This window comes from Spongiactinospora sp. 9N601 (assembly GCF_044326295.1).
GTDB classification, from domain to species: domain Bacteria; phylum Actinomycetota; class Actinomycetes; order Streptosporangiales; family Streptosporangiaceae; genus Spongiactinospora; species Spongiactinospora gelatinilytica.
The window spans coordinates 401239-514266 of sequence record NZ_JBIRBB010000001.1 but is presented as its reverse complement, the minus strand read 5'-3'; the positions used below and the strand labels follow the sequence as shown (position 1 = coordinate 514266).

Genomic DNA, 113028 nt, shown 5'->3' with positions numbered 1-113028 from the left:
GGATGCGGAGGGCGGAGGAACCGACCGGGGGTCATGCCCCACCGGCCGGGCCGATCTCTTCCTTGCTTTACCGCTGAGTCAGCAGCACATCGGCTCACCCACGTCCGAGAGTGGCGACATGGAGGTTTGCGCGGCCGTAGCATTGGCCGCGACGGTGGCCATGACTGTGCACAGGACAGCCATGGCGAAAAGCAAGAGACGTCGACGCATGGTGGTGCTCCCGTCACTGTTTTCGTTCGACGACATTGTTCCAAGGGGTGCCGGTGAGTCAAGATCTGGTGGGGCAGCGCATTAAGACAATTCGTCGGCAGAGGGGTATGTCGCAAGCCCAGCTCGCGCATCCGGAGTTGTCCGACAGCTATGTTTCTCTTATCGAAAGCGGTAAGCGGACGCCGACCACGGCGGTACTGGAGTTGCTCGCCGGCAAGCTCGACTGCTCACTCAGTTACCTGGTCAACGGAGTAACCACCGAGCAGTTACACGAATTCGAGCTCGAACTCGGCTACGCGCGCATCGCCCTGGAGAACGGCGCGGTCACCGAGGCCCGCATGCGGTACACGAACCTGGTCGCGGACAAGAACCTCACCGGACTGACCCGGCTCAGGTTCGAGGCGGAGTTCGGCCTGGCCCGGGCGATGGAGGCGGGCGGCGACCTCGACGCGGCCATCGCCACCCTCAACGGCCTGCGGGCCGCGGCGGGCGACGCCATGACCCCGGAACAGCACATCACCGTCACCATCGCGCTGTCCCGCTGCTACCGGGAGCGGGGGGACCTGTCGGCGGCCGTACAGGTCTGCGAGCAGATCCTGCTGGGCCCGGTGCGTCCGGCCTGGTCCGATGAGCTGGTCGAACTCGGTTCGACGTTGCTCGGCGCGTACATGCTGCGCGGGGACCTCCTGCGCGCGCAGCACTGGTCGGCCGAACTGCTCGCCGCCGCCGACCTGCTGGGCACCCCCAGGGCCACGGTCGCCGCCTGCTGGAACGGATCGGCCCTGGCCGAGGCGATCGGCCGGACGAAGGACGCCCTGGCCCTGGCCCAGCGGGCCCTCGCCGTCCACTCCGAGAACGGCGATCCCCGGAACCTGGCTCGCGTCCGGCTGAGCTGCACCTACCAGCGGTTCCTGCTCCTCCCGCACGAGGCCCGAAGCTGCCGGGAGGCCCTGCACCGCTCCCGGCGCGAACTGGCCGAGTCGTCCGCGGGCGTGGCGGACCGGGCCAGGTGCGAACTGGACCTGGCGCACGTCGAACTCGCCCTCGGCGACTTCGGGCAGGCCATCGCCCATGCCAGAAAAGCCCATGACCTGGTCTCCAGTACGACCAACGGGCTCGGCGCCGACGCCCAGTTGCTGCTGGCCGGCGCCTACGCCATGGCCGACGAGCCGGTGGAGGCGCGTACGGCGCTGGACGCGGCCAGGCGATGGCTGGAGCAGGTGACCCCCGCGCGGCGCGCGGCGCAGGGCTGGCGGACCGTCGCCGAGGTGCTGCGCAAGCTCCAGGACGGCCCCGGCAGCGTCGCCGCCTACCAGCGGGCTCTGGTCAGCGTGGGCCTGTAGGGGGGTGACGAGCCATCCGAATTAGGGATAACAGTCGTGCGCTACCGGACGATGTGATATAAGCACGATATGCTCGTAATTCACGAGCTGGTGAGGTGCGCCGATCCGCGCAGTGGGGGGCCATGAAAACGGAACGCGTGCGAGCGCTCGGTGTGCTCACCGGCCGTGCGGGGCCGGAGAGCGGTCTGCCGAGCGCTCACACGCGCCTGGTCTGGGCGGGAGGTCCCGCGCGGGAAGGACGGAACCCGATCGGGTCCTGTCCGCCCGCGAGGGTCGTTCCCGCCGGTCTCGGCTCTGCCGGGAGTCGGCTAGCAGCAGGCTATGTCCTTCCCTTCCGTGACCACCTGGGTCCCGGACGGATAGGCCTCCGCGGCGGTAGCATTGGCCGCGACGGCGATAAGGGCTGTGCATAGCACCGTCAGGGCGGAGACAGTGAGGCGTCGACGCATGGTGGTGCTCCCGTCACTGGTTTTCGTTCGACGACATTGTTCCAAGGGGTGCCGGTGAGTCAAGATCTGGCGGGCCAGCGCATTAAGACAATCCGCCGCCAGCGCGGTATGTCTCAAGCCCAGCTCGCGCATCCGGAGTTGTCCGACAGCTACGTATCTCTTATCGAAAGCGGGAAGCGAACGCCAACTCCAGCGGTGCTCGAACTGCTCGCCGGCAAGCTCGATTGTTCGCTGAGTTACCTGGTCAACGGCGTCACCGCCGAGCAGATGGAAGAGCTGGAGCTGGAACTCGGCTATGCCCGCATGGCGCTGGAGAACGGCGAGGTCGCCGAGGCGCGCAGGCGGTATGCCGCTCTGGTGGCCGACAACGACCTGGCTGGTTTGGCGCAGCTCCGGCTCGACGCCGAATTCGGGCTGGCGCGGGCGATGGAGGCGGGCGGCGACCTCGACGCGGCGATCGCGACCCTCAACGGGCTGCGGGCGTCGGCCGGCGAGGCCATGACGCCCGAGCGGCACGTCGAGGTGGCCATCGCGCTGTCGCGCTGCTACCGCGAGCGGGGCGACCTGTCGGCCGCCGTACAGGTCTGCGAGCAGATCCTGATGGGCAGCGCCCGCCCGGCCTGGACCGACGAGCTGATCGAGCTCGGCGCCACGCTCCTGTACGCCTACCACTTCCGCGGCGACCTGCTGCGGGCCACGCAGTTCTGCGCCGAGCTGTTCGCCGCCGCGGAGCTGCTGGGCACGCCCCGGGCGATCGTCGCCACCTGCTGGAACGGGGCGCTGCTCGCCGAGGCCACCAACCAGAAGGAGGAGGCGCTGGCGCTGGCCGAGCGGGCGCTTGCCATCCACTCCGAAAACGGCGATCCGCGCAACCTCGCGAGGGTCCGGCTGGCCTACACCTACCTGCGGTTCCGTATCCGGCCCGAGGAGGCGGAAAGCTGCCGCGAGGCTCTGCTGCGCTCCCAGCAGGAGCTGGCCGGGACCTCGGCCGGCAGCGCCGACCAGGCCAGGTGCGAGCGCGAGCTGGGGCGGGTGGAGTTCGCCCTGGGCAACTACGACCAGGCCGTCGTGCACGCCCAGAAGGCGCACGACCTGGTCTCCGAAACCATCAACGGGCTCGGCGTGGAGCCGCAACTGCTGCTGTCCGGCGCGTACGCGGTGCTCGGCAAGCGGGCCGAGGCGCACGAGGCGATCGACTCGGCCAAGCGCTGGCTGGACAACGTGACGCCCGCCCGCCGGGCCGCCCAGGGCTGGCGCACGGTGGCCGAGGTGCTCGGCAAGCTCGACGACCGCCCCGGCAGCGTCGCCGCCTACCAGCGCGCCCTCACCAGCGTCGGGCTGTGATCAACGCTGTGATCAACGGCTGATCGCGGCCCGCCGCCGACCGCCCCGGGCGACCGGGGCGACCGGGGCGGTCAGGGACCGTTCCAGCGCGGTCAGGAGGTGGCAAGGGGGGCCCAAGGTTGCGATCCACGGTTCGGGGCGGCGCTTCCCGTCGGTAGCCTGGGATCGCCATGAAGACTTTCCCGTCGCGCGCCGCGCTGGCCGTACCGCTCGGCGCGCTGCTGCCCGCGCTCCTCGCCTCTCCCGCGTCGGCCCACGGTGTGCTCGCCGCCCCCGAGGGCGGGGGCGGGCTCCCGGTGTGGCTGTGGATCCTGGCCGGCGGCCTCGCCGGCGTCGGCATCGGGCTCTTTCTCAGCCTGCGCCGCAAGAGCGGCAAGAAGCGGTGACCCGATGAGCAGGAGTGTACGCCTGGCGCTCGTCGCGACGGCGGCTGCGGTGGTCGCCCTGATCGCGGCCATGTTCGTGGGCGGCGCGGCGACGCCGCGCATCATCCCCGGCCTGCCCGACGAGGGCACCTTGACCCGGTGGGCGCTGCCGCTGTCCAAGCTGCTGATGAACGCCTCGGGCGTGCTCACCGTCGGCACCCTGCTGGCCGCCACCGCGTTGCTGCCCAGCGACAAGGGCCTGCTGGGCAAGTCCGCCCTGGAGTACGTCAAGGCCGCCTCCTGGCTGGCGCTGGGCTGGGCGGGCGCGACGGCGGCGACGATGCTGTTCACCGTGTCGGAGACCTGGGGCGCTCCGGTCTCGCAGATCCTCAACGGCAACGAGCTGCTCAGCTTCGCCAGCCAGAGTTCCCAAGGCGTGGCGCTCACCCTGGTGATCCTCTTCGCGGTGGCGATCGCGCTGTTCTCCCGGGGCGCGATCACCGTCGGCGCCTCGGGCGGCCTGCTGGTGCTGGCCATCGCCACCCTGCTGCCCCCCGCGTTGACCGGTCACTCCTCCTCCTCGCCCAACCACTCGCTGGCCACCACGTCGATCGCCTTCCACCTGGTCGGCCTCTCGCTGTGGGTGGGCGGCCTGGTCGTGGTGTCGGCCCACGCGCTGCGCGGCCACCAGCACCTTGCCGTCGCGAGCGACCGGTTCTCGCGGATGGCGCTGTGGTGCTTCGTCATGGTCGGCCTGTCCGGAGTGTTCATCACCCTGGCCCAGCTCACCGCCGTCACGGACCTGGTGACCTCCCCCTACGGCCGGCTCATCGTGATCAAGGCGCTCGCCTTCGGGCTGCTCGGCCTCTTCGGCTACCTGCACCGCAGGCGCACCCTGCCGCTGGTGTCCCAGAGCAAGCCGGGCGCGTTCACCCGCCTGGCCGGGGGCGAGACGGTGCTCATGCTCGCCACCGTCGGCCTGGCCGTCGGGCTCGGCCGTACCGAGCCCCCGCCCGCCCCGATCGCCCTGGACCGGGCGTTCGAGCTGCTGGGCTTCCCGCTGCCGCCGGAGATCTCGCTCGCCAACGTGGTGACGATGTGGTGGTTCGACGTGTTCTTCGCCACGCTGGCCGCCGTGCTCGCCGGGCTCTACGGGGCCGGTGTGCTGCGGCTGCGCCGCCGCGGTGACGGCTGGCCGTGGGGGCGTACCATCTCGTGGTTCGCCGGTGTGCTGATCCTCGTCCTGGCCACCCAGAGCGGCGCGGGCCGCTACGCCAAGGTGCTGTTCAGCGCGCACATGACCGAGCACATGGTGATCTCCATGCTGGCGCCGATCTTCCTGGTGCTCGGCGCGCCGGTCACGCTGGCGCTGCGCGCGCTCAGGCCCGCGCCGCGCAGGGGCGATCGGGGTCCGCGCGAGTGGCTGACGGTGATCCTGCACAGCCGGGTCATGCGCTTCCTGGCCCACCCCGCCATCGCCACGACGCTGTTCATCGTCTCCACCTACGCGCTGTACTTCACGCCGCTGTTCGCCTCGGCGATGGACAGCCATCTTGGCCACATCGCGATGTCGGTGCACTTCCTGGCCAGCGGCTCGCTGTTCTTCTGGGTGATCATCGGCATCGACCCGGCCCCGCACCGGCTGCCGCACGTGGCCAAGCTGGTGACGCTGTTCGTGACGATGCCCTTCCACGCCTTCTTCGGCATCGCGCTGATGATGATGACCAGCCAGATCGCCGCGACCTACTACGACCAGCTCGGCCGTACGTGGGGCGCATCCGCGGTGGCCGACCAGCAGACCGGCGGCGCGATCGCCTGGGGGTTCGGCGAGATCCCGACCCTGATCGTGCTCCTCGCGCTGGCCGCGCAGTGGTGGCGGGACGACGACCGCAAGGCCCGCCAGGCCGACCGCCGGGCCGACGCCATCGCCGCGCGCACCGGCGGCAGCGGCGACGCGGAACTGGACGCCTACAACGACTACCTCGCCGAGCTGGACAAGAAGGGCCGCGCCGACTGACCCGCGGGTCGGAGGGAACATCCCTGGTCAGGGCTCTCCGGTAGCCTGTGGCTGGGGAGTGGGACATCGTCGTCGCGGCGTCGGCCGGGCGTCGCCCGGCACTTTCCGGCGGGGCCGCCGTGCGGGCGCGGCAGGCGTGCCGGGAGCCGGATGTCCTCGCGTGGAAGGACGCATGCCAGTGACCGAGGAAACACGCATGCGCGGGGGACAAGGGCTGGCCGAGGCCCTGGAGGATCACCTCGACCAGTGGTCCCGCCGCACCGGCATCGCGGTCGAGACCTGGGCGCTGCCGCAGGGCGACGTCGATCCGGGCGTCAGCCGCGCGGTCATGGCCGCCTTCGGTGAGGCACTGGCCAACGTCGAGCGGCACAGCGGGGCGCGGACGGTATCGGTGGCGGTCACGCTGGGCGCCTCGGGGCTGCGTATGACGGTCAGCGACGACGGCGTGGGCTTCTACGGCCCGGCCACCGGCCGGGGCACCGCGCTGATGCGCGCGGCCTTCACCGAACTCGGCGGCGCGCTCACCGTCCGTGGGGTGCCCGGCGAGGGCACCACGGTCACCGGCGTGATCCCGCGCCGCTGAGCGCCGCGCCACCCCGCCTCAGGGGAGGGTGAGGATCTCCCGGCCGTCGTCGGTGACGAGGATCGTGTGCTCGAACTGCGCGGTGCGGCGGCGGTCCCTGGTGACGGCGGTCCAGCCGTCGGGCCAGATGTCGTAGTCGATGGCGCCCAGCGTGAGCATCGGCTCGATGGTGAACGTCATGCCCGGCACCAGCGTGGTGGACAGCGACGGGTCGTCGTAGTGCGGCACGATCAGGCCGGAGTGGAACGTGGTGCCGATGCCGTGCCCGGTGAAGTCGCGTACCACGCCGTAGCCGAACCGCTTGGCGTACGCCTCGATGACCCGCCCCACCACGTTGAGCTGCCGCCCCGGGGCCACCGCCTTGATCGCCCGGTGGGTCGCCTCCCTGGTGCGCTCCACCAGCAGCCGCGACTCCTCATCGACCTCGCCGACCAGGAACGTGGCGTCGGTGTCGCCGTGCACCCCGCCGATGAACGCGGTGATGTCCACGTTGACGATGTCGCCGTCGCGCAGCACCGTGTCGTCGGGGATGCCGTGGCAGATGACCTCGTTGATCGACGTGCACAGCGACTTGGGGTAGCCGCGGTAGCCGAGCGTGCTGGGGTAGGCCCCGTGGTCGCACAGGAACTCGTGGCCGATGCGGTCCAGTTCGTCGGTGGTCACCCCGGGGGCGACGTGCCTGCCGACCTCCTCCAGCGCCTGCCCGGCCAGCCGGCCCGCGACCCGCATCTTCTCGATGATCTCCGGGGTCTTCACGTTGGGCTCGCCGGTCTTGGGGGCCTTCTTGCCGACGTACTCCGGCCGCTGGATGTGGGCGGGGACTTTGCGCATGGGCGAGATCCGCCCGGGCTGGAGCAGTGTCGTCATGGCGGCAAGTCTAGTTGGGCCCCGAAGCGGGCAGTATTCGTCACGTGAGCGGCAAATGGTGGTTCTGTCTGACGCATCTGCGAGTAGAGCCCGACGAGGGGTGCCCCAACAAGGACCGGATGGGTCCTTACGAGACCCGGGAAGCGGCGGCGCGCGCCCTGCAGACCGCCGCCGAGCGCAACGAGGCATGGCGCGAGGGCGACCGCAGGTGGGACGACGACTGACCCGCCCGTGCGGCGGGTCAGGAGGCGCCTACCGGCGTACGTGAGCGCGCGACCACGAGGGTGCGCCGGGACGGTGCGAGGGTGACGTTCTTGAGCAGCGCCGTCTCCGGGGCGAGCCCGTCTCCCGCGGTCAGTTCGACGCGGCCGAGCACCTCGCGGATGATCGCGCGCATCTCCAGCAGCGCGAGCTGCGCCCCCGCGCAGTAGCGGCGTCCGCCGCCGAACGGCATCCAGGACCGCTGCGCGCGCTCGGTGACGCCGTCCCCGCCGTGCTCCTGGGCCAGGAACCGCTCCGGGCGGAACGCGTCCGGGTCGGGGTAGGCGTCGGGGTCGCGGTGGATGAGCGAGATGAGCGGGGCGACGTACCACCCGGCCGGGATCTCGTACCCGCCGAGCGCGAGCGGCCGGTCCAGCAGCCGGGGGGCCTCGAAGACCACCGGGCGCGAGCGCAGCCCCTCCTTGATCACCGCGTCGAGGTAGTGGTCCTCGCCGGCCGCGAGGTCCGCGGAGAGCCGGTCGAGCGCCCGCGGGGTGCGGACCAGCCGCTCGAACGTCCAGGCCAGCCCGGTGGCGGTGGTCTCGTGCCCGGCCATCAGCATGGTGACCAGCTCGTCGCGGATCTCCTGGTCGGACATCGGCTCGCCGTTCTCGTCGGTGGCGGCCAGCAGGCGGGACAGCATGTCCGTCGCGTCCGGCCGGGGCGCGGCCCTGCGCCCGGCGATCTCGTCGAACAGCAGGGAGTCGAGGGCCTCGCGCAGCACCCCGAAGCGGGTGGTGGGCAGGTACGGCACGCGGCGCAGCAGCGGCGAGGCGATCATCCGGTCGATCATCCGGGCCGGCAGCATCAGGAACGAGCTCGTGCCCGTCGTCTCCAGCAGCTTCGGCAGCAGGGCGCGCAGCCGCCGCAGCCGCCCGGCCTCGGTGATGCCGAACACCAGCCGGATGATCACCTCCAGCGTGATGTCCTGCATCCGGTCGCGCAGCGCGAACGGCTCGCCGAGCGGCCAGCCGTCCACCGAGCGGCCGGCGATCCGCTCGATCTCGCCGCGCCACCCGGCGACGGCCTTGCCGTGCAGCGGCGGGCTGAGCAGCTTGCGGTGCCGTCGCCAGGGCTCGCCGTCCAGGCTGAGCAGCGAGTGCCTGCCGACCATCGGCTTCATGAACGCCCGGCGGACCTCCCCGGCCCGGCCGCCGCCGTCGCCGTCCAGCGCGTAGACGCGCTCGGCGAGCTCGGCGCTCGCGACGTAGACCTCGGGCGGGAAGCCGAAGTAGCGGATGGTGAACACCGGGCCGTGCTCGCGCGCCGAGGCACGGAAGAAGGCGTCCGGGTCGCGCATGAGGCGGTAGGTCTGCTGGACGGATGTGAGCCGAGGTCCGGGCGGTGGTGCGGGCATCGGGGCCCCCTTCCGATGGTTATGCGAACGATCGTCTTATGCGTTTGAATAGATTTGTATCATGGCTCCCGTGTCACGTGAACAGCCGGTGGGCGGCCACCGGGAGAGACTTCTCGCCGGAGCGGTGAGCTGCCTTCAGGAGAAGGGCTACGCCGCGACCACGGTCCGCGACCTCGTGGCCGCCTCGGGCACCAACATGGCCTCCATCGGCTACCACTTCGGTGGCAAGGAGGCACTGCTGCACGAGGCGCTGGAGGAGTGCTTCCGGCTGTGGACGGTAAGGGTCGAGCAGGCGGTCTTCGCCTCGGAGCAGGACGACGCGGACATGGCGGGCGCGCTGTCCCGAGGGCTCGCGGCCCTGCTGGAGGTGTTCAAGGAGTCCCGGCCGCTGCTGATCGCGTTCATTGAGGCGTTTCCGCCGGCCGCGCGCTCCGAGGCGCTGCGCGCCAGGCTGGCCGCCGCCTACGCCGAGGCCCGCGCCGCGGGCGTGGCCATGGTCCGCCGGGTCGCCGAGCGGACCGGCAGGCGGCCGCCGTTCGACCCGGAGGTGTTCGTCACCGTCATGATGGCCGTCCAGGACGGGCTGATCCTGCAGTGGCTGATCGACCCGGACAGCACGCCGGAGGCGGGCCAGGTGCTGGAGGTCTTCGCCGCGCTGCCGGAGATGACCGGCGGGGCGCGCTGACCCCCGCCGCGGGCGCGGTCAGTCCACGACGTGGGGGCCGCTCACCCGGTCGAGCAGGCGGGCCAGGCGCCCGCGCAGGCCGCGGCCGGCTCCGCGCTCGCCCGCGGCCATGCTGACCAGGTGCTGGGCCCCGTCGAAGGACACCGGGGCGTCGGCGGGGATGGACAGGGCGTCGTGGGCCAGGCCGGTAAGTTCGGGGTCGCCGCCGTCGCCGTCCAGGGCCAGGATGGTCGCGCCGGTGCGCCTGGCGTCGTCCAGCCGTTCGAGCAGGGGGACCGGCACGGCCGCTTCGGTGACCACGAACAGCGTCTCGCCGCGCCGGGCCGCGCCCAGGCGGTCCATGCCCACCCGCAGGTGCGGCGGCGCGCCCGGCGGTACCGACCAGCGCACCAGCGTCGGCGCGAGCTGCGGGAGATCCGCCAGCCGGGCCTCGTCGGCCAGGTGCGCGGTCACGTGCCAGGGCTCCTCGGCGGGGGTGCCCACCACCAGCAGCCCGCCGGGCGAGCGGGTCGCCCGCAGGCCGCGGGCGAAGTCACGGGTGCGCTCCACCCATCCGGTCGGCGCGAGGGCCTCGCGCAGGAACTCCACTGACGACGCGTCCATGGCTTCATGCTGCCGCAGCCACCCCGGGGGCGTCTCGCGATCGGCCGCCTGGCATGATTCCTGGTTACGGTGGCGATGAGGAGTGAGAATCGTGGCGGATGGCACGCTTACCGAGGTCGGGGCGCTTTCCCTGGGCATCTTGGGCGGGACCGGCGACCAGGGCAAGGGCCTGGCGAGGCGGTTCGCGCTGGCCGGGCAGCGGGTGCTGATCGGGTCCAGGAGCGCCGAACGGGCCCTGCAGGCCGCCGAGTCGATCGGGCACGGCGTGACGGCGGGCGAGAACGCCGAGGTCGCCGCCAAGGCCGACATCGTGATCGTCGCCGTGCCGTGGGACGGGCACAAGGCCACCTTGGAGGCGCTGCGCGAGCCGCTGACCGGCAAGATCGTCATCGACTGCGTGAACCCGCTCGGCTTCGACAAGCAGGGGGCCTACGCCCTGCCGGTCGAGGAGGGCAGCGCCGCCCAGCAGGCCGCCGCGGTGCTGACCGGCAGCCGGGTGGTCGCCGCCTTCCACCACGTCTCGGCCGTCACGCTGCTCGACCCCGAGGTCTCGGAGGTCGATCTCGACGTGCTGGTGCTGGGCGATGACCGTGAGGCCACCGACACCGTCCAGGCGCTGGCCTCGCGCATCCCCGGGGTACGCGGGATCTACGGCGGACGCCTGCGCAACGCCCACCAGGTCGAGGCGCTGACGGCCAACATCATCTCCATCAACCGCCGCCACAAGGCGCACGCGGGCATCCGCATCACCGACGTCTGAGCATCTCCGACGTCTGAGCATCTCCGGCGTCTGGGCATCTCCGGCGTCTGGGCATCTCCGGCGTCTGGGCATCTCCGGCGTCTGGGCATCTCCGGCGTCTGGGCATCTCCGGCGTCTGGGCATCTGCGGCGTCTGGGCATCTGCGGCGTAGGACGCCCGGCCGCTCCGGCCGGTCCCGGCGCATGGTGGGCGTGAGCGGCCGGGCCGCATTCATGGCCGCGGCTCGGGCATCGCCGTTCCTGTGCCATTTCCGGCGATCGGCCCGGACGCCGGGAAACGATTGTTCATATGGCGTCCCGCCCTGCCGTGTGTTTGAGTGAGTGCTATCGCGGCCGTCGCCGGGAAAACGGCGCTTGCCCACGGAGGGGCGGGGTCCAGGATGGTGAAGACCTTACGCGTGCTGCTGCCGTCGGCCGGTTTCGCCTGGCCCCCTTACGTGGTGCTGGCCCACCGGGCCGACGGCGAGCCGTGGTGGCTGCTTCTGCTGTACGTCCTGGCCATCGGCCTGGTGGCGGCGATCGCCGGCAAGGTGTTGCGCGCCCTGCTCGGGGGCGGGCCCGTGGGGGAGACGATTCTCATGCTGATCGGCCTCGTCCTGTCGGGCACTCTGTTCGGGTCCATCGCGGCCTTCGTCATCGCGCCGTTCAACGGCCAGCTCGGGCTGATGCCGTCCGCGCTGCTGCTCGGGACATATTCCATGGCGGTCAGTGCGGTGGTCGGCTACGGCGTTTTCAACCTGTCCTTTTCCGTCGGTCAGACGTCCTTCTTCTGGGGCGTCAGATCCCCGCTCGGCGTGGAGAGGTCATGGAGCCTCAAGGAAGGAAGCTCGACCAGAGATCTTGAGTGACGGCGGGCCGCCACTACGGTAGGGGCACATCTACCGGAGGTGACGGCGGCCATGCGGCGGTTCGAGGACAGAATCGTGATGATCACGGGGGCGGCGCACGGGATCGGGCTGGGGATCGCGGAGCGGCTGACCGGGGAGGGCGCCGCCGTCGCGGTGGCCGACGTGGACGCGGCGGCGGGGGAGCGCGCCGCCGCCCGCCTGGCCGCCGACGGGGCGCGGGCCGTGGCGGTCACGTGCGACGTGACCTCCGGGGAGTCCGTGGCGGCGGCGGTCGCCGCAGTCGTGGCCCGGTTCGGGCGGCTGGACGTGCTGGTCAACAACGCGGGCGGCGGACTGAACCTCCCCGACCTGGACGAGCTGACCGACGACGACTGGCACCGCCAGATCGACGTCACGCTGATGGGCGTGGTGCGCTGCGTACGGGCCGCGATGCCGCATCTGATCGGCTCGCCGCACGGCGGCAGCGTGGTGACCGTGGGGTCGATCAACGGGCTGGCGCCGTTCGGCTCGGTGGCCTACTCGGCCGCCAAGGCCGGGCTGCGCAACCTCACCGAGAACCTGGCGTCGCGGTGCGCCGCGGACGGGGTGCGGTTCAACCTGGTCGCGCCGGGCACCACCCGCACCAGAGCCTGGGACGACCAGCCGGACACACTGGACCGGATCGCCGCCACCATCCCGCTCGGCCGGATCGGACGCCCTGACGACATCGCCGCCGCCGTCGCCTTCCTGGCCTCCGCCGACGCGGCCTGGATCACCGGCGTCACCCTCCCGGTCGACGGCGGCGCGCTGCTGAACGCCGGGCGCGTCTTCCGCGACTTCGCCGGCCCGGCCCGCTGATGCCGCCGGGGCGGGGGCGGGTGCCACGCGCACGGGCGGCCGGGCGATCCTGGTTGTCATGAGCGAACTGCGCCCCGAGACCCGTGCCGTCCACCTGCCCAGGCCGCCGCTGAACGGCAGCGTCCCGATCACCACGCCGATCTACCAGACCTCCGGGTTCGTCTTCGACGACCCGGCCGTCTTCGCCGACGGCATGGGCCGCCCGGACGGCGCGTTCGTCTACGGCCGGCTGACCAACCCGACCGTGCGGACGCTGGAGGAGGCCGTGTCCGGGCTGGAGGGCGGCGTGGGCGCGCTCGCGACCTCCTCGGGCATGGCCGCGATCAACACCGTGCTGCTCGCGCTGGTCGGGCAGGGCGACCACGTGATCGCCCAGCGTGCCCTGTACGGCGGAACGGCCACCATGCTCACCGAACTGCGCGAGCGGTTCGGCGTCTCGGTCACCTACGTCCCCGAGGACGACCCGGAGGCGGTGCGCGCCGCCGTACGCCCCGAGACCCGGCTGCTGTACCTGGAGACGATCGCCAACCCGATGACGCAGGTGGCCGACCTGCCCGCGATGTGCGCGGCGGCGACGGAGGCGGGGGTGACCACCGTGGTGGACAACACCTTCGCCTCGCCCGTGCTGTGCCGGCCCATCGAGCACGGGGCCGACATCGTCATCCACTCCACCACCAAGTACCTGAGCGGGCACACCGACGTGGTGGGCGGCGTCGCGGTGTTCGCCTCCGAGGAGACCTACCGCAAGGTGTGGCGGTTCTCGGTGGACCTCGGCCCGACCCCCGACCCCTTCGCCGCCTGGCTCACCCTGCGCGGCATCCAGACGCTGCACCTGCGGATGGAGCGCCACTGCGACAACGCGCGCCTCCTGGCGACCCGGCTGGCCGCCCACCCGGCGGTCGCCGCTGTCCACTGGCCGGGCCTGGCCTCCCACCCCTCGCACGAGACGGCGACCAGGCTGCTGCCCGCCTTCGGCGGCGTGTTCGCCTTCGACCTGACGGGCGGGCGTGCGGCCGGCGAGCGGTTCATGAGCGCGCTGAAGCTGGCCCTGCTGGCCCCCTCCCTCGGCGGCGTCGAGACGCTGATCCTGCACCCGGCCACCACCTCGCACCGCGCCCTGTCCGCCGGGGAACTGGCCAGGCACGGCATCGGCGAGGGCACGGTCCGCGTCGCGGCCGGGATCGAGCACCCCGAGGACCTGTGGGCCGACTTCGAGCAGGCGCTCAGGACGTCCTGAGCAGCCCGGTCGCGTCGAGCGCCAGCACGGCCGCCACCGCGCCCACCGCGATCGCCCAGCCCACCGGGCCGACCGGGGCCGAGCCGAAGAAGTGGCTGAGCACCGGCGTCTGCACCACCACGGCCAGCACCGCCGCCGAGCCGAGGGCGCTCAGCAGCACGGCGCGGTCGCGGCCCCCCGCCTGGAGGGTCTGGGCGAGCTGGGCGCCCACCAGGGCCAGCAGGCCCACGGTCCGGGCGCGGGCGCGGGTGCCGGTGAACCGGGCCACCGTCCAGGCGATCCCGGCGGCGGCGGTCGTGATCACGGCCCGCCGTACGATGTCGCGGTTCAGCGCCCGCCCGAGCGAGGACTCCGGGCCCTCCTGGAGCAGCCCGGCCGCGGTGCCGGTGGACGGCGCGCGCAGCGCGATGGCCAGCGAGGGGGCCAGGTCGGTGAGCAGGTTCACCAGCAGCAACTGACGGGCCGACAGCGGCGAGGAACCGGAGAGCAGCGACCCGAGCAGGGTGAAGGCGATCTCGCCGAGGTTCCCGCCGACCAGGATGGCCAGCGCCGAGCGCACCGACGCCCACAGCGCCCGGCCCTCCACCAGCGCGTGGACGATGGTCTCCAGCCGGTCGTCGGCGACCACCAGATCGGCCGCGGCGCGGGCGGCGGGGGTGCCGGTGCCGCCCAGGGCGATGCCGACGTCGGCCAGCCGGATGCCGGCGGCGTCGTTCGCGCCGTCGCCGGTCATCGCGATCGTGCGGCCCAGCTTCTGGAAGCAGCGCACCACCTTGACCTTCTGCGCGGGGGTGCAGCGGGCCACGACGTCCGCGCCGGGCAGCCGGCGGCGCAGCTCCTCGTCGTCCATCTCCTCAAGCTCCGCGCCGGTCAGGACGTGCGGCTCGCGCTCGCCGGGGAGCAGGCCGGCGGCCACCGCGCCCGCCGTGCCCGGATGGTCGCCGGTGAGCATCACGATCTGTACGCCCGCCGCGCGCAGCCGGGCCAGGGCGGGGCTGGCCGCCCGCCGTACCACGTCGGCGAGCCCGAGCAGGCCGACGAAGACCAGTTCGCCCACGTCGTCGTCCGACGGCTCCGGGGCGGCCCGCCAGGAGGCGGGCAGGCGGCGCTCGGCCACGGCGAGGACCCGGTGCCCGGACTCGGCCAGGGCGTGGACCCGCTTGTCCAGGCGGCGCCGCTCGGCCGCGGTGAGCGGCCGGTCCTCCCCGCCCAGGCGGATCAGCGTGCAGCGCGGTAGCACCGTCTCCGGCGCGCCCTTCACGCTCAGCAGGTGGCCGCCGCCCACCCGGCCGACGGTCGCGTGGAAGCCGCGGGACGGCTCGAACGGCAGCGCCGCCACCTCCTGCCAGCCCCGCGAGCCGGTCCTGCGGGTCACCTTGACCTGCTCGGCGCCCTCGGCGACCGCCGCGTCCGTCAGGTGGCTGTGCTCCCCGTCGTGCCCGCGCTGGGGGGTGGCCCGCACCCCCGCGGCCAGTACCCGGGCCAGGTCGGCGTCCAGGTCGTCCAGCGGACGTTCGCGGCGGGCGTCGGCGACCCTGGTGAGCCGGATCTCGCCCACGGTGAGCGTCCCGGTCTTGTCGAAGCAGAGCACCTCGACCCGGCCCAGGGCCTCGATGATGCGAGGGTCGCGTACGTGTACCCCGTGCGCCGACAGCCGCCGGGTGGCGGCCAGTTGCGCCGCGCTGACCAGCAGCGGCAGCCCCTCGGGCACCGCGGCCACGGCCAGGTTGACGCCCTCGCCCAGCGAGTCGCGCAGCGGCCGGCCGCGCGCCAGGCCGGACAGCACGATCGTGGCGGCGGCGGCCAGCGCGATCGGCGTGGTCGCCCGGGTGATCTGCGCCAGCCGGTCGGCGACCCCGCTCACCTGCGGCTTATCCCCGGCCGCCGCCATCGCCCGGCCCGTCTCGGTGTCCTCGTCCACGGCGACCACCACGACCTTGGCCGTACCGGCCGCGATCGAGGTGCCCTCGTACAGCATGCTGCGCCGCTCGGCGACCTCCCTGGCGCGCAGCGGCGCGGGATCCTTGGCGACCGGCAGCGACTCGCCGGTCAGCGCGGACTCGTCGGCCTCCAGCCCGTCCGCCTCGATGATCCGGCAGTCGGCGGGCACCACCTGACCGGCCGACAGCAGCACGATGTCGCCGGGGACCAGGTCGCGGGCGTCGGCGTGGCGCACCCGGCCGCCGCGCAGCACCATCGCGGGGACCCGCATGTGCCGTGCCAGGCCCGCGAGGGTCCGCGCGGTGGCGGTCCGCTGCGCGCCACCGATCAGCGCGGACATGCCCATCACGGCGAGGATCAGGCCCGCGTCCACGAACGAGCCGATCGCGGCCGAGCCCGCCGCGCCCGAGGCGAGCACCGGCGTGAACGGATTGGCCAGTTCGGCCACCACCCCACCGGCCAGCGACTGCCGCTCGGCCGCCGGGCGGGGACGCCGCTCGCGGGGGACGTCCGGCAGGCCCTCAGGGTGCGCGCCGAGTTCGGCCAGGACGTCCTCGACCGGCATGGAGTGCCAGGGGACCCGCTTGGCGGGCTCGCGGATCGGGTCGCGTACCGCGCGCCAGGCCCGCCACGCGCCCTGGCCGATGGAAAGGCAGGAGGCCGCGCCGATCACGGACAGGGCCTGCCGCGCCGACCGGCTCTCGTGGCCGGTCAGGGTGAGCATGGCGGCCACGGCGGTGCCGGCGCGGGCCAGCCGTACGCCGTCCTCGCTGACCCGGCGGGCCACCTCGACGGCCGCGATCAGGTGCACGGCGGGGGCCGGGCCGCCGGGCAGGAGCAGGGCCGCGCCCCACGGGGGCGGGCCGTCGCCGTCCGGCACGCCGAGCCCGCAGTCGGCGGCGGCCAGCGCGGGGCCGTCCGACGACACCAGGAGCACGCCGCCGCCCTCCCGTTGCAGCCCGTGCACCTCGGCGGTACCCGGCTCGGCGATCGTGACGAACCGCAGGCCCGCCCGCGCGGCGGCGGCCTCGATGACCTCCCCGTACGGCGAGCCGCGCAGCGTACGCTCCGACACGGCCACGGTGTCGATCCGGTCCAGGCGGCGCAGCGCCCGCCGATCGATGATCACGATCCCGCGGCGGGCCAGCACCGCGCCCAGTTCGGCGGCGAAGGTGTCGCGGCCGGCCATGGCCGGCTTGGGGGTGAAGATCATCGCGGTCTGCAGGCCGCGCCGGGGCGCCGAGGTGAGCAGCGCGCCGACCACCCCGCCCAGCGGCGCGCCCGTCATGAGCTGGTCCGCGTAACGTTCGGCGGGCCCCGGCGGCAGCGGCACCGGCCGTACGGCGGGGCGCAGCCCGGACGCGGCCCGCTCCGGGGTGCCGGTCAGCCGTTCCTCGGCGGCCCGCCAGGCCGCCGCCAGCGCGCGCGACTCGCGTACCTGCACGACCCGCTGCGCCGTGTCGGCGATCAGCCCGGTCACGCCGGGGGCGAGACCCTGGGCGGCGGCCCCCATGACGGGCAGCCACGCCTTGAGGATGTCGGTGTGCGCGGCCCTGCCGACCGCCTGGCGCAGTCGCGGCATGGTGTCGATCAGCCCGACCAGACCGGCCGCCTCGGCGGGCAGCGGCGTCCGCCGCAGCACCCATTCCAGGACGGTCGCCGCCATGCCGCCGAGGTCGGCGGCGAGCACCAGGCCGGGCGGGGGCTCCTCGGGCGTGGCGGCGTGCGCCGGCTCCTTGGGGGCGTGCTCGGCCTTGCGCTCGGCCTCGTCCAGCGCGGCGAGCAGTGCCCTGGTGTCGGGGGCGGGGTCGCCGATCGCGACGATCACGCGTCCGGCCGGTTCGTTGACGCGCGCCCAGCGGACGCCGGGGATGACCTGGAGGGCGGTCTCGATCTCGGTCGTGGGGGCGGGTTCGCACAGCAGCTCAAGGTGGATTCGGCCGGGGTAGGTCCAGGTGGACCTGCCCAGCAGTGGTCCGGCGATCGTCGTGGCGACGTCCGCCAGCCAGTGCAGGGGGCCGGGCAGGCGGCCGAGTCCGAATGGCATGACCGGGCAATACCCGGCATCAGCCGGTCAGTCCTGAGATCAGGTGAAATCTTGGTGAATCGCTGATCCGGGGGTGTCGGCTATCTTGGAACGTCGGCCGGGGCACGGGGGGGACCTATGGACGAGACGCCGGACGAGATAGCGCGGGCGGCCAGCCGTATCAGCGGACATGTCCGGCGCACGCCGGTGATCGAGGCCGAGCCGGGGCTGTACTTCAAGCTGGAGTTCCTGCAGCACGCCGGGTCCTTCAAGCCGCGCGGGGCGTTCAACCGCATCCTGTCGGCCCGTGAGGCGGGCGCGCTGCCCGAGGTGGGGGTGATCGCGGCCAGCGGCGGCAACCACGGGCTCGCCGTCGCGCACGCCGCCCGGACGCTCGGCATCCGCGCCGAGATATTCGTGCCCGAGGTGACCGCCGCGGTGAAGGTGGCCGGGCTGCGGGCGCTCGGCGCCGAGGTCCACCAGACCGGCTCGCTGTACGCCGACGCCCGCGCGGCCTCGCTCAAGCGGGCCGCCGAGACCGGCGCGCTCGACGTCCACGCCTACGACCAGCCCGAGATCGTGACAGGCCAGGCCACGCTCGGGCGCGAACTGCTCGGCCAGGTACCCGATCTCGGCGCGGTGCTGGTCGCGGTGGGCGGCGGCGGGCTCGCCGCGGGGATCGCCGCGGCGCTCGGCGGGACCGAGCGGGTGGTGGCGGTGGAGCCGGAGCGCAGCCCCACCCTGCGGGAGGCCCTTTCGCGGGGCGCGCCCGTGGACGTGCAGGTGGGCGGCGTGGCCGCCGACTCCCTCGGCGCGAGCCGGCTCGGCTCGATCGCCTTCGGCCTGCTGTCCGGTGTGCGCAGCCTGCTGGTGCCGGACGAGGCGATCGTCACGGCCCGGCGGGAGCTGTGGCAGCGGTACCGGATCGCGGTCGAGCCCGCCGGCGCGACCGCCTACGCGGCCCTGCTCACCGGCGCCCACCGCCCGGCCCCCGGCGAAAGCACCGCCATCGTCCTCTGCGGCGCCAACACCGACCCCGCCGACCTCCACGCCCGCCCCTCCTGACTGCGGCCCAGCCTCTCCAGGTGGGGACGGCGGGGGAGTGCGGCCCCGGGCCTTGGGATGCGGGGGCCCGCCCATTGCCTGGGCGGGCCGGGTGGGGTGGGTCAGCGGTAGCTGTGCTCGGCGGTGGGGAAGGCGCCGGTGGACACCTCGGCGGCGAAGTCGCGGACCGCGCGGTCCATCTCGCCGGCCAGGTCGGCGTACTTCTTGACGAACCTGGCCGGGTGCGGCGTCAGCCCCATGAGGTCCTGCCAGACGAGGACCTGGGCGTCGGTGCCCGGGCCGGCCCCGATGCCGATGGTCGGGATCGACAGCGAGGCGGTGACCCGCTCGGCCAGCTCGGCAGGTACACACTCAAGGACGACGGAGAACGCGCCCGCGTGCTCCAGCGCCTTGGCGTCGGCCATCAGCTCGTCGCCCGCCTCGCCGCGCCCCTGCACGCGGTAGCCGCCGAACGCGTTGACCGACTGGGGGGTCAGCCCCAGGTGGGCCATCACCGGAATGCCCGCCGAGACCAGCGTCTCGACCTGGGGCAGGATCCGGCGCCCGCCTTCGACCTTGACCGCGTGGACGCCCGCCTCCTTCATGAAGCGGGCCGCGCTCTCAAGCGCTTGCTGCGGTGAGGACTGATAGGAGCCGAACGGCAGGTCGGCGACCACCAGGGCCCGCGAGGACCCCCGGACGACCGCCGCGGCGAGCGGCAGGAGATCGTCCACCGAGACGGGGATGGTGGAGTCGTACCCGTAGACCACCATCGCGGCCGAGTCGCCGACCAGCAGCACGGGGATGCCCGCCTGGTCGAAGACGCGCGCGGTCATCGCGTCGTAGGCGGTGACCATCGGCCAGCGCTCGCCGCGCTGCCTGGCGGCGGCGATGTCGCGGACGGTGACCCTTCTGCCGGCCTGGCCGCCGTACAGGGCGGTCGGCGAGCCGGTGGCCGGGGAAGCGGTGGTACCTGACGTTGATACGGACATGGCAGAGGACATCGTGGATCCCTCCAGGCCTCGAAGCGCCCCTGTGGCGTCTCCGGACCCTTCGATGATGGCACGCCCCGTCGCGCGGTGACACCCCTGGTTCCAACCACGGGTCCGCTGCGGGTAATCCCTTTCCGAAATGTCACACCGAACCGGCAGAATAGCTCGGGAGGTAAGTGACGAAATGGACTTAACGCCTTACAAGCGGGTGCTGGCGGTCCCCGGGGTGCGGACGCTGCTGCTGGTCGGGCTCCTCGCCCGGATCCCCGTGACGGCCACCGGCATGGCGCTGACCATGCACGTGCTCCACGGCATGAAGCTGAACTTCACCCAGGCGGGCCTGGTGGGCGCGATCATCACCGTGGGCATGGCGATCAGCGCGCCGGTGGCCGGGCGCTTCATCGACAAGAAGGGGCTGCGCCCGGTGATCGCGATCACCACCGTGGCCCAGCTCGTCTTCTGGCTGACCGCCCCGACGCTGCCCTACCTCGCGCTGCTCGTCTCCGCCGCGCTGTCGGGCCTGCTCACCCTGCCGCTGTTCAGCGTGATCCGGCAGTGCGTGGCCGCGGTGCTCCCCGCCGAGCGGCGCAGGACGGGGTTCGCGCTGGACTCCATGGCCGTGGAGCTGTCGTACATGATCGGCCCCGCCGCCGGAGTCGGGCTGGTGCTCGGGCTCGGCAGCGGCTGGGCTCTGGCGCTCGTGGGATTCGGGCTGGTCGCGGCGGGCGCGGCGCTGCTGGTGCTCAATCCGCCGACCCGTTCGGCGGAGGAGGACGCGGAGTCCGCGGGCGCGCCCGTCGTACCCAGGAGGCAGTGGCTCGGCATGGGGGTGATCACCCTGCTGGGCACGGTCTCGGCGCTGACGTTCGTGCTCACCGCCACCGAGCTGTCGCTGGTGGCCGTGCTGAAGGACGGGCACGCGACGGAGTGGACCGGTCTGGTGATCGGGCTGTGGTGCTTCTACTCGCTGGTCGGCGGATTCGTCTACGGTGGCCTGCCCCGGGCGCTCTCGCCGCTGCTGCTGACCGCCGGGCTGTGCGCGTTCACCGCTCCGCTCGGCCTGGTCACCGGCGGCTGGGGCTGGCTCTGCCTGGCACTGATCCCGGCCGGCCTGCTGTGCGCCCCGGCGCTCGCGTCCTCGGTGGACGCGCTGACCCAGTGGACGCCGCCGTCCGTGCGCGGTGAGGCGATGGGCCTGCACTCGACCGCGCTGACCATCGGCATGGCGGCGGCCGGGCCGGTCGCGGGGGCGGTGATCGACGGGTACGGCCCGGGGTGGGCGTTCCTGGCCACGGGCGTGCTCGCGGCGGTGTTCGTGCTGGTCGCGACGCCGTTCTGGCGGCGTGCGCCCCGGGAGGTCAAGGAGCCGGGACCGGCGTCGGCCTCGGCGTGACGAGTGTCACGCCCTATTCCGAAACGGGACTGTTGCGTATCGAAATATGATCCGCTACGGTTGCGTTGCGAAACTTACGCGTATCGAAATTCTGTAGTTGGTGGGGGCCCGTCTTGGAAGCTCATACCGGCCATCCACGCCGATGGCCGATCCTCGGTGTGCTGGTGTTCAGCCTGCTCGCCGTGGTGCTGGACAACACCATTCTCAACGTCGCGCTGAAGACGATCGCCGACCCCGTGCACGGGCTCGGCGCCTCGCAGAGCGAGCTGGAGTGGGCGATCAACTCCTACACGCTCGTCTTCGCCGGGCTGCTGTTCACCTTCGGGGTGGTGGGCGACCGCACCGGGCGGCGGCGGATGCTGCTCGCCGGCATGGTGGTGTTCGGGTTGTCGTCGCTGGCCAGCGCCTACGCCCAGGACCCGATGCAGCTCATCGTCGCACGGGCCTTCATGGGCATCGGCGGCGCGGCGATCATGCCGGCCACCCTGGCGATCATCTCCAACGTCTTCCCGCCGAAAGAGCGCGGCCGGGCGATCGGGATCTGGGCGGCGGGCGTCGGCCTGGCCGTCGCGGTCGGGCCGATCACCGGCGGCCTGCTGATCGAGCACTTCTGGTGGGGCTCGGTCTTCCTGGTCAACGTTCCGGTGGTGGCGATCAGCGTCGTGCTCATCGCGCTGGTGGTGCCCGAGTCGCGTGACCCGAAGCCGTCCAGGCTCGACCCGGTCGGCGTGGTGCTGTCCATCATCGGTCTGGTCGCCGTGACGTACGGCATCATCAGGGCCGGCGAGCTGGCCACCATCGCCAGCCCGCAGGCGCTCGTCCCGCTGCTCGGCGGCCTCGCCGTACTGGCCGTCTTCGCCTGGTACGAGCGGCGCATCGACCACCCGGCCTTCGATGTGACCTACTTCCGCGACATGCGCTTCTCCATCGCCATCGGCATGGTCGGCATCGTGTTCTTCGCGATGATGGGCACGATGTTCTTCCTGGCCTTCTACCTCCAGACGGTGCTGGGCTTCAGCGCCCTGGAGTCGGGCGTGCTGATGATCCCGTTCGCCGCGGCGCAGCTCATCTTCGCCCCGCTCAGCCAGCGGGTGGCCGACCGCTTCGGCGGCAAGGCGTCGGCCGGCGTGAGCATGGTGGTCGTCGCGCTGATGATCGGCGCGTACGCGCTGATGGACGAGAACACGCCGATCCCGCTGATGGTCGTGCTCTTCTTCGTGCAGGGCGCGGCGATGGCCAACATCATGCCGCCCGCCACCACCGCGATCATGAACGCGCTGCCCAGGGAGAAGGCGGGCGTCGGGTCCGCGATGAGCAACACCGTCCGCCAGGTCGCCGGAGCGCTCGGCGTGGCCATCCTCGGATCGCTGCTGTCGGCGGTCTACCGGGACGGCATCGCGCCCTCTCTGACCATCCTGCCCGAGGCCGCCCGGCACGAGGCGGGGGAGTCGCTGCCCGCCACCATGGCCGTCGCGCAGAGCCTCGGCGAGGCGGGCCAGGTCCTCATCGCCCCGGCCAAGGCCGCCTTCGTGAGCGGGATGCACGTCACCGCCGCGGCCTCCGCGGTGATCGCACTGCTGGGCGCGGTGATGGTGTTCCGCTGGCTGCCGGGCAAGACCAAGCCCGCGGAGCCGTCGCTACCGCAGGAACATGAGAAGGAACCGGCTGTAGTGTGAGGGTCTGATGACGACCTATGGAACGGCCGAAGGGGCGGTCCGCGCGGCGGGCCGTCCCCGTTCCGCGAAGGCGGAGAAGGCCATCATCGACGCGGTGCTCGACCTGATGGGCGACGGGATCGCGATCTCGGAGCTGACCATCGAGGCCGTCGCGGCGCGCGCGGGCGTGGGCAAGACCACGATCTACCGCCGCTGGTCCAACAAGGAAGACCTGGTGGTCGACGCCATGGCGACGCTCAAGGCGCCGCTGCCGCCGATGCCCGGCACCTCGGTCCGCGACGATCTGCACGTCTACCTCGGCGCGATCCAGCGGGAGGTGGAGGACCCCCGGGCCCGCTGCGTGATGGCCATCGCGATGGGCGAGTCCGAGCGGCACCCCCGGCTGGTCCAGCGGGTGCGCGAGGTCACCATCGCGCCGCGCCGCAAGGCGCTGCGGGCCGTGCTCGCCCGCGGGGTCGCGAACGGCGAGCTGCGGCACGACCTCAACATCGAGATCGCGATGGCCGCCGTGGTCGGCGCCATGATGTGGTACATGAAGTGGCCCGACGTGCACGAGGTGCCCGGCGACCTGGCCGCGCTTGTCGCCGACGAGCTACTGGCGGGCATGCGCGCGGCCTGAGCCGCGCCGCTACGTCGTCGTCTCGCGCCAGCGGTTGGTGATGGGCAGCCTGCGGTCCCGGCCGAAGTTCTTCGGGGTGATCTTCGGCCCCGGGGGATACTGCCTGCGCTTGTACTCCGCCGCGTCCACCAGGCGGATCACCCGGGCGACCAGCTCGGCGTCGTGCCCGGCGGAGATCAGCTCCGCCGCGCCCATGTCGCGCTCGACGTAGTCGTCCAGCAGCCGGTCCAGCAGGTCGTAGGCGGGCAGCGAGTCGGTGTCGCGCTGGCCGGGCCGCAGCTCGGCGCTGGGCTCCTTCTCGATCGAGTTGGGCGGGATCGGCGGGCCGCCGAAGTCGCGTACGAAATCGCCCGCCCCGCGCTGCTCGTTGCGCCACCTGGCGAGCTGCCAGACCATCGTCTTGGGCACGTCCTTGATCGGTGCGTATCCGCCCGCCGAATCGCCGTACAGGGTGGAGTAACCGGTCGCGAGCTCGCTCTTGTTGCCCGTCGTCAGCACCAGGTGGCCGTGCTCGTTGGACAGGCTCATCAGCAGCATGCCGCGCACCCGCGCCTGGAGGTTCTCCGCCGACAGGCCGCTCAACTGGATCTCTTTCTCGAAGGCGTTGACGATTCCCTCGATCGGCACCAGCCGGTCCTGAAGACCCTGCCGTTCCACCAGGTCACGCGCGTCGGACACGGAGTGCTCCGAGGAGTGGCGCGAGGGCATGAGCACCACGTGGACGCGGTCCGGGCCGATCGCGTCGGCGGCGATGGTGGCGGTCAGCGCCGAGTCGATGCCGCCGGAAAGGCCCAGGATCACCGAGCGGAAGCCGTTCTTGGCCACGTAGTCGCGCACGCCCAGCACCAGCGCCGAGTAGACCTCGGCCCGGTCGTCGAGCCGGTCGGCCAGCCGCGGCGGGGCGGGCGGCGCCGGGCAGGGCCGGACCTCGCCCAGCGTGGTCCGCTCGACCGTGATCGCGGTGCCGTCGTGGGCGTCGTAGGCGGACGGCCCCCGCGGCGCGTCCTGCCCGGCGGCGGGCACCTCCAGGTCGGCGACCAGAAGTTCCTCCACGAACCGCGCGGCCCTGGCGACCGGCTCGCCGTCCGGCCCGACGATGACCGAGTCGCCGTCGAAGATCAGCTCGTCCTGCCCGCCGACCTGGTTGACGTAGGCCAGCGCGCATCCGGCCTCGCGCGCCCGGCGGGCGACCAGCTCCAGGCGGACGTCGTCCTTGTCCTTCTCGTACGGCGAGGCGTTGGGCACCACCAGCAGCCCCGCGCCCGCCTGCGCGACCACCGCGACCGGCCCGCCCTCCTGCCAGAGGTCCTCGCAGACCGCGACCGCCACGTCGGCGCCGTTCAGCCGGAAGATCGGCAGCCGGTCGCCCCGGACGAAGTAGCGGTACTCGTCGAAGACGCCGTAGTTGGGCAGGTGGTGCTTGGCGGTGCGGGCCACGACGGCCCCGCGGTGCAGCAGCGCGGCGGCGTCGAGCGGGGCGCCCTTGGGCTGCCCCACGCGCGGCGCGAGACCGGCCCGGTCGACGTACCCCGCCACCACGGCGATCTCGCCCAGCCCCTCATCGGCCAGGCGTACCGCAAGCTCCTCCAAGGCGGCGATGGACGCCTCCACGAACGAGGTGCGCAGCACGAGGTCCTCCGCCGGATAACCGGTCAGGAACATCTCGGGGAACACCACCAGGTGCGCGCCCCGGTCGGCGGCGCGGCGGGTCCACCCCACCAGCTTGGCGGCGTTGCCGGTCAGGTCGCCGACGGTGGGGTTGGTCTGGGCCAGGGCGATGCGCAGGTGTACCACGCTGCCCAGCCTATTACCGGCGATCTCCTCGCCGGTGCGGCCCCTCCGTCTCGGCGGCGTCGGCGCCGGGCAGGGGCAGTACCGCGGTGACGAGCGTCCCGCCCGCGGGCGGAGAGGTGATCGAACACGTCCCGCCCAGCTCGGCGGCGCGCTCCCGCATCGAGGAGAAGCCGACCCCCGGCCGCAGGCCCGTGGGCAGCCCGCCGCCGTCGTCGCCGACGGTGACGACCAGCGCCCGGCGCCGCTCGCAGTGCCGCAGCCCGACCGCGGCGGCGCTCGCCCCCGCGTGCTTGCGCACGTTGGTCAGCGCCTCCTGGACGATCCGGTAGGCCGCCACCTCGACCGCCGCCGGCAGGCCGGAGGGCAGGTCCTCGGCGGTGACGGTGGCGGCGAGGCCGGTCTCGGCGGCCAGCGCGCGCACCGCGCCGGCCAGCCCGAGGTCGTCCAGGGACGGCGGACGCAGGCCGTACACCAGCTCGCGGATCTCCTGGCTGACCGTGTCCATGCCGGTGCGCAGCTCGCCGAGCAGCCGGTCGGCCGACTCCGGAGATCCGCGCAGCGACGCCCTGGCCAGCGTGATCGACATCGCCATGCCGGCCAGCGCCTGGCCGAGACCGTCGTGCAGGTCGCGGCGCAGCCTGCGGCGTTCCTCCTCGCGGGCGGTCAGGATGCGCTCTCTGGAGCGCTCCAGATCCGCGGCCATGATCACGGCGTGCGCCACGTCCGCGACGTACGGCGTGACCGCCGCGACCAGCCGCTCGTTGTAGGCGGCGGCGAACCGGCGCGGGCCGGGCGGGCCGAGCAGCATGCGTCCGACCGGCTCCCCGTGCCAGATCAGCGGCACCCGCCGGGGCGCCGGGCCGGTCTCGCCGGCCTCGGCGGTGCCCGCCTCGCCCAGGTCCACCGCCACCCCGGTCACGCCCAGCGCCTCGCGCACCGAGGTGGTCACGGCGGCCAGCGCGCCGCGCGGGTCGCTCGCGCCGATCTCGCTCACCAGGCGTCTGGCCAGCTCGCGCGGGTCGCCGTGCCTGCCGTACAGCAGCAGGTCCATGAGCCGGCGCAGCCGGGTCAGCACCGGCCGGAACAGCGCGCCGGTGACCAGCGCGGCGACCGGCCCGGCCACCGCGTCATAGCCGGTGACCAACATCCCGGCCAGGGCGGCCACGCCGAAGTAGACCGCGCTCACGACCACGACCAGGCCGGTGGCCACCACGGCGCGGCTGACCACGGTCTCGATGCCGTACAGCCGGTAGCGCAGCACCGAGAAGGCCATGGCCACCGGCACCAGGCCGGTCCACAGCGAACCGGGCAGCCAGAAGTCCTCACCCGCAAGCAGGAACGCCACATAACCCGCGAACGTCGCCAGCGGCCAGGCGATCTGCCGCCGGATCGTCGCGTCGCCGTGGGCGAAGCGCAGCCCGAGGGCGAGCAGCGCGCAGACGACGGCGGCCATCGTGCCGATCTTGGTGATGGCCTGGATCGTGTGGTTGTAGGGGGCCAGGGCCTCCAGTGCGATCGGGTTCGGGATGATCTGGGGGAACGGGTAGCCCGCGGCGGACGGCGTGGGCCGTACGGCGGTGCGGGCGGCCTCGACCAGCGTCACCGCCACGGTGAACACCAGTACCGGCCGCCAGCGGTGCGAGGGCAGCCGGCCGTCGGGGGAGAAGAGCGGCAGCAGCACGGCCAGCGTGGAGCCGCCGAGGGCCCAGGCCACCGTCCCGATGATCCGGAACCAACCGGCGGCGTCCATGCCCCCCGCCGAGGCGTACGCCGAGAGCTGCGCCGAGCAGAACACGTTCACCGCGCAGAGCAGTCCGCCGACCAGCATCAGCCAGCCGATCACCAGGCGCGGGCGGCGGGCCACCAGGTAGGCCCCGGCCAGCGGGAACATCAGCCCGGCCGCGTGGTCGGGCACCAGCGGCGGATCGAGCCGCCAGCCGGGCGGCAGCGGCCCGGCGACGACCAGCGCGGCCACGGTCAGGCCCACCCCGCCGGCCGCCGCCGCGGCGGCCAGCGCGGCCCCGCAGCGGCGGATCGCGCTCACCGCGTACTGCCCGCGCGGCCGGCCAGCCCGGACTCATAGGCCAGGACCACGATCTGGGCCCGGTCGAACAGGCCGAGCCGGTCCAGCAGGTCGGCGACCGCGCCGCTCACCTCCGGCTCGGGCAGGCTCAGGGTCGCCGCGATCTGCCGGTCGGTCAGCCCGCGTGCGACCAGTCTGACCATGTCGAGGTGCCGGTCGGACAACCCGGCCAGCTCGGGGGGCGCGGCGGGGTCGGACCGGCCGGCGAAGGCCGCGATCAGCCGTGTGGTGACGGCGGGGTCGATCAGCGCGTCTCCGGCGGCGGCGGCGCGCAGGGCCGCGACGAGTTGTTCGGGCGGGGAGGTCTTCAGCACGAAGCCGCTCACCCCGGCGCGCAGCGCGGCGTACAGGTTCTCGTCGGTGCCGAAGGTGGTCATCATGATCACCTTCGGCGGGGCGGGCTCGGCCAGGATGCGCCTGGCGGCGGTCAGGCCGTCCAGGCGCGGCATCTGGATGTCCAGCAGCACCAGGTCGGGGCGGGCCGCGCGGACCATGCCGATGGCCTGCTCACCGTCCTCCGCCTCACCCGCGAAGGCGAGCCCGGGTTCGTTCTCCAGCACCACACGCAGGCCCACACGGACCAACGCCTGATCGTCGGCGACCGCGACGCGCAGCTCTCCTGCGGCGTTGTGGCCGGACTGGTCCCCCGGCACCGCGCGCGGGCCCATGGGGGCCTGGTCGGCGACCGCGAGGCCGTTCTTCCGTGTGGAGGCGGGTCCGGGTTCGTTCTCCGGCACCGCGCGCAGGCCCGTACGGGCCCGCGCCTGATCGTCGATGGCTGCGAGGTCGGGTTCGTGCTCTGGTACGGCGTGCAGGCCGGTGGGGGCCGCGACGCGGAGGGGCGGGGGCGGGGTGGTGTCGAGGTGGGGGGCCTGGGCGAGCATGTCGGATTCCAGGCGGCGCAGTGTGGCGGGCAGGTCCAGGCCCAGTTCGTCGCGCCACAGGCCGCGCGCCCGGCGGACGGCGGCCAGCGCGTCACCGTGGCGGCCCGCCCGGTACAGCGCCAGGGCCAGCAGCCGCCACGCCTCCTCGCGCATCGGGTGGGCGGCGGCGTGCGCCTCAAGGTCGCCGACCAGCGGCGCGGAACGGCCGATGGCGACCCCGGCCGCGGCCCGCCGTTCGGCCGCGAGCAGGCGCAGCTCCTCCAGCCTGGCCGCCTCCGCGGCGGCCCACGGCAGGTCGGCGAACTCGGCCAGCGCCGGGCCGCGCCACAGCCCGAGCGCCGTCTCCATCAGCTCCCACTCGCCCGCCGGGCCGGCCTGCTCCGGCGACTTCACCAGGGCCTCGAACCGCCACGAGTCGACCTGCCCCGGCTCGGCCCGCAGCGCGTACCCCGGCGGCGCGGACACCAGTACGCCCGCCTCCCCGCGCGGGGCGCGGCCCGGCTCCAGCGCGCGGCGCAGCCGCGACACGTAGCCCTGGATCGTCGCGAGCGCCTGCGCCGGGGGCTCGCCCGGCCACAGTTCGCCGATCAGGGTGCCGACGGGTACGGCGCGGCCCCCGGCGACGACGAGCCGGGCGAGTACCGCCCGCTGACGCCGCCCGCCGAGGTCCAGTACCGAGTCACGATGGGATGCCCGAAAGGGCCCGAGAACCTGAAAATTCAACATTTCAGCCGTAAGCGTAGGGCCGGTGTGCCGTGGCCGATATGGCAACTTCCACCAGCGTTGTCCTGCGTACCTGCCTGCCGGGACCTGTGGCGGGCGGGCATGTCACGGCACGCTACGCCGAGCCGATCTCCAACGGATCAACGGCCGGTTGCCGCGGTCCGGGGTTTCGGCCCGATCACCGCCCGCCGGACCCGAGGCGGAAACGGCGGATTCGGCTAGAGCCTCATCCTTGCCGCTAACCTGGTGCACATCGGGCGCCGGCCGTACAAGCGCTGGTCGTAACGTGTGTGAAACACGAAGCGGGCAGACTGGAAAGCGACCGGAGCGGGTTTTCGGGCACCGCGGCGATAGGAGATGCCTTGGACCGCCAGCAGGAGTTCGTTCTTCGCACCCTGGAAGAGCGCGACATCCGGTTCATCCGGTTGTGGTTCAGCGACGTGCTGGGGTTCCTCAAGTCCGTGGCCATCGCCCCGGCGGAGCTGGAGGGCGCGTTCGCGGAGGGCATCGGCTTCGACGGCTCGGCCATCGAGGGGTTCGCCCGCGTCTACGAGTCCGACATGCTGGCCAAGCCCGACCCCTCGACCTTCCAGATCCTGCCCTGGCGCAGCGAGAGCCCGGGCGCGGCGCGCATCTTCTGCGACATCCTGATGCCGGACGGCTCGCCCTCCCACGCCGACCCCCGCTGGGTGCTCAAGCGCGCCCTGGCCAAGGCGTCCGACATGGGCTTCAGCTTCTACACCCACCCCGAGGTGGAGTTCTTCCTGCTGCGCGGCAGGCCGGAGCCCGGCGTACGCCCCCAGCCGATGGACGACGGCGGCTACTTCGACCACACCCCGCACAGCTCCGGGCACGACTTCCGGCGCAACGCGATCATGATGCTGGAGTCGATGGGCATCTCGGTGGAGTTCAGTCACCACGAGGGCGGCCCCGGCCAGCAGGAGATCGACCTGCGCTACGCCGACGCGCTCACCACGGCCGACAACATCATGACGTTCCGGCTGGTGATGAAGGAGGTCGCGCTGGAGCAGGGGGTCTGGGCGAGCTTCATGCCCAAGCCGTTCACCGAGCACCCGGGCTCGGGCATGCACACTCACATGTCGCTGTTCGAGGGCGACCGCAACGCCTTCTACGAGCCGGGCGCCGAGTACCAGCTCAGCAAGATCGGCCGCTCGTTCATCGGCGGCCTGCTGCGGCACGCCGCCGAGATCACCGCGGTCTGCAACCAGTGGGTCAACTCCTACAAGCGCCTGTGGGGCAGCTCCGAGGCCATCGCCGGCCAGGGCGGCGAGGCCCCCTCCTACATAAGCTGGGGACACAACAACCGCTCCGCCCTGGTGCGCGTGCCGATGTACAAGCCGCACAAGAGCGGGTCCACCCGCATCGAGTTCCGCTCCCTCGACTCGGCCTGCAACCCCTACCTGGCGTTCGCGGTGATCCTGGCCGCCGGGCTGAAGGGCATCGAGGAGGGCTACGAGATGCCCCCGGGCGCCGAAGACGACGTCTGGGCCCTCACCAGCGCCGAACGACGCGCCCTCGGCATCGCCCCGCTGCCCCAGTCACTGGACGAGGCCATCGTCGCGATGGAACGCAGCGAACTGGTCGCCGAGACCCTCGGAGAGCACGTCTTCGACTACTTCCTGCGCAACAAGCGCTCCGAGTGGCAGGAATACCGCCGCCACGTCACCGAATACGAACTAGGCCGCTACCTGCCGGTGCTATAAGTGCTGGTCAGGCCGGTGAAGAACCTTCGTACGTCGGTATCGTGGGCGGTGGGCCGTTCCAGGGGGAGGAAGTTGCCGCCGTGGTCGAGTTCGGCGAAGCCGGCCGGGGACACTGCCGCGTTCCTTGGGCTGCCAGGCGGCAGGGGCGTGGTCGGTCTCGTAGTGGAAGTCGGCGGATGAGCCTGCGGTGCCGGTGAACCGGTAGAGGCTGACGTTGGTCAGCAGGGCGTCGCGGCCGACCGCGTCCTCGGGGAGTTCGGCGGGCGGGTGGACTGGACGGCGTTTGAAGTCCATCATCTCCTGGCGGAAGTGCTCCAGCCGGGCCAGTCGCTGCTGTTCCGGCCCGGTCAGGACGGTGCGTTCAGCGGGGTCGCCGGAGGGGAGGGGGATGCGGCCGTTGCCGTGGACGCCGATCGGCCGGTCCGGGGTCAGGCGGGCCACCTCCAGGGCGATGGCCGCGCCGCCGCCGGAGCCCTGCGCGCCGTACCGGTCGTGGCCGAGGCGGGACATCAGCTCGGTGAACGCGCCTGCGATCCTGCCGCTGTTCCGGCCGGGCGCGGTCGGCGGGCCGGAGAAACCGACGCCCGGCAGGTTGGAGATGACCCGGTGGCGGTCGCGCGAGAGCGGCTCGACGACGTAGGGGAAGATCGTGAACGAGCCGGGCCGGTCGTGGGTGGGCAGCGGCGTGCGGGCGTGCGCGAAGTGGTGGGTCTGCCCGTCGATCAGCGTGGCCGAACTGGGGGCAGCTCGTTCAGCGCGGCCTCCTGGGCCCGCCGGTCGAAGCCGTCGGCCCAGTGGCCCGGGAGGTCCCTCGGGTAGCTCGCAGGGACGCTCCGGCTCCAGCCCTGGCCCCAGACCATTCCAATCGAAGGGCCGCCCGTTCAGGCCGGCTTTCTGGCCGTCCAGACGTCGCGGTTCGAGCGCACGGTGAGGTCGTCGCGGTGGAGCACGCTCTGTGGGCCTTCGCCGTCGATGAGCAGGTCGAGGACCGACAGGTCATCGGTGTCGACGGGCGTCTCCAGGGTGGCCAGGCCGGTGCGGATGCGGCGCAGGGTCAGCAGGGCGTAGCGGCGGGTGGACTCGGGGAGCGGGGGGCGCAGGTCGATCTCGAACTTCCGGTACGCCTCGACGGCGAACCCCGCGGCCGTGAGGAGCGGCGCCCAGTCCGCGCCGCGGTAGGGCATCGTCTCGTTGTGCCGCCGATCCAGCGCGGCCCGGCAGCGGGCCTCCAGGCCGGGGCGGCCGACGCCGAGGTCGTCGGGCAGCAGGCGCGGAGGGCCGTCCCGTTCGACGACGGCCAGCAGGCCGCCGGGCCGCAGGGCGGCGTACGCCTGGCGCAGCGCGTGGGCCGGGTCGGCCATGTGGTGCAGGGACGCCGACGCCCACACGAGATCCACCTCGCCGACGGCCGGCCATGTCGCGTCCAGGTCGGCCGCGACCGTGCGCACCCGGTCGGCCCGGTCGAGATCACGGGCCTTGTCACGCAGGTGGGCCAGCAGGTGAGGTTCCTTGTCCAGGGCGATGACCTCGGCGTCCGCGAAATGCCGCAGCAGGGCGAAGGAACCGGTGCCGGTCCCGCTGCCGACATCGAGGATCCTGCGCACGGGCGCGCCGCCCGCGAGTCCCGTGAGGTCTGCGAGCCAGGCGGTCAGCTCGGCCAGGTGCTCCTGGAAGATCTCCGCGTCGAGGTCGAGCAGGAGGGCCGTGTCGCCGTTCTCCGGGCCGAAGGAGAGAGGGGCGGTGTGCGGGTGGTGGTGGTGAAGTGCGTGGTCCGTCATGCTCGCGACCCTACGTCTGTCTTGCGCAGGCAGCATAGGCTCTTGCGTATGAAGCAAGAAGGCGAGGATCTGGACGGCCTGGTGCGCAAGCGGATCAGAGGGCTGCGGGCGGTGCTGGGCTGGTCGCTGGACGACCTGGCGGCCCGCTGCTACCTGAGCCCGTCCACGCTGAGCCGGATCGAGACGGGCCACCGGCGGATCGGCCTGGACCAGTTGACCGTGATCGCCCGCGCGCTCGGCACCACGCTGGACCAGCTCGTGGAGTCCGTCTCCGACGACGATGTGGTGATCAGGCCGCGCCATGACGCCAAGCGCGGGGTCACCACCTGGAGCCTGAGCCGTGACCCGAGCATCACCGTGGCCAAGATGCGGATCACCAGGCCGGCCCCGGCGAGCGCCGCGGAGCTGAAGGTCCATCCCGGCAAGGACTGGATCATCATCCTGTCGGGTGTCCTGGTGCTGATGCTCGGTGAGCGGCGGATTCTGGTCGAGCCGGGGCAGGGGGCGGAGTTCTCCACCATGATCCCGCACGGGTTCGGGGCGTACGACGGGCCGGTGGAGGTCATCGGCATCTTCGACCCCGACGGGCGGCGCACCCACCTGCGGCCCGGCCGCTGACGGCCGCCCGGAGACCGGAGGGACGGCCCCTTTCGGCCCGCACCACGGACGTTCGATAAAGTCAATGGTTCATTACCTGATCAAGCATTCACCTTTACCAGGTGTAGGGGGGCAGCACATGACGGCACCGGCCGAACTGCGGACGGTGGTCACGGTACCGGCCCGTTACCGGGGGCCGGAGACGGCCGCGAACGGCGGCTGGATCGCCGCGGTGGTGGCCGGGGCGCTGGGCGAGGCGGCGAAGGAGGCGCCGGTCGAGGTGACCTTGCACGCTCCCACGCCGCTGGACACCGAGTTGACCCTGGTCCACCACGGCAACGCCGTCACGCTGTGCCAGGACGGCGCCGGCCTGGTCGAGGCCATCCCGGTCGCCGAACCGCTCACCGAGCCGGGGTTCGTGCCGTTCAACGAGGCGGCCAAAGCCGAGGAGGGCTTCGCCGGGCTGGACGGGCACCCGTTCCCCGAGTGCTTCGTGTGCGGGATGCGCGAGCCCGGCGACGGCCTGCGGATCTTCCCCGGCCCGCTGCCCGGTACGGCCGGCCTGCACGCCGCGGGCTGGCGGGTGCCCATGAGCGTCACCGACGACGACGGCGTGGTGCCCGTGCCGGTGGTGTGGGCGGCGCTGGACTGCGTGAGCGGGTGGGCGAGCATGCGCGAGGGGGAGCGGGCGCTGCTCGGCCGGCTGACCGCCCAGGTGTACCGCAGGGTCTACCCGGGCGGCGCGTACTCGGTGGTCGGCGCCCCGTTGCCGGGCACAGCGGGCAGGGACGGCCGCAAGCTCACCGCGCACAGCGCGATCTACGAGACCGACGGCACGCTGGTGGCGGTGGCCAAGGCGGTGTGGATCCTCCCGCGAACCGCCCAAGATCCCCAATAAAGCCCGTTTTCCCCAATAATGGGGGATATGGCGATAACCATTGTCGAGCACCAGGCGGAGGCGCCCGCCGGACCCCTGGCCGGCTGGCTGACCGAGGCCGGGGCGGACCACACGGTCGTCCGGCCGTACCTCGGCGAGCCGGTGCCCGCGCGAGCCGGCGGCGGCCTGATGGTCCTCGGCGGCTCCGCGTCCGCCTGGGAGGACGAGGTCTGCCCCTGGCTGCCCGCGACCCGCGACCTGATCGCGCGCTGCGTCGCCGATGGCGTGCCCACCCTGGGCATCTGCCTGGGCGCCCAGCTCATGACCATCGCCTGCGGCGGGACCGTCGAGCGCGGCGCGGCCGGCCTGGAGGTGGGTCTCACCGCGCTCATCCCGCTCCCGCAGGCGGCCGGCGACCCGCTGTTCGGCGGGCTCGGACCGGCCGTCGCGGTGCAGTACCACCAGGACGCCACGACCGTGCCGCCTCCCGGGGCCGTGCCGCTGCTGACCGGCGAGCGTTACCCGCACCAGGCGTACCGGCTGGGCGAGGCGGCGTGGGCGGCGCAGTTCCACCTTGAGGCCGACCACGAGATCTTCGCCCGCTGGACCAGCGCCACCGCGGACGCCTTGGCGGACGCGGGCCACTCGCCCGGCGAACTCGACGCCGAGGTACGGCGGGAACAGGACCGGCTGACCCGGACCTGGCGGCCGGTGGGCCACGCGTTCGCCGGACTGTGCCGGAGCCGGTCAGGTGTGCGAGAAGTGCAGGAGTCCCGCCGATGATGGCGTGATCACGCACCGGAACCGCTGAGGACGCCGCGCGCCTCTAAGGTTTACGCTGTGCGACGACGCCCCGGCGACGCGGTGCCCCCCGGCTTCGACGACGGGCGGGCCGGTTCGCGTAGCGCGGAGTCCGCCCCGTGCGCTGACAGAGGGACGGTGATGACGGTGCCCCGCATCGAGACGACCGCGGGGAAGCTGGCGCGGCTGGGTTTCGCCGACGCGGCGCGGGCCGGGCGGCTGCTCGCCGAGCTGGGGCCGCCCGCCGCCGACGACGCCGATCTGCTTCGCGACCTGGTCGCCGTGGCCGACCCCGACCTCGCGCTGGCCTCGCTCAACCGGCTGGCCGAGCGCGACCCCGGCGTCCTTTCCGAGCTGCGGAGCGACCCGGGGCTGCGCGGGCGGCTACTCGGGGTGTTCGGCGTCAGCGCGGCCCTCGGAGAGCACGTGGTACGCCATCCCGGCCACTGGAGGGCGCTTTGCGGCCCGCCCGCCGTACACCCTCCGGCCAAGGACGAGGCGCGCGATGACCTGCTGCGCGCCGTAGGCGCCGACCCACGGGCCGCCGAGCCCCGCGCCGCCGGCGACGCCACCGAGACGCTGTCCGCGCTGCGCGTCGCCTACCGGCGCAGGCTGCTGTGCCTGGCCGCCAGAGACGTCACCGGCCTGGCCCCGCTGGCCGAGGTCACCGCCGAGCTGTCGGAGCTGGCCGGGGCCGCCCTGGAGGCGGCGCTCGCCATCGCCAGGGCCGGGGTGGGCGAGGCGGCCGGCCAGGTACGGCTGGCCGTGATCGGCATGGGCAAGTGCGGCGCGCGCGAGCTCAACTACATCAGCGACGTTGACGTCGTCTTCGTCGCCGAGCCGCGCGACGGCGTGGCCGAGACCGAGGCGCTGGCCGTCGCGACCCGGCTCGCTCAGGCGACGATGCGCGCCTGCGGCGTGAGCACCCCCGAGGGCGCGCTGTGGGAGGTCGACGCGGGGCTGCGCCCCGAGGGCCGCGCCGGGCCGCTGGTCCGCACCCTGGGCAGCCACCTCGCCTACTACCGGCGCTGGGCCAAGACCTGGGAGTTCCAGGCGCTGCTCAAGGCGCGGCCGGTCGCCGGAGACGCCGCGCTGGGCGCCGAGTACACCGCCGCGGTCGGCGAGCTGGTCTGGCAGGCCGCCGCCAGGCCGGGCTTCGTCGAGGACGTGCAGGCCATGCGCCGCAGGGTCGAGGCGCACGTCCGCGCCGACGAGCAGGGCCGCCAGCTCAAACTCGGCCCCGGCGGGCTGCGCGACATCGAGTTCGCGGTCCAGCTTCTCCAGCTCGTGCACGGACGGCACGACCCGCTGCTGCGCCGCCGCGCCACCCTGACCGCGCTCACCGCCCTGTCGCGCGGCGGCTACGTCGGCAGGGACGACGCCAGGGCGCTCGCCGAGGCGTACGCGTTCCTGCGGCAGGTCGAGCACCTGCTCCAGCTCCACCGGCTGCGGCGCACACACGTCGTGCCGGAAGACCCCGCCGCGCTGCGGCGGATCGGCCGGGCCCTGGGCATGACCACCGACCCGGTGGGGGAGTTCACCGACCGCTGGAAGCGGCACGCCATGGAGGCCAGGCGGCTGCACGAGAAGCTGTTCTACCGGCCGCTGCTGCAGGCGGTGGCGCGGCTGCCGGGCGAGGAGGCCCGGCTGTCGGCCGCGGCGGCCAGGGCAAGGCTGGAGGCGCTCGGCTACGCCGACCCGCAGGGCGCGCTGCGCCACATCGCCGCCCTCACCGGCGGGGTGTCCAGGCGGGCGGCGATCCAGCGCACCCTGCTGCCGGTGATGCTCGGCTGGTTCGCCGACGCGCCCGACCCCGACGCCGGGCTGCTCGGCTTCCGCCAGGTCAGTGACAAGCTGGGCACCACCCCCTGGTACCTACGGCTGCTGCGCGACGAGACCGCCGTGGCCGCGCGGATGGCCAGGCTGCTGGGCACCAGCCGCTACGTGACCGGGCTGCTGCTACACGCGCCGGACGCGGTCGCCATGCTCGGCGCCGACGCCGAGCTGTCGCCGCGCCCGGCCGGGGCACTGGCCGCAGAGGCCGCCGCCGCGGTGGCCCGGCACGACGACGCCGAGAGCGCCGTCATCGCGGCGCGGGCGCTGCGCCGCAAAGAACTGTTCCGCACGGCCGTGGCGGACCTCGTGGGGGTCCGGGACATCGAGCAGGTGGGCATGGCACTGTCCGAGCTGAACGACGTCACCATCGCGGCGGCCCTTTCCGCCGCCGTCGGCAAAGTGGCCGCCGACCTGGGCGGGGCGCTGCCCACCCGGTTCGCGGTGATCGCGATGGGCCGGCTCGGCGGGTTCGAGTCGTCCTACGCCAGCGACGCCGACGTGATGTTCGTCCACGAGCCGCTGCCCGGGGCGGCGGAGAAGGACGCGACCGACGCGGCCTTCGCGGTGGCGAACGAACTACGGCGGCTGCTGGCCGTACCGGCCCCCGACCCGCCGCTGCACATCGACCCCGACCTGCGGCCGGAGGGCCGCCAGGGGCCGCTGGTGCGCAGCCTCGCCTCCTACGCCGCCTACTACGCGCGCTGGTCGTCCCCCTGGGAGGCGCAGGCGCTGCTGCGGGCCCGGTTCTCGGCGGGCGACGAAGGTCTCGGTGCCCGGTTCACCGCCCTGGTCGATCCGCTGCGCTACCCGCGCGGCGGCGTCTCGGCGACCGGGCTGCGCGAGATCAGGCGTCTCAAGGCCCGTATGGAGGCCGAACGGCTGCCGCGCGGCGCCGACCCCGCGCTGCACACCAAGCTCGGCCCCGGCGGGCTCGCCGACGTGGAGTGGGTCGCCCAGCTCATCCAGCTCGGGCACGCCCACGCGGTGCCCGGCCTGCGCACCACCCGCACCCTGGACGCCCTGCGCGCCGCCGTGGACGCCGATCTGCTCGCCCCCGGCGACGCCGACACGCTGACCCACGCCTGGCGCTTCGCCTCCCGCGTCCGTGACGCGATCATGCTGGTCAAGGGCAGGGCGGCCGACTCGATTCCGGTCGGGCTGCGCGAACGCGTGCTCATCTCCCGCGCGCTCGGCTACCCGCCCGACGCCTCAGAGGACATGCTGGACGACTACCGCAGGGCCACCCGCCGCGCCCGCCGGGTCGTCGAACGCGTCTTCTACGGCGACGGCGCCTGACCGTCGCCTTCGCGGGACCCAATGTCGCCGAACCCGTTGCGGGCGGTGGCGGCTGCGTGTATCAACGGTCCGGGTGATCCACATTGATATCTATTTACCTGGACTTGGCGATCGGCTCGGCCGTCGCCTTCTTGTTACTCTCGTTACTGGTCAGCGGACTGAACGAGGGCGTCGTCAGGCTGCTGTCGATCCGCAGCAAGTTCCTGTGGGCCTACCTGCGCGACACGCTCGACGGAGTCCCTGGCGGCAAATCCTGGATTCCCAAGCGGATCCGCGACGTCTTCATCCGCCTGCCGTTCGCCGAGGACCCCCGGCCCCGGCACACGCCCGAGCCCGCGCCCGCGGTCGTCGCTGCGGTGCCGCAGGCCGATGCGGACCGGCGCGGCGAGCCCACGGACCTCACCGGGCACCTGTACGAGCGGCTGCGTGAGATCGACCATCCCAAGCGGGGCCGCACCAGCATCGCCACCATCCCGCCGCAGAGATTCGCCCTGGCGATGATGGAACTGGTCTCGGCCGACCCCAAGGGCGTGCCCGGCCTGCTGGAACGGCTGAACGCGATGGGCAGCCCGCTCTACGGCCACCTCAGCGGCGTGTGGCAGAGCGCCGCCAACGACCTGGAGCGCTTCCGCAAGGGCACCGAGGAGTGGTTCGACGGCGAGATGCAGCGGCTCACCATGCTCTACCGGCGCTACGTGCGCTGGGTGGTGGTGTCGCTGTCGCTGCTGGTGGTGCTGCTGTTCAGCGTGGACGCGCTGGAGTACGGCAAGGCGCTGCTGCGCGACCACGCGTTCCGCGCGGGCGTGGCGTCGATCGCGACCGGCGGCTCGGAGGGGCTGGCCGCGCTGAAGCAGCGCTGCACCGCCACCGGCGAGTCGGCCGACCCGTACGTGTGCGTGACCGAGACCCTCAGCTCGCCCGCCATGGTGCAGATCTTCGAGCACTCGCTGGTCAGCATGCGGATGCCGCCGGACGGCGGGAGCCCGGCCGTGTCATGGAACATCGAGACGTGGGCGCGGCGGCTGATCACTCCCGGGCACTGGCCGGGATTCCTGATCTCGCTGGTCGCGCTGCTGTTCGGCGCGCCTTTCTGGTGGGACGCGCTGCGCCGGCTGACCGGCTTTCGCGGCCGGTTCACCAAGTAGCCGCGCTACCCCGGCCGGGGGCGGCGAAGTACCGGGGCGCGCGGGCGGCGTTCCGAGCCACCGGACTTCGCCGCCGCCCCGATCCGGTGCAGGATGCGCCGCCTGCGCCGGTTGCGCGACTGGGCGCGGTGCTCGGCGTCGAACAGGTCCAGCAGCCGGTCCAGGTGGACGAGCACCTCGGCGTGCAGCCGCCACTCGGCCGACCGCGCGGAGATCCACGGCGCGAGCGCGTCGGCGAACTCGTCGCGCCGCCGCCGCCCCTCGGCGAGGTGGCTGCGCAGCGCCTCGTCGTAGGCGCGCACGTCGCGGACCACCTCCGAGCGCACCAGCAGGCCGAAGGCCCGCATGCACTCGGAGACCTCGCGCAGCGCCGCGCCGAGCCGGTCCCTGGCCTCGATGGCGTAGACGCCGCCGTCCTGCAGATGCTGGCGGTCGGCCAGGGACCGGGCCAGCCCGCGCAGGTTGACCGCCGAGTACTCCAGCGTCTCCAGGCCGCTGCGCAGCGCGGTGCCCATCGGGTGCAGGCCGCCCGCCCGGGGATTGAGCCGCAGACTCTCCTCGGCGCGGCTGAGCGCGCCGTCGGTGCGCTGGATGTCGCGGCCCACCTGCCGGGCGTCGCGCAGCAGCGCCGGGAAGTCGGGGCCCTCGCCCTCCCTGGCCGCGCGGTACTCGCCCGGCCACAGCCCGTCGGCCAGGCGGTCGGTCAGCTCGCCCAGCCGGCAGCCGAGGTCGCCGATCGCCTCCTGGGCGGTCTCCAGGTGGACCGGAGAGGCGATCAGCCCGGCCAGCAGCCCCATGCCCGCCTCGACCAGGGTCTCGAAGACCCGGTCGGCCGCGCCCGCCGGGGTGGCCGCGCCCAGCGCGAAGATCAGCATGGCGCTGATCGGCACCTCCAGGATGTGGTCCCCGAGCCGGGCGGTGTAGCCGATGACCAGCGAGGTCGCGATGGCCAGCCCGAGGGTCCACCAGGTGAACCCCACGGTCGCCGCCAGCAGGACGGCGATCAGCACGCCGACCACCACGCTGGCGATCCGCTGGATGGCCGACCTGATCGTCTGGTACAGCGTGTACTGCACGACGAGCAGCGCGGTGAGCGGCGCGAGCAGCGGTTTCTCCGCCAGCGGGAGCACCAGGGCGACCAGGTAGGCGGCCACCGCCGTCACCGTCAGGCGGATGATGAAGACGACCGTGGGCTGCGCGCGCCGGGTGGCGAGCAGGACGGGTCTGACGCGTCGGGACGTCTGGGCGAATTGCGGCATCACCGGAAACAGAGCTAGCGGACGGGGCGATTCGGAGAAGCGACGCCTGCCCATCGGGCCGCCGGGTATGCCGGTTCGTCCCGGTATTTAGCGCTGCTTTACCCGTACCCGGTCGCGATGGGTCAGGGGTTGGCGTACCTCAGGATGACGTCGCCGTGGCAGGCGGCGTCCAGGTCGCACGTGCACACCACGTCCAGGCCGCCGGCGCGCCTGCGCAGCTCCTCGATGGTCGTGGGCGGGCGCCCAGGGGCGCTCACGACGCCTCCGGCGAGCAGGTCGCGCTCATACAGCCCGGCGGCCTCCTCGGCGGTGTACGGGCCGTACGGCCGCACCTTGTACGGGTTGCCGAACCTCGACGGCCGGGTGATCACGACGGAGCCCGGCGGCTTGTGCCAGCCCTTGAGCCGGTGGCGCGGCGGCTTCTGGTAGCGGCGCGGCATCGTGTCCCCCTCCCCGGCGGCGCAACCCCGGCACACCCCTACCCGCCCTTTGGGCCCAGCCACGCCCACGGCCCCGCGCCGCCTTCAGGACACGGGACCACCGTGCCGATGACCTTAGCTCGTCTATCCCAAGCTGCCGGTCAAGACCAAGGTCAAGCCGATGGGTCTGATGTCGTACCTCGCCGACGATCCCAGCATGATCGCGTTTTGACGGACCGGGCGGAGGTGACCACTCTGCCGCTACAGAAGGGGGCGTCTTCGTGTCTCAGCTCATGCGGATGGCCGGGCCGGTGCGGACGCTGCCGACTCGCGACCGGTGGGCACTGCTCACCTCGGACGGCCAGATCGACGTGTCGTCCATCCTGCTCCGAATGCTGCGGATTCCTGAGCTCCGGCGTGCCCAGTCGTTCCCCGACCACCATCAGCTCGACGCCGGCACTGCACGCGACAAGGTGAAACTGATCGGTAACGCGGTCCCGCCGCCCGATAGCGGTAACGTCATCTGCCCAGCCGCGGCGGCGGGGCAGACTGCGTTGTCAGGCACTGTTGCATGGTCTTCCGTCGCGAGCCCGTGATCGGGCAGACCCGGAGCTCGCGGCCTGTCTCGTCGACGACCTTCCTGCGTCCCAAGGGCCGTTCGAGCAGGACGGGCACTTCGACGCCATGGAGGATGTCGAGCACGGCCGGCGGCCACAACTCGTCCCGCCACATCTCCAGCAGCGTGCGCCCGGGGGGCGGGCAGGCGTCGCGAAGCACTATCCGAAGCCGAACACTTGCCTCGGACTCGACGGCTTCGACCTTGTCGGTCTGGAGACATGCCGAGTCGCTCGCCCCGCCGAAGACCTGCAGGATGAGGACCCGTCCTTCCACCATGACCGTGTTGATCCGCCCGGGAAAGGGCGGTTGGACCGGCCGGGACTCCCGCATGCCGGCCACCATGGAGACGGCGACGGCCAGCACCAGGAGGCAGCACATGCGCCACAGGAAGGACGGGCCCAGGGGGTTCATTTCTTGTAGACGTCCTTACCGACGGCCTTCATCACGTCATGGATGTCGGTGAAGTAGTTCACGCAGGTGGACTGGATAGGCTTGCCGTCGGCACTGTTGCTGCCGTGGTGGATGCCCTTGGCCACCACGAATCCATCGCCCTTGCGGAAGGTATAGACCGGAGCGCCCGAGTCGCCCCCGATCGTGCACCGGCCGGATTTCTTACCGACCTGAACCCAGCGTGTCGTGCTCGTCGACTTCGAGCTCTTGATCTTCCAGGCGATGTCGGTGACCTTGAAGCGGCAGATCTGACCGTTGGACAGGGTCTCCGTATTCTGGCTGGCACCGCCGACGCAGTACTGGTCTCCTTCTCGCGCGGGGACCGAGAATCGCCCGCCCACGAATTGCTTTTCTGTTGAGTCCCTGCCACCGATGAAGATGGTGGGGCTGGTGACCCGGCCGAGTACCGTCTGCATCAGGGACACGTCGCCATAATAGGTCGGCTGGTTCGGCAGTTTGATCGTGCCTTGACCGGCCACCCAGTTCGTCCATTCGACGACACCGGCGCTCGTGATTCCGCCAGATACAACGCAGTGCCCGGCGCTCACCATGAGGTTGTCGGCCGCAGTCCCCATGGCGAATCCGGTCGTGCACCCGTTGAATGGGGTGCCGTCGGGCTTGGAAGAAGTGAACGCCGAGCCGCCGTTGAGCTTCCCCGTGTCATTCTGTCGACTGTCCGGGGCGGCGGAGGGGGAGGTAGAGAACGTCGTGCCGACGTCCAGTTGCGGTCGATCACTGTCCGACCGCAGCCAGATGGCGACGTTGTACGTGCCGTACCGGTCCGCTAATGCCTTACGCAGCCCTGTGGAGGCGTCGGTGGACTGCACCACGACCAGGTTGCGTTCAGGCCAGATCTGGGTGGCGAACAGCGCGGTTCTCGCCGGGATCGTCGCGTCCAGATCGAACACCTGGTCGGTGATGTTGTCAAGCGCCTGATAGCTGTTGGCGACCTCGGCATACCGAGGGGTGATCGAGTACGGAATTTCCGCGGCGGGCACCGCGGCGGTCTTGGCGGCCGGTGCGTCCTCGTTCTCGAACCCGATCGAGAGGGTCTCGTCGGCGTCGCCGTTGTCCAGCGCGGTTCCGGTCAGCACCTGGCTCGCGGTGTCCCTGCCCGCCGGCGTCGCGGGAGCGACGACGCGCCCGCTGACCGGGTCGAAGTAGGGCGGGGCCAGCGTGGTGGCGTTGGCCTTGGCGCGGTTGTCGGCGCTGGACAGCGCGTGCACGTTCTCGGCGGAGACCGGTAGCGTGTCCAGCTTCCAGTCCACAGGCGCGGTGAACACCTCCACCCCGTCGGCTCCCGCCGGGTACAGAACCTGAGGTGCCGGGACCGGTTCCGTGACGACCGTCAGCTTCGGCGCCTCGATACTGGGGTCGGAATGATCAGAGGAAGCGAGCTCACGGAAGTTGTCGAACTCGTTGGCCTCGTTCGGCTCCTGGAGTGACAGCCCGTAGTTGGGGCTGCCGCTCGCCCAAGCAGCGGCGATGTCCTTGACAGGCCAGTGGAGTGTCCCTCTGCCGCAGTCGCTGGCGTAGGACTGGGTGACGATCGTCGCGCCCTCGGTGGTCGTGGCCGGCTTGTTGGCCCAGGTGAGGTTGTACGGATCCCAGCGGCTGGTGATCCGCCGGGCCTGGATGCCGTCTCCGGCATCCCCGCAGCCGGGGCCGTCGGTGTTCACCACCGACAACTTCGCGTCGACGATGCGCTGGCCGGTGAGGGCGAGGGTGTCGAAGCGCAGCAGAACGCGGTTGCGCATGCCGAAGATGCCGCCTGTCATCAACAACGGCGACGACGGGTCACCCGCGCCGCCCTCGTCGGAGACGTCCACGTCCGTATTCGCGGTCGTCGCCACCGAGCCGCTGATCGTCAAGGGGAAGGCAGCGGTGTCAAGCTTCGCGTTGTCCAGCGCGAACCGCAGGTTGTCGCCCGACCGCTCGCTCGTGAACGCGCCACGGGTCGATCTCACGGCTGTACGCGGTCCTGGCTTGGTGCGCAGGCGGGGCGTGGACGCGTGCAGGACGGTTCGCCCCTGGGCGTCGACGAGTTCCTCCTGTCGCTCGCCGAAGGAGGCGCCCTTGACCTGTATGGGAAGGGTGAGGTCCAGCGGTTTCACCGGACGGCGCTGAAGGACGATCTCGTAGGAGAATCCCGTCGCCGTAGCGCTGACCACGAGCTGGGCGGCGTCGCCCAGGTCGTACGTCGCCCGGTTTCCGGAGACCTGGGGGCGCGGAAGTGTGGTCGGCCAGGTCAAGGCGAGCGATTGGCCCGCCGCTGTCGACAGCTGAGCGAACGGTTCTGGCTTCCCGCCAGCCGTGAAGGAAAGGGGTGCCTTCACGAGTTTCGGCCGAAGAGCACCGTCCTTCTCGACGAGCCTCGTGTCAACCCAGGCCCACGCTCCGTTACTCTGCTTGAGTCGCACGGGCCGGGACCAGGTTTCGATGACCACCTGGCCGTCCTGCTTGCGGACCACTCGCCGGGATTCTGTGGCGGCGCCCAGGATCTCTCCTGGCGACTGCCTGGTCACGGCCGTCATGGAAATGGGTGAGGGGGTAGTTTGCTGTGCTTGGGCGGGCGGGGGGGTGAGAAGCGAGGCGGCAAGAGCCACGCCTGCCGTTGCGGCGAGAACTGGGCTTCGTAACAACCGTGTAGTACGCAAAGGGCAGTCTCCATGAAGATCCTGACAATCTTGAAAGTGCGGTGTGAGCGTAGATCACGAACGGCTGTGCGGCAAGATCAACGCTTAGTTATGCGTGATGACTGGAGCGTGGACTTCCACAGCATGGCCTGCCGTTATTTCCCCATGGCGTCAACGAGCGCCGGCTTCGAAAGGCCTGCATTGCTTGCCTCAAAAGATCACTTGCGGATTGCTGTCGGCATCGGCAGCTAATCTCGGCCCGTGAGGCCCGCGTAAAAGCTGACAACCTGCGCAGAGCGATCGCCGGGGGCTCTCGGCCTCGCACCTGGAATAGAAGGGGAATCCCTTTGCCGCAGGTTCCACTACATCATGACTCGTCTGCGCCCGCTGGGGATGCCTGAGCTGTCAGCAGTGCCTGCAAGTATGTCGACAAGCACGACGACCCCGCCCTGGAAATCGATCTTGGGGACGCTCTGCACTGGCGGTGTCGATGGCACACGCTGGCCACTATGGGCGGTTTGATGTAGCGGCCGGGCTCGAACCTGCGAAGCGTTTACTGCTCTAGATCCGGCTCGTCGAGGTACGCTTCGATGGCGTCATTGATGACGGCCTTGCCGTCCATCTGCTCCTGATGGCACGCGGCGGCGAGCCGCGCTCTGGTGTTGGGCTTGAGTCGTACCGCTGGTCGGCGGCGGGACGGCCTGCCGGTGTCCCAGGCGGCGGCTGGTTGGGGTCGCGCGGTACCTTGAGGTCCGCGTCGTCGGGCATCTCGGCCAGGATGGGCGGCTTGAGGGCAAGCGTGGGAGAACAGACGCTGCGCGCAGCAGGCGGCGAGCTGACGATCGCGAAACCGCCGTCAGCGCCCCCACCAGCGAAGAACGGCCCGGCACCGATTGCGGTGCCGGGCCGTTCTGCTCGGTCTCTGTGCGGTCAGACGTTGCTCGGCGACGATGAGCAGGAAAACCCCGCCGTCACACGTCGTAGTACAGCTCGAACTCGTGTGGGTGCGGGCGCAGGCGGATGGGGTCGACCTCGTTGGCCCGCTTGTAGTTGATCCACGTCTCGATCAGGTCGGGTGTGAACACGCCGCCCTCCAGCAGGAACTCGTGGTCGGCGGCGAGCGCGTCGAGGACCTCTGGCAGCGAGGCGGGCACCTGCGCGATGTCGCGGGCCTCCTCGGGCGGCAGCTCGTAGAGGTCCTTGTCCACCGGCTCCGGCGGCTCGATCTTGTTGCGGATGCCGTCGATGCCCGCCATCAGCATGGCCGCGAACGCGAAGTACGGGTTGCACGACGGGTCCGGCACGCGGAACTCGATGCGCTTGGCCTTCGGGTTGGAGCCCGTGATCGGGATGCGGACGCAGGCCGAGCGGTTGCGCTGGGAGTAGACCAGGTTGACCGGGGCCTCGTAGCCCGGGACCAGACGGTGGTAGGAGTTGACCGTCGGGTTGGTGAAGGCCAGCAGCGCCGGGGCGTGCCGCAGCAGGCCGCCGATGTAGTAGCGGGCGGTGTCGGACAGGCCCGCGTAGCCCACCTCGTCGTAGAACAGCGGCTCGCCGTCCTTCCACAGCGACTGGTGGCAGTGCATGCCCGAGCCGTTGTCACCGTAGATCGGCTTGGGCATGAAGGTGACCGTGTGGCCGTGCTCCAGCGCCGTGCTCTTGATGACGTACTTGTAGAGCATCATGTTGTCGGCCGTCTTGAGCAGCGGGCCGAACCTGAAGTCGATCTCCGCCTGGCCCGCCGTGCCGACCTCGTGGTGCTGCATCTCGACGTCGATGCCGACCTCGATGAGCTTCCTGACCATCTCCGAGCGCAGGTCGGTGAAGTGGTCCATGGGCGGGACCGGGAAGTAGCCGCCCTTGTAGCGGGGCTTGTAGCCGAGGTTGCCGCCCTCGGACGCCTTGCCGGTGTTCCAGGCGCCCTCGATGGAGTCGATGTAGTAGAAGCCGGCGTTCGGGCTGGTCTCGAAGCGGACGTCGTCGAAGATGTAGAACTCGGCCTCAGGGCCGAAGTAGGCGGTGTCGGCGATGCCCGTGCCCTTGAGGTACTCCTCCGCCTTGCGCGCGACGTTTCGCGGGTCCCGGCTGTAGGCTTCGCCGGTCAGCGGGTCGTGCACGAAGAAGTTGATGTTCAGCGTCTTGTGCGGGCGGAACGGGTCGATCACGGCCGTGGACGGGTCCGGCAGCAGCAGCATGTCCGACTCGTGGATGGCCTGGAAGCCGCGGATGGACGACCCGTCGAACATGAGGCCGTCGGTGAACACTCTGGCCCCGAAGTTCTCCACGGGAAAGGTGAAGTGGTGCGTCGTTCCCGGTAGGTCGGTGAACCTGACGTCGACGAACTGCACCTCTTCGTCCCTGATGAACTTCAGGACGTCGTCGGCTGAGCTAAACACTCCAAAACCTCCCAACGGCACAGGCTTGCAGTCCCGAACGTATGGCTGCGCCGTTTCCGACCCATGTCTCGCTTGTTTCGCACATGTTAAGCGGGCGGACATCGGCACAGGCGTCGGGTGAGATGCCGCACCGGCCCACCGGGCGGCTACCGTACAGATATGACCACCAGGCAGGGCCCCCGCTGGACGCAGTCGCTGCTGATCGGCATCCGGGGCGATGACTCTGACGCGCAGGGGAGCCGGCTCGGGCTGCCCGAGAAGGGCCCCGGCTCGGTCGCGAGCTGGCCCCGCAGGATCGGCGCGATCACGATCGACTGGATGATCTGCACCTGGGCCATCGCCCAGGGCCTGCTGCGGCTTCCCGCCATCGACTACCCGCTGGCCGGGCTCGGCGTCTTCGCCGTTACGTGCCTGCTGCTGATCGGCACCACGGGGATGACGTTCGGCATGCGCCTGACCGGCATCCGGGTCGCCGCGCTCGACGGCGGCAGGCCCGCGTTCGTCCCGGTCGTGGTGCGCACGCTGCTGCTCTGCCTCGCGCTGCCCGCCCTGGTGTGGGACCGCGACCGGCGCGGCCTGCACGACCGCGCGGCGGGCACCGTCGTGGTGCACCTCTGACCCGCGGGCGCGCTCACGCCTCGCAGGTGAAGATCGCGGTGCCCGGGATGAGGGCGCCGCGCAGCGGGCTCCAGCCGTTCCAGGCGCGCCGGTGGCCCTTGGGCCACTCGGGCTCTAGCAGGCCCGTCAGGCGCAGGCCCGCGCCCGCGATCAGGCCGATCCAGTCGCCCATCGTGCGGTGGTGCTCGACATAGGTCGGCGTGCCGTCCTCGGCCGTCTCGACGTACGGCCTGCGGTCGAAGTAGGAGCGGTCGGCGGTGAGCCCGCGCCTGCCCGGGTCGTCGGGGAAGGCCCACCGCACCGGATGGGTGACCGAGAACACGAACCGCCCGCCCGGCCGCAGCACCCTGCGCACCTCGCCGAGCACCGCCCCGGCGTCGGCGACGAACGGCAGCGCGCCGTAGGCCGAGCAGGCCAGGTCGAAACTCGCGTCCGCGAACGGGATGCGCCGCGCGTCGGCCTGCACGGCCGCCAGCCGTACGCCGCTCGCCTCGTCGATCCGCCGCGAATGCCGCAACTGCCGTGCCGACAGGTCGAACCCGGTGGCCTGCGCCCCCTGCGCGGCCAGCCACCGCCCGGCCTGCCCCGCGCCGCAGCCGACCTCCAGCACGCGCCGCCCGGCCACCTCGCCGAGCAGCCCCGCCGCGGCCTCGTCCAGTCCCTCGGGACACCACACGAAACCGACGTCGCGCAGGAACTCGCCGTGTTCGACCTGGTAGGAGTCGGCCGCCGAGTCCCACCAGCCGCGATTGGCCCGCGCGGTGGCCTCGGCCCCGACCTCGTGGTATCCGGCCGCCGCGGCCTCGGCCATCAACGGCCCTTCGGCCGGGGGCCACCGCCGCCGCGCGGCATCCGCACGTTGCGCGGCATCGGCCCCTTGGGCACCGGGATGTTCGTCGGCAGCGCCCGCAGCCGGGACTTGACCTCCTCCACCGCGGGCTTGCGCAGGTTGCGCGGCAGCTTCATCAGGTGGCGCTGCAACTTGGGCAGCGGGATCTGGCCCTCGCCGTCGCCGCACTGGACGTCGTAGACGGGCACCTCCATGGCCACCCGCTGGAGGCGCTTCTTCTCCGCCACCAGCATTCGCTGGACGCGCGAGCCGGGCCCTTCCGACACCAGCACGATGCCGGGGTAGCCGACGACGCGGTGGATCACGTCCTGGTCACGGTTGACCGCGACGGCGGGGGAGACGTCCCATTTGCCGCGCATGCTCTGGAGGATCGCCGCCGCCGCGCCGACCTGGCCGTCCAGCAGCCGGTACTGCGCCCGCTGGGCGAGCTGGCCGAACACGACCAGGCCCACGATCAGCGCAAGTGGGATGCCGAGCACGAGCATGTACCAGAACCAGCCGGTCACCACGCCGATCACGACGCACAAGGCGAACGTGCCCAGCGCGGCCGCGAAGACGATGGGCATCCCCTTGGGGTTAGCCTGCTGGATGATCTGCGCGATCATCCGGAGCTGCTTGATGCGCCCCGGGCGGTCTGCGGTCGCGGGGTCTGTGGGCTTCTTCGCCATGTTATGCAGCATACAAACGGGGGGCTGGTGAGATGAAAACGAGACCCCCGGCCCCCGCGCGGCGGCGGGGGCCGACAAGCGGCGAGGCGGTCAGCCCGCGGTGGACTGACGCGCCTGGACGGCCTGCTGGTAGAGCCTGCCCGCGCGGTAGGAGGAGCGCACCAGCGGCCCGGAGAGCACGCCCGCGAACCCGATCCCCTCGGCCTCGCCGGACAGCTCCACGAACTCCTCCGGCTTGACCCAGCGGTCCACCGGGTGGTGGCGGGGGGTCGGCCGGAGGTACTGGGTGATGGTCAGCAGGTCGCACCCGGCCTCGTGCAGGTCGCGCATGGCCTCGATGATCTCTTCGCGGGTCTCGCCCATGCCCAGGATGAGGTTGGACTTGGTGACCAGCCCGGCCTCGCGGGCCATCCTGATCACCTCCAGCGAGCGCTCGTAGCGGAACCCCGGACGGATGCGCCGGAAGATCCGCGGCACGGTCTCGATGTTGTGCGCGAAGACCTCGGGACGGCTGCCGAAGACCTCTTCCAACAGGCCGCGGTCGCCGTTGAAGTCGGGGACGAGCAGCTCGACGCCGCAGCCCGGCACGGCCTCGTGGATCTGCCTGGCGGTCTCGGCGTACAGCCAGGAGGCGCCGTCGGGCAGGTCGTCGCGGGCCACGCCGGTCACCGTGGCGTAGCGCAGGCCCATCCGCTTGACCGAGTCGGCGACCCTGCGCGGCTCGTCACGGTCGTAGCCGACCGGCTTGCCGGTGTCGATCAGGCAGAAGTCGCAGCGGCGGGTGCACTGGTCGCCGCCGATCAGGAAGGTCGCCTCGCGGTCTTCCCAGCATTCGTAGATGTTGGGGCAGCCCGCCTCTTCACAGACCGTGTGCAGGCCCTCGCGCCGTACCAGCGACTTCAGCTCGCTGTATTCGGGGCCCGTCTTCAACCGGGTCTTGATCCAGGGGGGCTTGCGCTCTATCGGGGTCTGGCTGTTTCGCACCTCCAGGCGGAGGAGCTTACGGCCTTCAGGAGCAACGGTCACGTCATCCAGCTTAAGTCCCGGCCGGCGGCGCGCTCCACGGGGTACCGTCCCCGCGCCCGGCGGCGGCGCCGCCTCATGTGATCAGGGAGAAGCCGCGCAGCGCGCGCGTGTAGTGGGCGAGCAGCTCCTCATCGACGGCGGCCGATTCGCCGTCGCTCAGCAGGCTCCGCACGGGCCCCTCGGAAGGCGTCTCGACGGCGCGGGCCAGGGCCGCCTGCCGGATGGCGGCGGCGTTCTCGCCGCGCAGGGCGGCGGCCTGGAGCGGCGCGACGAGGCCGCCGGGGGCGGCCAGGGCGGCCTCCACCTCGGCGAGCGCGCCGGGCGAGGCGATCTCGGCGGCGCGCCGCGCGGCCCGCTCGGCCGCCAGGGCGGTGTCACGGCGGACCAGCCGCCTGAGTGCGAGGTCCAGCAGCAGGACGGGGGCGCCGAGCACCCTGCCGACCGCGCGCCCGAACGTCCCCGCGGCCTCGTAGGAGGTGTCCGGGGCGCCGTACGCGCCGAGGGTGAACTGCATCTGCTCCTGCGCCCGCTGGCGGGCGCTGAGCGGCTCGCTGGACAGCAGCGCGTGCCGCCAGTGGCCGAGCGTGGCCAGTGCGCCGCCGACGACCAGGTCATCGGCCGTGTCGGGCCGGGTGCAGGCGGCGGCCAGCAGCGCGACGCGCTGGGCGGGGGAGGTGGCCAGCCACAGCGGCAGGCCGATGGTGAGCACCGGGCAGCGGCGCAGCCCCGTCCGCTCGTAGGTGGTGCCCGCGGCGAGGTCGCGCACCGCGATGAGCGCCGGGCGCGGCACTCCGGCCCGGTCGGCCACCCGGTCGGCCATCGCGTGGAGTGCGGGCGCGGCCTCGCGGGTGAGCGGTTCGGCGTCGCGGGCGAGCTTCGGCATCCGTGGGCGCAGGAGTACGCCGATGGCCGCGAACAGGCCGCCGAACAGCCAGGCGAAGGTGTACTGCGGGGCGCGGGCGATCGTCTGGACGCCCAGGGCGAAGAACGCCAGCGTGCCCAGGTGGACGACCAGCGAGATGGCGTAGGCCACGGCGCGCCGGGCCCACGTGCCCGCCCTCGCGGCGAACGAGCCCTCGGCTAACGAACCGGTGATCGACATGGCCGCAATGGTGACATCCGCCACCGACATCCGCCACCGGATCCGCACGGCGAAGTCTCAGGGGCGCAGCACGTCTTCCTCGGGCAGGTCGTAGGGCTTCATGCCGAGCGCTTCGGCCAGCCGCTTCTCGGCGTACGGCATGACCTCGTCCACCACGATCCTGCGCCCGGTCTCGGCCGACAGCGAGGACACCTGGGCCCCGGCGATGCCGCACGGCACGATCCGGTCGAACCAGCTCGCGTCGGTGGCGCAGTTGAGCGCGAACCCGTGCATGGTGACGCCTCCGGTCACCCGGATGCCGATCGCGCCCAGCCCCCTGACCGGATCTCCGTCGCCGGACCCGCCCGTCCAGACGCCGCTGCGTCCCGCGACGCGCCCGGCGCGCACCCCGAAGTCGGCGCAGACCTGGATCAGCATGTCTTCGAGCAGCCGGATGTAGCCCTCCACGCCGAGCGACGGGGGCAGCGCGATGATCGGGTAGCCGACCAACTGGCCGGGCCCGTGCCAGGTCATCCGGCCGCCCCGATCGACGTCGATGACAGGCGTGCCGTCGGCGGGCCGTTCGTGCGCGACGGTGCGGCGGCCGGCCGTGTAGACCGGTGCGTGCTCCAGCATCAGGCAGGTGTCCGGAGCCGCGCCGCCCGCCCGGCCGGCGTGGATCCGCCGCTGCAACTCCCATGCCTGCTCGTAGGGAACGTCGACCCCCAGCCGCACGATCGCCACCGCAGGTCCGCCGCCGCTGTGCGCCGTGGGGCGCATGTGCCGATTGTGTCGTTCCCTCACGCCACAAGCGTAGTACTCAGGACGTCAGCAGCCGCGGCTCGATCCGCAACTCCTTCACCCCGCCCGTGCCGTCGGGCTGGACGTGGTAGGCGTATCCGGCCGGATCGACCGTCACCGCCTGCACGAACTCGGTGCCGACGTAGTGCAGCGCGACCCCCTCGTCGGCCGCGTAGCCCTCGGGTAGCGCGCCGCCGGCGATCGACTCGTGCAGCACCGGACGCCGCTGCGGCTCGGAGTTGTAGTGGACGCCGCAGGAGTAGGGGAGCAGGGCGAGCCCTTCGGCCCACGGGCGCAGCTCCGGGCCGAAGGAGTCGGTGTTGCCGCCGACGTGCCAGCACAGCGCGCCCGCGCTCTGGCCGGACAGCACGACGCCGGCCCGCCACGCCTCGGCGAACGCCTCGTCCAGCCCGTGCGTGCGCCACAGGGCGGCCAGATTGGCGACGCTGCCGCCGGTGACGTAGATGACGTCCTGTTCGAGGATCCAGGCGCGCGGGTCTTCGACGTTGGGCATCGGGAACACGGTGAGATGACTGACCTCGGCGTCGAATCGCTGGAACGCACCGTACATCTTGGCCAGGACGTCGGTGTCGTCGCCGACCGCGGTGGCCACCAGGCCGAGCTTGGGCCGGTCCTGCCCGGTGAGGTCGAGGGCGTATCTCATCAGGGGGCTCGGCTCCCAGAACGCGTAGCACCGCACCTGCCGGAACGATCCACCACCAATGGCGAGGATATGGGACTGACCGGCCCTGCTCATACGGCTCTCCAGAATGGGGGGACAAATGAATGGATATCTTAAAATATGGCGGAAAACGCTTGGTCGAGACTCTTGTGGCGGAATATATATCCGCTTTCGGTCAGCTTTCCGGGGAGCGCCCGGGGGCCGGTAAGGACCCCCTCATCGGCGAAGCCCCCCAGTGCCAGGCGAAGCGCGAACGACGGAGGGCCGAGCGGCATCGCCGGTCGGCGCAACGCCTTGGCCAAGGTTCGAGTGAAATCTACATTGTTAACCGGGGCAGGGGAAGTCACATTGACCGGCCCAGTTATTTCGGGTTTGTGTAGGATGTATCGGACAGCGTCCACCCAGTCTTCCCTGGTTACCCAGGACCAGAACTGCCTGCCGGAGCCCAGCGGCGCGCCCAGGCCCAGCCGGAAGACCGGCAGCATCCTGGCCAGCGCCCCGCCCGTGGCACTGAGCGCCATCGAGGTGCGCAGCGGCACCACCCGGATGCCCGCCTCCTCCGCCCGCAGGGCCTCGGCCTCCCAGCGCGTCACGAGGGCCGGCAGGAACCCCTCGCCCGCGGGGGCGGACTCGTCCACGACGCGGTCGCCGGTGTCGCCGTAGTAGTGGATGCCCGAGCCCGACAGCAGCGCCTCGGGTTTGCCGGCGAGCCCGCTGAGCGCGGTGACCAGCGTGCGGGTGCCGTCGATCCGGCTGCGGACGATCTCCCGCCGGTAGGCGGGCGTCCAGCGCCGGTCACCGATCCCGGCCCCGGCCAGATGGACCACCGCCTGCGCGCCCTCCAGCACGCCGGGGTCGATCAGACCCTCCCGGGGGTTCCAGAACGACTCGTCGGGGCCTCGCGCGGCCCGCCGTACCAAACACACCACCCGGTGCCCGTCCTGGCGCAGCGCCGCGCTCAGCGCGCTGCCCAGTAGTCCTGACGCACCCGTCAAGATGATCGTCACAGTGCCAACCTACGCCCCTGCCACCGGTCCGGCGAGGACATCGGCACCGATAGGGCCCCCTGACAAAGCCCCCCGGATTCGGCCACGAGTTTTCGCGCGCAAGCGAAAGGCCGGGCCCGCCCGCCGAAGCGGACGGACCCGGCCACAGGCCCGCGATCGTACCCCCGGAGGGGAACGGTCAGGAGGGAAGGCCGAGCTGGTTTTCGAAACGGCCCTCTTCCAGGCGGCGCTTGATCGTGGTGAGGAAGCGCGCGGCGTCGGCGCCGTCGATCAGCCGGTGGTCGTAGGTGAGGGCCAGGTAGACCATCGAACGGACCGCGATGACCTCGCCGAGGTCGGGGTCGTCCACCACGGCGGCCCGCTTGACCACCGCGCCGGTGCCCAGCATGCCGACCTGCGGCTGGAACAGGATCGGCGTGTCGAACAGCGCGCCCCTGCTGCCGGTGTTGGTGAGCGTGAACGTCGCGCCGGCCAGCTCGTCCGGGCTCACCTTGTTGGCGCGGAACCGGTCGGCCAGGTCGGCGATCTTACGCGCGAGGCCGGGCATGTTGAGGTCGCCCGCGTTGCGCACGGTCACCGCGGCGAGCCCCTTCTCGGCGTCCACCGCGATGCCGAGGTGCTCGACGTCGTGGTAGGTCACCTCGTTGGTGTCGCTGTTGATCACCGCGTTCAGCTTCGGGTGCTGCTTGAGCGCCTCCACCGTGGCCAGCGCGAAGAACGGCAGGAACGACAGCTTGACGCCCTCACGCCGCAGGAACTCCTCCTTCGCCCGCTCGCGCAGCCGGGCGATCTTCGTCACGTCGACCTCGACGACCGTCGTGAGCTGCGCGGAGGTCTGCAGCGACTCCACCGTGCGCTTGGCGATGGTCTGCCGCAGCCGGGACATCTTCTCGGTACGGCCGCGCAGCGCGGTGTCGACCTGCACCGGCTCGGGGGCCGCCGCGGGAGCGGCGGCCGGAGCCTGGGCCGCGGGCGCGGCCGGAGCCGCGGGCTGCGCCGGGGCCTGCTGGGCGGTCGCGGCCTGCTCGCGCTGGGCGCGGGCGGCCTCAAGGACGTCCTGCTTGCGGATGCGCCCGCCGACGCCCGTGCCGTTCAGGGTGTCCAGGTCGACCCCGTGCTCGCTGGCGAGCTTGCGCACCAGCGGCGTGACGTACGGGGCCTCGCCGGTGGAGGGCAGCGGGGTGGGCGGCGGCGGAGCCTGCTCGGCCGGAGCCGGAGCCGCCGGAGCGGGCGCCTGCGGCTGCGGCGCGGGAGGCGCCTGCTGGGCGGCCGGGGCCGGCTGCGGGATCGAGGACGGCGGCGCGGGCTGCGGCTCCGGTGCGGGAGGCGCGGCGGGCGCCGGCTGGGCCTGCGGTTCGGGCGCGGGCTGCTCGGCGGGGGCGGCCGCCCCGGCGCCCGAGCCCGACTCGTCGATCACCGCCAGCTCGGCGCCGACCTCGACCGTCTCGTCCTCTGCGACGACGATCCTGGTGAGCACGCCGCCGGAGGGCGAGGGGATCTCGGTGTCCACCTTGTCGGTGGAGACCTCAAGGAGCGGCTCGTCGGCTTCGACGCGCTCGCCTTCCTTCTTCAGCCAACGGGTGACAGTGCCTTCGGTGACGCTCTCGCCGAGCTGGGGCATCGTTACGGAGACCGGCATGTGTGATTCTTCTCTCGCGTTTCCTGGGTTTCGCGGGCTTGTGGTCAGTTGTGCACGTGGAGCGGCTTGCCGGCCAGCGCCAGCATCGCCTCGCCCACGGCCTCGGACTGCGTGGGGTGGGCGTGGATGAGCTGCGCCACTTCGGCGGGCAGGGCCTCCCAGTTGTAGATGAGCTGTCCCTCGGTCACCAGCTCACCGACGCGGCGGCCGACCATGTGCACTCCGAGCACCGGGCCGTCCTGCTGCGCGATGATCTTGACCGAGCCCTGCGTCTGCAGGATCTGGCTCTTGGGGTTGCCCGCCAGGTCGTAGGTCATCTCGACGGTTTCGAGACCCCGCTCGCGCGCCTTGGCCGTGGTGATGCCGACCGAGGCGACCTCGGGGTCGGAGTAGGTGATCCTGGGCACGCCGTCGTAGTCGATCGGGATCGGGCCAAGGCCGGCGATGTGCTCGGCGACCAGGATGCCCTCGGCGAATCCCGCGTGCGCGAGCTGCGGCGTGGGGATCAGGTCGCCGACGGCGTAGACGCCGGGGACACCGGTCCGGCAGTACTCGTCCACCACGACCGTGCCGCGCTCGACGCGCACCCCGGCCTCCTCGTAGCCGAGCCCCGCCGTGACCGGCCCGCGGCCGACCGCGACCAGCAGCAGCTCCGCGTCGAGGGTCTTGCCGCCCTCGAGGGTGACCACCACCCCGGTCTCGGTGACCTTGACGCTGTCGAACCGGCTGCCCAGCTCGTAGCGGATGCCCCGGCGGCGGAACGCGCGCTCCAGGGCCTTGGAGCTCGACTCCTCCTCCAGCGGGAGCAGGTGCGGCAGCGCCTCGACGATGGTGACCTCGGCCCCGAACGAGCGCCACAGGCTGGCGAACTCGACGCCGATCACGCCGCCGCCCAGCACGATCACCGAGGCGGGCACCCGGCCCAGCGTGAGCGCGTGGTCGCTGGTGATGATCCGCTCACCGTCGATCTTCAGGCCGGGCAGCGACCGCGGCTCGGAGCCGGTGGCCAGCACCACGTTGGCGGCCCGGTAGGTCTGCCCGCCGACGCTCACCTGACCGGGCCCGGCGAGGCGGCCCTCGCCCTCGACGATGGTGACCCCCTTGCTCTTCAGGAGCCCCTGAACGCCCTTCCACGCCCTGGTGACGATCTTGTCGCGAAATCCGTGCACGCCCTCGATGTCGATGCCCTCGAACCGGGCCTTGACCCCGAACGTGGCGGCTTCGCGGGTCTCGTCGGCCACCTCGGCCGCGTGCAGGAACGTCTTGGTGGGGATGCACCCCCGGTGCAGGCAGGTGCCGCCGATCTTGTCCTTCTCGATCAGCGCGACCTTACTGCCCAGCTCGGCCGCCCGCAGGGCGCAGGCGTAGCCTCCGCTGCCGCCGCCCAGGACGACGATGTCGAAGTCGTTGGGGCTGCCTTCAGCCACGGGATAGCTCCTTGTCGGATTGGTCTTTCGCCGAGGCCAGGCGGGTGGCCCACCCTCGGCAATGGCATCTTTTCACTTGTGCGCGCGGTCCGTGACCAGGATCGGGGCGGGCCCGGGGGTCAGCGCGCGTACCGCTCAGCGATGCCGACGAGGGTCCGGGTGATGGCCCCCGTACCGCCCTTCGGCGTGTACCCGTGCGGCTCGCCCTTGTTGAAGGCCGGGCCGGCGATGTCGAGATGCGCCCACCGAACCCCCTCGGGCACGAACTCGCGCAGGAAGATCCCCGCGGTGAGCATCGCGCCCCACCGCTCGGGCTGCAGGTTGGCGATGTCGGCCACCGCCGAGTCGAGGCCCTTGCGCAGCTCGGCGGGCAGCGGCATGCCCCACGCGGCCTCGCCCTGCGCCGCGGCGATGTCCACGACCTCCTGGCGCAGCTCGTCGTCGTTGGACATGACCCCGGCGGTGCGCCAGCCGAGGGCGACGATCTGCGCGCCGGTCAGCGTGGCGACGTCGACGATCAGGTCGGGGTCGTCCTGGGCGGCGCGGGCGATGCCGTCGATCAGCACCAGGCGGCCCTCGGCGTCGGTGTCGAGGACCTCGACGGTCTTGCCGCTGTAGCTGGTGAACACATCGGAGGGACGCTGCGCGGTGCCGCTCGGCATGTTCTCCGCCAGGCACAGGTAGCCGATCACGTTGACCGGCAGGCCCAGCCGGGCCACGCCCACGATGGAGCCGAACACGGCGCCGGCGCCGCCCATATCGGACTTCATCCAGTCCATCGAGGCGGACGGCTTGAGCGACAGGCCGCCGGAGTCGAAGGTGATGCCCTTGCCGACGAAGGCGATGGTCTTGGCGGCCTCGGGGTGGGTGTAGGCCAGCCGTACCAGGCGGGGCGGCCGGGCCGAGCCCTGGCCGACGGCGACGATGCCGCCGTAGCCGCCCTCGCGCAGCGCCGCCTCGTCCAGGACCTCGACCGACAGGCCGTGCTCGGCCCCGGCCTGCTCGACCAGTTCGGCGAACCGCGCCGGCCACAGGTCGGAGGGCGGGGTGTTGACCAGATCGCGGACCAGGCTCACCGACTCGGCCACGACCGCGGCCTGCTCGACAGAGGCGGCGGCGCCCTCGGCCGCGCTGAGCACGGTCACCTCGGTGACCGGCTCGGGCACGTCGCCGGTGGTGCGGTACCTCGTGAACGCGTAGGCGCCCAGCAGGCCGCCGGTGGCGACCGCGTGGGCCTGCTCGGCCGTGCCGGCGGGCAGCGCGAGCGCGACCCGGGAGGTGCCGGTCAGCGCGCGCACGGCGGCGCCCGCCGCGCGGCGCAGGACTTCGAGGTCGAGGCCGTCTTCGCCGGGCTCGTCGCCGAGCCCCGCCACCACCAGGACCGGTGCGGGCAGCGCCCCCAGCGTCGGGACCTTGGTGATCTCGCCCGGCTTGCCCTTGGCGCCCAGTGCGGCCAGCGTGGCGGCGAACGTGCCGCCCAGGGCCGCGTCGAGTCCTTCGGCTCCGGGCGCGGGGCGGGGCCCGTCTGCTCCGGAATGGATTCCGACGACCAGCGCGTCGGTGTCGAGCGAGACGGAATCAGATGTGTTCAGCCGCACAGTGGTCACGTGAGCCGATGCTATCTGTGCGGACAGCTTAGGCATAAACGAGGGTTCGTCCCACCAATTCGTGTCCTCACCCTGCGTGGTCAGAACACTGCGAACACCAGCAGCGCGGCGGTCGCCGCGACCTCGCACAGGCCGCCCAGCACGTCACCCGTCACGCCCCCGAACCGGTCTGCCGCACGCCGTCCGACCGGCCAGGCGGCCAGCAGCCCGGCGAGCGCGGCACCGGGCAGGATGAGCGCGAGCGGGCCGGTCATGGGGATGGGCAGCGGCCCGTCGAAGGGCCCGATGAAGGGCGTCGGCTCGGGTTCGAGGAAGGCGGTGCTCTCGCCCGAGGCGGCATCGGGGTAGCTGCGGTCGAAGGACTCGTTCACTACGTATGTCCAGCCGTCCGTCTCGGCGAGGAGGCCCAAAGTGGCCAGCGCGATCAGGGTCAGGGCGGTGACGCCGAGCGCCGCCCACCGCCCCACGGTGCCGGCGACCATCGCGCCGAGCCCGTCCGGACGGGCGGCGGGCACCCCGGCCCGGCAGCCCCACATGATCGCGAGCCGCCCGGTGACGCACGCCGTGACCAGGGCGAGCGGGCCCATCTCGCTCCGGGCCAGCGCGATCACCTGCACCAGCAGCACCAGGCAGAGTGTCACCACGCCGAACGGGCCGATGTCCGAGCGGCGCATGACGTCCAGCGCCCCGGCGGCGGGCTTGCCGCTGCCGAGGCCGTCGGCCATGTCGGCCAGGCCGTCCAGGTGCAGCGCCCGGGTGAGCAGCGCGAGCGCGGCCACGGCGAGCACGGCCGCCAGCAGGGTCTCGCCGGTGAACAGGCTCGCCACCGTGAAGACCACCGCCGCCGCGCCGCCGAGCAGCACGCCGGCCAGCGGGGCGGCGAGCATGCCGCGACGGGCCACCGCCCGGTCCACCTCGACATGGCCGACACGCAAGATCGTGAAGGTGCCGAGGGCGAACCGGATCGCGGTCAGTAATCCAGAGGTCGATCCCTTGTCGTCCGACATGACGGCCGATGCTATCCCTGTGCGACCCCCGCCGCGTCAGACCGGCAGCGGCACCGGCCTGCCCGCGACGACCAGGAAAGACTCCTCCGACTCGCAGGCGAGGGCCTGGTTGAGCCGGCCCAGTGCGTCGCGGAACACCCGCCCGCTGCGGGTCGCCGGCACCACGCCCAGCCCCACCTCGTCGGAGACCGCGACCACCCGGGCCCCGGTACGCCGCCAGGCCGCCACCAGCTCCGCGCAGCGTTCCGCCACGGCGGCCTCGGCCCCCGGATCGTCGTCCCAGGCCCCGCACTCGCCGAGCACCGCGGCCAGCCAGGTGCCGATCCCGTCGATGAGCAGCGGCGCGTCCGGCGCTGCCGCGCGCAGCACCCCGGCCAGGTCGGTGGACTCGACGGTCTCCCAGTGCGCCGGACGGCGGCGGCGGTGTGCCTCGACCCTGGCCCGCCATTCGGCGTCGCCGCCCGGCTCGCCGGTCGCCACGTAGGTGACCGCCGGCTCGGCGGCCAGCCTCAGCTCCGCCTCGGCGGACTTGCCCGACCGCGACCCGCCCAGCAGCAGCGTCCGCCGCGCGGGCCGGGGTGTGGCGGGCGGGGCGTCGCCGGCCGCCACGACCGTCCCGTCGGGCACGGCCCGCGCCCCCCACAGCGCCAGCCGGCGGCGCAGTTCCGCCTCCGAGGCGACCCGGTGGTCGATGCCCACCGCGACCACGTGCGTGCGGGCGTCCACCGCGCCCACCCGGCGCAGCACCCCCAGCCGGGACGGCTCGCCGAGCAGATCGACCGCCACGACGTCGAACGCGGACACCGACGCCCCCGGCCGCCCGGTGTGGTGCAGCAGGCGCGCGCCGCCTGGGGCGGTGACCTCAAGGCCCAGCGCGGATTCCCGCACGGCGTATCCGGGGGGCGGGGGAGCGGTCGAGCCGAGGCGCAGGACGCCGTCCACGACGATCTCCAGCGGACGGCGCTGCGTGCCCTTCGCCGCCGCCCGCCCGCACGACGCGCACGGGCATCCGCCGGTGGGGTGGCCGAGCGCGCCCGCCGTACCCCTGAACTCCACCTTCATCCGGTCAGACTACGCATCTGATCTCGTGGGGTAGAGGATGGGACAAGGTGTCTTCGGGGCGGGATGATGTCGTCCGTACCGCCGGGACTACTGGAATGACTGGGGTGAGTCACGAGAGATGGGACGGGGATGGCTCGGTACAGGGTTCGCCGAGCGATTCAGGGCGCACCCGCCGAACCCGCGTAAAGGCCCGCGAAAAGGAGCGTATGGCATGGTGTGGCGCTGGCGTTACGAGAACGCGTCCGGTGGCGAGGTGACCGAGCGGATTCTGCCCCGCGAGCTGTTCCAGAGCCAGGCGGACGCGGAGTCATGGCTCGGCGAGAACTGGGGCGAGCTGCTGGAGCTGGGCGTGGAGCGGGTCACGCTGCTGGAGGAGGACCGCGTCGAGTACGCGGGGATGTCACTGCGGCCGGAGTGAACGGCGAGGCCCCTGGCGGTCCGCGCTCCGCGGCGCCGCCAAGGGGCCTCGCACCGGGGCCGGGAGAGCGTCAGTCACGGGTCTTGGGGCTCATCCGCTCCACCAGAGAGCCGTCGCGCTGGACGTGCTCCCCGAGCACCTGGTCGATCCGCTCCAGCACGTCGGCGCCCAGTTTCACACCGCTCGCCTTCACGTTCTCCCGAACCTGATCGGGGCGGGTGGCGCCGATGATGGCCGAGGAGACGTCCGGGTTCTGCAGTACCCACGCGATGGCGAGCTGGGCCATGCTCAGCCCGAGATCGGCGGCGATCGGCCGCAGGTCCTGCACCCGGGTGAGCAGGTCGTCGTTCATGAACCGCCCGATCGGCCCGGCGCTCACCGGGTCGGCCGCCCGCGAACCGCTCGGCGGGGCCTGGCCCGGCAGGTACTTCCCGGTCAGCACCCCCTGCGCGATCGGCGACCAGACGACCTGCCCGACGCCCTCCCGGCTGCACAACGGCACGACGTCGGCCTCGATGATGCGCCACAGCATGGAGTACTGCGGCTGGTTGGACACCAGCCGGTCGAAGCCCATCTGGTCGGCGATCTCCAGCGCCCGCTGGATCTGAGGGGCCGTCCACTCGCTGACGCCGACATAGAGGATCTTGCCCCGGCGCACGAGGTCGTCAAAGGTCTTTAGGGTCTCCTCCAGCGGGGTCTCATAGTCGTACCGGTGCGCCTGGTAGAGATCGACGTAGTCGGTCCCCAGCCGGCGCAGCGAACCGTCGATCGCCTCGGTGAGGTGCTTGCGGGACAGACCGCGGTCGTTCTGGCCGTCGCCGGTCGGCCAGAACACCTTGGTGAAGATCTCCACCGACTCCCGGCGCACGCCTTTCAGGGCGCGGCCGAGCACCTCCTCCGCCCTGGTGCCGGCGTAGGCGTCGGCGGTGTCGAAGGTCGTGATGCCCTCGTCGAGCGCCGCCCGCACACACGCGTGCGCGGCCTCCTCCTCCACCTGGGACCCATGGGTGATCCAGTTGCCATAGCTGATCTCGCTGACCATCAGGCCGCTGCGGCCGAGATGCCGGAATTCCATACATCTGACCCTAAACCGCGGTAATAGAAAGATCCGCTTCGGCTAGTGTGCCCCGTGATGTCGACGAGCTCATTGCGCCGCAGCGGCGCGGCGGGGCCCCGCCTCCTGGCCGTGGGGCTGCTGGTGGCGGGCGTGGTACTGGTGGTGGCCGGGGTGCGGGCGCTGCGGGCGTCCGCCGTACGGGAGGCCGTGCCCGATCACGAGCCGGGGCCGATGGTCACGTCGTGGCCGCCGGACCCGATCCTGGGCAAGCCCACGGAAGACGATCTCAAGCGCTATCGGCGGCCCGCCCGCATCCCGAAGTTCATCACCGCGCTGGAGCGGGCCGCCGGTGAGCCGCGTCGCGAGCCGGGGCCGGAGCCGGCTCCCGGGCCGCGCCGGCCGCTGGTGCGCTGGGGCGCGGTCGCCATCGCCACCGGGCTTGTGGTCTTCCTGGCGATGGCCTTCGAGCAGGCGGTCTTCCGCAAGGACCCCGCGACCCTGGAACAGGAGCACACCGGCACCGGCAGCGAAGGGCTGCTGCCCGTGTGGGGCGTCGAGGACTCCGGGTGCCCGCTCCCGGAGGACCGGAACGAGGGGGAGTGGGGCACGACGGCCTACGTCTGCTCCGGGCAGGAGGACTTCGTGGCCGGGCCCCGCGTCGTCGCGTCGCCCAAGCGGGTCGAGACGCCCGCTCCCGCACCGGTCGACCCGATGGCCACCGGCCACGCCCGCGCGGCCGGATGCGCCCCGCCGGACGCCGCGCCCGTCGTACGGCCGGTCAGGCCCGCCGTGACGCGCGCCGTGGGCCACCAGTGGCGGCGGATCGAGACCTGGCTGCGGGCCAACGCCCCGGACACCTACCGGACGCTGAAGCGCCCGGCCAAGGCCGGCATCATCGCCAAGGCCGAGGCGCAGATGGGCGTGCGGTTCCCCGACGACCTGCGGGCCTCCCTGCTGCGGCACAACGGCGCGGTGAACCGGGCGGGAGCCTTCGGCTACCTCGGGGCCACGGCGATGGGCGTGCGGGAGATACGCGACAACTGGCGGGTCAACTGCCGTGTGGTGGCCGCCCAGGGCGGCGCGATGAGCCCGCGCGAGGGCTGGTGGCACGGCAGGCTGGTGCCGTTCGGCGACTACGGCAACGGTGACCTGATGGTCACCGACTCCTCGGGCGGGGAGGTCGGCGAGGCGAACCACGAGACGGGACTGCGCTTCGACGGGGCCGTCCCCAGCTATCACGCCATGCTCAAGCGCACCGCGGACGCCCTGCTGCGCGGCAGGCCCGTCGAAGGGATGTACCCGGTCGTCAAGAACGGCCGCCTGGAATGGGACACCCGGCGCGGCTGAGCCAGGTGGGTATCTGTGGTACCTGTCCTACTTGTCCTTTGGCTGCTTGGGCGGCACCGGCCTGCCGCCGGGCAGGAACAGCGGCGGCGGGAAGCGCAGCTTGCGGATCTGCAGCGCGCGCATCGCCGCGTAGAAGCCGACGCCCCGCACGCTCTCGTCGGGGAACTTCTCCGCCGCGACCTTCTTGACCTTCCACGACACCCAGATGGAGGTGAAGAGCACGCCGACCATCATGACCGGCCAGCCCACGGTGATGACCACCGTATAGACGTAGCCCTGGACGGGCGGCGGGAAGGGGATCATCGTGGCCAGCAGGATCACCAGCGAGAACGGCAGGAAGTACTGGCTCACGATGCGCCGCGAGTCGACCCAGTCACGGGCGAATCTGCGCACCGGGCCACGGTCGCGGGCCGGGAGGTACTTCTCCTCGCCGCGCATCATGCCCTCACGGGCACGCGAGCGCTCGGCCGCCTGCCGCTCGCGCATCTGGCGGTAGGCCTCCTTGCGGTTGGCAGGCGCGGTGACCGGCCTGCGCCGCTCCTTCTCCGCGTCACTGCGCTTACGCGTAGGGCGGCCCTTGCCCTGGGGCTTAGGATCGGTTATGGAGTTATCGTTGGCGAGGACGGGGGACTCGTCCACGTCCTGCTGGGTGCGGCGTCGGAACACGGTGTCAGCCTACCGGGAGTGCAACTTAATGACGCCCCCGCGCGTTATGCGTAGGGTAATCCCAAGGCGGCTCCATTGGGGGCGTACGAGCGGGGAGACCCGAGGCGGAAGTGAAGAAGGGGACGGCCAACGCGCATGAGCGTGATGAAGAGACTTTCCATGATCTTCAAGTCCAAGGCCAACAAGGCCCTGGACAAGATGGAAGATCCGCGCGAGACCCTTGACTACTCCTACCAGCGGCAGCTTGAGCTGCTGCAGAAGGTGCGCAGAGGAGTCGCCGACGTGGCCACCTCGCGCAAGCGGGTCGAGTTGCAGATCAATCAGCTCGAACAGCAGGGCACCCGCCTGGAGGAGCAGGGGCGCAAGGCGTTGGCGGCCGGCCGCGAAGACCTCGCCCGAGAGGCGCTGACGCGCCGCAGCGGCCTGCAGACCCAGGTCGCCGACCTGCGCTTGCAGCACAACAACCTCCAGGCCGAAGAGGAGAAGCTGACCACGGCCTCCCACCGGCTACAGGCCAAGGTCGACGCCTTCCGCACCAAGAAGGAGACCATCAAGGCCACCTACACCGCGGCCGAGGCACAGACCCGGATCAACGAGGCGTTCTCCGGCATCTCCGAGGAGATGGGCGACGTCGGCCTGGCGATCCAGCGCGCCGAGGACAAGACCGCGCAGATGCAGGCGCGGGCCGGGGCCATCGACGAGCTGCTGGCCAGCGGCGCGCTCGAAGACTTCACCGGGCAGCGCGACGACATCCAGGCCGAGCTGGACCGCATGGGCGGGGGCAGCGACGTCGAGCTGGAGCTGCAGCGGATGAAGGCGGAGCTGGGCCAGGGGCCCGCGCCGCGTGACGCGATCGGACCGGGCCAGCCCGGCCAGGCCCAGCAGTACCAGCAGCAGCCCCAGTACCAGCAGCAGCCGCCGCCGCAGGACTACCAGCAGCACCAGGACCGCCCCCCGACGCAGCCGTACCAGGCACAGCCACACCGGCCGGGGGAGGGCGCATGATCGTCCGCATCATGGGAGAGGGCCAGATCGAGGTGGCCGCCGCCGACATCGGCGTCCTCAACGATCTGGACGGCGAGCTGGAGGCGGCGATCCAGACGGGCGACGAGTCCGTCTTCCGGGTCCGCCTGCACGCTCTGCTGGACAAGGTCCGCGAGGTCGGCAAGTCGCTGCCGGACAACAGCCTGGAGCCCTCCGAGCTGATCCTGCCGCCGTCCGACGCCTCCATGGAGGAGGTCCGGGAGATGCTCGGCGACGAGGGGCTCATCCCCGGCTGAACGCGCGAGACCCGGCCGGATGACACCCGCCCTTCCGGTGATCGGGCACGTCACGGCAGGGCGCGCCCTTGGATCGGTCACCGGTACGGGCGGATAGCGTGGTGTCATGACACGTACCCGGTTCGCCGCTGACCGGGGCCTGACCGGCCGCATGGTCATCACCCTGTTCCTGATCGGCCTGCTCTACGTCGCCTTCGTGGCGGTCCTCATCGCCTTGGGAGTGCGGGCCCTGACGGTGCTGGCGCTGGCCTTGGTGCTGCTGGCCGTCCAGTACTTCCTGTCCGACAAGATCGCTCTGTTCGCGATGAACGGGCGAGAGGTCACCCCGGGGCAGGCACCCGAGCTGCACGGGGCGATCGATCGCCTGTGCGCCATGGCCGACATGCCCAAGCCCAAGGTGGCGATCGCCGACTCGGACGTCCCCAACGCGTTCGCCACCGGGCACAGCCAGAAGAAATCCGTGGTCTGCGTGACCACGGGCCTGCTCCGCCGCCTCGAACCCGACGAGCTGGAAGGCGTGCTCGCGCACGAGATGTCCCACGTCGCGCACCGCGACGTGGTGGTGATGACGATCGCCTCCTTTCTCGGCATCGTGGCGGGGCTGATGACCCGCTTCGCCCTTTACAGCGGCCTCGGCCGCGGCCGGGACAACCGCGGCGGCCCGCCGATCGGGCTGATCATCCTGCTGGTGTCCGGCCTGGTCTACGCGCTGAGCTTCCTGCTCACCCGGGCCTTGTCCCGCTACCGCGAACTCGCCGCCGACCGCGCCGCCGCGCTGCTCACCCAGCGGCCCTCGGCGCTGGCCGGCGCGCTGACCAAGGTGAGCGGCGAGATGGGCCGCATCCCGACCCGCGACCTGCGCAGGGCCGAGCCGTTCAACGCCTTCTTCTTCGCGCCCGCGCTGTCCTCCGGCGCGAGCCTGGCAGCGCTGTTGTCCACCCACCCGCCCCTTGCGCGGCGGCTCCAGCAGCTCGCCGAGATCTCGGCACAGCTCGGCCGGGGCGCGTGATGGGGTGGCTGGACGCGCTGCTCGGCCGGAGCAAGCCCAAAAAGCCCGATCTTTCCGCGCTGTTCGCGCTGCCCTCCGCCGCGGTCACCCTTGAGGCGGCCACCGGCCTGACCCCGTCGGGCACCGGGTCCGTGGCCTTCCGCGCGGCCGAGGGCGGCGCGTTCGCCGCGCTCACCCGCGACGCCAAGGCACTGCTCGGCGACGGCGTGGAGGAGTCGGTCGACCCCTACGGCTACACCTGGCTGCTGCTGCGCCGCCCATCCGCCGACCTCGGCTCCCTGGTCACCGAACTGCACGCGGTCAACTCCACCCTGGAGAGCGCCGGGTTCGGGCCGTCGCTGCTGTGCTCGCTGGTGTCCTTCACCGGCGGGCAGCGCCGGCTGGCCATCGTCTACCTCTACAAGCGCGGCACGTTCTACCCCTTCGCCCCGCTCACCGGAGAACACCGCGACACCGCCCTGGAGCTACAGGTCCGGGCCGCCCTCTCGGGCGAGCTGAAGATCGAGCCCGACCTCGGCAGATGGTTCCCCGTGTGGGGCGCGCCCGGGCTTTGACCCGAAATCGGGTCGTGACGTCCGGCGCGTCGCCTGCCAGGCTGAGAGCCGGTACGGCCGAGCCTAGGGGGACGCGCATGAGAACGTGGACGCACGCCGACCACACGCGGGCGGTGGGCGATGAGATCAACCGGATGGCGAAGACCGTCACCGGGCATGACATGTCGGCGCCCACGCCGACCTGTCCCGGATGGGACCTGGGCGCGCTGATCGCGCACACCGGTGTCATCCACCGCTGGGCCGCCGCGATGGTGCGCGACCTGAGCCCGGAGCGGTACCACCGCGGCGAGATGGACTTCGGCGAGCCGGAACACCGGGCGGACTACCCCGCCTGGCTCGCCCGGGGCGCCGAGATCCTCCAGGAGGCCCTGTCCGGCCAGGAACCGGACGCCCCGATGTGGGCCTGGGGCGGCGACCGGCACGTCCGGTTCTGGTCGCGCCGCCAGTTGCACGAGACCGTCGTCCACCACGCCGACGCCCAGATCGCGATCGGCATCGCCCCGGCGATCGACGAGGACATCGCCGCCGACGGGGTCGAGGAACTGTTCGACCTGCTGCCGTACGCGCGCGGCGGGGCCCCCGCCCGCGAGCTGACCGGGGACGGCGAGACGCTGTCCTGGCAGGCCGACAGCGGCGCGGGGTGGGTGGTGACCCTGGAACCCGGCGGGTTCTCCTACCGCCGCTCACCGGAGCCGGGCGACGTCACCGTGCGCGCCGCCACCTCCTCCGACCTGCAACTCCTCGTGTGGGGCAGGCGCAGGGCCGACGACTACTCGATCGACGGCGACAGCGGGCTGCTCGCCTGGTGGCTGTCCCACTCGGCGGTCTGAACGTCACCGCGCGGCCCGGCCTGCACGGCCGGGCCGTTCTCCATCGGGGCCGTCTCTGTCAGGGCAGCGCCAGCATCCGGTCCAGGGCGACCTTCGCCCAGTGGGCGGTGTCGGCGTCGACGGTGATCTGGTTGACCACCTGACCGGCGGCCAGCGACTCCAGCGCCCACACCAGGTGCGGCAGGTCGATGCGGTTCATCGTGGAGCAGTAGCAGACGGTCCGGTCCAGGAACGTGATCTGCTTGTCGGGGAACTCCTGGGCCAGCCGCTTGACCAGGTTCAGCTCGGTACCGATCGCCCAGGCGCTGCCCGCGGGCGCCTCGCGCAGCTTGCGGATGATGTACTCGGTGGAGCCGACATGGTCGGCCTTGAGGACCACCTCGTGCCGGCACTCGGGATGGACGAGCACGTTGACGCCGGGGATGCGCTCCCGTACGTCGTCCACGCACTCGGGGGTGAAGCGCCCGTGCACCGAGCAGTGCCCCCGCCACAGGATCATCTTGGCGTCGCCGAGCTGCTGCCTGGTCAGGCCGCCCTCGGGGCGGTGCGGGTTGTAGACGACGCAGTCGTCGAGCCCCATGCCCAGCTCCAGCACGGCGGTGTTGCGGCCGAGGTGCTGGTCGGGCAGGAAGAGCACCTTGCGCCCCCGCTGGAACGCCCACTCCAGGGCCCTGCGGGCGTTGGAGGAGGTGCACACCGCGCCGCCGTTGCGCCCGCAGAACGCCTTGATGTCGGCGCTGGAGTTCATGTACGTGATCGGCACCACCTGGTCGGCGATCCCGGCGTCCTCCAGCGCCTCCCAGCACTCCTCCACCTGGTCGAACGTGGCCATGTCGGCCATCGAACACCCGGCGGCCATGTCGGGCAGCACGACCCGCTGGTCATCGCCGGTCAGGATGTCGGCCGACTCGGCCATGAAGTGGACGCCGCAGAAGACGATGTACTCGGCGTGCGGCCGGGCGGCGGCCTCACTGGCCAGCTTGAACGAGTCCCCGGTCACGTCGGCGAACTGGATGACCTCGTCGCGCTGGTAGTGGTGGCCGAGTACGAACAGCCGGTCGCCCAACGCCTCCTTGGCCGCCCGCGCCCGCGCCACCAACCCTGGATCCGACGCCGCCGGCAACTCTCCCGGGCACTCCACACCCCGCTCACTGTGCGGATCACGGCCCTGGCCGAGGACGAAGAGCGGAAGTCCGGTCTGGGTGGTCGTCACGACCATCCCCCCTTATCGTCGAACTGACGACTAATGATTACACACCATCTGTCGGATTCCGCCCGGGGGTACCCCTTCCGGCACATGGGGTCCAGGACCACCACGACACCTGCCACCAACCCCCGACCCGCCGCCCTTTGAGCGCGCTCCGCGCGCCCAATGGGCCTCGCCGACGCTCGGACGATCTTTCTTGGGCCGGGCTTCGCCCGGCGTACGGCAGGCCCGCTCTCGCCGTCCGCCGCGTTCGGTTGTGGTCTGGTGTCTGGGTTTCGCATGTGTCGTGGCTGTTCGCCGTTCCCGCACCGACTTGAGAACCGCCGCTTCGGTACGACCACGCCGTTGGCCGACTCCCGGCCGTCACCGTCTCGGCCGTTGGGGCCTGCCTCCAACGGGGCGGCGCGCTCCGCGCGCCCAAAGGGCCTCGCTGACGCTCGGACGATCTTCCTCGTGCCGGGCTTCGCCCGACGTGTTCGGTTGCGGTCTGGTGCTCGGTGTTTCGCGCGTGCTGCGGTGGCTCGCTCGTTCTGGCACCGGCCGAGACGGCCGCTCATTCGGTACGAGCGCGCCGTTGACCGGCAGGCCGCCGCTACCTCTGGTGCGCGAGGCGAAAGATCGCTAGGCGGTCGGGCCGCGCGGATCTTCGAGCGCTACATCTGGCAGACCTGTCCATGCGTCTCTGGGCTCCCTTGCCCCTACCTCCGCGGCCAATGGTCCCCGGCCTGGGCGTTGATCGCCTGTCCGTTGCGTTTGGGCAGGTCGGATATGTGGACGCGGGTGTACTTGGCGGTCTGCACGCGAGGTTCGATGCGATGATCAGGAGCGGCTGCTCTCTTCGTCTCCGCTTTCCGGCGAAAGATCGCAACGGGCTATCGCCCATCCTCGCCGGTCATGCTGCGAATGGTAACCGCCGTACTAGCACGTTAAAGGCTCTTCACCATAGCCTGAGGTCGTCGATGCTCAGGAAGGGGCGGGGCCCATGCGCGAGATTAGCACGATAGGCAGGCAACTCAAGATGATCCGCGCTGAACTCGGCATTAGCCAAGAAATACTCGCAGAAAGGGCCGGCCTGTCCAAGGATCTGATATCCAAGCTTGAACAAGGTGTCCGCCGGTCCTGCCGCATCACTTCATTAATGAAGCTGGCCAATGCCCTTGATGTCGAAGTATCCGAGCTGACTGGAAGGCGCGAGCGCCTGGGTAGCGACCGCGATGGGGGCAGCGTCCTGGCCATCCGGGACGCCGTCCTGTCGCCCGTCCTTCTTCCCGGCATGCACGGCCTGGACGTCGCCGACGAAGACGAGCCGACTCCCTCCCCGGTACTGGACGCGGCAGTCTCCAAGGCGTGGGATCAGTACTGGCGCGGAGATTTCGGGCCGCTCACTGCGGCTCTTCCCGGACTCATCGCGGAAGCACGCCTCTCACAGCGATCCTTCGGCGCGGTAGCAGCCGGGCATCTCGCCCAGGCATATCAGCTTACTGCGAACCTGATGGTCCATCTCGGGAAAACCGAACTTGCGCTCGTATCGGCCGAGCGAGCCATCCGCGCCGCGACCCAAGGCGACGATCAATGGTTGTGGGCGTCCGGTCACGCCACCTACGCCTGGGTTCTGGAACATCAGGCCCGGCTCGCAGAAGCCGAGGCGCTCGCTGTCCGGGTCGCCAAAGAAATCGAGCCGCAATTCAGCGCACCCTCCGGACATGTAGCGGTGTGGGGCAATCTTCTCATTACCGCTATCGGCGCGGCGGCCCTGCAAGCCGACAACGTCAGCGACCGGGTCACCGCTTACATCCAACTCGCCGCCGCCGGCGCCAAGCGTCTGGGGCGTACCGTGGCGGCCTACCAGACCACGTACGGTCCGACGAAGGTCGCCGTGAACGAGGTCCACGCCTGGGCATTGCTGCGAGAGCCGAAGGGCGCCCTGGAGGCTGCGCACAAGGTACAACCGGTTGACCTTCGCCCTATCGCCTACGGCCATCACCTGCTCGACGTCGCCCAGGCGTTGATGGATACGCGGCGCCTGTCCGCTGCCGAGGCCCGGCTGACCGAGGCGGAGCGGTTGTCCCCGGTGTGGTTCAGGCACCAAGGGGCGGCGCGGTCGCTGGTACGTGAGATGCGCGATGCGAAGGCCCGTCCCTCGTCGAACGTGCGACGTCTGGCGCGTGCTGTCGGACTTGATTAGGACGCCACGTCATATGTGATCGATCGACCACTCCCCGTGTCTGACGGGCCGTCGCAGGGGCCGGTGATTTGGCTCGCCAAATCTGACGGGATGTCCGTAGCAAGGGGGTGACACGCGGCCTAGCCTGCGAACACATGGCGGAGCCTGTCGAGACGCTGGGAACGCTCGGCGGGCTGCCTGGCCGCAAAGGTGGTGCGACCTGTGAGCGATGCTGAATCGGCTGTTGTCCCCAAAGGGGCATGCCCGGATTCACCCCCCAAGACGACGACCTGTTTGTCGTGTGGGAGGTGGACGCCGGTGAATTCGGTGTGGGCGGCGTGACCAAGGATGAGGTCACTGCTGACCAGGCGATGTTCGACGCCCTCGAAAGCTTCCGGCATGGGCGGGGCCGGGTGCGGTACGCCCGACTGGTGCCCGCCGAGCAAGGGCCCTGCTCGAACTATTGGTATGGCACCACTTTGGTCACCGCGCACCGTGTGGACGGCGTGACCGTTGCAGTCGTCGGGGATGCGTGGGAGGTGACCTTGTGAACGGGGGTGGCGGCGTGGCGGGGGAGTGCAGAGCGCCATCGTGCCGCGCGGCGGGCCGGTCGGTGGCCCGCGGGTGCGGACGGTGCCCGGTTGCAGCCCTCACCGCCTGCGCCATCCACACCATCCGCGATGCGCGGCGGGCCCGCCTGATCGCCTCAGAGTCGTGCTGCGCCACACAGGGAAGCGCTGGCCTCTGTGCCCGCGCGGGCGGGCGGCCCGCACCCGGCACCCGCCCGCCCGCCCGCGTCCCTTGCCGGGGGCAATGGACGATCTGACGCCCCGTCCGCGCGTCCACCTCAAAGCAATCGAGGCCGCATATCCCGGCCGGCGCATCCTCGGGCGCCGGAACTGGCGGTGGGCTACCAAGTGCGCCCCGCCGACCGAAGCGCAGAAGGGGGCGGTGGTGCTGTATCAGTTCACCCGGCTCGGGCCGTTCGAGCTGGTGGCTGCGCCGAACGTGCAGCACGGCATTCTCGCCCGGCTGGGGGCCGCCCGATGGCCGTAGCGTCGGCGGTGTCGTCTGGGGGCTATCGTGGCGGCCGAGACGATCTTGCAGCGTGAGATCCAGCGGGTCCTGACCGCCTCCATGGCCAAAGCCGTCTATACCCCGAGCGAAGAGCTGCTTGAGGTCGCCGCCACGGCCGGGCTTCCGGTCGACCGTGTCCGCACTTACATGCTGCTTGAGGCGTTCAAGTGGGCGATCGCGAATGACTGGCCGTCCGAATCGCCTAACTGATCTGACTGCAGAATGCCCGGCCGCAGTGATCCTTCGCATTATGGTCGCGGAGCAACCTGCGGCCGGGCCCCTAACACGGCCCTGGGGGCTGGGAGCCTCGTCGGGCAACCCGGTCTGATGGCGGCGGGGCCCTCTGGGCCTGCGCCGGCGCGTTCCGTCGGTACAGGCCCTCATCGCCGGCGCCCGTATGGCGGGCTGCTCCAGGGCCTGAAGTGTTTCCTGGCACGCCCGCAGTTCCTTGTACGGTTTCTGCGGCGACTGCCGGGTACACCCCGGCGTTGCGCGCCTCGCGGTCGGGTCGGCGTCGCCGAGCGTCGTACCAGCCGAGGTCGTCGCCTTGGCGCGTGGTCCTGATCGTCATATCCACCAGTCGGGATAGTCGGTTGTAGGTCGCGGAGCCGGACGGGCTGCCCGTCGAGAACGAGGCCGGTCACGCGGCCCCACTCTTCGAGTACGACGCCAGCCGGGCGGACAGCGCGGCCCCGCCAGAGGGCGGCGTTGACCGGGCTTGCCGTACGTCGGGCGGAGCCCGGCATGAGGAAGGACAGGCCGAGCGCCAGTGAGGGCCATTGCGCGTGAGCGCATCCCCGCCGGAGGCAGGGGTGACACCCAGAGGGCGGGCCGCCGATCAGGACCGGCCTCGGGCCCCCGCGAGCGGAGTGAGCGCGTTCTGTGCGAGCGGAGCGAGTGTCAAGGGATGCAGGGAGCGCAACCACGCACGGCCCGGGCGCGGTCGTGTCCGGAGTGACGAGCGATGGAGTGAGGGAGCGAGGGACGAGCGAGTGAGCGACTGAGCGAGGAGCGGAGGACGCGGCCTTGAAGGCGCCCGGGCCCGCGCGAGCGGAGCGAGCGCCATGGGCACAGCCCCGCGCGAGCGCGTTTGAGCGCGTTCTGCGCGAGCGGAGCGAGTGTCAAGGGATGCAGGGAGCGCAACTACGCACGGCCCGGGCGCGGTCGTGTCCGGAGTGACGAGCGATGGAGTGAGGGAGCGAGGGACGAGCGAGTGAGCGACTGAGCGAGGAGCGGAGGACGCGGCCTTGAAGGCGCCCGGGCCCGCGTGAGCGGAGCGAGTGCCATGGGCACAGCCCCGCGCGAGCGGAGCGAGTGCCATGGGCACAGCCCCGCGCGAGCGGAGCGAGTGCCATCGGCACGGAATGTGTGGAGGAAGGTGGGTGTTGGTAGCGTCTAGGTAGGACGTCAGAAACAGACAGCCGCCTTCGGGGGCTGATCCAGACGCGGGAGTCAGCAAATGACGGTTGAGAGCAGCGAGACGACGCAGCAGGGCCTGATCCTGACCGACGCGGCCGCCGCCAAGGTCAAGAGCCTGCTGGAGCAGCAGGGTGAGGAAGGGCTCAGCCTGCGCGTGGCCGTGCAGCCGGGTGGCTGTTCGGGCCTTCGCTACCAGCTCTTCTTCGACGACCGCTCCATGGACGGGGATGTGGTTTCCGATTTCGGCGGCGTCAGCGTGGTCACCGACCGGATGAGCGCCCCGTACCTCACGGGCGCCTCCATCGACTTCGTGGACACCATCGAGAAGCAGGGCTTCACGATCGACAACCCCAACGCCACGGGCTCCTGCGCCTGCGGCGACTCGTTCAACTAGCGGGGCCGGTCCTCGCGACCTGAGGGCCCCATGATCACAGGCTGGTCATGGGGCCTGTTCGCGTTGGGCGGGAGACGCGGGCGGCATACGGTTCGCGGCCCGCCGCGGTACGCGTCCGGAGCGAGATCCACGGCATGACCCTCGGTGCTGCTTTAACATAGTCTTGCGGAGCTCGTCGAAATCCGGCCCGTCCCCAGGGCGCGGGCCACAGCAAGATGCAGACAACGAGGAGAAGAACCCCGTGCGCATCGCCGTCACCGGCTCCATCGCGACCGATAATCTGATGACCTTTCCCGGTCGCTTCGGCGATCAGCTCATCGCCGAGCAGCTCGACCGGGTGTCGCTGTCGTTCCTCGTGGACGACCTTCAGGTCCGGCGCGGCGGGATCGCCGCCAACATCGCCTTCGGGATGGGTTGTCTCGGCCTGACGCCGATCCTGGTCGGCGCGGTCGGCGCCGACTTCGCCGACTACCGGTCCTGGCTGGAGCGCCACGGAGTCGACTGCGACTCCATCCACGTCTCCGAGCTCCACCACACCGCCCGGTTCCTGTGCACCACCGACCAGGACCACAACCAGATCGCGTCGTTCTACACCGGCGCGATGGCCGAGGCGCGGGAGATCGAGCTGGGCCCGGTGGCCGATCGGGTGGGCGGCCTGGACCTCGTGCTGGTCGGCGCCAACGACCCGGACGCGATGCTGCGGCACACCGAGGAGTGCCGTCAGCGCGGCATCCCGTTCGCCGCCGACCCCTCCCAGCAGCTCGCCCGGATGGAGGGCGAGGACATCCGTACGCTCGTCGAGGGCGCGACCTACCTGTTCACGAACGAGTACGAAAAGGCGCTCGTCGAGCAGAAGACCGGCTGGTCCGATGAGGACGTCCTGGCGCGGGTGAAGGTCAGGGTGACCACGCTGGGGCCCAAGGGCGCGCGCATCGATCGCGCGGGGGAGCCGCCGCTGCACATCCCGCCCGCGCCGGAGAAGGCCAAGGTCGACCCCACGGGCGTCGGCGACGCCTTCCGCGCGGGGTTCCTGGCCTCGGTGGGCTGGGGCCTGCCGCTGGAGCGGTGCGCCCAAGTGGGCAACCTGACCGCGACGCACGTGCTGGAGCACGTGGGCGGCCAGGAGTACGAGCTGGCCCGGCAGGAGTTCCTGGACCGGCTCGGCTCCGCCTACGGGGCCTCGGCCGCCACCGAGGTCGCCGAGCACATCCGCTGCCCGCACCCCTGACCCACGGCGGTCCGCACAGCACAGACGTCAACGGACGGCAGAGAGCCACGACCGCTTTCTGCCGCCGTGCCGTCGCCGTCGCTGCTCCGATGCCGCTCCGAGGCCGCCGTCAGGACGGCGCGTAGATGCGGCTCACCAGTTCGGCGAGCTTGTCCGAGGGCAGGTGCCTGGCCAGGTCGGCCTCGCTGATCATGCCGATGATCTGGTCGTCCTCCAGCACCGGCAGCCGCCGGATCTGATGCTCCTCCATCTTGGCCAGGGCCTCGTCGATCGTGGCGTCGGAGCCGACCCAGACCAGCCCGGCCGCGAGGTCGCCCGCCCGTGTCTTGGCCGGGTCCCGGCCGGCCGCGATGCAGTCGACGACGATGTCCCGGTCGGTGATGATGCCCCGGAGCCGCCGGCCGTCGTCGCTGATCGGCAGTGCCCCGACGCCGAGTTCGCGCATCAACTGGGCGGCGCGGTCGAGGGTCTCGTGCGCCTCGATGCAGCGCGCGCCGGGATGCATGACGTCCTTGACCGTGGTGGCGCTCTGCGCGGTACCCATCGTGATTCCCCCCGAAAGTCGGATGAGCGGCTTTCAGGGGCGACTACCCGCTTTGGTACAGGCCAGGCTCAGGCCAGGCTCAGTAGTTGCGCCGGACGTGGATCGCCCAGCCGCCCTTGGGCAGCTCGTACGTCGCCACGTGCGGGTGCGACTTCAGCCGGCACCACGCCGGTACGTCCGTGTACGCCGCCGGATCGTCCGCGAGCACCGCGACGATCGCGTTCAGCGGCACCGAGCGGATCTGTTCGGCGAGCAGGATGATCGGGATGGGGCACTTCTTGCCCAGCGCGTCGATCGTCAACGCGGGCTCCTGCGCGGCCTCTTCCCGTGTGGTGGCCTGCCAACGCGACATCTACCAGCTCACCCCTGCTTCCTGGCGGATACGGCGCACGGTCTCAGGAAGGAGGGCGAGGAACCGGTCCACGTCCGCTTCCGATGTTCCACTGGGCAGCGATACCCGGACATTTCCATGCGTAAGCACACCCATCGCTTCCAAAACGTGCGATGGACGAAGCGTACTCGCCGTGCAAGAACTTCCTGACGTTACCGAGAAACCCGCCTTGTCAAGTTCGCGAAGCAGCGCCTCGCCCTCAACATAAAGGCACGAGAAGGTCACGATGTGCGGGGCGCGATCGACCGGTTCGCCGATCACCTCCACATCGGGGATCGTGGCGGCGACGGTACGCCGGATCTTGTCGATCAGCGCGGCCAGCCGTTCCTGCTCCCCGGCCTCGGCGACGCGGGCCCGCAGCGCCGCCGCGGCGGCCAGGACGCCCGGCACGTTCTCGAAGCCGGGCACCCGCCGGGCCTCGCGCTCGTCCTCCGGCAGCGGCGAGCGGTACCGGGTGCCCTTGCGCACGGCCAGCACCCCCACGCCGGGCGGGCCGCCCCACTTGTGCGCGCTCGCGACGAGCACCGACCAGCCGGGCGGAACCGGCAGCCGGCCCACCGTCTGCGCCGCGTCCACCAGCAGCGGCACCCCGGCGTCCTGGCAGGCCGCGGCGGCCTCGGCCACCGGCTGGAGCGTTCCGACCTCGTGGTTGGCGGTCTGCAGGCAGGCCAGGGCGGTGCCGGGCGCGCTCACCGCGCGGGCGAAGGCGGCGGCGTCGACCGCCCCGGTACGGCCGACCCCGACCGTCTCGACCGTGCCGCCGTCCCGCTCGTGCAACTGCGCGGCGTGCAGCACGGCGGAATGCTCCACCGCGCCGACGACGAGATGCCGCCCGGCGCGTCGCCGTCCGTGTAGGGTGCCGAGGACGCCGAGATGCACCGCCTGGGTGCCTGACGTGGTGAACACCACCTCGTCGGGCCGGGCGCCCAGCACCTCGGCGATCTCCGCGCGGCCCTGGTCGAGGAGCAACCGTGCCCGGCGGCCGGAGCCGTACAGTCTCGCCGGGTCGGCCCAGCCGGTTTCCAGTGCCATCAGCAGGGCCTCTCTGGCCTGCGGGTGCAGGGGCTCGGTAGAGGCGGCATCGAAGTAGGCCACAGCGTGACACTAACGGGGGCTGCGCAGAGGGGCGAACAGGGTTGGCGCTAATGTGTCCACATCCAAACCGTGCTTGTGAAGCTTATGAAATCGACCGCCCAGGGATCGACTCCCTGGGCTGCATCTGTGGGGTAGGCGATCCGTGAGTCCGACCCGCCGTGCGACACGGCGTTCGTTGGCCCGTCGCAGGGTGCCACGTGCCGCCGTTCTGGCGTTGCTGCTGGCCTCGGCGACGGCATGCAGTAATGAAGTTGCGGCCGAATGGTCGCGTGGCGGCATGCCCGAATCCGTGACCAGACAGGGCGACATCGTCCAGAGCCTGTGGAACGGCTCTTGGATCGCGGCGCTCGGCACCGGCGCGGTCGTCATCGGCCTCATCGTGTGGGCGTGCATCTTCCATCGCAAGAAGAAGCACAGCGACCAGGAGTTGCCGCCGCAGGTCAGGTACAACCTGCCGATCGAGATCCTCTACACGATGGTCCCGGTCATCATGGTCGCGGTGTTCTTCTACTTCACCGCCAGGGACCAGAACGAGCTCGGCAAGATCTCCGGTACCGCCGCGGTGAAGGTGCGTGTGGACGCCTTCCAGTGGAGCTGGCGCTTCACCACCGACTACAACAACCAGAAGGTCAGCGTGATCGGCCGCCCGGCGAGCAGTTACCAGGCGCCCGAGGCCCCCGAGCTGGTGCTGCCGGTCGGCTCCAAGGTCGAGTTCGACCTGCGCTCGCCCGACGTGATCCACTCCTTCTGGATTCCCGCCTTCCTGTTCAAGCGGGACGTGATCCCGGGCGTTGAGAACAACAGGTTCGAGGTCGACACGCTGACCGAGACGGGCGTCCACGCCGGTCGGTGCGCCGAGCTGTGCGGCTACGACCACAGCCGGATGCTGTTCCGGGTGAAGCTCGTGGAGAAGGCAGAGTTCGACAGGTACATCGCCGAACAGGCGAGGAGCACGCAGTGACCGCCATCAACGAACCCCTACGCCAGACCATCACGCCGGTGCCCACCCGCAAGGGTTCGGTCATCGCGCGCTGGGCCTCCTCCACGGACCACAAGATCATCGGTCACATGTACCTGATCACGTCGTTCGTGTTCTTCCTGATCGGCGGCGTGATGGCGCTGATCATGCGGGCCGAGCTGGTGGCGCCCGACCTGCAACTGGTGACCAGGGAGCAGTTCAACCAGCTCTTCACCATGCACGGCACGATCATGCTGCTGCTGTTCGCGACCCCGCTGTTCGCCGGGTTCGCCAACGAGCTGATGCCGCTGCAGATCGGCGCGCCGGACGTGGCCTTCCCGCGCCTGAACATGGTGAGTTACTGGATGTTCCTGTTCGGGGGCATCATCACCATCAGCGGCTTCGTGACCCCGGGCGGCGCGGCCAGCTTCGGCTGGTTCGCGTACACGCCGCTGTCCAACGCGGTCAGCTCTCCCGGGCCCGGCGGCGACCTGTGGATCATGGGGCTGGTACTGGCCGGGCTCGGCACGATCCTCGGCGCGGTCAACTTCATCACCACGATCATCTGCATGCGCGCGCCCGGCATGACGATGTTCCGGATGCCGATCTTCACCTGGAACGTCCTGCTCACCTCGATCCTGGTGCTGCTGGCCTTCCCGGTGCTGGCCGCCGCGCTGCTGGCCCTGGAGGCCGACCGCAAGCTCGGCGCGCACATCTTCGACCCCGGCAACGGCGGCGCGATGCTGTGGCAGCACCTGTTCTGGTTCTTCGGGCACCCGGAGGTCTACATCATCGCGCTGCCGTTCTTCGGCATCGTGACCGAGGTGCTGCCGGTCTTCAGCCGCAAGCCGGTCTTCGGCTACATCAGCCTCGTCGGCGCGACCATCGCCATCGCCGGCCTGTCGGTCACCGTGTGGGCGCACCACATGTTCCCCACGGGACAGGTACTGCTGCCGTTCTTCTCGTTCATGACGTTCCTGATCGCGGTACCGACCGGCGTGAAGTTCTTCAACTGGATCGGCACCATGTGGCGCGGGCATCTCACCTTCGAGTCGCCCATGCTGTTCTCGGTCGGGTTCTTGATCACGTTCCTGCTGGGCGGCCTGACCGGTGTCATCCTGGCCTCGCCGCCACTGGACTTCCACATCAGCGACACCTACTTCGTGGTCGCCCACTTCCACTATGTGGTGTTCGGCACGGTGGTGTTCGCGATGTTCGCCGGATTCTACTTCTGGTGGCCGAAGTTCACCGGCAGGATGCTGAACGACCGGCTGGGCAAGGTGCACTTCTGGACGCTGTTCATCGGCTTCCACACCACCTTCCTGGTGCAGCACTGGCTGGGCGTGATCGGCTTCCCGCGGCGGTACGCCGACTACAGCCCGATCGACGGATTCACCAACCTGAACGTCATCTCCTCGATCGGGGCGTTCGTCCTCGGCGCGTCCACGCTGCCGTTCCTGTACAACGTGTGGCGCACCTGGCGCTCGGCGCCGAAGGTCACCGTGGACGACCCCTGGGGCTTCGGAAACTCGCTGGAGTGGGCCACCTCCTGCCCGCCGCCGCGACACAACTTCACCTCGCTGCCGCGGATCCGCTCTGAGCGTCCCGCGTTCGACCTGCACTACCCGCACGTCACGGCCAAGTCCAGAGGCCAGTTGGAGGAGATGAGCCAATGAAGGTTCAGGGCTGGCTGTTCCTGCTCTGCGGCGTGTTCTTCGCCCTGGTGGGCGTCATCTACTGGTTCTGGTCGGGCGAGCCGGTCGGCACCACGGCGCTGGCGATCTCCGTCGCCTTCGCCTTCATGATCGGCTACTACCTGATGTTCACCGCGCGCCGGATCGGGGCGCAGCCGGAGGACGACAAGAAGGCCGAGATCAGCGATGGCGCGGGGGAGATCGGCTTCTTCAGCCCGCATAGCTGGTGGCCGCTGTTCGTCACCCTGTCGGCGGCGCTGGCGTTCGTCGGCTTCGTGATCGGGTGGTGGCTGTTCATGATCGGTGTGGCCTGCGTGATCATGAGTTCCATCGGCTTCGTGTTCCAGTACTACCGCGGGCACTTCTCGCACTGATCAACTCTCCCGCCGGATAAAGCGCGTCACAACGGGTGGTCGAACCTCATCGATCACCCGTTTTGGCGTTCTTTGCCGGTGAAGTACAGCATTACGAGCACTCTTGCCGTCACTGTGGGTAATAACCCCGATAGTGGGCGGGCCTGGCATGTCAGGCTCGACGGGGGGAGTCACAGGTGGGGCACGCAATCCGGGTATCGGCACATGGCGCGGGACTGCTCGTACTGGCCCTGACGGCTTCGTGTTCGTCAGGTGCCACCGCCTCGGAGGGCGAACGCAAGGCCCCCGACGCGCGGGTCACCGTCGTCCCGGCGAACTCGGCGGGCAATGTGGCGCCGGACACGGCCGTCGTCGTGTCCGCGCAGCACGGCACCATCTCGGAGGTGAGCGTCACCTCGCCCAAGGGGGCCCTGAACGGCGTTTTCAGCGCCGACCGCACCCAGTGGCGCAGCAGGGACGTCGGCACGCCCGGCACCACCTACACCGTCACGGCGGTGGCCGCCAACGCCGACGGCAAGGCCACCCGGGCGACCAGCACGTTCTCCACGGTGACGCCGAAGAGTGCCTTCAAGGTCGAGAACATCCTGCCGCACAAGGACGACACCGGCCTGACCGTGGGCGTCGGGATGCCCATCATGATCTCCTTCGACCGGGAGATCACCGACCGGGTCGGCGTGGAGCGCCACCTGATCGTCCAGTCCTCCAAGCCGGTCCTGGGCGCGTGGCACTGGTTCGACGACAAGACCGTGCACTTCCGGCCGAGGACCTTCTGGCCGGCCGGCACCAAGGTACGGCTGATCGCCCGGCTGGCGGGCGCGCACGGCGGCGAGGGCATGTACGGGACCAAGAACCACGTGCTCGACTTCAAGATCGGCCGCTCGCAGATCACCAGCGGGAGCCTGAACGACCACGTCATGCGGGTCAAACGGAACGGGAGGGTGATCCGCACCATCCCGTTCAGCGCCGGGCGGGGCGGGGTGATGAAGTACCACACCACCAGCGGCGTCCACCTGGCCATGTCCCGTGAAGGGGTCACCGTGATGACCTCGCCGGACGCCGGGCCGGGGCAGGCGGGCTACTACCAGCTCACGGTGTACAACACCGTCCGCATCTCCAACAGCGGGGAGTACATCCACAGCGCGCCCTGGTCGGTCGGCTCACAGGGCAACTCCAACGTCAGCCACGGCTGCGTCAACGTCAGCCCGTCGCACGCCAAGTGGTTCCTCGACAACACGCTGATCGGCGACCCGATCATCCTGACCGGCTCGCCGCGCCGCCTGGAGCCGCTGAACGGGTGGGGGCACTGGCAGGAGAGCTGGCCGGAGTGGCTGCGCTGGACCAGCCTGGGCTCGGGCTTCACCACCGATCCCTACACCGCCTCCTGAGCCGCCTCGGGGCGCCCGCTGCCAGGCCCGCTGCACTGTGTCCGGCGCGGCAGGAGGCCATACCACCGGCCCCCGAGGGCTCGTGTGACACCCCTGCCCCACGGCCGGCGAGGAGGCCGGTACGGCCGCCAGAGGCGGGACGACCCTTGCGGCCCCGCGCGTGGCCGGTCGCCGGAACGGCCGCTAGGGTGCGGAAGCGGAGCGCCGGTGGGAGGCGGGACGACCCGTGTGTGGCCGAAGGCCGGGAGGTGTCGAGGTCCGGCCCGCTCTAAGGCCCGGGTTCGGAAGGGCGGGTGGCCCGCGGGCGGATGCCGGTGGGCCGTGCAGGGCCGGTGTCGTGGTACGGACAACGGGCGGGCACGGCCGTTGGGGTGGTACCGAGGCCGGCGGTGGCGTCTCGGCCGTCCAACGGCGCTGTGACCCCCGCGGTGGGGGTCACAGCGCCTCGCGGGACGCCGCCCGCCGGGCCTCTGGTGCTACGGAGGCGGGGCTACTTGATGATCCCGCAGGCGAAGCGTCCGCCCGCGTCGCCGGTGCGCTTGGTGGCGTCGTCGGGGCCGTTCGGGGCGTAGCGCTCGGGGATGTGGGCGAGGTTGTCGGGCAGGGCGTGAATGATGATCGCGCTGCCGTCGGCGTCGTTGAGCTGGCTCAGCCGGAACTTGTCGGTCACGACGCTGGCCGAGCTGGTGCCGTCGCCGGCGGCGAGCAGCGGCGGAAGGTCGCCGGAGTGCGCGCCGTGCGTGCCCTGGCCGAGATTGAAATGGCCGCCGGCGGTGAAGAAGGGCGAGACGTTTCCGGTGGAAGGGTCGACCGCTTTGGGGTCGCACACGCCGGTGGCGTGGATGTGGAACCCGTGGAAGCCTTCGGACAGCCCGCGCGCCGAGACGGTGACGCGGGACTTGCCGAATCCCTGGTTGGCGATCGTGAGGCGGCCGATGGCGTTGCCCTCGACGTCGCGGATGACCGCAGAGGAGGTATGCCCTCCCTGGGTCGAGGTGGCCTCGGCGATGGCGGAGACGCCGACGGCCGCGACCCCCGCGGCGAGCACGGTGGCGATGGCCAGATGAGTTCTGCGGAGCGGCATCACGAACCTGTCCCTCTGAAGAAAGCGTTTCGGTCTTACCGAGGGTAAAGGAACGCGTTTGGTCAGTCGTCCCTATTTGAATAGGGATTGCATATCATTTTTCAATGGTTTCGGGTTATAGGTCAACCGTAATAAAGACCACGAAAGGGCCCGGGATAGGACATCCCGGGCCCCTTGCGCGTTGTGGCGACGCGCGTTCCGCCGTGGTCAGCGGTCCAGCGACCGGCCTTCGCCGGCCGCTCCGACGGCGGCGTGCTCCTCGTGCTCCCCGATCTCCTCGTGGGCGCCGTGGTCGTCGCCGTGCGGCTGGTCCATCGGGATCTTCTCCCCGCCGTACGACCGGCTCATCCGCCCGCGCAGGCGGCCTAGCGGGCCGCGCATGCCCTTCGGCGGAATGCCCTTCTTGTCCGAGCCGTCGGGGAGCGCCGGGATGGGCGTCTTGCCGCGCATGTGCGCCTCGATGTCCTCGGCCGGCGGCACGTGGACCTCGATGAACTCACCGTGCGGCAGGCGCTTGATCACACCCGACTCGACACCGTGGCCGATCACCTCGGCGTCCTTGCGCTGCAGCCCGAGGCACATGCGGTAGGTGATGATGTACGCCAGGATCGGCCCCACGATGATCGCGACCTGACCGAACCTGGTGATCGCGAACAGCGAGATGTGGAAGTTGGCCGCGAGTTCGTCGTTCGCGCCCAGCAGCCACAGCAGGCCGTAGAACGTGATCGCCGACATGCCGATCGAGGTGCGGTGCGGGTTGTTGCGCGGCCGGTCGACGACGTGGTGCTCGCTCCGGTCGCCGGTGACCCACTGCTCGATGAACGGATACAGCGCGAGCCCGGTCATGACCAGCCCCAGCGGTAGCAGGGCCGGGATGATCACGCTCATCGGCAGCGTGTAGCCCAGGACGTTGATCTCCCAGGCCGGCATGATCCGCAGCGAGCCTTCGAGGAAGCCCATGTAGAAGTCGGGCTGCGAACCCGCCGAGATGTCCGCAGGTGTGTACGGGCCGAACAGCCAGATCGGGTTGATCTGGGCGAACGTGCCGAGCCCGGCCAGGATCGCGAACGTGAACAGGAAGTACGAGCCTGCCTTGAGCGCGAAGGACGGGAAGAACGGGCCGCCGACGACGTTCATGTTCGTGCGTCCCTTGCCCGGCTGCTGGCTGTGCTTCTGCACCCACATCAGCACCATGTGCGCGGTGACCAGGGCCACCAGGATGCCGGGGATCAGCAGCACGTGCAGGGTGTAGAACCGGGAGATGACATCCTCGCCTGGATATTCCCCGCCGAACAGGAAGAAGGAGACATAGGTGCCCACCAGTGGCAGTGAGATCGCCACGCCCTGGGTGATCCGCAGGCCCGCGCCGGACAGCAGGTCGTCCGGCAGCGAGTAGCCGGTCAGGCCCTCGGCCAGGGCCAGCGTCAGCAGCAGGACGCCGATGATCCAGTTGAGCTCACGCGGCTTGCGGTACGCGCCGGTGAAGAACACCCGGAGCATGTGGGCCATCATCCCGGCGACGAACAGCAGCGCCGCCCAGTGGTGGATCTGGCGGATCAGCAGACCGCCGCGCACCTCGAAGCTGATGTGCAGCGAAGACGCGTACGCCTCGGACATCATCACGCCGCGCAGCGGCGCGTAGGGCCCGTCGTAGATGACGTGCCCCATGCTGGGCTTGAACCAGAGCGTCAGGAACGTGCCGGTCAGCAGCAGGATGATGAACGAGTAGAGCGCGATCTCACCCAGCAGGAACGACCAGTGGTCGGGGAAGACCTTGCGCATGTTGCGCCGGATGAAGTTTCCGGCGCCGATGCGCTCGTCGAGGTAGCTGCTCGGTCCTGAGACGGCCTTGGGGATTTCAGCGGTTTCTGGCCGGTTGCCGGTTTCGGTGCTCATACCTGGCCTCCCTTCTGCCGGTACTCCGCCTCGGCGTCACCGCGCTCCCAGAAGCTGGGGCCGACCGGGACCGGGAAGTCCCCCGTGGCGATGAGGTAGCCCTCCGCGTCCACGTCGATCGGAAGCTGGGGAAGCGGCCGGGCCGCCGGGCCGAAGATCACCTTGGCGCCGTCCGTGGCGTCGAACGTCGACTGGTGACAGGGGCAGAGGATGTTGTGCGTGTTCTGCTCGTACAGAGCCGCGGGGCACCCGACGTGGGTGCAGATCTTGGAGTAGGCGACGATGCCGTTGTAGGTCCAGTTCTTGTTCGTCCCGGACTTGATCTCCTCGGGCCGCAGGTTGACCAGAATCACCGTGGCCTTGGCGAGGACGGTCAGGTCGTGCTCGTACCCCTCGGGCACCACCGACAGCAGGCCGCCGGGGGTGTTGAAGTCGGCGGCCCGGATGGGCTGGCCGGTGCCCTCGACGACGAGCCGCAGCGGCTTGCCGTCCTTGGTCTTCTCACCCCAGACCGTGTGCCGGAGCGTGGTCTCCGGCAGCGGGCCGAGGTCGCGCAGCAGCACCACGGGGGCCAGGCCCAGCGGGGCCACCGCGGCCAGCAGCGTACGCCGCAGCAGCTTCCGCTTGACGAAGCCGCTCTCCTCCACACCCTGCACGAACTTCTCGGCGACGTCGCTCCTGACCTCCCGGTCGGAGGCCATCACGTGCCGCTCCTGGACGACGCTGTACTTCGGCAGCACCATCCGCGCCCAGACCACCATGCCGAGGGCCAGGCCGAGCAGGGCCAGCGTCAGGGTGCCGCCGAGCGCGAGGTTGGAGGCCGCGGTGCCGTCCAGGTCGCCGACCTGGAAGATCACGTACGAGGCGATGAAGCCGATGCCCGCCAGGAAGGTGATGGTGAAGCACAGGGCGGCGAGCCGCTCGCCCTTCCTCACCGTGCGCGGGTCCTGCGGCTTGACCCCGGCCACGACGGCGGGCGCGGCGGGTGTGTCCTCGCCGAGCACGGCCGGCTCCGTGGCCGCGGGTGGAGTGCCGATGACGCGCTTGGGAACGCGCTCTTCCGGCCGTTCGATCTCAGGGTTGTGGTCAGTCATTGGCCTGTCGCCTCTTCGCGGTGATCCAGATGGCTGCGAGCACAAGGCCGCCGATGCCCACGATCCAGGCCACCAGGCCCTCGGTCACCGGGCCGATCCGGCCGAGCCCGAAACCGCCCGGGTCGGTCTGCTCGCGGACGCTCACGATGTAGGCGATCATGTCGCGCTTCTGCTGGGGGGTGATCGTGGAGTCGTTGAAGACCGGCATCGCCTGCGGGCCGGTGATCATCGCCTCGTAGATCTGGGCGGGGGAGGAGCTGTTGAGGTTGGGGGCGTACTTGCCCTGGGTGAGCGCCCCGCCGGCGCCGGCCCAGTTGTGGCAGCTGATGCAGTTGGCCCGGAACAGCTCGCCGCCCTTGGCCGGGTCGCCCTTGGCGGGGTCCACCTGGTCCTTGCTGGGGACGGTCGGGCCGCCGCCGAGGGACTGGACGTAGGCGGCGATCTGGTCGATCTTCTTCTGCGTCACCCAGGCGGGCAGCGGCTTGCGCGGTACCTGGGCGCCCACCGTGGTGGCGGGCATTCGCCCGCTGCTCATCTGGAAGTCGACCGCCGCGGCGCCCACGCCGACCAGCGTGGGCCCCTCCGCGGTGCCCCGTGCCTCGGGCCCGTGGCAGGTGAGGCAGTGCGACTTGAAGAGTTCCTCGCCGGCCTTCACGTCGTCGACCTTGCCCGACGCGATCGCCGCGTCGGCGCTCTGGCTCTTCGGGGAGAAGGCCGCATAGCCCACGCCCAGCAACGCCAGTGCGAGAAGCAGGACGGCGTATCTCGCGAGGGGATGCCGCCGCCTAGCGGTGATCCTGGTCACAGAGATCCCCGTTCCTGTTACTTGATCACGTAGATGGTCATAAAGAGGCCGATCCAGACAACGTCGACGAAGTGCCAGTAGTAGGACACGACGATCGCGCTGGTCGCCTGCTCATGGGTGAAGCGCTTCGCGGCGTACGTGCGTCCCAGCATGAACAGGAACGCGATCAGTCCACCGGTCACGTGCAAGCCGTGGAAACCCGTGGCCAGGTAGAAGATGGAGTCATAGGCCGAGTGGGAGAGGGTGTGCCCCTCGCCGGCGAGCTGGCCGTACTCGTAGACCTGGCCGATCACAAAGACCAGACCCATCAGGAAGCTGACGGTGTACCAGAAGCGCAGCTTGCTGACCTGGCCCTTTTCCGCGGCCCACACGCCCATCTGGCACGTCACACTCGACAGGACCAGGATGATCGTGTTGACCGTTGAGAACGGGACGTTCAGGTGAGCCTCGGGCCAGTTCTGGCCCTGGCCGATGGTCACTGACCGGATGGTGAAGTACATCGCGAACAGCGCCGCGAAGAACATGAGCTCAGAGGACAGCCAGACGATCGTCCCGACGCTGACCAGGTTCGGCCGGCGAGACGAGTGTGCTGTCGTCGTCGTGATTGCGGATGCTGTCGCCACGGGCAGCATTATTGCGGCTCTCCTGGTCGGGTCGCCGCACGACCCCCCGTTAGGTGGAACAAAGCGCACACCAACAAGGGCAAACCGGACAATTGCCTGGCTAGCGCCTCCAGCCTGGGTATCCACCCGCCTCGCCCGGTACGATCCCTGTTGACCATACCTCTTGGCCACGCCGCGGCACCCGACGGCCGGCGGCCCGCCAGGAGACACCGATGTTGGAAGCGAGCATCACCTTGGGCACCGAACCGGCCGCGGACGTCAAGATGAAGGTCCTCGTCTACAGCGACGACTCCGCCACCAGAGAGAAGGTACGCCTGGCCATCGGCAGGCGGCCCGCCGCCGACGTGCCGGCGGTGGAGTTCGTGGAGTGCGCCACGCAGCCCAAGGTCCTGCAGCACTTCGACTCCGGCGAGATCGACGTGGCCGTGCTCGATGGCGAGGCGCGGCCCGCGGGCGGCATGGGCGTCGCCCGCCAGGCCAAGGACGAGGTCTACGACTGCCCGCCGATCTGCCTGGTCGTCGCCCGCCGCGATGACCGCTGGCTGGCCAACTGGTCGCGCGCCGAGGCCGTGGTGGCCCAGCCGCTCGACCCGATCGTCCTGGCCGAGGCCGTGGCCGACCTGATGCGGCAGCGGCTCGCCCGTACCGCACTGCCCGCGCGGCCCGCGCGGCCCGCCGAAATCCCGCCCGCCCGGTAGCCGTTCGGCGGCACCGCCGGCTCATGACTGGAGATCCCATGGACGCGCGCACCACGTGGCCCGCGCTGCTGTCGGCCCTGCTCGCCGGAGAGCACCTCACCACCGACGAGACGGCCTGGGCGATGAAGGAGATCATGACGGGGTCGGCGACTCCGGCGCAGATCGCCGGCTTCGCCGTGGCGCTGCGCGCCAAGGGGGAGACGGTGGCCGAGGTCACCGGCCTGGCCCGGGTCATGCTCGACCTGGCCACCCCGCTGCGGGTGGAAGGCCCGGTGGTCGACATCGTGGGCACCGGCGGCGACCGTGCCCACACCGTCAACGTCTCGACGATGGCGGCGATCGTCACCGCCGCCACGGGGGCGCGGGTGGTCAAGCACGGCAACCGCGCGGCCTCCTCCTCCTGCGGGGCGGCCGACGTGCTCGAACACCTCGGCATCACCCTGGAGATGTCGCCCGACGACACCGCCGCCGTGGCCGTCGAGGCGGGGATCGCCTTCTGCTTCGCGCCGGCCTACCACCCGGGCTTCCGCTTCGCGGCGCCGCCGCGCAGGGAGCTGGGCGTGCCGACGTTCTTCAACTTCCTCGGGCCGCTGACCAATCCGGCCAGGCCCGCGGCGCAGGCGATCGGCGTCTTCGACGCGCGCATGCTGCCGGTGGTGGCGGGGGTGTTCGCCGAGCGCGGGGTCTCGGCGCTGGTGTTCCGCGGCGACGATGGCCTCGATGAGCTGACCCTCGCGACCACCTCCACGGTGTGGGTGGTCGGCAACGGCACGGCCACCCAGGTCACCTTCGACCCCGCGTCGATCGGCATTCCCCGGGCGAGCGTCGAGTCGCTGCGCGGCGGCGACGTCGAGTTCAACGCCCAGGCCGTACGCGACCTGGTGGCCGGCAAGCAGGGCCCGGTCCGCGACGCCGTACTGCTGAACGCCGCGGCGGGCATCGTCGCCGCGTCCGGCACGGCCACCGGCGACGACCTGAACACCGCCATGGCCGAAGCGCACACCCGCGCCGCCGAGGCCGTCGACTCCGGAGCCGCCGCCACCATCCTCGCCCGCTGGATCACCACCAGCCAAGCCCACAGCGCCCCCCGCCCCTAGCCCTCCACCGGACGCCGGACGACCGCACCCATGGCACCGGCCGGGTGTTGGTCATCCTGCCCGTCGGCGTGCCTGACTCCGTCGCTACGGACCGCTGTTTGCGGTCGGCTGCGCCTGTAGCGACGGCCGGTCCTGGCCGTCCTGCTTGTCGGCGGGCCTGGTTTCGGGGGTGTGGGTTTCTGAGTGGTGGTGGGCCGCGTCTGTGTCGGTCTGGGCTTGTCAGCGTGGCTCTCGGTGGCTCCGACTCTAGGGGCGCGGCCCGCTGGATTGCGGTCGGCCGCGCGCGGTGTGGCGGCGGGTCCTGGCTGTTGGGCCGGCCGCTGCCGGCGGCCCCTGTGCCTGAGTCCACCGTTCCCGTAGCGACGGCAGGTCAGCGTCATCCTGCATGTTGGTGCGGCTGAGTCCGGGGTCGGGCCGTTGGATCGTGTTCGTGGTGTTGGCGGGGCGGTGTGCGGGCCTGTCCTCCTTGGGGCATAGATGGGGCCTTTCTGCGTGCCTGGGGGTACTGAGGGGGGTCCGCATGGTGGGGGAGTGGGGGTCATCCTGGGTGTGGATGTTCGGGGGGCGGTCGGGGCCTACGCTGCCCGGCATGCGGCGTCTCGACCTTGTGGTCGCCATCGTCCAGCCCATTGTCGTGTGGGGTCCCGCGGTGCTGTTGGCCGGTGCGCTCGGGCTGGTGGGCGGCTGGGCCGTGCGTGAGCGGCGCAGGGCTTCCGCGCTTTCGGAGCGGGTGCGGGTACAGCGGGAACTGCTGGCCGCGCAGCGGGCCGAGTTGGATCGGGCGGTGCCGGCCGGGGAGCGGCAACTGATCGCGGGGGAGGTGCACGAGGTGGTGGCGCACGTGGTGTCGGTGATGACGCTGCGCGTCGGCGGGGCGCGGCTGGTCATGCGTCGTGATCCCGAGCAGGCCGAGGCCGCGATGCGCGAGGCCGAGGACGCCGGCCGGCTGGCCGTGGCGGAGTTGCGCCGCCTGGCGGCGCTGCCACGGCCTTCGGAGCGGACCGATGGGGATTCCGCGGGCTCCGGTGAACCGCCGCCCGGGCCTTCAGAACGGCCGTGGACCGACCTCGCGCGGGCCCGGGAGCCGTTGCCGGGGCTCGCGGACCTGCCCCGGCTGGTCGCGGAGGCCGAGGCGGGCGGCCTGGCCGTACGGCTCGGCGTGGCCGGAACGCCGCCGCCGCTGTCGCCGATGTTCGAGGTGTCGGTCTGCCGGATCGTGCAGGAGGCGCTGGCCAACGCCGTACGGCACGGCGCGGCCCGCACCGCCGAGGTGTCGCTGCGCTGGTGCTCCGGCGCGCTGGACCTGCTCGTCCGGGACCATGGCACGGCCAGGGCCGAGACCGTGACCCCCGGCCGGGGACTGGCCGGAATGGCAGAGCGGGCCGCGCTCTTCGGCGGCACCCTGTCGGCCGCCGCGCACCCCGCAGGCGGCTTCGAGGTACGCGTCCGCCTGCCGGCCCCCGGATCGGGACCCGGCGGTGGCGAGGTCAGTCGGCCTCGTTGAGCCCGATGGAGAAGGCCGCCTCCAGGTCGTGCTTGGAGTAGGTGCGAAACGCCAGGTGCGTCTCGGTGTGCCGGACGCCCACGACCTTGTTCAGCTTGCCGGGCACCAGGTCGGCGACCTGCTCGTAGGCGCGCACCCTGATCATGGCCATCAGGTCGAACTCGCCGGTGATGGAGTAGACCTCGCTCACCCCGTCGATGTCGGCGATCTCCTTGGCCACCTGCGGGATCCGGTCGACCTCGGCCTTGATGTGCACGATCGCGGTGACCACGAGCCCCTCCTTCGGTGACCTGCCGGCGTGGCCCCCACCCTATCGCGCGAGCCGATCACCGCAGCGGACGCCCCTCCCGCTCACTGTGCTGCCGCAGTGCCTGGTAGGCCCGCTCGATACGGCCCCGCAGCCGGGCCGCCCCCCAGGCGGGCATGCTCCACCCGTCGTCGGCCTGCACCAGGCGGACCCCCGGCGACTCCAGCCAGCGCAGGATGCACTCGGTCTCCTCGGCGGTGGCCGCCGGAGTGGGCCCGGGGCCGGGGCGTACGGTCTCGGCGGTGGCCACCAGGGCGTCGACGAAGGGGGTGGGGTGCGCGCCGCGCGGCATCACCCCGGCGGCGGCGAGCCTGCCGTACCGGACGACGTGGATGTCCCAGCCGCCGCCGAAGGCCGGGCTCGCGGCCACGAGCTGGGGCAGCCGGGTCAGCGACCGCAGGCGCTGCATGCGCGCGGCGGCGCGGATGTAGGCGGCCAGCCGGTCGCGGTCGGCGGCGGCCTCCTCGTAGCGCTGCTCGACCGACAGCCGCTCCATCCGGGCCTGTACGGCCGCGTAGACCGCCGAGGCGTCGTGCTCCATCGCGCGGCGCACCGCCTCGGCGTGTACGGCGTAGCCGGCCTGACTCTCCCGCCCCTCGCAGGGCGCGCCGCAGCGGCCGAGCTCGGCCAGCGCGCAGGCCGAGCGGGAGGGCCGCAGGCCCAGCCGCTCGGTGCAGCGGCGCAGCGGGATCGCCTCGTGCAGGGCGCTCCTGGCGTCTTCGGCGGCTCGGCCGCTGCCGAAGGGCCCGAGGTAGGCCGCCTGGTCGTCGCGGACCTCACGGACGATCGACAGCCGCGGGAACGGCTCGTCGGTGAGCTTGAGCCACACCGCCCGCTCCGGAAAGCGGGAGCGGCGGTTGTAGCGCGGTTTGCCCGCGGCGATCAGCCGCAGCTCCCTGACCTCGGCCTCCAGCCCGGTGGCGCACACGATGGTGCGGACCCGCTCGGCGATGCCGATCATCTCGCGGATCCGGCGGCGGGTCTCGCTCGCGGTGAAGTAACTGCGCACCCGGGTGCGCAGGCTGCCGCTCTTGCCGATGTACAGCGCCTCGCCGTGCTCGTCCTCGAACACGTAGACGCCCGGCGCGGCGGGCACCGTGTCGGCCAGGTGCCGCTTGCGCCGCTGCTCCGGCGTGGGGGCGCGGACGAACCCCTTCAGCTCCTCCAGGGTGTGCACGCCGAAGGAGCCCGCGCGTTCGAGCAGGGCGTGCAGCACGTCGGTGGTGGCCCTGGCGTCGGCCAGGGCCCGGTGGGACGGCTCGGTCGAGCTGCGGAAGATCCGGGCGAGCGTGGACAGCTTGCAGTTGGGCGCCTCGTCGCGGGTGAGCACCCGCCTGGCCAGGTCGGCGGTGTCGACCACCGGGTTGGCCGGCGGCGGATATCCGTGCGCCGCGCACGCCGCCTTGATGAAGCCCATGTCGAAGGGGGCGTTGTGGGCCACCAGGGTGGCGCCCTTGATGAACTCCAGGAAGGACGGCAGCACCGAGGCGAACTTCGGCGCCGCCGCCACCATCGCGTCGGTGATGCCGGTCAGCACCGCGATGAACGGCGGAATCGGCCCGCCGGGATCGACCAGCGTGGCCAGCTCGCCGACCACCTGACCGCCGAGCACCTTGACCGCCCCGATCTCGGTGATCGCATGCTCGGCGGCCGAGCCTCCCGTCGTCTCCAGGTCGAACACCACGAATGTCACCTGGTCGAGTGGCGTGCCCAACTCGTCGAGCGCGCCCTGCACAGCGATCTCCACGCTCTTGACCATAAGGGCGGCCACCGACATATTCCCGGATTCAACGGTTTCGGATTCACGGCTGCGCCTGCCGCAGGCGGCCGGCCCGGATGCCGCGCGGCAGCGCCTCGGCGGTCAGCGCGACGGCCGCGAACGCGACCACCAGCGCCGTCCCGGCGACCAGGGCGACCGCCCGAGGGACGGTTCGTACAGCAGCGGCGGCGTGCTCGGCGCGGTCGCGAACTCCGGGACGCGCGGCAGCGCCACCCGCGCGGCGACCTGCGCCAGACGCCCGGCCGCGACCCAGACCTCGAACCGCGCGCCGGGGGCGATGCCCAGGGCGGGCTGCCCTGAGTACCGGCCGGCGCGGCGAGGCATCGCCTAGCCCGGCGTCACGAATCCGTCACGATCTCCGCTCGCCCGGAAGGGGGCCACCAGCCCGGGGACGGCCAGGTCGGCCAGATCCACCGCCGCCGCCTCGGCGGCGTCGTGGACGGTGTAGGAACCGTGCCCGGCGGCGGTGGTGGCGACCAGGGTCGCCAGGCCGGCGCGGCGCTGGAAGACCGACTGGCGGAAGTGCCAGCCGATGATCCCGGTACGGTCCAGTGCGATGGTGCGGCGCACCGCCGTACCGGACCGGGTGACCAGGTGGCGGCCGGTGAGACCGTGCCCGAGCCCCCGGTAGGCGTCGGCGGCGAAGTACGCGGCGGCCGGTACGGCGGCGGCCGGGACCGCCCACGCCCACCACGGCACCCAGGCGAACACCGCGTCCAGCGCGGCCGTGGCCACGGCGAGCAGCACCACCGCGAACCCGGCCCAGCGCATCCGCCGGGCGCGCGCGGCCTTCGGATGCGCACGCAGCGCGGGGTGCTCGCCCGGGGAGATCTCCTGGGCGACCCGCAGGGCCTCCGCCAGCGGGACCGGCGGGGTCAGCGTGTCGGCGCGTTCGGTCTCCTTGTCGTTCTTGGACAGGCCGGTGACGACCGCCTTGACCCGCGCGCCGCCGCCCCAGCGCAGCAGCAGCGGCCGGGACAGCTCGACGCCGCGCAGCCGCCGTTCGGTGAGCGTCAGGGAGCGGGTGGTCAGCAGCCCCCTGCGCAGCCGCAGGGTGCCGCTCGGCTCGCGGTCCAGCCGGTAGTGCCACCACGACTCGACGAACAGCGCGACCGCGCCGGCCGTCCCGACCAGCAGGTTGGCCGCCACCAGCAGCATGATCAGCAGCCATGCCGGGATCACGCTCAGCCGGTCCCAAAGGCCACCGAGGGCGTCGAGGGAGAACAGCTCCACGCCGATGATGTCCAGCGCCCGGTGGGCCACGCCCACCAGGACGGCGCCGCCGACGAACGCCCACACGGTCAGCGGGGCGTAACGGATCCACGCCCAGCGCAGTTCGGCGATGGGGGCGTCGGCCTGCGGCGTGCCGTCCGGCTCCGGGCTCCGGTGCAGCAGTGTGCGGCGCAGCCGGTCGGCATCGGCCCGCCCTACCGGGTCGAGCGTCAGCTCGGCCTTGTCGTCGCCGGCCCGCTCGCCGGTGCCGACCTTGACCACCGCCAGGCCGAGTACGCGGCGAACCGGGTCGGCGGTGACGTCCACCGTGCGGACCCGGTCCCTGGGGATGGAGCGGTGCTCGCGCACCATGATCCCCGAGCGCAGTTCCACGCGCTCGCCGGTGATCCGGTACGTCGTGGCGCGCCAGCGCAGCACGTCGTAGATCACCACCCCGATGATGATCAGCACCGTCGCCCCGGCGTCGGCGGCGACCACCAGGCGCAGCGCCACGTCCTGGTCCAGCAGCACCTTGGTCAAGACCGTGACCAGCGGGACGACCAGCGCCATCGACATCACCGCGGAGGCCAGGAAGGTGCGCCGGTGCAGGCGCAGCCACTCGTCGCTCATGTGGCGTCCCCCGGCGTGCGCTGGGTGATCTCGGTGAGCCGTTCGACCAGCCCGGCGGCGAGCGCGTGGTCCAGGCCCTCGATCTTGATCGCGCCCGCCGACGACGCCGTGGTCACCGTCACGTCGGAAAGCCCGAACAGCCGCTGCAACGGACCGCGTACCGTGTCCACCGTCTGGATGCGCGACATCGGCGCGATCCGCCACGACCGGAACAACCACCCCGAGCACGTGTAGACCGCCTCGTCCGTCACCTCCCAGCGGGAGAAGCGGTAATAGGCCCGCGGCCACACCAGCGCCAGCGCGAGCAGCGCCACGACGAACCCGGCCGCCACCGCGGCCGGCCACAGCGGCCGGTCGGTGAACAGCACGTACGGCACGCCCACGGCCACCGCGGCCACCAGGACCCCGATCAGTCCCTGCACGGTCCACCAGGTGACGGCCCGCCGGTCGGCCCGGTTGCGCGGGGGTCGCAGATCCATCCGCTCAGCCCTCCCCGCGGCCGGACGTCCTGCCCACCGCACGCGCGGCGGCGCACAGCGCCACGCCCAGCACGCCGACCACGATGCTGGCGAAGATCTCGTAGCCGTCCAGCGCCGCGATGTGGTTGACCAGGAACCAGCTCGGTGTGGAACTGCCCAGCAGGTTGTTGAGCGCCCCGCCCACGGCCTGGACGATGCACAGCACCCCGGCGACGTCGAGTATCACTTTCATGCACCCGACGATCGCGGACCGCGCCGCCGCGCCGCTTCGGCCGGAGGGCGTCCGTGCCATCGACTTTGGTAGCTGTCGCGGCATCCGTTCGGCCACGTAACCTGCACGTCAGGATGACTGAGTATCGCTGGCTGCTGCCCGCGGCCCTGATCGGCACCCTGGAGGAGCGCCCGGGGCGGCCCGTGCGGCGCACCCCCCGTGACTGGGCCGTGGACATCGCCATGTTCCTGCTGGCCTGCCTGATCACCCTGATCTTCCTGGGCGACCTGAAGGGCCGGCCGGCGGAGATGGTGTTCGCCGAGCAGATCCTGGGGGCGCTGTCGTGCGCGGTGCTCTGGCTGCGCCGCAGGTGGCCGGTCGGGCTGGCGCTCACGCTCGCGCCGCTGTCGGCGTTCTCGCTGCTCGTCTCGGGGCCGCTGCTGATCGTGGTCTTCACGGTGGCGGTCCACCGGCCGTTCCGGTACATCGTACTGATCATGGTGCCGCACCTGCTGGCCCTGCTGCCCTACGCCTGGCTGCACCCCGACCCCGAGTTCGGCGTCGCCGGGACGGTCATCGTGGCGGCGCTGGTCTACCTGGTGCTGATCGGCTGGGGGATGCTCACCAGGTCCCGGCGGCAGCTCATGTTCACCCTGCGCGAGCGTGCCGACCAGGCGGCCGAGCGGGCCCGGCGGCTGGAGCGCGAGCGGATCGCCAGGGAGATGCACGACGTGCTGGCCCACCGCCTGACGCTGCTCAGCCTGCACGCGGGAGCGCTGGAGTTCCGCAAGGACGCCTCCGCCGAGGAGATCGCCACGGCGGCCACCGCGATCAGGTCCGGCGCGCACGAGGCGCTCCAGGACCTCCGGGAGGTCATCGGCGTGCTGCGCTGGGACCGGCAGGGCGCGGCCCCCGAGCCGCCGCAGCCGACGATGGCCGACCTGAACGGGCTGCTCGAGGCGTCGCGGAAGGCCGGGATGGAGGTACGGCCCGCGCTGCGCGTGCCCGGCGAGCCGGAGGTGCCCGTGGCGCTCGGCCGTACGGTCTACCGGGTCGTGCAGGAAGGGCTGACCAACGCGCGTAAGCACGCCCCCGGCGTGCCGGTGACCGTCGCCGTGGACGGCGCGCCCGGCCCCGGGCTGACCGTCGAGATCCGCAACCCGGTGCGTACGGCCGGCCGCCACATCGTCATCCCCGGCAGCGGCACCGGGCTGATCGGCCTGGCCGAGCGGGCCGGGCTGGCCGGGGGGCGGCTGGAGCACGGTACGCGCCCCGATGGTGACTATGTGCTGCGCGCCTGGCTACCGTGGCCCTCATGAGCGCTCCCGCCGACCCCATCAGCGTCCTGATCGTGGACGATGACGCCCTGGTGCGCGCCGGGCTGTCCATGATCCTCGGTGGCGCGCCGGACATCGCCCTGGTCGGCGAGGCCGCCGACGGCGACGAGGTGCCCGCGATGGTCGCCAGGCACCGCCCCGACATCGTGCTGATGGACATCCGGATGCCCAAGCTCGACGGGCTGGAGGCGACCGAACGGCTGCGCGCCGCGCCCCGGCCGCCCGAGGTCGTCATCCTGACCACCTTCCACGCCGACGTCCAGGTGCTGCGCGCGCTGCGCGCCGGGGCCGCGGGCTTCCTGCTGAAGGACACCCCGCCGGGCGACCTGGTCGAGGCGATCCGCCGGGTCGCGGCCGGTGAGCCCATCCTGTCGCCCATCGTGACCAGGCAGCTCATCGACCACGTGGCCGATCCCTGGGCGGGCGACCGCCGGTCCCGCGCCCGCGAACTGCTCGACCGGCTGAGCGGACGCGAGCGCGAGGTGGCGCTCGCCGTCGGCAGGGGCGGCTCCAACGCCGAGATCGGCGCCGAGCTGTTCATGAGCGTGGCCACCGTCAAGGCGCACGTCTCGCGCGTCCTCACCAAATTGGAACTTAACAATCGCGTCCAGATCGCCCTGACCGTTCACGACGCAGGTCACGTCTAGGTCATGTGCGTCCCTGTGCCGGACCAAGCCAGTTGCGTGACGGCCGTACCCTTGTCGGATAGACGTTTTTTCTGGAAGGGTGCCTGACGAGGGCTGAGGGGACATGGGATGAGTTCAGCCGATGAGGGCCTGTCTCGTCCGCTGCCCGAACAGGTGAGGGGCCATGTGGTCGATCTCGCGGCCCAGGTGCTCGGGACGATCCCGGTCCCGGCCGTGCCCGCGCCGCTGCGCGGGATAGCCAAGTTCGAGCCCCGCAAGCGCGCCAGGCTGGGCGGTGCCGCGATAGCCGCGCAACTGGAGACCGACAAGAAGTTCCGCGAGGTCGTCGCGGAGACGCTGGCCGCGGGCTGGCCCGAGCTGGTCTCCAGTCTGGCCGAGGGCACGGTGCCGCCCGCCGCCGATCCGGTGCTGGTCGCCACCGCCGCCTACCTGACCCGCCCGCCCGGCTGGCCGGACATGGTGGAGTCCGCGCGGGCCGACCTCGCCCGCTCCGCCGCCGCCGCGGAGGGCTCCGCGCACGAGCAGACCATCGCGCGGCTGCGCGAACAGCTCGCCGGCCAGAAGGCGGTGGCCAAGGAGGAGATCGACCGCGTCCGCGAGCAGCTCAGGTCGGCCCGCGCCGAGATCGCCGACCTGCGCCGCAAGCTGCACGACGCGCGGGAACGCGCCAAGGCCGCCGATGCCCGGGCGGCCGGGCATGAACAGGCCGCCGAGGAGGCGCGGGCCGCGCTCGCCTCGGCGGGCAGCGCGGCCGAGACCGAGCTGCGCCGTACACGCGAGCGCCTGACGGAGGCCGAACGCCAGCTCGAAGCGGGCCGCCGGTCCGCCCGCGAGGGCCGCAGCGCGGAGGACACCCGCGTGCGCGTGCTGCTGGACGCCCTCCAGGACGCGGCGGCCGGGCTGCGCAGGGAGCTGGCGCTGCCCTCGACGATCAGCCGTCCGGCCGACACGGTCAACGCGGTGTCGCCGGACCGGCCGGGGGTGCGCGCCGTCCCGGCCCGCGCCCTTGCCGATGACGACCCGGCGCTGCTGGACCAGTTGCTGGCGCTGCCGCAGGTCCATCTGATCATCGACGGCTACAACGTCACCAAGACCGGCTACGGCACGCTCACCCTGGCCGACCAGCGCGGCCGGCTGCTGACCGGCCTCGGCGGGCTGGTCGCGCAGACCAGGGTCGAGGTGACCTGTGTCTTCGACGGGGCCGAGCTGAACGGCCCGGTGCCGGTCACCGCGCCGCGCGGCGTGCGGGTGATGTTCAGCGCCCCCGGCCAGATCGCCGATGACCTGATCAGGCAGCTCGTGCGGGCCGAGCCGGCGGGCCGGGCCATCGCCGTGGTGTCCTCCGACCGGGAGGTCGCCGAGTCGGTGCGGCGGATGGGCGCGCGCCCGGTGCAGTCGTCGCTGCTGCTGCGCCGCCTCGGTCGCGCTTGAAGGACCCCAATCACGGCGAAAACGTGAGCCACACCTGCATAATTCTGTACTATTTCGCCCCAAGTCCGGAAACGTAAAGATTTGGGTTGGTGCAGGTGAGGGTTGTGCGGATTCCCGTCGCCGCGGGAGTCATTGTGGCCGCGTTGACCGTACCGCTCGGCGGGTCCGCCGTCGCCGATCCGAGACCGACCATCCAGCAGGCCAAGGCGAAGCTGGCGAAGCTCAACGACGAGGCGGACAAGGTCGTCGACCGCTACAACGCGGCGACCGAGCGGCAGAAGAGCGCCAAGAAGAAGTACCAGCGGCTCAAGGACGAGTACGCCAAGCAGAGCGGCACCGTGGACGGCCTGCGCCGCCAGCTCGTCGGCATGGCCGTCACCGCCTACCAGGGCGCCGATCTGAGCACCTGGCCGGGCATGATGGGCCAGCAGGACCCGGCGGCCATGCTCGCCGGCCTGGCCTCGATCAGCCAGCTCTCCGCGTCCCGCTCCCAGTCGCTGACCGCCTTCGACTCGGCCACCCGCGACCTGGTGCGCAAGCGGGACGCCGCCAAGAAGGCCCTGGGTGAGACCGAGAAGGTGCTCGACGAGGTCAAGGGCGAGAAGAAGAAGGTCGAAGGGCTGGTCAAGGAGCAGACCAAGCTGCTGCGCCGGCTCGGGGCCTACCGCAACGGCGACCCGAACAGCCCGGGTGTCAAGTACACCGGCAGCGCCTCGGGCAACGCCCGCCAGGTGCTCAGCTTCGCCTTCGCCCAGATCGGCAAGCCGTACCGGTACGGCGGGACGGGCCCGGGCGGGTACGACTGCTCAGGGCTCACCCAGGCGGCCTGGCGCTCCGGTGGCGTGTCGCTGCCCCGGACCACCTGGGAGCAGTGGCGCTGGGGGGCGAGCCGGAAGGTCTCGATGGACGCCCTGCAGCCCGGCGACCTGCTGTTCAGCCACGGGCTCGGCCATGTCGGGATTTATGCCGGCAACAATAAGATGGTCCACGCGCCGCAGACGGGCGACGTCATCAAGGTCGTCAGCCTCGGCTCCTACGGCCTTGGTCGCTTCGTCGGAGCCATCCGCCCTTGATCGTGCCCGGTCGCGCGGGGGTGCCGCCGGCGCCCCCGCTGCGCCGTTCCTGGCGGCTCTCGCCGGGAGTGACGAGAGTCTGCACAGGCGCATGGCGGGCGTGGTAAGTTGAAGACGTTGCAGTTGTGGTACCCATAAGATTACTTGTGCACCTGACGCGTTGTGACAGCTCAGGTGCTTTTCTTTTTCCGGGCGTCTCCGGATGGGGGTCATCGCGGCGACACGGGGTTCGCACGGTGCGGGCTTCGTCTCTGCACCTGTCAGAAGGAGAAACGACATGAGCACTACCGGAACCGTGAAGTGGTTCAACTCGGAAAAGGGCTTCGGCTTCATCGAGCAGGACGGCGGCGGCGCCGACGTCTTCGCTCACTACTCCAACATCGTGTCCCAGGGCGGCTACCGTGAGCTGCACGAGGGCCAGCGCGTGGCCTTCGACATCACCCAGGGGCAGAAGGGCCCGCAGGCGGAGAACATCGTCCCCGCCTGACACCGGGTCGGACGGCGGGCCGCGCGAGCGTGCCCGCCGGGTAGATCACGGCCAGGTCGCACGAGCGGCCTGGCCGTTTTCTTTTGCCCTCTTTCAGGGCCTCGGCCCCCGGCGCGGTGGGCCCCGATGATCGAGCGGGCATCGCCGGCCAGGGCGATGTAGATCAGCCCGAAGCGGTCGGCCGCCACTCCGGGGAGGAGGCCGATCGTCCGGCTCCTCCAGGCGCGCTCTGGCCGCTACGAGGCCGCAGGGCGGCACGGGCCGCTCATCGTCGCTCTGGACGGCCTTGGGTGGCAGCCCTGTCAGGACGGTGCCTTGCTCTCGCTCGCGGTGTGGCCGAGGTCGTGGTACCTGCTCGAACGGCGGCGGCTCGCGCGGGACGCGGCCTCTGGTGACAGCGAGGGCGGCCTCCATGGCGTCGCGCTCCCTCGGGTGGTCGTCCGGGACGCCCGCGTGGACGGCCCGCTCGTACGGCTTTCCGGTCCGCTCGATGCGGCCTCCCGCCGGCACCCGGTCGCCCTGTCGTCGCTCCTGTTCGGTGGGACTTCCAGTGGGACTGGAGCCTAGCACGGCTTACCGCGCCCTTTGCGGAGTTCGCGAAAAACGCCTCTCGTGACGGGAGTGAAGATCGTGAGCCACGGTGGCCATATGTGATCTCTGTTACATGATTCACCGATATGTGAGCAGTGTCACATCGGGCGCCGGGAACCCCATGTGGCGCGGGGGATTCGAGAGATCAACGAGGGCCTTTTCGATCTCCGCGCTTTGTCGGCCCTTTGCCGGAATATGGCGATGGGAGTACCTTCTCGCATCGCGGCGAACATGCCAAGTCGCCGCACGACATCGGCCCGGATCCGCCGGTGTCGTTTTCTGAATGGCGAGATCCGCTTGGTCACCGCCCGTCCGCCGCGACGCGTGCCGTACCCCCCGATTCCGGGTGGTGACCCTGCCGAATCCATGCAGACATGAGGCATGGAGCCGGGGACCCAATGGGCCCGTCCCGCACCGAGCGTTTCGCTGCGGGAAACGGCCTGGGGTGAATCGGCGCATGAGCGCCGTAGGGCGAACTTCCCCGCCCGAATCCGTCAGCTAACCCGGTAGGCGTTCGTGGAAGAGTTGAGGAGCGATCCTGTCCGCATCCGTGTATGATTCACGGCCGTCTCACCGTGTCCGCCTTTCCCTCGGCGGCGCGGCCCTCACCGTCACCGCCTCGGTGGTGACGATGTCGCTGCAGGCCACTGCGGCGGAGGCGACGGCCGCCATCGAACCGACCGCCATGCAGACCGACCCGGCGGAAACGCCGTCCCCCGCCGAGGCGGAGAGCGAGAATTCCGCGGTGCCGGCGGCCAAGAAACTCAGCAGGGCCGCCACACAGCGGATCAAGGCCGCCAAGGCCGTTTCGGTGGCCAAGAAACAGGTCGGCGACCCCTATCGGTGGGGAGGTAGCGGCCCCAGCGCCTTCGACTGCTCTGGCCTCGTTCAGTTCAGTTGGAAGAAGGCCGGAGTGCGTCTTCCCCGGGTGACGTACAGCCAGTACACCCGTATCAAGAAGAAGGTGTCCTTCAAGAACCTGCGCCCGGGAGATCTTCTGTTCTTCCGCGGTAAGGGACACGTCGGCATGTACGTCGGCGACGGCAAGATGGTCCACTCGCCGAGCAGCGGAAAGACGGTCCGCGTCGAGAAGCTGAGCGGCTGGCGCAAGGCGAGTTTCAGCGGCGCCGTACGGCCGGGCCTTTAGTTCCGGCGGCGCTTTTTCCGGAGACCGCCGACGCGAAGGCGGCCCCGTCCTTCCGTTCCCCTCCGGTGGGACGGGGCCGCTTTTTCGTGATCGACGGTGATCACCCGCATTTCTCCGCAATCGTGGAAATCCGGCGCGGCGGCAAAGACCTGGACCCGCCGTGGAGACGCTTCCATCCGCTTGAATAGGCTCCACTGCCGGCCGGCGGACACGGCGTGGACGCGCAAGTGTGGCCCCGCGACCGGCCGATCCTGGAGAATGCGCTACTAGATGTGGCGCCGGCGGGGGGAGTGGCTGACGTGCGGGGGTTGCGCGCGGCATGGGCCGCACTGGTGGTGCTCGGCCTGGCTCTCGCCGGGATCGTCGCGGTGACGACGCCGTGGCGGGCGCTGCCGCCGGGCGCGCCCGAGGTGGCCGCCGATCCGGCCCGTGACTTCACCGCGGCGGAGATCGCCCGGTCGCAGGCGTTCGACGCGGCGCTCAGCGCGCCCGCCTATCTGTCCCTCGCGCTCGGGCTGGTCTTCGCCGTGGTGCTGGTGGCGACGCCGTTCGGGGCGCGGGTGGTGGGCCGCGTGCCCGGTCCCTGGTGGGTCAAGGCGGTGGGCGGCGTGGTGGCGCTCACGGTGGTGGTGGAGCTGCTGCGGTGGCCGCTCGGCGTCTGGTCGGAGACCTACCTCCGCGAGTACGGCCTTTCCACGCAGACCTGGCTGTCCTGGAGCGCCGACCGGCTGAAGAACACCGCCGTGAGCACGTTGCTCACCGCGCTCATGGTGGTCGTGCTGATCGCGCTGGCGCGGCGGTTCGCCCGTTGGTGGATTCCGGCGGCCCTGGGCGCGTTCGCGCTGACGCTGGCCGCCTCGTTCGTCTACCCCGTCGTGGTGGAGCCGATCTTCAACGACTTCCGGCCGATGCAGGCCGGGCGGTTGCGCGATGACCTGCTGGCCATGGCCGGCCGCGACGGCGTGCCGGTGGACGACGTGCTGGTCGCCGACGCCTCCCGGCGTACCACGGCGCTCAACGCGTACGTGTCCGGGTTCGGCGCGACCCGCCGCATCGTCGTCTACGACACGCTGCTCAAGGCCCCGGAGAACGAGATCGAGCTGATCGTGGCGCACGAGCTGGGTCACGCCGAGCGCGACGACGTCCTTTCCGGCACCCTGATCGGCGGCCTCGGCGCGGCCTGGGGTGTGATCCTGCTCTACCTGGTGACCTCGGCCGGCGCGCCGCGCCGCCGCGCCGCCGTGCCCTCGATCGCCGACCCCCGGGCGGTCGGCCTGCTGATGGGCCTGATGAGCCTGGCCGCCTTCCTGTCCGGCCCGGGCCAGAACCTGGTCAGCAGGCACATCGAGGCCAGGGCCGACGTCCACGCGCTGGACCTGACCCGCGACCCGGGCACGTTCGTGGCGATGCAGCGGCGGCTGGCGCTCACCAACATCGCCGACCTCGACCCCGACCGGTTTGAATACCTGCTCTACTCCTCCCACCCCACGGCTCCCCAGCGGATCGCCGCCGCCCGTTCGTGGGCGCTGCGCGATCGTGTGCCGGAGCCATGACGCCGCCCGGCCTACGGCCGGAGCCCAACGGCGCCGCCCGGACGCTGATCGTCACCAACGACTTCCCGCCCCGGCCGGGCGGGATTCAGGCGTTCGTCCACGGGCTGGCGATGCACCGCCCTCCCGGCTCCGTGGTCGTCTACGCGCCGCGCTGGCCCGGGTGCGAGGCGTTCGACGGCCGCCAGCCGTACCAGGTCGTGCGCCACCCTGGCGCGCTGATGCTGCCGCTGCCCGCCGTGGCCCGCCGGGCGGCCGGGCTGGTGCGGCTGCACGGGATCGAGACGGTCGTGTTCGGCGCTGCCGCGCCGCTCGGGCTGCTGGCCCCGGCGCTGCGCGCGGCCGGGGCCAGGCGGGTCGTCATGCTCACCCACGGCCACGAGGCGTCGTGGGCGCGGCTGCCGGGCCCCCGGCAGGTGCTCGCGCGGATCGGCGCGCACGCCGACGTGGTGACCTACCTGGGCGAGTACACCCGGGGCCGGCTGGAGCGGGTGATCGACCCCGGCAAACTGGCCAGGCTCACCCCGGGCGTGGACACGACGGTGTTCCGTCCGGGCGCCGGTGGGGCCGAGGTGCGCAAACGGCTCGGGCTGTCCGGGCGTCCAGTGGCGGTGTGCGTGTCGCGGCTGGTCCCGCGCAAGGGCCAGGACGTGCTGGTACGGGCCTGGCCTCGGGTGCTGCGGGCGGTCCCCGACGCCGTGCTGCTGCTGGTCGGCGGCGGTCCGGGCCGCAGGGCGCTGGAGCGGTCCGCGGCGCGGCTCGGCGGGTCCGTGCGGTTCACCGGGCCGGTGCCGTGGACGGCCCTGCCCGCCCACTACGACGCGGGCGACGTCTTCGCGATGCCCTGCCGCACCCGGCTGGGCGGCATCGACGTGGAGGGGCTCGGCATCGTCTACCTGGAGGCGTCCGCGACCGGGCTGCCGGTGATCGCGGGCTCCTCTGGCGGCGCGCCCGACGCGGTACGGCACGGCGAGACCGGCCTGCTGGTGGACGGCACATCGGTGGAACAGGTCGCCGCCGCGCTCGTCGAGCTGCTGAGCGACCGGGGCAGGGCCCGGGCGATGGGCGACCAGGGCCGGGCCTGGACCACGCGCGAGTGGTCCTGGCCCCTGGTGGCCGGCCGGTTCGCCGAGCTGCTGGCCCCGTGAGCGGCGCCCGCGCTCAGGAGCGGGTGTCGACGTACAGCTCGTCGATCTCCTTGGCGAACTCCGCCATCACCACGTAGCGCTTGATCGACTGCTTGGGGGTGACGTGCCCGGTCTCCTCGGTGAGCTCGATCGGCAGCACCGCGAACTTCTTGATCTGCTCGGCCCTGGACACCACCCGGTTGGCCTCGTCGATGGCGTTCTGGACCTCGGCGAGGACGGCGGGGTCGGCGCTCAGATCGGCCAGCGTGGCCGAGGCGCGGCCGTTGACGCTCTTCCACTGCTCCAGCGCCTCGGCGTCGAGGGTGACCAGGGCGGCGATGAACGGCCGGTCATCGCCCACCACCAGCGCCTGGCTGACCAGCGGGTGGGCGCGGATGCGGTCCTCCAGCGGAGCCGGGGCGACGTTCTTGCCGGCCGCGGTGACCAGGATCTCCTTCTTGCGCCCGGTGACGCGCAGGTAGCCGTCGGCGTCGAGCTCGCCCACGTCGCCGGAGTGGAACCAGCCCTCCTCGTCGATCACCTCGGCGGTGGCCTCGGGGTTGTTCCAGTAGCCGTCGAAGACGTGCCGGCCCTTGATCAGGATCTCGCCGTCGTCGCCGATGCGGATGGTCACGCCGGGCAGCGGCTTGCCCACCGTGCCGATCTTGTTGCCGCCGGGCATGTTGACCGTGGAGGGGGCGGAGGTCTCGGTCAGGCCGTACCCCTCGAACACCTCGATGCCCACGCCCCGGAAGAAGTGGCCGAGCCGCTCGCCGAGCGCGGAGCCGCCGGAGACCGCCATCGTCATGTTGCCGCCGGTGGCGGCGCGCAGCTTGCCGTACACCAGCCGGTCGAACACCGCGCGGCGCAGCCGCAGCCCGAGACTCGCGCCGCCGGAGCTTTCCGCGCGGCTCCAGGCGACCGCGCTGTCGGCGGCCAGCTTGAAGATCTTGCCCTTGCCGTCGGCGGCGGCCCGCTGCACCGCGCTGTTGTAGACCTTCTCGAACACGCGGGGCACCGCGAGCAGGAAGCTCGGCTTGAATGACTGCAGGTCGGGGGCGACCGCGCGCAGGTTGGGGGAGTGGCCGATGACCGTCCCGGTCTCGATCAGCACGATCTGGATGATCCGCGCGAGGCTGTGCGCCAGCGGGAGGAAGAGCAGCCCGGAGCGGTCGGGCGCCTCGAACATCTGCTCCAGCGGTCCCGCCGCCACGTTGCGCGCGGTGAACAGCAGGTTGTCGTGGGTGAGCCGGCAGCCCTTGGGCCGGCCGGTGGTGCCGGCGGTGTAGATGATCGTGGCGAGGTCGGCGATGCCGCGCGAGGTGCGGCGCTCCTCCAAGGTCTCGTCGGTGACCTCGGCGCCGGCGGCGGTCACCTCGCCGAGCGCGCCGTCCTCCACGCACCACAGGTGCGCGACGGCGGGCAGCTCGTCCTCGACCTCGCGCACGGTGTCGCGGTGGTCGGTCAGCTCCACGAAGACCGCCCTGGCGCCGCTGTCGGCGAGGATCCACTTGATCTGGTCGGCCGAGGAGGTGTCGTAGATGGGCACGCTGACCGCGCCCGCCGCCCAGAGCGCGTAGTCGATGACCGCCCATTCGTAGCGGGTGCGCGACATCAGCCCGACCCGGTCGCCGGGGGTGATGCCCATGGCGATCAGCCCCTTGGCCAGCGCCGCCACCTCGTCACGGAACTCCCTGGCGGTCACCGCCGACCAGCCGTCGCCGTCCTTGCGGCGGATCATCACGGTGCCGGGCTGCTGCTCGGCCCGCTCGAACACCGTGTCGGTGCAGTTGGCGGCCGGGGGGACGTCCACCAGCACCGGGACGCTGTACTCGCGCACGGGACACTCCTTGCGGCGCATGTCGATCGATGGCTGGGACGCTACCGCGATAAGTTACGTGTGGGTAGGGCTCGAAACCCACGCGTTACCAACGATGCACCCCACGCTACCAGTGCATGCCCGAAGGCCCGGGGAACGCGCCGCACCCGCCCCCGGCGGCGCTCGCGCGGCTGATTAGGATGTCGGCCATGCGGGTCCATGTCGTCAGCGATGTGCACGGGAGGGCCGATGCCCTGGCCCGCGCGGGAGACGGCGCGGACGCCCTGATCTGTTTGGGCGACCTCGTGCTGTTCATCGACTACGCCGACCACTCACAGGGCATCTTCCCGGAGCTGTTCGGCGCGGACAACGCCGCCCGCTACGTCGGGCTGCGCACCGCGGGCCGGTTCGATGAGGCCCGCGTCATGTCGGCCGGGCTGTGGGCGTCGCTGGACGGCGATCCCGGCGAGCACATCGAGCGGATGGTCGACAAGCAGTACGCGGAGCTGTTCGCGGCCATGCCGACGCCCGCCTACATGACCTATGGCAACGTCGACGTGCCGCGCTTCTGGGCGGGCCACGCCCGCGACGGGCACCACATCCTGGACGGCGAGCGGGTCGAGATCGGCGGGCTGACCTTCGGGTTCGTCGGCGGCGGGCTGCGCACGCGCTACCGCACCCCCTACGAGATCGACGATGAGGAGTACGCGGCGAAGGTGGCCGCCGTGGGCCAGGTGGACGTGCTGTGCGCGCACATCCCGCCGGCCGTGCCCGAGCTGCTGTACGACGTGGTGGCCCGGCGGTTCGAGCGGGGCAGCGAGGCGACGCTCCAGGCGATCAAGGAGACCCAGCCGAAGTACGCGCTGTTCGGCCACGTCCACCAGCCGCTGGCCGCCCGGACCAGGATCGGCCGCACCGAATGCATAAATGTCGGGCACTTTCGGGCCAGACGCACACCCTATGCCCTGGAGTGGTGACTATGTGATGCATCGGGGGAACGAGTACGGTTAGCCCATGGCTGATCGCACCACCTCCAGCATCACGATCGCCGCGGACCGGTCGGCCGTCATGGCGGTGATCGCCGACTTCGCCGCCTACCCGGAGTGGGCGGGTCAGGTGAAGTCCGCGCAGGTCCTTTCCGCCGACGCGGCCGGACGGCCCGCCGAGGTGAGGTTCACGCTGGACGCCGGGGTGATCAGCGACTCCTACGTGCTCGCCTACGACTGGCACGATGACGAGGCGGTCGGCTGGCGCATCGCCGAGCCCGGGGCCATGGTGTCCGGGCTGACCGGCGGCTACCGGCTGGCCGCGGCCGGCGGCGGCACCAAGGTGACCTACGAGCTGGCCGTCGAGCTAAAGGTGCCGATGATCGGCATGATCAGGCGCAAGGCCGAGAAGGTCATCGTGGACACCGCGCTGAAGGGGCTGAAGAAGCGCGTCGAGGCGGCATGACGCGGGCGCGCGCCGCGAAGGTCACCTGCGGGTACGGTTCGAGTCAGGAGGCCTTGAATGACTGAGAACCGTGACATTGACGGCGGCAGGGGTGCGGAAGATCCGTGGAGCGCCGTCGTGGACCAGGTCGGCGATGCCGCCGATGCCGCCGAGCCCGGTGTCCCCGAACCTCGGGACGCCGGGAGTGCGGAGTGGGACGAACGGGCCGAGGCGGCCCGGCGGGCGGCCTGGGAGCGTGAGGTCGAGCGGGCCAGGGCCGAGGGCCGCGATCCGCTCACCGTGGTGGCGCGCGAGGCCAGGCGGCTGCTCGACTCCCTCCAGGACCGCGCCGCCCGCGAGATCGGCCGCGGCCTGCTGTGGGGCACCAGGAAGGGCATCGGCAAAGGCATCGGCCAGGTGTTCGGCGGGGGCGGCGGGCAGCGCGGCGAGCGCGACGTCTGGGAGGAGGCGATCTATGCGCACGAGGACGGCTACATCTGCCGATCCTGTCCTGTCTGCCGGGTGATCGCCGCGCGCCGCGAGGCCGGGCAGAACACGAACGCGGGCGTCGGCACCGACATCGCCGACCATCTGGTGGCGGCCGGCGGCGAGCTGGTCACCGCGCTGCGCGAGGCGGTGGACGCGCTGGCGCGCCCGGCGCCCCCGCGCAGGCCCAGAGACGACCGGGACGCCCCCGGCGACCGTGGGGAGCACAACGACCTGGGCTGACCGCCCTTGGAGAGAGGCTGGCAGATGGCGCTGACCATTGGCGTGGACATCGGCGGGACGAAGGTCGCCGCCGGGCTGGTCGACGAGCACGGCGAGATCGTCGCCCAGACCCTGCGGTCCACCCCCGCCGACTATCCCGACCAGGTGGCGCAGACCATCGCCGAAGTGATCAAGGAGCTGGCGCACGGGCACCAGGTGGAGGCGGTCGGCCTCGGCGCGGCCGGGTTCGTCGATGAGACCCGTTCGATCGTGCGCTTCGCCCCCAACCTGGCCTGGCGCGAGGAGCCGCTGCGCGAGAAGGTGGCCGCCCTCGTCGGCCTGCCCGTCGTGGTGGAGAACGACGCCAACGCGATGGCCTGGGCCGAGGCCAGGTACGGCGCGGGCCGCGGGGAGAGCCACATCGTGTGCGTCACCGTCGGCACCGGCATCGGCGGCGGCATCGTGCTCGGCGGCGAGCTGTACCGGGGCCGGTGGGGGATGGGCGCGGAGATGGGCCACATGCAGGTGGTCCAGCGCGGACGCCTGTGCGGGTGCGGCAATCTCGGCTGCTGGGAGCGCTACGCCAGCGGCAGCGCGCTGGTCGAGGAGGCCAGGGTGATCGCGGCCGGCGAGCCGCGGCGCGCCGCCACGCTGCTGGAGATGGCCGGCGGCTCGCCCGCCGACATCGAGGGGGAGGAGGTCACCGAGGCCGCCAGGGCGGGCGACGACGCGGCGCTGTCCGCCTTCGCGAGCATCGGCCACTGGCTCGGCCAGGGCATGGCCGACATGGCGGCGGTGCTCGACCCGGGCTGTTTCATCCTGGGCGGCGGCGTGTCACGGGCGGCGGACCTGTTCATCGACCGGGTCAGGGAGTCGTTCACCCGCGCGCTCACCGGCAGCGGGCACCGCCCGGTCGCCGACATCCGGCTCGCCGAACTGGGCGCGTCGGCCGGGCTGGTGGGCGCGGCCGACCTCGCCCGGCGCCGATGAGCATCACCCGATGCGCCGGTTCTGACCGGGAACGACGGCCCTGTCCGGTAGCGGTCAGGGTGCTGGCCGGGCCGGCGCGCCCCGAACTACCCTGCGCTGCATGACGATCAGGGTCGCGACGTACAACGTGCACGGGATGCGCGACGACGTCCCGGCGCTGGTCCGGGTGATCCGGGCGACCCGGCCGGACATCCTGTGCGTCCAGGAGGTCCCCCGGCGGTGGTCCTGGCGGCGCAAGCGCGCCCGGCTCGCCGCCGAGACCGGGATGATCGTGGCGGCCGGCCGGCGGCGCGGCGGTACCGCGGTGCTGACCGGCCCCGACGTGCGGGTGCTGCGCGCCGAGACCCACCTGCTGCGCTTCTACTTCTTCCTGGAGCGCAGGGCGACGGCGATCGCGGTGGTGGAGTCGGGCGGGCTGCGCGTCGCGGTCGCCTCGGTGCACCTGGACCTGCACGTGGCCGCGCGCGCCCGGCACGCGGAGGAGGCGGTGACGCTGCTGGAGGCGGCGGCCGAGCCGTACGGCGCGGCCCTCGTACTGGCCGGCGACATCAACGAGCAGGCCCACCAGGACACCTTCCGTCACCTGGCGGGCCGCCTCGCCGACTGCTACGCCCGCGCCCCGCGCGGCGAGGGGATGACGTTCAGCGCCAGGCGGCCGGCCAAGCGGATCGACGCGGTCTTCGCCGGCCCCGGCCTGTCGATCGTGTCCTGCGGCGGGGTGGACGCCGATCCCGCCGACCTCGCCGCCGCCAGCGACCACCTGCCGGTCGTGGCCGAGCTGCGGGCCTCCTGACCGCCCGCGCGACCATCTCGATACATGACCCTGGCGAACCGTCGCTGAGCAGGGAACTTGAGGCGGAAAGGGTCATTCATACTGATGTGACACCTGTCCTTGACGAGGCGGATGTCCACACGGGTGAGAGCATCCCCGTACGATTCTGACTATGACCAGCCGCTCACTGCGGCGCGTGGTGGTGACGGGCGCGGGAGCGGCGCTCCTCGCCGGGCTCGTCCTTCCTGGCACGTCGGCCGCCTACGCGCACGCCGATCCCACGCGCCCGCCCGCGCTCGCCGAGTCCTGGCTGCGGACCGAGCGCGTGCGGCTGCAGGGCGACAGCTCCCTCGCCGACGTGGCCGGGCTGTCGAGCACGGACGTCTGGGCGGTCGGCCAGCAGGAGATCTGGGACGCCTGGGAGAACCGCGGCGCGATCGCCCACTGGGACGGCCGGGCGTGGACCCAGGTGGGCATCCGCAACGACGACACCGGCGCCGGATACCTGCGCTCGATCGCCGCCGCAGCGGCGAACGACCTGTGGACGGTCGGCGCCGGGCACGACGGCCTGCCGTACGTCGCGCACGGCGACGGCTCCGGCTTCGACCGGGTGGGCGTCGACCAGCTTCGGGCCAGCGACTGGCTGGCGGGCGTCGCGGCCGTGCCGGGGCGGATGGCCACGGTCGGCAGCCGCGACCGCAAGCCGCTCATCGTCACCCGCACCGGCGCGACCTGGCGGGTGGAGTCCATGCGCGAGGAGGGCACCCTGTACGGCGTGTCGCTCACCGCGAAGGGCGACGGCTTCGCGGTCGGCGACGCCGAGGGCAGGCCGCTGATCATGCGCCAGTCCGGCGGCGGGGCCTGGAAGAGGGTCGCGGTGCCGCGCATCCGCGGCGGCTACCTGCGCGACGTCCACAGCGACGGGCCCAAGCGGGCCCTGGCGATCGGCGGCGTCTACCGCGGTTCGGGCGAGATCTCCCCGCTGGTGCTGTCCTGGAACGGCAAGCGCTGGTCCCAGGTGAAGCTGCCCGACGGCGACGCACGCCTGTACGGCGTGACCGGCGACGGCAAGGGCACCTTCTGGATCTCCGGCCACGACCCCGGCCGCCCCGGCGAGGCGTTCCTGCTGCGACACCAGGGCAAGCACACCGACATCGTGCGCGGCGAGTCCACCGGGTCGCCGCGGACCATGCGGCTACAGGCGGTGAGCCACCTGCCGGGCACCGACGACACCGTGTGGGCGGTGGGCCACGTCATCGACGACAAGGACGCCTACACCGACGTGGTCGAGCGGTTCGGCCCCAAGAGCCCCAAGGCGCTCGACGGCGAGCCCTCGGCCGGCGCGACGCCCGCCACCAGGTCATAGGACCGCCTGAGGGCGGTCAGATCACCGCGCCGTCGTCCCAGCCGGAGCCGCCCGGCGGGCCGTCGCCCTTGCGCACCACCAGCATCACGAACCCGCCGACGAAGGCCGCGACCGCCGCGAACAGCGCCCAGCTCTGCAACTCCCAGCCGAGCAGCACGGCCAGCAGCAGATAGGCGGGACCGCCGAACAGGGCGGCCCAGGCGATCCGCGTGGAGGCGTCGGCCTTGGGCAGCGGCGGCGGGAGCGGGGGGACGTAGTGTCCCTCCTCGTCTTCGGCCGGGGCGCCGGCGGCGTCAACGGCGTCGGCCGCGTCGGTGAGATCACCGTCGGGCGCCGCCCCATCGGCGTCGCCCCCCGTGCCCGGCTCGTCGCCGTCGTGCCCGAGAGGCCGCCTGGCGGGCTCGGAGGGAAGGTTCTCGCTGTCCGGCCAGGGGTGATCCTCCGCGGAGTCCGCGGACGGCTCGTTGAACGAGGCGACGATCTGCCGCCAGACCTCGTCCTCGTCGCTCTGGGGCGTCACGTAGTGGGCCTGTCAGTCATCGAAGTCCCGTGCCTTCTTCCTCCCGAGGCCGCCACACCCATCGGGTCAGTCCCTCTGTAAGGGTACCGAGGCGTGCGTCCTGATGAAGTCCAGGCTCCCCGCGAAGATCTCGCCGGCGTCGTTGTCGAGCGTGGCGACGTGGTAGCTGTCGGCCAGCTCGACGACGGTCAGGTTGCCGCCGGTCAGGCGCTCGCGCAGGAGCCTGACGCTGGTGGGTTTGACGACGTGGTCGTCCGGGCTGTGAAAGACCAGCAGCGGCTGGGTGACCAGGTCCAGCCGCGACCGCACGAGCGACCACAGCCGGGGCAGGGTCGCCGCCGCGCGCACCGGCGTGCGCGCGTAGGCGAGCTCGGTCGCACCCGCTTTCTTGATGTCGCCCGCCACGCCCGCCACCGAGGGGATGACCAGCTTCAGCACCGGGGCCAGGCGCAGCAGTGGCACATCGACCGTCAGCGACGGGTTGACCGCGACCACGCCGCGGACCGCCGCGCCGTGTACCTGGGCCAGCCGCAGCGCCAGGCACGCGCCGAGCGACAGGCCCGCCACGAACACCTCCGCGCAGCGCCCCAGCAGGTCGGCGAAGGTCTTGTCCAGCTCCGCGTACCAGTCCTCCCAGCGGGTGCGGCTCATTTCCTGCCAGGTGGTGCCGTGGCCGGGGAGCCTCGGCAGGGCGACGGTGAGGCCCGCCCCCGCCAGATGCTCGGCCCAGGGCCGCAGCGACTGCGGTGTGCCGGTGAATCCGTGACAGAACAGCACGCCGACGGGGCCTTCGTCACGGTGGTACGGCTCGGCGCCGGGCAGCACGGGCATCGCGCTCCCTCCTTCGGCGGTTCGCCCGATCGTCGCATGAGACACGCTGGTTTGGGGAGAGGAACGCCGGTTTGGCGGTGAGACTTCCCGGCCGGAAGATGGGAAGATGGCTGCCCTACCGTACCGGCGCCGGACCTGAATGGCGGCCCGCGGCGGCCACCGATGCCGAGAAGAGGTGCCCGAGTGTTCTACTGGGTGGTCAAGGCCATCTTGGGGCCGTTCCTTCACCTGGTGTTCCGCCCGTGGGCGGAGGGCACTGACAACGTGCCGCGCGAAGGGCCGGTCATTCTGGCGGGCAACCACCTGTCGTTCGCCGACCACTTCTTCGGCGCGCTGTTCCTGCCGCGCAAGGTCATCTCGCTCGGCAAGGCCGAATACTTCACCGGCACCGGGATCAAGGGCCTGCTGAGCCGGATGTTCTTCTCCGGGGTCGGCACCGTGCC

General features: G+C 71.6%; 107 protein-coding genes and 1 riboswitch (2 of these 108 cut by a window edge). Of the genes, 60 read left to right on the top strand and 47 right to left on the bottom strand.

The features are described 5' to 3' along the window. From ACH34R_RS02220 to ACH34R_RS02195, 6 genes are all read left to right on the top strand, one after another. On the top strand, positions 1–77 hold the 3' end of the coding sequence (locus ACH34R_RS02220) for a helix-turn-helix domain-containing protein (protein WP_397559586.1). 91 nt of this gene lie to the left of the window's left edge; 77 of the gene's 168 nt are visible here — the last part of the coding sequence; its start codon lies beyond the left edge, outside the window; it ends in the stop codon at positions 75–77. A 180-nt stretch (positions 78–257) separates the two neighbouring features. Then, on the top strand, positions 258–1553 hold the full coding sequence (locus ACH34R_RS02215) for a helix-turn-helix domain-containing protein (protein ID WP_397559585.1): 1296 nt from the start codon (positions 258–260) through the stop codon (positions 1551–1553). Between the two features lie 497 nt (positions 1554–2050). Further along, positions 2051–3346 (top strand): helix-turn-helix domain-containing protein, encoded by a 1296-nt coding sequence (locus tag ACH34R_RS02210; RefSeq protein ID WP_397559584.1) that lies wholly within the window; start codon positions 2051–2053, stop codon positions 3344–3346. A gap of 170 nt (positions 3347–3516) precedes the next feature. Then, positions 3517–3732, top strand: coding sequence for a hypothetical protein (locus ACH34R_RS02205; RefSeq protein ID WP_397559583.1), 216 nt, complete (start codon positions 3517–3519; stop codon positions 3730–3732). Between the two features lie 4 nt (positions 3733–3736). Beyond that, positions 3737–5728 carry a cytochrome c oxidase assembly protein gene (locus tag ACH34R_RS02200; RefSeq protein WP_397559582.1) on the top strand — a complete coding sequence of 664 codons (1992 nt, stop codon included), beginning with the start codon at positions 3737–3739 and terminating at the stop codon, positions 5726–5728. 196 nt (positions 5729–5924) lie between these two features. Further along, positions 5925–6311, top strand: coding sequence for a sensor histidine kinase (locus ACH34R_RS02195; protein WP_397559581.1), 387 nt, complete (start codon positions 5925–5927; stop codon positions 6309–6311). A gap of 18 nt (positions 6312–6329) precedes the next feature. On the opposite strand, the gene map is transcribed toward ACH34R_RS02195, so the two are convergent. Beyond that, positions 6330–7178, bottom strand: coding sequence for a type I methionyl aminopeptidase (gene map, locus ACH34R_RS02190; protein WP_397559580.1), 849 nt, complete (start codon positions 7176–7178; stop codon positions 6330–6332). Positions 7179–7222: 44 nt separating this feature from the next. On the opposite strand from map, the gene ACH34R_RS02185 reads away from it, so the two are divergent. Next, complete coding sequence (locus ACH34R_RS02185) at positions 7223–7402, top strand: hypothetical protein (RefSeq protein WP_397559579.1); 180 nt, start codon at positions 7223–7225, stop codon at positions 7400–7402. Positions 7403–7419: 17 nt separating this feature from the next. Here the strand turns inward: ACH34R_RS02185 and ACH34R_RS02180 are convergent, their stop codons facing one another. Further along, positions 7420–8796, bottom strand: a complete 1377-nt coding sequence (locus tag ACH34R_RS02180) for a cytochrome P450 (RefSeq protein WP_397559578.1) — start codon at positions 8794–8796, stop codon at positions 7420–7422. Positions 8797–8866: 70 nt separating this feature from the next. Between ACH34R_RS02180 and ACH34R_RS02175 the strand changes: the two genes are divergently transcribed. Beyond that, positions 8867–9481: a TetR/AcrR family transcriptional regulator gene (locus ACH34R_RS02175; protein ID WP_397559577.1), complete on the top strand. Its 615-nt coding sequence runs from the start codon at positions 8867–8869 to the stop codon at positions 9479–9481. Positions 9482–9499: 18 nt separating this feature from the next. On the opposite strand, the gene ACH34R_RS02170 is transcribed toward ACH34R_RS02175, so the two are convergent. Next, positions 9500–10084 carry a hypothetical protein gene (locus ACH34R_RS02170; RefSeq protein ID WP_397559576.1) on the bottom strand — a complete coding sequence of 195 codons (585 nt, stop codon included), beginning with the start codon at positions 10082–10084 and terminating at the stop codon, positions 9500–9502. A gap of 91 nt (positions 10085–10175) precedes the next feature. Between ACH34R_RS02170 and npdG the strand changes: the two genes are divergently transcribed. From npdG to ACH34R_RS02150, 4 genes are all read left to right on the top strand, one after another. Continuing rightward, positions 10176–10844, top strand: coding sequence for an NADPH-dependent F420 reductase (gene npdG, locus ACH34R_RS02165; RefSeq protein ID WP_397559575.1), 669 nt, complete (start codon positions 10176–10178; stop codon positions 10842–10844). A 379-nt stretch (positions 10845–11223) separates the two neighbouring features. Continuing rightward, the gene (locus ACH34R_RS02160; protein ID WP_397559574.1) at positions 11224–11691 is read left to right on the top strand and encodes a hypothetical protein; all 468 of its coding nucleotides are present in this window, start codon (positions 11224–11226) and stop codon (positions 11689–11691) included. Positions 11692–11742: 51 nt separating this feature from the next. Beyond that, complete coding sequence (locus ACH34R_RS02155; RefSeq protein ID WP_397559573.1) at positions 11743–12528, top strand: SDR family NAD(P)-dependent oxidoreductase; 786 nt, start codon at positions 11743–11745, stop codon at positions 12526–12528. Positions 12529–12586: 58 nt separating this feature from the next. Continuing rightward, complete coding sequence (locus tag ACH34R_RS02150; protein ID WP_397559572.1) at positions 12587–13765, top strand: trans-sulfuration enzyme family protein; 1179 nt, start codon at positions 12587–12589, stop codon at positions 13763–13765. On the opposite strand, the gene ACH34R_RS02145 is transcribed toward ACH34R_RS02150, so the two are convergent. Continuing rightward, positions 13752–17753, bottom strand: a complete 4002-nt coding sequence (locus tag ACH34R_RS02145; RefSeq protein WP_397559571.1) for an HAD-IC family P-type ATPase — start codon at positions 17751–17753, stop codon at positions 13752–13754. The two genes, ACH34R_RS02150 and ACH34R_RS02145, sit on opposite strands and share 14 nt — an antisense overlap. Positions 17754–17870: 117 nt before the next feature. Here ACH34R_RS02145 and ACH34R_RS02140 point away from each other — a divergent pair, with 117 nt between their 5' ends. Beyond that, on the top strand, positions 17871–18797 hold the full coding sequence (locus tag ACH34R_RS02140; protein WP_397559570.1) for a threonine/serine dehydratase: 927 nt from the start codon (positions 17871–17873) through the stop codon (positions 18795–18797). A 101-nt stretch (positions 18798–18898) separates the two neighbouring features. Here the strand turns inward: ACH34R_RS02140 and panB are convergent, their stop codons facing one another. Next, positions 18899–19768: a 3-methyl-2-oxobutanoate hydroxymethyltransferase gene (gene panB / locus ACH34R_RS02135; RefSeq protein WP_111170711.1), complete on the bottom strand. Its 870-nt coding sequence runs from the start codon at positions 19766–19768 to the stop codon at positions 18899–18901. Between the two features lie 184 nt (positions 19769–19952). Between panB and ACH34R_RS02130 the strand changes: the two genes are divergently transcribed. The 3 genes from ACH34R_RS02130 (at position 19953) to ACH34R_RS02120 (ending at position 23456) form a co-directional block, all read left to right on the top strand. Continuing rightward, complete coding sequence (locus ACH34R_RS02130) at positions 19953–21161, top strand: MFS transporter (protein ID WP_397559569.1); 1209 nt, start codon at positions 19953–19955, stop codon at positions 21159–21161. A gap of 158 nt (positions 21162–21319) precedes the next feature. Beyond that, entirely contained in the window at positions 21320–22837 is a 1518-nt protein-coding gene (locus ACH34R_RS02125) for an MFS transporter (RefSeq protein WP_397559568.1), read from the top strand. Positions 22838–22844: 7 nt separating this feature from the next. After that, the gene (locus ACH34R_RS02120) at positions 22845–23456 is read left to right on the top strand and encodes a TetR/AcrR family transcriptional regulator (RefSeq protein WP_397559567.1); all 612 of its coding nucleotides are present in this window, start codon (positions 22845–22847) and stop codon (positions 23454–23456) included. 9 nt (positions 23457–23465) lie between these two features. Here ACH34R_RS02120 and ACH34R_RS02115 read toward each other — a convergent pair whose 3' ends face one another. The 3 genes from ACH34R_RS02115 to ACH34R_RS02105 are packed head-to-tail and all read right to left on the bottom strand — an operon-like array spanning position 23466 to position 28943. Continuing rightward, positions 23466–25250, bottom strand: coding sequence for an NAD+ synthase (locus ACH34R_RS02115; protein WP_397559566.1), 1785 nt, complete (start codon positions 25248–25250; stop codon positions 23466–23468). Between the two features lie 13 nt (positions 25251–25263). Beyond that, on the bottom strand, positions 25264–27294 hold the full coding sequence (locus tag ACH34R_RS02110) for a sensor histidine kinase (protein WP_397559565.1): 2031 nt from the start codon (positions 27292–27294) through the stop codon (positions 25264–25266). After that, positions 27291–28943 carry a BTAD domain-containing putative transcriptional regulator gene (locus tag ACH34R_RS02105; protein ID WP_397559564.1) on the bottom strand — a complete coding sequence of 551 codons (1653 nt, stop codon included), beginning with the start codon at positions 28941–28943 and terminating at the stop codon, positions 27291–27293. Before ACH34R_RS02105 ends, ACH34R_RS02110 begins: the two co-directional genes overlap by 4 nt. A 359-nt stretch (positions 28944–29302) precedes the next feature. Between ACH34R_RS02105 and glnA (ACH34R_RS02100) the strand changes: the two genes are divergently transcribed. Beyond that, entirely contained in the window at positions 29303–30664 is a 1362-nt protein-coding gene (gene glnA / locus ACH34R_RS02100) for a type I glutamate--ammonia ligase (protein ID WP_397559563.1), read from the top strand. On the opposite strand, the gene ACH34R_RS02095 is transcribed toward glnA (ACH34R_RS02100), so the two are convergent. After that, positions 30659–31174 carry a hypothetical protein gene (locus ACH34R_RS02095; RefSeq protein WP_397559562.1) on the bottom strand — a complete coding sequence of 172 codons (516 nt, stop codon included), beginning with the start codon at positions 31172–31174 and terminating at the stop codon, positions 30659–30661. The two genes, glnA (ACH34R_RS02100) and ACH34R_RS02095, sit on opposite strands and share 6 nt — an antisense overlap. 7 nt (positions 31175–31181) lie before the next feature. Here ACH34R_RS02095 and ACH34R_RS02090 point away from each other — a divergent pair, with 7 nt between their 5' ends. Then, positions 31182–31304 carry a hypothetical protein gene (locus ACH34R_RS02090; RefSeq protein ID WP_397559561.1) on the top strand — a complete coding sequence of 41 codons (123 nt, stop codon included), beginning with the start codon at positions 31182–31184 and terminating at the stop codon, positions 31302–31304. 241 nt (positions 31305–31545) lie between these two features. Here the strand turns inward: ACH34R_RS02090 and ACH34R_RS02085 are convergent, their stop codons facing one another. Beyond that, the gene (locus ACH34R_RS02085; protein ID WP_397559560.1) at positions 31546–32442 is read right to left on the bottom strand and encodes a class I SAM-dependent methyltransferase; all 897 of its coding nucleotides are present in this window, start codon (positions 32440–32442) and stop codon (positions 31546–31548) included. A 48-nt stretch (positions 32443–32490) separates the two neighbouring features. On the opposite strand from ACH34R_RS02085, the gene ACH34R_RS02080 reads away from it, so the two are divergent. From ACH34R_RS02080 to ACH34R_RS02060, 5 genes are all read left to right on the top strand, one after another. Further along, positions 32491–33060: a helix-turn-helix domain-containing protein gene (locus tag ACH34R_RS02080; protein ID WP_111171134.1), complete on the top strand. Its 570-nt coding sequence runs from the start codon at positions 32491–32493 to the stop codon at positions 33058–33060. Positions 33061–33178: 118 nt separating this feature from the next. After that, positions 33179–33937 carry a hypothetical protein gene (locus tag ACH34R_RS02075; RefSeq protein ID WP_397559559.1) on the top strand — a complete coding sequence of 253 codons (759 nt, stop codon included), beginning with the start codon at positions 33179–33181 and terminating at the stop codon, positions 33935–33937. A 27-nt stretch (positions 33938–33964) separates the two neighbouring features. Next, entirely contained in the window at positions 33965–34699 is a 735-nt protein-coding gene (locus ACH34R_RS02070; protein WP_397559558.1) for a type 1 glutamine amidotransferase, read from the top strand. A gap of 159 nt (positions 34700–34858) precedes the next feature. Then, positions 34859–37849 carry a bifunctional [glutamine synthetase] adenylyltransferase/[glutamine synthetase]-adenylyl-L-tyrosine phosphorylase gene (locus ACH34R_RS02065; protein WP_397559796.1) on the top strand — a complete coding sequence of 997 codons (2991 nt, stop codon included), beginning with the start codon at positions 34859–34861 and terminating at the stop codon, positions 37847–37849. A 131-nt stretch (positions 37850–37980) separates the two neighbouring features. Then, the gene (locus ACH34R_RS02060) at positions 37981–38994 is read left to right on the top strand and encodes a hypothetical protein (protein WP_397559557.1); all 1014 of its coding nucleotides are present in this window, start codon (positions 37981–37983) and stop codon (positions 38992–38994) included. Between the two features lie 5 nt (positions 38995–38999). Here the strand turns inward: ACH34R_RS02060 and ACH34R_RS02055 are convergent, their stop codons facing one another. The 5 genes from ACH34R_RS02055 to glnA (ACH34R_RS02035) all read right to left on the bottom strand — a co-directional run bounded on the left by ACH34R_RS02055 (position 39000) and on the right by glnA (ACH34R_RS02035) (position 46772). Beyond that, on the bottom strand, positions 39000–40253 hold the full coding sequence (locus ACH34R_RS02055) for an aromatic acid exporter family protein (RefSeq protein ID WP_397559556.1): 1254 nt from the start codon (positions 40251–40253) through the stop codon (positions 39000–39002). Positions 40254–40375: 122 nt separating this feature from the next. Further along, positions 40376–40693, bottom strand: a complete 318-nt coding sequence (locus ACH34R_RS02050; protein WP_397559555.1) for a DUF4326 domain-containing protein — start codon at positions 40691–40693, stop codon at positions 40376–40378. A gap of 498 nt (positions 40694–41191) precedes the next feature. Continuing rightward, positions 41192–41701 (bottom strand): hypothetical protein, encoded by a 510-nt coding sequence (locus ACH34R_RS02045; RefSeq protein ID WP_397559554.1) that lies wholly within the window; start codon positions 41699–41701, stop codon positions 41192–41194. After that, positions 41698–44211 carry a DNRLRE domain-containing protein gene (locus tag ACH34R_RS02040; protein WP_397559553.1) on the bottom strand — a complete coding sequence of 838 codons (2514 nt, stop codon included), beginning with the start codon at positions 44209–44211 and terminating at the stop codon, positions 41698–41700. The genes ACH34R_RS02045 and ACH34R_RS02040 overlap by 4 nt, the downstream gene beginning before the upstream one ends. A 1136-nt stretch (positions 44212–45347) precedes the next feature. Then, positions 45348–46772, bottom strand: a complete 1425-nt coding sequence (glnA, locus tag ACH34R_RS02035; protein ID WP_111165775.1) for a type I glutamate--ammonia ligase — start codon at positions 46770–46772, stop codon at positions 45348–45350. Positions 46773–46931: 159 nt separating this feature from the next. On the opposite strand from glnA (ACH34R_RS02035), the gene ACH34R_RS02030 reads away from it, so the two are divergent. Next, positions 46932–47390, top strand: a complete 459-nt coding sequence (locus ACH34R_RS02030; protein WP_397559552.1) for an RDD family protein — start codon at positions 46932–46934, stop codon at positions 47388–47390. A gap of 13 nt (positions 47391–47403) precedes the next feature. Here the strand turns inward: ACH34R_RS02030 and ACH34R_RS02025 are convergent, their stop codons facing one another. The 12 genes from ACH34R_RS02025 to ACH34R_RS01970 all read right to left on the bottom strand — a co-directional run bounded on the left by ACH34R_RS02025 (position 47404) and on the right by ACH34R_RS01970 (position 60247). Continuing rightward, positions 47404–48201, bottom strand: coding sequence for a class I SAM-dependent methyltransferase (locus ACH34R_RS02025; protein ID WP_397559551.1), 798 nt, complete (start codon positions 48199–48201; stop codon positions 47404–47406). Then, positions 48201–48908: a DUF4191 domain-containing protein gene (locus ACH34R_RS02020; RefSeq protein WP_111165772.1), complete on the bottom strand. Its 708-nt coding sequence runs from the start codon at positions 48906–48908 to the stop codon at positions 48201–48203. Before ACH34R_RS02020 ends, ACH34R_RS02025 begins: the two co-directional genes overlap by 1 nt. Positions 48909–48998: 90 nt before the next feature. Then, entirely contained in the window at positions 48999–49934 is a 936-nt protein-coding gene (lipA, locus tag ACH34R_RS02015) for a lipoyl synthase (RefSeq protein ID WP_397559550.1), read from the bottom strand. 73 nt (positions 49935–50007) lie between these two features. Continuing rightward, positions 50008–51036, bottom strand: coding sequence for a M48 family metallopeptidase (locus tag ACH34R_RS02010; protein ID WP_397559549.1), 1029 nt, complete (start codon positions 51034–51036; stop codon positions 50008–50010). A gap of 57 nt (positions 51037–51093) precedes the next feature. Beyond that, positions 51094–51795: a lipoyl(octanoyl) transferase LipB gene (lipB, locus tag ACH34R_RS02005; RefSeq protein WP_397559548.1), complete on the bottom strand. Its 702-nt coding sequence runs from the start codon at positions 51793–51795 to the stop codon at positions 51094–51096. Positions 51796–51835: 40 nt separating this feature from the next. Beyond that, positions 51836–52480 carry a Type 1 glutamine amidotransferase-like domain-containing protein gene (locus ACH34R_RS02000; protein WP_397559547.1) on the bottom strand — a complete coding sequence of 215 codons (645 nt, stop codon included), beginning with the start codon at positions 52478–52480 and terminating at the stop codon, positions 51836–51838. 131 nt (positions 52481–52611) lie between these two features. Continuing rightward, positions 52612–53505, bottom strand: a complete 894-nt coding sequence (locus tag ACH34R_RS01995; protein WP_397559546.1) for a TIGR01777 family oxidoreductase — start codon at positions 53503–53505, stop codon at positions 52612–52614. Positions 53506–53683: 178 nt separating this feature from the next. Further along, a complete protein-coding gene (gene sucB / locus ACH34R_RS01990) occupies positions 53684–55144 on the bottom strand; it encodes a 2-oxoglutarate dehydrogenase, E2 component, dihydrolipoamide succinyltransferase (RefSeq protein WP_397559545.1) in 1461 nt (486 codons plus the stop codon). Between the two features lie 44 nt (positions 55145–55188). Continuing rightward, positions 55189–56571 carry a dihydrolipoyl dehydrogenase gene (gene lpdA / locus ACH34R_RS01985; protein WP_397559544.1) on the bottom strand — a complete coding sequence of 461 codons (1383 nt, stop codon included), beginning with the start codon at positions 56569–56571 and terminating at the stop codon, positions 55189–55191. A 119-nt stretch (positions 56572–56690) separates the two neighbouring features. Further along, positions 56691–58214: a leucyl aminopeptidase gene (locus ACH34R_RS01980; RefSeq protein WP_397559543.1), complete on the bottom strand. Its 1524-nt coding sequence runs from the start codon at positions 58212–58214 to the stop codon at positions 56691–56693. Between the two features lie 44 nt (positions 58215–58258). Then, positions 58259–59185 (bottom strand): adenosylcobinamide-GDP ribazoletransferase, encoded by a 927-nt coding sequence (locus ACH34R_RS01975; protein ID WP_397559542.1) that lies wholly within the window; start codon positions 59183–59185, stop codon positions 58259–58261. A 36-nt stretch (positions 59186–59221) separates the two neighbouring features. Then, the gene (locus tag ACH34R_RS01970) at positions 59222–60247 is read right to left on the bottom strand and encodes a bifunctional adenosylcobinamide kinase/adenosylcobinamide-phosphate guanylyltransferase (RefSeq protein ID WP_397559541.1); all 1026 of its coding nucleotides are present in this window, start codon (positions 60245–60247) and stop codon (positions 59222–59224) included. A 211-nt stretch (positions 60248–60458) separates the two neighbouring features. Between ACH34R_RS01970 and ACH34R_RS01965 the strand changes: the two genes are divergently transcribed. Then, positions 60459–60665, top strand: a complete 207-nt coding sequence (locus tag ACH34R_RS01965; RefSeq protein ID WP_111165761.1) for a hypothetical protein — start codon at positions 60459–60461, stop codon at positions 60663–60665. A 70-nt stretch (positions 60666–60735) separates the two neighbouring features. Here ACH34R_RS01965 and ACH34R_RS01960 read toward each other — a convergent pair whose 3' ends face one another. Continuing rightward, positions 60736–61740: an aldo/keto reductase family protein gene (locus ACH34R_RS01960; protein ID WP_397559540.1), complete on the bottom strand. Its 1005-nt coding sequence runs from the start codon at positions 61738–61740 to the stop codon at positions 60736–60738. A 57-nt stretch (positions 61741–61797) separates the two neighbouring features. Here ACH34R_RS01960 and ACH34R_RS01955 point away from each other — a divergent pair, with 57 nt between their 5' ends. Then, positions 61798–63069 (top strand): SMI1/KNR4 family protein, encoded by a 1272-nt coding sequence (locus ACH34R_RS01955; protein WP_397559539.1) that lies wholly within the window; start codon positions 61798–61800, stop codon positions 63067–63069. A gap of 27 nt (positions 63070–63096) precedes the next feature. Here ACH34R_RS01955 and ACH34R_RS01950 read toward each other — a convergent pair whose 3' ends face one another. Then, positions 63097–63735, bottom strand: coding sequence for a DUF3043 domain-containing protein (locus ACH34R_RS01950; protein WP_397559538.1), 639 nt, complete (start codon positions 63733–63735; stop codon positions 63097–63099). 135 nt (positions 63736–63870) lie between these two features. Here ACH34R_RS01950 and ACH34R_RS01945 point away from each other — a divergent pair, with 135 nt between their 5' ends. From ACH34R_RS01945 to ACH34R_RS01925, 5 genes are all read left to right on the top strand, one after another. After that, positions 63871–64740 (top strand): PspA/IM30 family protein, encoded by an 870-nt coding sequence (locus ACH34R_RS01945; RefSeq protein ID WP_397559537.1) that lies wholly within the window; start codon positions 63871–63873, stop codon positions 64738–64740. Continuing rightward, positions 64737–65015, top strand: coding sequence for a hypothetical protein (locus ACH34R_RS01940; RefSeq protein ID WP_113980414.1), 279 nt, complete (start codon positions 64737–64739; stop codon positions 65013–65015). Before ACH34R_RS01945 ends, ACH34R_RS01940 begins: the two co-directional genes overlap by 4 nt. A 106-nt stretch (positions 65016–65121) precedes the next feature. Next, a complete protein-coding gene (gene htpX / locus ACH34R_RS01935) occupies positions 65122–66024 on the top strand; it encodes a zinc metalloprotease HtpX (protein WP_397559536.1) in 903 nt (300 codons plus the stop codon). Beyond that, positions 66024–66578 carry a hypothetical protein gene (locus ACH34R_RS01930; protein ID WP_397559535.1) on the top strand — a complete coding sequence of 185 codons (555 nt, stop codon included), beginning with the start codon at positions 66024–66026 and terminating at the stop codon, positions 66576–66578. The genes htpX and ACH34R_RS01930 overlap by 1 nt, the downstream gene beginning before the upstream one ends. Before the next feature lie 77 nt (positions 66579–66655). Then, positions 66656–67408: a maleylpyruvate isomerase family mycothiol-dependent enzyme gene (locus ACH34R_RS01925; RefSeq protein WP_397559534.1), complete on the top strand. Its 753-nt coding sequence runs from the start codon at positions 66656–66658 to the stop codon at positions 67406–67408. 58 nt (positions 67409–67466) lie between these two features. On the opposite strand, the gene nadA is transcribed toward ACH34R_RS01925, so the two are convergent. After that, entirely contained in the window at positions 67467–68627 is a 1161-nt protein-coding gene (gene nadA / locus ACH34R_RS01920) for a quinolinate synthase NadA (protein WP_397559533.1), read from the bottom strand. 970 nt (positions 68628–69597) lie between these two features. On the opposite strand from nadA, the gene ACH34R_RS01915 reads away from it, so the two are divergent. From ACH34R_RS01915 to ACH34R_RS01890, 6 genes are all read left to right on the top strand, one after another. Then, on the top strand, positions 69598–70800 hold the full coding sequence (locus tag ACH34R_RS01915; protein WP_397559532.1) for a helix-turn-helix domain-containing protein: 1203 nt from the start codon (positions 69598–69600) through the stop codon (positions 70798–70800). Positions 70801–71039: 239 nt separating this feature from the next. Beyond that, positions 71040–71330: a hypothetical protein gene (locus ACH34R_RS01910; protein WP_397559531.1), complete on the top strand. Its 291-nt coding sequence runs from the start codon at positions 71040–71042 to the stop codon at positions 71328–71330. Between the two features lie 262 nt (positions 71331–71592). Continuing rightward, positions 71593–71835: a hypothetical protein gene (locus tag ACH34R_RS01905; protein ID WP_397559530.1), complete on the top strand. Its 243-nt coding sequence runs from the start codon at positions 71593–71595 to the stop codon at positions 71833–71835. Positions 71836–71862: 27 nt separating this feature from the next. Beyond that, a complete protein-coding gene (locus ACH34R_RS01900) occupies positions 71863–72066 on the top strand; it encodes a hypothetical protein (protein ID WP_397559529.1) in 204 nt (67 codons plus the stop codon). 1249 nt (positions 72067–73315) lie between these two features. Beyond that, entirely contained in the window at positions 73316–73669 is a 354-nt protein-coding gene (locus tag ACH34R_RS01895) for an iron-sulfur cluster assembly accessory protein (protein ID WP_111165752.1), read from the top strand. A gap of 241 nt (positions 73670–73910) precedes the next feature. Further along, positions 73911–74897, top strand: a complete 987-nt coding sequence (locus tag ACH34R_RS01890) for a carbohydrate kinase family protein (protein ID WP_397559528.1) — start codon at positions 73911–73913, stop codon at positions 74895–74897. Between the two features lie 109 nt (positions 74898–75006). Here the strand turns inward: ACH34R_RS01890 and ACH34R_RS01885 are convergent, their stop codons facing one another. From ACH34R_RS01885 to ACH34R_RS01875, 3 genes are all read right to left on the bottom strand, one after another. Then, positions 75007–75441, bottom strand: coding sequence for a CBS domain-containing protein (locus ACH34R_RS01885; RefSeq protein ID WP_397559527.1), 435 nt, complete (start codon positions 75439–75441; stop codon positions 75007–75009). Positions 75442–75520: 79 nt separating this feature from the next. After that, a complete protein-coding gene (locus ACH34R_RS01880; protein WP_111165749.1) occupies positions 75521–75793 on the bottom strand; it encodes a sulfurtransferase TusA family protein in 273 nt (90 codons plus the stop codon). Beyond that, a complete protein-coding gene (locus tag ACH34R_RS01875) occupies positions 75794–76927 on the bottom strand; it encodes a cysteine desulfurase family protein (RefSeq protein WP_397559526.1) in 1134 nt (377 codons plus the stop codon). It lies immediately after the preceding gene. A gap of 277 nt (positions 76928–77204) precedes the next feature. On the opposite strand from ACH34R_RS01875, the gene ACH34R_RS01870 reads away from it, so the two are divergent. From ACH34R_RS01870 to ACH34R_RS01855, 4 genes are all read left to right on the top strand, one after another. Continuing rightward, a complete protein-coding gene (locus tag ACH34R_RS01870) occupies positions 77205–77888 on the top strand; it encodes a cytochrome c oxidase subunit II (RefSeq protein WP_397559525.1) in 684 nt (227 codons plus the stop codon). Next, the gene (gene ctaD / locus ACH34R_RS01865; RefSeq protein ID WP_397559524.1) at positions 77885–79561 is read left to right on the top strand and encodes a cytochrome c oxidase subunit I; all 1677 of its coding nucleotides are present in this window, start codon (positions 77885–77887) and stop codon (positions 79559–79561) included. Before ACH34R_RS01870 ends, ctaD begins: the two co-directional genes overlap by 4 nt. Next, on the top strand, positions 79558–79953 hold the full coding sequence (locus ACH34R_RS01860) for a cytochrome c oxidase subunit 4 (RefSeq protein WP_397559523.1): 396 nt from the start codon (positions 79558–79560) through the stop codon (positions 79951–79953). The genes ctaD and ACH34R_RS01860 overlap by 4 nt, the downstream gene beginning before the upstream one ends. 176 nt (positions 79954–80129) lie before the next feature. After that, the gene (locus ACH34R_RS01855; protein ID WP_397559522.1) at positions 80130–81338 is read left to right on the top strand and encodes an Ig-like domain-containing protein; all 1209 of its coding nucleotides are present in this window, start codon (positions 80130–80132) and stop codon (positions 81336–81338) included. A gap of 490 nt (positions 81339–81828) precedes the next feature. Here the strand turns inward: ACH34R_RS01855 and ACH34R_RS01850 are convergent, their stop codons facing one another. The 5 genes from ACH34R_RS01850 to ACH34R_RS01830 form a co-directional block, all read right to left on the bottom strand. After that, complete coding sequence (locus ACH34R_RS01850) at positions 81829–82422, bottom strand: superoxide dismutase family protein (protein WP_111165744.1); 594 nt, start codon at positions 82420–82422, stop codon at positions 81829–81831. Between the two features lie 207 nt (positions 82423–82629). After that, complete coding sequence (locus ACH34R_RS01845) at positions 82630–84318, bottom strand: cytochrome bc complex cytochrome b subunit (RefSeq protein WP_397559521.1); 1689 nt, start codon at positions 84316–84318, stop codon at positions 82630–82632. Beyond that, complete coding sequence (locus ACH34R_RS01840; RefSeq protein ID WP_397559520.1) at positions 84315–85412, bottom strand: Rieske 2Fe-2S domain-containing protein; 1098 nt, start codon at positions 85410–85412, stop codon at positions 84315–84317. The genes ACH34R_RS01845 and ACH34R_RS01840 overlap by 4 nt, the downstream gene beginning before the upstream one ends. After that, on the bottom strand, positions 85405–86217 hold the full coding sequence (locus ACH34R_RS01835) for a c-type cytochrome (protein WP_397559519.1): 813 nt from the start codon (positions 86215–86217) through the stop codon (positions 85405–85407). Before ACH34R_RS01835 ends, ACH34R_RS01840 begins: the two co-directional genes overlap by 8 nt. A 17-nt stretch (positions 86218–86234) precedes the next feature. After that, positions 86235–86849: a heme-copper oxidase subunit III gene (locus ACH34R_RS01830; protein ID WP_397559518.1), complete on the bottom strand. Its 615-nt coding sequence runs from the start codon at positions 86847–86849 to the stop codon at positions 86235–86237. A 203-nt stretch (positions 86850–87052) separates the two neighbouring features. On the opposite strand from ACH34R_RS01830, the gene ACH34R_RS01825 reads away from it, so the two are divergent. The 3 genes from ACH34R_RS01825 to ACH34R_RS01815 all read left to right on the top strand — a co-directional run bounded on the left by ACH34R_RS01825 (position 87053) and on the right by ACH34R_RS01815 (position 90139). Then, entirely contained in the window at positions 87053–87538 is a 486-nt protein-coding gene (locus tag ACH34R_RS01825; protein ID WP_397559517.1) for a hypothetical protein, read from the top strand. A 38-nt stretch (positions 87539–87576) separates the two neighbouring features. Then, positions 87577–88635 carry an anthranilate phosphoribosyltransferase gene (gene trpD, locus ACH34R_RS01820; RefSeq protein WP_397559516.1) on the top strand — a complete coding sequence of 353 codons (1059 nt, stop codon included), beginning with the start codon at positions 87577–87579 and terminating at the stop codon, positions 88633–88635. A 589-nt stretch (positions 88636–89224) separates the two neighbouring features. After that, entirely contained in the window at positions 89225–90139 is a 915-nt protein-coding gene (locus tag ACH34R_RS01815; protein ID WP_397559515.1) for a sensor histidine kinase, read from the top strand. On the opposite strand, the gene ACH34R_RS01810 is transcribed toward ACH34R_RS01815, so the two are convergent. The 6 genes from ACH34R_RS01810 to ACH34R_RS01785 all read right to left on the bottom strand — a co-directional run bounded on the left by ACH34R_RS01810 (position 90123) and on the right by ACH34R_RS01785 (position 94779). After that, positions 90123–90410, bottom strand: coding sequence for an Lrp/AsnC family transcriptional regulator (locus ACH34R_RS01810; protein ID WP_111165682.1), 288 nt, complete (start codon positions 90408–90410; stop codon positions 90123–90125). The genes ACH34R_RS01815 and ACH34R_RS01810 overlap by 17 nt on opposite strands. A 55-nt stretch (positions 90411–90465) precedes the next feature. Further along, entirely contained in the window at positions 90466–92205 is a 1740-nt protein-coding gene (locus ACH34R_RS01805; RefSeq protein WP_397559795.1) for a DEDD exonuclease domain-containing protein, read from the bottom strand. Positions 92206–92307: 102 nt separating this feature from the next. Further along, positions 92308–92550, bottom strand: coding sequence for a hypothetical protein (locus ACH34R_RS01800; protein WP_397559514.1), 243 nt, complete (start codon positions 92548–92550; stop codon positions 92308–92310). A 3-nt stretch (positions 92551–92553) separates the two neighbouring features. After that, complete coding sequence (locus ACH34R_RS01795) at positions 92554–94068, bottom strand: PH domain-containing protein (protein ID WP_397559513.1); 1515 nt, start codon at positions 94066–94068, stop codon at positions 92554–92556. Then, the gene (locus tag ACH34R_RS01790; protein WP_397559512.1) at positions 94065–94547 is read right to left on the bottom strand and encodes a PH domain-containing protein; all 483 of its coding nucleotides are present in this window, start codon (positions 94545–94547) and stop codon (positions 94065–94067) included. The genes ACH34R_RS01795 and ACH34R_RS01790 overlap by 4 nt, the downstream gene beginning before the upstream one ends. 4 nt (positions 94548–94551) lie before the next feature. Next, a complete protein-coding gene (locus ACH34R_RS01785) occupies positions 94552–94779 on the bottom strand; it encodes a hypothetical protein (RefSeq protein WP_111165675.1) in 228 nt (75 codons plus the stop codon). A 113-nt stretch (positions 94780–94892) separates the two neighbouring features. Between ACH34R_RS01785 and ACH34R_RS01780 the strand changes: the two genes are divergently transcribed. The 9 genes from ACH34R_RS01780 (at position 94893) to ACH34R_RS01740 (ending at position 104169) form a co-directional block, all read left to right on the top strand. Next, positions 94893–96077: a sensor histidine kinase gene (locus ACH34R_RS01780; protein ID WP_397559511.1), complete on the top strand. Its 1185-nt coding sequence runs from the start codon at positions 94893–94895 to the stop codon at positions 96075–96077. Then, positions 96074–96742, top strand: coding sequence for a response regulator (locus tag ACH34R_RS01775; protein ID WP_397559510.1), 669 nt, complete (start codon positions 96074–96076; stop codon positions 96740–96742). The genes ACH34R_RS01780 and ACH34R_RS01775 overlap by 4 nt, the downstream gene beginning before the upstream one ends. Positions 96743–96850: 108 nt before the next feature. Then, positions 96851–98173, top strand: a complete 1323-nt coding sequence (locus ACH34R_RS01770) for an NYN domain-containing protein (protein ID WP_397559509.1) — start codon at positions 96851–96853, stop codon at positions 98171–98173. 134 nt (positions 98174–98307) lie between these two features. Continuing rightward, entirely contained in the window at positions 98308–99246 is a 939-nt protein-coding gene (locus ACH34R_RS01765; RefSeq protein WP_397559508.1) for an NlpC/P60 family protein, read from the top strand. 277 nt (positions 99247–99523) lie between these two features. Beyond that, a complete protein-coding gene (locus ACH34R_RS01760) occupies positions 99524–99733 on the top strand; it encodes a cold-shock protein (RefSeq protein WP_111165672.1) in 210 nt (69 codons plus the stop codon). A gap of 315 nt (positions 99734–100048) precedes the next feature. Next, positions 100049–100300: a hypothetical protein gene (locus tag ACH34R_RS01755; RefSeq protein ID WP_397559507.1), complete on the top strand. Its 252-nt coding sequence runs from the start codon at positions 100049–100051 to the stop codon at positions 100298–100300. Between the two features lie 370 nt (positions 100301–100670). After that, positions 100671–100852: riboswitch (cyclic di-AMP (ydaO/yuaA leader) on the top strand. Positions 100853–100955: 103 nt separating this feature from the next. Next, a complete protein-coding gene (locus ACH34R_RS01750) occupies positions 100956–101471 on the top strand; it encodes a C40 family peptidase (protein ID WP_397559794.1) in 516 nt (171 codons plus the stop codon). A gap of 299 nt (positions 101472–101770) precedes the next feature. Next, a complete protein-coding gene (locus tag ACH34R_RS01745; protein WP_397559506.1) occupies positions 101771–103024 on the top strand; it encodes a M48 family metallopeptidase in 1254 nt (417 codons plus the stop codon). Then, positions 103021–104169, top strand: a complete 1149-nt coding sequence (locus ACH34R_RS01740) for a glycosyltransferase family 4 protein (RefSeq protein ID WP_397559505.1) — start codon at positions 103021–103023, stop codon at positions 104167–104169. The genes ACH34R_RS01745 and ACH34R_RS01740 overlap by 4 nt, the downstream gene beginning before the upstream one ends. Positions 104170–104182: 13 nt before the next feature. Here ACH34R_RS01740 and ACH34R_RS01735 read toward each other — a convergent pair whose 3' ends face one another. Continuing rightward, complete coding sequence (locus ACH34R_RS01735; RefSeq protein ID WP_397559504.1) at positions 104183–105988, bottom strand: AMP-dependent synthetase/ligase; 1806 nt, start codon at positions 105986–105988, stop codon at positions 104183–104185. 188 nt (positions 105989–106176) lie between these two features. On the opposite strand from ACH34R_RS01735, the gene ACH34R_RS01730 reads away from it, so the two are divergent. The 6 genes from ACH34R_RS01730 (at position 106177) to ACH34R_RS01705 (ending at position 111234) form a co-directional block, all read left to right on the top strand. Continuing rightward, a complete protein-coding gene (locus ACH34R_RS01730) occupies positions 106177–106944 on the top strand; it encodes a metallophosphoesterase (protein WP_397559503.1) in 768 nt (255 codons plus the stop codon). 37 nt (positions 106945–106981) lie between these two features. Beyond that, positions 106982–107419, top strand: a complete 438-nt coding sequence (locus ACH34R_RS01725) for an SRPBCC family protein (RefSeq protein ID WP_397559502.1) — start codon at positions 106982–106984, stop codon at positions 107417–107419. Between the two features lie 57 nt (positions 107420–107476). Next, positions 107477–108127, top strand: a complete 651-nt coding sequence (locus ACH34R_RS01720) for a hypothetical protein (protein ID WP_397559501.1) — start codon at positions 107477–107479, stop codon at positions 108125–108127. Between the two features lie 24 nt (positions 108128–108151). Beyond that, entirely contained in the window at positions 108152–109096 is a 945-nt protein-coding gene (locus ACH34R_RS01715; protein ID WP_397559500.1) for an ROK family glucokinase, read from the top strand. Between the two features lie 100 nt (positions 109097–109196). Continuing rightward, positions 109197–109889, top strand: coding sequence for an endonuclease/exonuclease/phosphatase family protein (locus tag ACH34R_RS01710; protein ID WP_397559499.1), 693 nt, complete (start codon positions 109197–109199; stop codon positions 109887–109889). A 151-nt stretch (positions 109890–110040) separates the two neighbouring features. After that, the gene (locus tag ACH34R_RS01705) at positions 110041–111234 is read left to right on the top strand and encodes a hypothetical protein (RefSeq protein ID WP_397559498.1); all 1194 of its coding nucleotides are present in this window, start codon (positions 110041–110043) and stop codon (positions 111232–111234) included. 16 nt (positions 111235–111250) lie between these two features. On the opposite strand, the gene ACH34R_RS01700 is transcribed toward ACH34R_RS01705, so the two are convergent. Further along, the gene (locus ACH34R_RS01700) at positions 111251–111754 is read right to left on the bottom strand and encodes a hypothetical protein (protein ID WP_397559497.1); all 504 of its coding nucleotides are present in this window, start codon (positions 111752–111754) and stop codon (positions 111251–111253) included. Positions 111755–111820: 66 nt separating this feature from the next. Then, positions 111821–112585 (bottom strand): alpha/beta hydrolase, encoded by a 765-nt coding sequence (locus ACH34R_RS01695; RefSeq protein WP_397559496.1) that lies wholly within the window; start codon positions 112583–112585, stop codon positions 111821–111823. Positions 112586–112768: 183 nt separating this feature from the next. Here ACH34R_RS01695 and ACH34R_RS01690 point away from each other — a divergent pair, with 183 nt between their 5' ends. Further along, positions 112769–113028 carry the 5' end (the start) of a lysophospholipid acyltransferase family protein gene (locus ACH34R_RS01690; protein ID WP_397559495.1) on the top strand. The gene runs 457 nt beyond the window's last position, so only the first 260 of its 717 coding nucleotides appear in the window; it begins with the start codon at positions 112769–112771; its stop codon lies beyond the right edge, outside the window.

Coding starts and splice junctions, on each gene's coding strand:
- ACH34R_RS01830 (WP_397559518.1), bottom strand. CDS start 86,849: ATGCTGCCCGTGGCGACAGCATCCGCAATCACGACGACGACAGCACAC.
- ACH34R_RS01960 (WP_397559540.1), bottom strand. CDS start 61,740: ATGGAATTCCGGCATCTCGGCCGCAGCGGCCTGATGGTCAGCGAGATC.
- ACH34R_RS01970 (WP_397559541.1), bottom strand. CDS start 60,247: ATGAAGGTGGAGTTCAGGGGTACGGCGGGCGCGCTCGGCCACCCCACC.
- ACH34R_RS01980 (WP_397559543.1), bottom strand. CDS start 58,214: ATGCCTAAGCTGTCCGCACAGATAGCATCGGCTCACGTGACCACTGTG.
- ACH34R_RS01915 (WP_397559532.1), top strand. CDS start 69,598: ATGCGCGAGATTAGCACGATAGGCAGGCAACTCAAGATGATCCGCGCT.
- ACH34R_RS02070 (WP_397559558.1), top strand. CDS start 33,965: ATGGCGATAACCATTGTCGAGCACCAGGCGGAGGCGCCCGCCGGACCC.
- htpX (WP_397559536.1), top strand. CDS start 65,122: ATGACACGTACCCGGTTCGCCGCTGACCGGGGCCTGACCGGCCGCATG.
- ACH34R_RS02170 (WP_397559576.1), bottom strand. CDS start 10,084: ATGGACGCGTCGTCAGTGGAGTTCCTGCGCGAGGCCCTCGCGCCGACC.
- ACH34R_RS01785 (WP_111165675.1), bottom strand. CDS start 94,779: ATGAAAGTGATACTCGACGTCGCCGGGGTGCTGTGCATCGTCCAGGCC.
- ACH34R_RS01695 (WP_397559496.1), bottom strand. CDS start 112,585: ATGCCCGTGCTGCCCGGCGCCGAGCCGTACCACCGTGACGAAGGCCCC.
- ACH34R_RS02120 (WP_397559567.1), top strand. CDS start 22,845: ATGACGACCTATGGAACGGCCGAAGGGGCGGTCCGCGCGGCGGGCCGT.
- ACH34R_RS02065 (WP_397559796.1), top strand. CDS start 34,859: ATGACGGTGCCCCGCATCGAGACGACCGCGGGGAAGCTGGCGCGGCTG.
- ACH34R_RS01805 (WP_397559795.1), bottom strand. CDS start 92,205: ATGGTCAAGAGCGTGGAGATCGCTGTGCAGGGCGCGCTCGACGAGTTG.
- ACH34R_RS02080 (WP_111171134.1), top strand. CDS start 32,491: ATGAAGCAAGAAGGCGAGGATCTGGACGGCCTGGTGCGCAAGCGGATC.
- ACH34R_RS01780 (WP_397559511.1), top strand. CDS start 94,893: ATGACTGAGTATCGCTGGCTGCTGCCCGCGGCCCTGATCGGCACCCTG.
- ACH34R_RS02200 (WP_397559582.1), top strand. CDS start 3,737: ATGAGCAGGAGTGTACGCCTGGCGCTCGTCGCGACGGCGGCTGCGGTG.
- nadA (WP_397559533.1), bottom strand. CDS start 68,627: ATGGTCGTGACGACCACCCAGACCGGACTTCCGCTCTTCGTCCTCGGC.
- ACH34R_RS02205 (WP_397559583.1), top strand. CDS start 3,517: ATGAAGACTTTCCCGTCGCGCGCCGCGCTGGCCGTACCGCTCGGCGCG.
- ACH34R_RS01800 (WP_397559514.1), bottom strand. CDS start 92,550: ATGCCTCGCCGCGCCGGCCGGTACTCAGGGCAGCCCGCCCTGGGCATC.
- ACH34R_RS02145 (WP_397559571.1), bottom strand. CDS start 17,753: ATGCCATTCGGACTCGGCCGCCTGCCCGGCCCCCTGCACTGGCTGGCG.
- ACH34R_RS01795 (WP_397559513.1), bottom strand. CDS start 94,068: ATGAGCGACGAGTGGCTGCGCCTGCACCGGCGCACCTTCCTGGCCTCC.
- sucB (WP_397559545.1), bottom strand. CDS start 55,144: ATGCCGGTCTCCGTAACGATGCCCCAGCTCGGCGAGAGCGTCACCGAA.
- ACH34R_RS02095 (WP_397559562.1), bottom strand. CDS start 31,174: ATGTCCCGCCTCGGCCACGACCGGTACGGCGCGCAGGGCTCCGGCGGC.
- ACH34R_RS02130 (WP_397559569.1), top strand. CDS start 19,953: ATGGACTTAACGCCTTACAAGCGGGTGCTGGCGGTCCCCGGGGTGCGG.
- ACH34R_RS02105 (WP_397559564.1), bottom strand. CDS start 28,943: ATGTTGAATTTTCAGGTTCTCGGGCCCTTTCGGGCATCCCATCGTGAC.
- ACH34R_RS01955 (WP_397559539.1), top strand. CDS start 61,798: ATGTCGACGAGCTCATTGCGCCGCAGCGGCGCGGCGGGGCCCCGCCTC.
- ACH34R_RS01770 (WP_397559509.1), top strand. CDS start 96,851: ATGAGTTCAGCCGATGAGGGCCTGTCTCGTCCGCTGCCCGAACAGGTG.
- ACH34R_RS01760 (WP_111165672.1), top strand. CDS start 99,524: ATGAGCACTACCGGAACCGTGAAGTGGTTCAACTCGGAAAAGGGCTTC.
- ACH34R_RS01880 (WP_111165749.1), bottom strand. CDS start 75,793: ATGTCGCGTTGGCAGGCCACCACACGGGAAGAGGCCGCGCAGGAGCCC.
- ACH34R_RS01905 (WP_397559530.1), top strand. CDS start 71,593: ATGGACGATCTGACGCCCCGTCCGCGCGTCCACCTCAAAGCAATCGAG.
- ACH34R_RS02010 (WP_397559549.1), bottom strand. CDS start 51,036: ATGTCGATCACCGGTTCGTTAGCCGAGGGCTCGTTCGCCGCGAGGGCG.
- ACH34R_RS01910 (WP_397559531.1), top strand. CDS start 71,040: ATGCCCGGATTCACCCCCCAAGACGACGACCTGTTTGTCGTGTGGGAG.
- ACH34R_RS01860 (WP_397559523.1), top strand. CDS start 79,558: ATGAAGGTTCAGGGCTGGCTGTTCCTGCTCTGCGGCGTGTTCTTCGCC.
- ACH34R_RS02050 (WP_397559555.1), bottom strand. CDS start 40,693: ATGCCGCGCCGCTACCAGAAGCCGCCGCGCCACCGGCTCAAGGGCTGG.
- ACH34R_RS02085 (WP_397559560.1), bottom strand. CDS start 32,442: ATGACGGACCACGCACTTCACCACCACCACCCGCACACCGCCCCTCTC.
- ACH34R_RS01705 (WP_397559498.1), top strand. CDS start 110,041: ATGACCAGCCGCTCACTGCGGCGCGTGGTGGTGACGGGCGCGGGAGCG.
- ACH34R_RS02055 (WP_397559556.1), bottom strand. CDS start 40,253: ATGCCGCAATTCGCCCAGACGTCCCGACGCGTCAGACCCGTCCTGCTC.
- ACH34R_RS01825 (WP_397559517.1), top strand. CDS start 87,053: ATGTTGGAAGCGAGCATCACCTTGGGCACCGAACCGGCCGCGGACGTC.
- ACH34R_RS01775 (WP_397559510.1), top strand. CDS start 96,074: ATGAGCGCTCCCGCCGACCCCATCAGCGTCCTGATCGTGGACGATGAC.
- ACH34R_RS02020 (WP_111165772.1), bottom strand. CDS start 48,908: ATGGCGAAGAAGCCCACAGACCCCGCGACCGCAGACCGCCCGGGGCGC.
- ACH34R_RS01720 (WP_397559501.1), top strand. CDS start 107,477: ATGACTGAGAACCGTGACATTGACGGCGGCAGGGGTGCGGAAGATCCG.
- ACH34R_RS02195 (WP_397559581.1), top strand. CDS start 5,925: ATGCGCGGGGGACAAGGGCTGGCCGAGGCCCTGGAGGATCACCTCGAC.
- ACH34R_RS02155 (WP_397559573.1), top strand. CDS start 11,743: ATGCGGCGGTTCGAGGACAGAATCGTGATGATCACGGGGGCGGCGCAC.
- map (WP_397559580.1), bottom strand. CDS start 7,178: ATGACGACACTGCTCCAGCCCGGGCGGATCTCGCCCATGCGCAAAGTC.
- ACH34R_RS01925 (WP_397559534.1), top strand. CDS start 66,656: ATGAGAACGTGGACGCACGCCGACCACACGCGGGCGGTGGGCGATGAG.
- ACH34R_RS02000 (WP_397559547.1), bottom strand. CDS start 52,480: ATGAGATACGCCCTCGACCTCACCGGGCAGGACCGGCCCAAGCTCGGC.
- ACH34R_RS01965 (WP_111165761.1), top strand. CDS start 60,459: ATGGTGTGGCGCTGGCGTTACGAGAACGCGTCCGGTGGCGAGGTGACC.
- ACH34R_RS02140 (WP_397559570.1), top strand. CDS start 17,871: ATGGACGAGACGCCGGACGAGATAGCGCGGGCGGCCAGCCGTATCAGC.
- ACH34R_RS02150 (WP_397559572.1), top strand. CDS start 12,587: ATGAGCGAACTGCGCCCCGAGACCCGTGCCGTCCACCTGCCCAGGCCG.
- ACH34R_RS01945 (WP_397559537.1), top strand. CDS start 63,871: ATGAGCGTGATGAAGAGACTTTCCATGATCTTCAAGTCCAAGGCCAAC.
- ACH34R_RS01885 (WP_397559527.1), bottom strand. CDS start 75,441: ATGGGTACCGCGCAGAGCGCCACCACGGTCAAGGACGTCATGCATCCC.
- ACH34R_RS01930 (WP_397559535.1), top strand. CDS start 66,024: ATGGGGTGGCTGGACGCGCTGCTCGGCCGGAGCAAGCCCAAAAAGCCC.
- lipB (WP_397559548.1), bottom strand. CDS start 51,795: ATGCGCCCCACGGCGCACAGCGGCGGCGGACCTGCGGTGGCGATCGTG.
- ACH34R_RS01710 (WP_397559499.1), top strand. CDS start 109,197: ATGACGATCAGGGTCGCGACGTACAACGTGCACGGGATGCGCGACGAC.
- panB (WP_111170711.1), bottom strand. CDS start 19,768: ATGTCCGTATCAACGTCAGGTACCACCGCTTCCCCGGCCACCGGCTCG.
- ACH34R_RS02025 (WP_397559551.1), bottom strand. CDS start 48,201: ATGGCCGAGGCCGCGGCGGCCGGATACCACGAGGTCGGGGCCGAGGCC.
- ACH34R_RS02160 (WP_397559574.1), top strand. CDS start 11,224: ATGGTGAAGACCTTACGCGTGCTGCTGCCGTCGGCCGGTTTCGCCTGG.
- ACH34R_RS01895 (WP_111165752.1), top strand. CDS start 73,316: ATGACGGTTGAGAGCAGCGAGACGACGCAGCAGGGCCTGATCCTGACC.
- ACH34R_RS01845 (WP_397559521.1), bottom strand. CDS start 84,318: ATGAGCACCGAAACCGGCAACCGGCCAGAAACCGCTGAAATCCCCAAG.
- ACH34R_RS01730 (WP_397559503.1), top strand. CDS start 106,177: ATGCGGGTCCATGTCGTCAGCGATGTGCACGGGAGGGCCGATGCCCTG.
- ACH34R_RS01840 (WP_397559520.1), bottom strand. CDS start 85,412: ATGACTGACCACAACCCTGAGATCGAACGGCCGGAAGAGCGCGTTCCC.
- ACH34R_RS01850 (WP_111165744.1), bottom strand. CDS start 82,422: ATGCCGCTCCGCAGAACTCATCTGGCCATCGCCACCGTGCTCGCCGCG.
- ACH34R_RS02045 (WP_397559554.1), bottom strand. CDS start 41,701: ATGAACCCCCTGGGCCCGTCCTTCCTGTGGCGCATGTGCTGCCTCCTG.
- ACH34R_RS01725 (WP_397559502.1), top strand. CDS start 106,982: ATGGCTGATCGCACCACCTCCAGCATCACGATCGCCGCGGACCGGTCG.
- ACH34R_RS02030 (WP_397559552.1), top strand. CDS start 46,932: ATGACCACCAGGCAGGGCCCCCGCTGGACGCAGTCGCTGCTGATCGGC.
- ACH34R_RS02075 (WP_397559559.1), top strand. CDS start 33,179: ATGACGGCACCGGCCGAACTGCGGACGGTGGTCACGGTACCGGCCCGT.
- ACH34R_RS01940 (WP_113980414.1), top strand. CDS start 64,737: ATGATCGTCCGCATCATGGGAGAGGGCCAGATCGAGGTGGCCGCCGCC.
- trpD (WP_397559516.1), top strand. CDS start 87,577: ATGGACGCGCGCACCACGTGGCCCGCGCTGCTGTCGGCCCTGCTCGCC.
- ACH34R_RS02180 (WP_397559578.1), bottom strand. CDS start 8,796: ATGCCCGCACCACCGCCCGGACCTCGGCTCACATCCGTCCAGCAGACC.
- ACH34R_RS01815 (WP_397559515.1), top strand. CDS start 89,225: ATGCGGCGTCTCGACCTTGTGGTCGCCATCGTCCAGCCCATTGTCGTG.
- ACH34R_RS01975 (WP_397559542.1), bottom strand. CDS start 59,185: ATGTCGGACGACAAGGGATCGACCTCTGGATTACTGACCGCGATCCGG.
- ACH34R_RS01790 (WP_397559512.1), bottom strand. CDS start 94,547: ATGGATCTGCGACCCCCGCGCAACCGGGCCGACCGGCGGGCCGTCACC.
- ACH34R_RS01740 (WP_397559505.1), top strand. CDS start 103,021: ATGACGCCGCCCGGCCTACGGCCGGAGCCCAACGGCGCCGCCCGGACG.
- ACH34R_RS01715 (WP_397559500.1), top strand. CDS start 108,152: ATGGCGCTGACCATTGGCGTGGACATCGGCGGGACGAAGGTCGCCGCC.
- ACH34R_RS01750 (WP_397559794.1), top strand. CDS start 100,956: ATGTCGCTGCAGGCCACTGCGGCGGAGGCGACGGCCGCCATCGAACCG.
- ACH34R_RS01870 (WP_397559525.1), top strand. CDS start 77,205: ATGCCCGAATCCGTGACCAGACAGGGCGACATCGTCCAGAGCCTGTGG.